The organism is Streptomyces sp. NPDC012769, assembly GCF_042901205.1.
Lineage (GTDB): Bacteria > Actinomycetota > Actinomycetes > Streptomycetales > Streptomycetaceae > Streptomyces.
This window is the reverse complement of the sequence record NZ_JBIBCP010000004.1, coordinates 229450-341580: the sequence shown is the minus strand read 5'-3', so window position 1 is coordinate 341580 and position 112131 is coordinate 229450. Positions and strand designations below refer to the sequence as shown.

Genomic DNA, 112131 nt, shown 5'->3' with positions numbered 1-112131 from the left:
CCGGGCGGCGGCGAGGGCCGGGAAGTTGCGCATGCCCTGCCCGAAGTGGCGCTCGACGAACTCGGAGCAGTGCTTGAGCACGAGGACGGCGGCGCCCCGGTCGAGGGAGCCGAGGAGATGCTCCTGGACGGCCGGGGCATAGCTGAAGCAGGGGTACGGGGTGGGGCCGGGCAGCCGGCGCAGGAGCCCGCTGAGCAGGACCTCGGCGAGCTCCATGGGACCGGTGTCGGGGAGCATGGCGCGCTGCACGAGCTGCATCACGGGCAGGGCGAGCGGCGCGGCGGCGAGGTGGACGGCGAGCCGCACGGCCCCGGGCGATGCTCCGGCGCGGAAGGCGCGCAGCCGTTCCTCGTCGCCGGGCAGGACGCTCACCCCGGCGTGGCCGGCCGGGGGGCCTACGGGTTCGGGGCCGGTCCGGGCGGCGGAGACGACTGCGGCGTCGGTGCCGATCGCGGCGGCGGTGCCGGTCCGGGCGCCGGCTCCGGTCCGGGCCGGGGGGCCGATCCGGGCGGCCCAGCCGCGGACGGCTCCGCCACCGTGTCCGGTGAGCAGCCGGGCCCAGGAGGCGAAGGCCTCGGGGGTGGGGGTGAGCACGGGGACGGCCCGCAGGTCCTCGGCGACGGGCTCCCAGGCCGCCTCGTCGGGCTCGAAGCCGACATGACCGCCGGGGGCGGTGGGCCGCAGCAGGGTGCCGGGTTCGACGGGCAGCGCCGTACGGGCCCACAGGCGCGGCGGCAGCGGCTGGACCAGGGCGAGCGGGGAGTGGCGGGGCCACTGGTGGATGAGCCGCTGCGCCGCGCCGCGCTGCCAGAGCGGGCCGACGCAGTCGCTGACGACGAGGGTGAGGCGGCGCCCGGTGGGGTCGTGCAGCTGGTCGCCGGGGCGCAGTCGGGGGCGGCCGTCGGACCCGGAGGTGGTGGTGACCAGCGGGGGGCCCTCGCCGGTGTCGTGGAGGCGGTGGACCTGGACGTCGCGGAAGGCCCCGGACTGCTGGCAGGCCTGGCGCAGTTCCTCGACCATCCTCGACCACACGACCATGGCGGGCCCGGTGTCCATGAGGAGCTGGATGTCGGGGCGGGGTCCTGCGGCGGGGCGCAGCACGGGGGTGAGGATGCCGGAGGCGGCGCTGCGTTCGGCGGTGGCGTCCTCGTCGAGGCGTCCTTCGCCGGGCCGGGCGGGGAGGTGGGTGGCGTAGTGGCGCAGCGGGCGCAGGGCCTTCTGCAGCCCGAGGAGTCCGGGCAGGGCGTTGGCGCCGGGAGCGCGGACCGGCAGGGCGGCGCCCGGCCCGGCGATCACGCCTCCGGTGCGGGCTCGGCCGCCGACCGGGGGCAGGGCGAGGTCGACGGTCTCGGCGGCCCGGGACGGTGGTGCGGACGGGTCGTCCGGGGCCCGTGGGTCCGGTGTGGCGGGGGTGGGAATGGCCGGATCTCGACGGTCGGCGGAGGGTTCGGGCCGGGGCGGACCCGGGTCGCCGTGCCCGTCCTCCGCGGGGCCGCACCGGGCGGGGTGGTCGCCGGGTCCCGCCGGGTCGGCGCGCGGCAGCCACTGGGCGAGCCAGACGGCGTCCGCGACCTCCTCGGCGGTCGGGTCCTGCCCGCCGGCCCGGAGTCTGCGGGTGAGCTCTTCCAGATGCCTCCGGCGCATCCGGCCATCACCTCGGCTGATCGAGCGGCTGCATGAGCATGTCCGCGATGCGGTCCCGGGTCACCCGCTCGGCGCGGGGGGCGTGCTGGGTCAGGTAGAGGGCGTTGAGCAGCTGGTCGGTGGCGATGACCTCGCCGGGCTCGCGGTCGAGGAAGCGGGCGACGAGCCCGGGTTCGGCCGCCGCGGCGTCGGGCCCGAGGTGCGCCTCGATCATGGCGCCGAGCTGCTCCTCGCCGGGCGGTTCGAGCTCCAGGCGGATGCAGCGGCGCAACAGGGCGGCGGGGAAGTCGCGTTCGCCGTTGGAGGTGAGGACGATGAACGGGAAGGTGGTGCAGCGGATCCGTCCCCCGTACACCGGGACCTTGCGTCCGTCGTCGGTGAGCACCTCCACGACCGGCTCGCGGTCGGCGAGCCGCTCCAGCTCGGGGATGGCGAACTCGCCCTCCTCCAGGGCGTTGAGCAGGTCGTTGGGCAGGTCGAGGTCGCTCTTGTCGAGCTCGTCGATGAGCAGCACCCGGGGCAGTTCGGAGGGCAGCAGCGCGGTGCCGAGCGGCCCGAGCCGCAGGTACGAGCCGATGCCGGCCGGGCTCGCGGCGGTCCGCTCGGAGTCGGCCCTGGCCCGCTCCAGCTGGACGTCCTGGAGGCGGCCGATGGCGTCGTAGCGGTAGAGCCCGTCCTGCAGCGTCGAGCGGCTGACGATGGGCCACCGCAGCACCCGGCCGAGGCCGAGCTCATGGGCGACGGCATGGGCGAGCGTGGACTTGCCGGTGCCGGGGTTGCCGGTGACCAGGAGCGGCCTGCGCAGGTACAGGGCGGCGTTCACGGCGTCGGTCTCGGCGGGCCGGGGATGGTGGTTCTGCACGAGCCTGCGCCGCACGCCGAGCCGCCGGTCCGACCCGGCCAGCGTGTCGTCGGCCCCACCCGCGGAGAAGTCCCGCCACGGCGGCGGCGCGGGCAGCCGCCGTATCTCGTCGTGCGGATGGCCGGCACCACGGTAGATCCGCCAATCGTTCACGCCTGACTCCTCCTGGCTGCGGTGTCTTCGCCGGCCCCGTCGAACGTACCTCGCGACATACCCCGCTGCCGACGCCCAAACCGGTCCGGATCCGGGGCAGTTGAGTTCGAGGCGCCCGGCGTCGCGAGGGACGCCGCGGGGCTGCCGGAACGGGGGTGCGGCGCGGGGCGGGGCGGGCGGTCGGGCACGGGGGTGCCGACCGGGACGGGCAGGCGGGCGGCAGCGGGGTGCGCGGTCCAGGGCGGGCGGCCGGAGCCGGGGGGCTCTGCCGCGCGCGGCGGGGGCGCGGGCGGCATCGCACGCGCGGGGCGCGGAAGGGGTGGCCGGCCCGGGAGGGGCGGGGCGGGGCGGGACCGGCGGGCGAAGTGGGCAGGCCTGCCGGGGCGTTGCCGGTGGTCCGGCGTTCTCGGCCCTTCGGGCCGGCGGGAAGGGCCGCGAGGGCGCGTCGCCGGGGCGAAGGGGGTGGAGGCGACCCGCGCCGTCATGCGTCGGCCTCGCCGAGGAGCGGGGGACCCTGGAGGGGGGCCTCGTACGGAGGGCGGTCGGGCGGGTCGTAGAGGACGGCCAGGTCCTCGGCCCAGGCGTGGTCGGAGCGCTCGCGCGGGTCGCCGTCGCTGTCGGCGGCGCCCATGCGGCGCAGGGTGCGGACGGGCCGGTGGAGTCCCTCGGCGCCGGCCGCGGCCGCGAGGAGCTCGCCGGCCCGCTCGTGGAACTCGGCGCAGTCGCCGTGGTCACGGGCCGAGCGCCGCCACAGCGCGATGGGGTGCCCGGCGGCGAGCGCGGCCTCCATGGCCCGCTGGCCGTCACCACCGGCGACCGGCCCGCAATAGACGGGCACGCTGCCGTCGCCGACGGCGTCGAGGCGTTCGTACGCGCTCATCCGTCCCTCCTTGCGAAGGTGCGGCGCATGGGCGTCGCCCTCGGCGCTCGCCGCGAGGACCTCGGCGCGCAGCGGCACGGCCCGCAGCGGCCCGCTCTCGCTGCCGCGCCACCGCTTGCGCCACTCCGGGGACGGCGGATGGTGGCTGCGGTGCCGGTCGCGGATGACGACGGTCCGCCGCTGACCGAGCGGCAGGGAGCGCTCCCCGAAGGGTTCGTCGTCCGGCGAGAGCCGCCAGGTGTCCAGCGGCTCGTCGAACAGCTCGCGCGGCAGCACCACTTCGACGGCGGCGAGGTGGTCGCCGCTGTCGCCGAGGCGGAGGGCGTCGACGAGCGGCCCGCGCAGGGTCTCGCGGAGCCGGTCGCGGGCCACTCCCCCGTCGTCGCCGCGCAGCGGGCTGACCGTGCGGCCGTCGAACAGGAGCATCACGCGCCAGGCGTAGCGGCTCGGGCTGCTGTAGGGGACGGCGTCGATCTCGACGCGTACGTCGGCGCGCGCGCCCTGCTCCCGGTTGGGCAGGCCGCCGTCGGCGCCGGCACGGCCGTCCGCACCGGCCCAGCCGCCCGCATCCGCACCCGCTTCGCCGTCACCGTGGGCGGGGGCGGGGGGCGCCTCGGGGTCGAGCAGGGCGGCGATCTCCTCGCGTACGGCGACGTGCGCGCCGCCCGACTCGTCGGCGATCCAGTCGGCGAGCGCGTCGACGCCGGGCCCCGGCCCGTACCGCTCGGTGAGGTGGCGGGCGACCTTCGCCGCGTAGAGGAGGACCGCGTCGAGCCCGAGGTCGGTGGCCCCGGGAGCGTGCTCCCGGCGCGGGGCGTGCAGTTCGTGGAGGAGGCCCACACCGTCCCGCCAGGTGCGGGCGTCGGTCTCCAGGACGGCCTGGTACTCGGGGTGGAGCACACGGCGCTTGACCGCGTCGACGAGGGCCATGACCTCGCCCGGTCCGCTGGGCGGCGGCAGTTCGGCGAACCGCCCGTAGAGCTGGACCCGGCGGACGGGGCTGACGCCGCGGGCGGTGGCCGGCCACAGCTCCGTCTGGGCGTCGGTCCAGGTGCGGCCGGACCCGAAGGAGCGGTGCCGGGCGAGGTGATGGCGGTCGTGGGCGCGCAGCACCTCGTGCAGGACCTCGCCGCCGGGCACGTCGTGGAGCTCGCGCAGCGAGGTCAGCGGGACGGCGGCGCCCTCGTTCTGGCCACGGCCCTTGTTGACGCCGATGACGGCGCCCCGGCCCAGATCGACGACGGGGCCGCCGGAGCAGCCCTCGATCGGGACCGCCCACTGCAGCAACAGGGCTCCGCCCGAGAAGCCGTTGGCCTGGCCCTCCACGTCGCGGACGGCGACCTCGCCGGTCTGGCGGGACCAGCCGTGCAGGCTGATCCGGGCGGGCGTGGTCGGCGGCCGCTCGCTGAGCCGGACGCAGGCGGCGCCCCGGGCGCCCTCGACGCGGACGAGCGCGAGGTCGGGGAAGTCCCAGAAGGGGAGCGTCTCCTCGGGCGTGGCGGGGCGCGGCTTGGCCAGCACGACCCGGCCGGTGGTCTCGCCGCCCTCCCAGGTGATGCCGACGGCCGGTTCCTTCCTCCACACCGCGCTTCCCCCCTTGGCCACCACGTGGGCGCAGGTCAGCACCCAGCCGGGGGCGATGAAGAAGCCCGTGCCCCAGAACGGGTCGCCGTGCGGGTCATACCCGCCGCCGGGAGCGGCGATGCGTACGAGTGCGGGGCGCACGAGAGCGTCGAAGGCGCTCATACGGCGCCGGGGCCGTTCTCCGGGGAGACGGCGGGTGCGGGGACGGGCGGCACGGCGGATGCGGGGAGGGTGGGCGGTGCGGCGGGAATGGGCGGCACGACGGGCGTCGGGGCCGCGGGCCCGGCGGGCGCGGCCTGCGTCTCCGCCGGCGCCTCCGGGGGCTCCGGGGACGGGGTGGGCTCGCGGCCGGGCTCGGTCCAGGTGAGGGAGACGTTGACCGACGCCTTGCCACCGCCGTCGGCGAGGACCCCGATCACCTTGCCCGCCTGCGCGGAGAGTTCGATGCCGAAGCTGACGGCGACCTCGACCGAGCCCTGCGGATCGAGGCCCGCGCGCAGGGAACCGACCACCCCGCGCACCACGTCGGTGAGGCCACCGGCCATCGACACGACCCGGTCGCCGATGCCGGTGTCCTGGAAGCCACTGCCCCGGTCGAGCTCCTCCGCCCCGCTGATCCGGGCCCAGACGGGCGTGCCGTCGTCCAGTCGTATCCGAGCGATCCCCTGCGTCACAGCCGCCCCCGCTCCCCGAAACGATGATGAAGAAGGCTAGTCCGAGGGACGGGAGAGGAACAGGGGACGCGGTCGGTTCTCCCGCACGGCCTATTCTGAACGCATGTACTTCACCGACCGTGGCATCGAGGAACTGGAGAAGCGGCGCGGCGAGGAGGAGGTCACCTTCGAGTGGCTCGCCGAGCAGCTGCGGACCTTCGTCGATCTCAACCCCGACTTCGAGGTGCCGGTCGAGCGCCTCGCCACCTGGCTGGCCCGTCTCGACGACGAGGACGACGAGGAGTAGGCGGAGCCGCACGAGGAGCGGGAGCCGCCGGGACAGGGCCGGGTCGGCGCCGCCGAAGAGCGTCGCTAAGGCGCTTTCCCCAGGCGGTCCCCCAGACGGTCCTGGACGAGCCCGAGCGCCCCATGGGCGACGAGGAGCACGCCGGCCGTCGTCCAGCCGCCGCTGCGACGGCCGATGCCCCGGGCGAGGAGCATCACCCCGGCCGCGAGCTGGACCACGCCGACGAGGCGGGCCACAGGGCCGTACGGACACGGGCCGAGCCGGCCCCCCTCCACCGCCTCGATCTCGGCGCGTACGGCGTCGCGCAGGCCGGGCCGTTCGAGGAGTTCGGCGCCCTGGTCGCGGGCCGCGGCGCGCAGCCGGTCGGCGCTCTCGCCGGGGGCGAGGCCCTCGGGCAGGGCGAGTCCGGTGCGGGCGAGCACGGCGACGAGGCCGACGAGCCGGGCGTGGGCGTCGGCGTCCGGGTCCGGCTTCGTGAGCGGTTCGAGGGCCTGGACGTCGAGGACCGGGGCGAGGGCGAGCCGGGCGGCGAAGGTGTGGACGGCCTCCTCCTCGCCGACCGGCGTGCCGTCGGCGAGCCAGGTGTAGCCGACGGTGCGGCGGAAGCCCGAGGCGAGGGTGAATCCGGCGCGGTCCGCGTCCCACCACAGCGCGAGGACGGGCCGGCCGGCGGTGGCGACGGCGAGGGCGGTGGCCCATCCGGTGACGACCCGCTCGACGGGTTCCGCGTCGTCGAGCCAGGGCTTCCCCTCGGGTACGAGGACGGTCCAGTCGGGTCCCGCGGCGGTGAGGAACAGCTGTTCCCGCAGCAGTCGGGCCGGCGGGCGGACCGCCGCGGGCTCGGCACGGCAGAGCAGCAGCGCCCCGGCGAGGTGGCGTCCCGGTGTCGCGTTCATGGCCCCACGCTAGGCCAGTTTGTCCGCGTACGACGGTAATTGCCCCACCCTCAGGCGTCCCTGTCAGGGGCGAGTCGGGGTTGACGTGACCCGACCGCGATATATCGTGTGTAGCGAGAGACGCGATATATGTTGCGTCGCCGGTGCCCCGGTCGAGGCACCGGCGTCCGTCATGACACGGGAGGTCAGCACCATGACAGAGTGGTCCGTCACCGAGCCCCGCAAGATCCCGCTGACCGACCCCGTGACCCGGCTCCAGATCCGTGTCGTCAACGGCACGGTGAACGTGGTGGGCACCGACGAGAGTTCCGCCCGCCTGGAGATCTCCGAGATCGAGGGCCCGCCGCTCATCGTCTCGCACGAGGGCTCCACCCTGACCGTGAGCTACGAGGACCTGCACTGGAAGGGTCTGCTGAAGTGGCTCGACCCCAGCGGGCACCGACGCCGGGTCGTCGTCTCCGTCGCCGTCCCGGCCGGCACCGACGTCGAGGTCGGGGCGGTCGGCGCCGAGACCGTGGTCTCCGGCGTCCGGGGGCGCACGGCGGTGCGCGGCGTCACCGGTGACACCACCCTCGTCGGCCTGGCCGGACCGGTCCGCGCCGAGACCGTGTCGGGGAATCTGGAGGCCCAGTCCGTCACGGGAGCGCTCCACGTCAACTCGGTGACCGGCGACGTCACCGTCATCGAGGGCGCCGGCGCCTCCGTGAAGGCCGAGACGGTCAGCGGCGACATGGTCGTCGACCTCGACCCGTCCGCCGGCCTCGACGGACCGCCCGCCGACATCCGGCTCACCAGCGTCTCCGGCGAGGTCGCCATACGGCTGCCGCACCCCGCCGACGCCACGGTCCAGGCGAGCACCACCAGCGGATCCGTCTCGAACGCCTTCGAGGACCTCCGGGTCGGCGGACAGTGGGGCGCCAAATCCATCACCGGCACCCTGGGCGCCGGTCGCGGCACGCTCAGGGCGACCACGATCTCCGGCTCCATCGCCCTGCTGCGCCGCCCCGAACCGGAGCCCGACGGCGACGGCTGGGCCGCCACCTCCCCCGCGTCCGGAAAGGTCCTCTGACATGCCGCCCGTCTTCGCGCACGGCCGCCTGCGCCTCTATCTCCTCAAGCTGCTCGACGAGGCGCCCCGCCACGGGTACGAGATCATCCGCCTCCTGGAGGAGCGCTTCCAGGGGCTCTACGCCCCCTCGGCGGGCACGGTCTATCCGCGGCTCGCCAAGCTGGAGGCCGAAGGTCTGGTCACCCATGCCACCGAGGGCGGCCGCAAGGTCTATTCGATCACCGACGCCGGCCGGGCCGAGCTGGCCGGACGCGGCGGCGAACTGGCCGACCTGGAGGTGGAGATCCGCGAGTCCGTCTCCGAGCTGGCCGCCGAGATCCGGGACGACGTGCGCGGCGCCGCCGGCAAGCTGCGCAGTGAGATGCGGGCGGCGGCGACCGCCTCCCGCACCACGGGTTCGTCGTTCGGCGATGCCAAGGAGGAGCTGCGCAGGGCGAAGCAGGAGTGGAGGGAGCAGGCCCGTCAGGCGCGCGCCGAGGCCCAGTCGGCCCGGCGGCAGGCCAAGGAGTTCCAGCGGATCGCCCGGCAGGTCCAGGAGCAGGTCCAGGACCGGATGGCGCGGGGCGAGTGGCCGAAGGGCGTCTGGGAGGGCATCTCGGACATCACCGCCCAGCTCGGCGACCTGGTGACGGGGACGGTGCACGGCCCGGCGCACGGCACGGCCGCGGGACGGCCCGCCTCCCCCGAGCAGGCCGTCTCCGACTGGGCCAAGGACATCGACGGGGCCGCCGATCCTGCCCGTGAGCTGGACCGGCTCCTGGACCGCTTCCGCGACGACGTCCGTGACGCGGCGCGGGACCACGGCGTCAGCCGCGAGCAACTGGCCGACGCCCGCCGCCACCTGGGAGCGGCGGCGGACAGCCTCCTGTCCCTGCTCGACCCGAACCGGAGGAACGCCTAGGAACCACCGGGCCCCGACCGCCCAGCCCGACCGGGCGCCCAGCCTGACCCCCGCCGGGCCGGGAGGCCCCGCCCCCTGCGGTCTCAGCTCCGCTCGGCCGTCACCGTCACCGTGACGGGGGCGTCAGGGGCGGCGAGGACGAGGGCCTTGCCGGGGGCGGGGCGGAGCACGATCGCCCTCCCCCGGGCCGCGACCTGCCACGCGCCCGGGGGCAGGGAGAGCTCGGTGACCCGGGGGCCACGCCGGGCGGAGTCGTACTCCAGGCGGTAGACGCCGGCCCCGGAGTCGTACGAGGAGGAGCGGACGGTGCCGGCGACGGCCTCCGCGTACGGCTCGGCGGTCAGCTCCTTGTTCGTACGGAAGGTTCCGGAGCCGTCCACGGCGCAGTAGCCGCCTCCGTAGCACCACACATAGCCCGCCCAGCCGGAGCCGTAGCGGCCGAGCGAGGCCATCGCGTCCCGGTAGAAGCGGTTCATGTTCGGAAGGGAGTTGTTGAGCGGACCCCACTCCCCCACCACCACGGGGACCTTGTATTCCTTCGGGTACAGGGTCACGGCCTGCTCGTAGTTCTCGATCCAGCGGGCCGCGGGGTCGTAGTCGGCGCCCGCCTCCATGCCGGTGTTGTAGAAGTGCGGGGCGTAGACCACCTTCGGGTCGTCGATCCGGCCGAGGCCGGTCGGCACGCCCTCGCCGACGATGGGGGTGGGTTCGACGAAGACCCAGCCGTCCCGGTCGGCCGAACGGACCGCGTCCGCCAGCCGGTTGTACATCGGCGTCAGCTGCTCGCGTTCGATCCGGCGGGCGGCGGTCGGCAGGTCCTCGCCCTCCCGCAGCTCGCCCATGGGCTCGTTGATGAGGTCGTAGCCGAGCACGGCCGGGTGGTCGCGGAAGCGTTCGGCGAGCACGCGCCACATCCGGGCCTGCGCGGCCCGCAGGTCGGGGTCCTCGTAGAGGTGGGTGAAGGCCCGTTGCACGGCGGGCTCGAAGTATTCGGCGAACCAGTCGTCGGGGTGCGGGGTGAAGGGCAGCCCGTCGGTCCTGGTGGCCCACTCAGGGATGCCCCGGTGGCCGAAGGCGGGGCCGAAGACGTCCTGGTGGGCGTCGATGAGGACCCGCACCTCGTGCTTCTCGGCCCAGTCGAGGACGCGTTCGATCTTGCGCAGGTAGTCCCGGCTGTAGTGGCCGGGGCGCGGCTCCAGGTCGTCCCAGAAGACCAGGAGGCGGGCGAAGTTGAAGCCCTTGGCCCGCATGTCGCGGAAGTGCTTCTCGGTGATGGCGGAGAGGGCGGCCTCGCCCCGGTTCGTCTTGTCCTCGACGTTCCAGCCGCGCAGGGTGAGGGCGCGGCCGTGGGAGTCGGCGAGGACGGGTATCGCGTCCCCGGCCTCCCCACCGGTCTCCGCCCTGGCGGTGGCGGTCGGGGCGAGCAGCGAGGCGGCGACGGCGCCCGCCACAAGGGTGGTTCGCAACAAGGGGACCTCCGGCACGACGATGTGAGCGTTGTTCACCTTTCGCGGTGCCGGAGATCCCATCAGCCCGACCGGGCGGTATCAAGAGGTCGTGAGGACGATCTTTCCGAAGAGTTCGCCGGAGGCCATCTTCTCGAAGCCCTCGCGGGCCCGGTCGAGCGGCAGCACCTCGTCGATCACCGGCCGCAGCCCCGTGGCGGCGCAGAAGGAGAGCAGATCCTCCAGTTCGTCCTTGGAGCCCATGGTCGAGCCGACCACCTTGAGCTCCAGGAAGAAGATCCGGGTCAGCTCGGCGTGCGAGGGACGGTCGCCGCTGGTGGCGCCCGAGATGACGAGCGTGCCGCCGGGGCGCAGCGACTTCACCGAGTGGGACCAGGTGGCGGCGCCGACGGTCTCGATGACGGCGTCCACCCGCTGCGGCAGCCGCGCCCCGGGCTCGTAGGCCTCGACGGCACCGAGCTCGACGGCCCGCTTGCGCTTGGCCTCGTCCCGGCTGGTGGCGAAAACCCGCAGCCCGGCCGCCTTGCCGAGCGCGATCGCGGCCGTGGCGACGCCGCCGCCCGCTCCCTGCACGAGGATCGAGTCACCGGGCCGAACACCGGCGTTGGTGAAGAGCATCCGGTACGCGGTGAGCCAGGCGGTCGGCAGGCAGGCGGCCTCCTCGAAGGAGAGCTCCTTCGGCTTGGGCAGCACGTTCCAGCTGGGCACGGTGACCCGCTCGGCGAAGGTGCCCTGGTAGCGCTCGGTCAGGATGGAGCGGGGCTCGTCCGGGCCGACTCCGTGGCCGGTCTGGCCGATGACGGAGTGCAGGACGACCTCGTTGCCGTGCTCGTCCAGCCCTGCGGCGTCACAGCCGAGGATCATCGGCAGCTTCTCCTCGGGCAGTCCGACCCCGCGCAGCGACCACAGGTCGTGGTGGTTGAGCGAGGCGGCCTTGACGGTGACGGTGGTCCAGCCGGGACGGGCCTCGGGCTCGGGGCGTTCGCCCAGTTCGAGGCCGTTCAGGGGCTGGTCGCGGTCGATTCGGGCAGCGTAGGCGGCGAACATGGCCTTGAGCGTAGGGCGGTGACCGTCCGCGGCGGAACCAGGCACCGGTGTGACGCATGTCCCCCCGCGACCGGCCCCGCGCCCGGCCCCGCGACCGCCCGGCGCCCGCCTCCGCGCCCGAGCCGTCGCCGCCCGACGCCCACGCCCGGCCCGCGCGCCTCCGCCTGCCCGGCTCCGCCGCCTCCCGCACCCAGCCCCCGGCCCGCCCCCGGATACGCGAGGGGCCCCGCACCGGCCTGAGCTCGGTGCGGGGCCCCTCGCGTATCTCACGTACCTCGCGTGCGTGGCGTACGACGGCCGCGTCAGCGGCGGGCGACGCCCTCCGCGCGGGCGGCGGCGGCGACCGCGGCCGAGACGGCCGGGGCGACCCGCTCGTCGAACGGCGACGGGATCACGCAGTCGGCGGCGAGCTGGTCGCCCACCACGTCCGCGATGGCGTTGGCCGCGGCGATCTTCATGCCCTCGGTGATCCGGGAGGCCCGGACCTGGAGCGCGCCGGCGAAGATGCCGGGGAACGCGAGGACGTTGTTGATCTGGTTCGGGTAATCCGAACGGCCGGTGGCCACGACCGCCGCGTACTTGTGCGCGACGTCCGGGTGCACCTCGGGGTTCGGGTTGGCCATGGCGAACACGAAGGCGTTCGGCGCCATGGACGCGACCGCCTCCTCCGGGACCGTGCCGCCGGAGACGCCGATGAAGACGTCCGCGCCGGCCAGGGCGGTCTCCAGGGAGCCGGTGAGACCCGCCTTGTTGGTGAGCTCGGCGATCTCGCGCTTGACGTCCGTGAGGTCCTCACGGTCGCGGCTGACGATGCCCTTGCGGTCGGCCACGGCGACGTCGCCGAGCCCGGCCTCCAGCAGGAACTTCGCGATGGCCACACCGGCGGCGCCGGCGCCGGAGATGACGGCGCGCAGGTCGCCGAGGGTCCGGCCGGTCAGCTTCGCCGCGTTGCGGAGGGCGGCGAGGGTGACGATCGCGGTGCCGTGCTGGTCGTCGTGGAAGACCGGGATGTCCAGGCGCTCCTGGAGCTTGCGCTCGATCTCGAAGCACCGGGGCGCCGAGATGTCCTCCAGGTTCACGCCGCCGAAGGACGGGGCGAGCCGGACGACGGTCTCGACGATCTCGTCGGTGTCGGTGGTGGCGAGCGCGATCGGCACCGCGTCCACGCCTCCGAACTGCTTGAAGAGGATGGCCTTCCCCTCCATGACCGGAAGCGAGGCCTCCGGGCCGATGTCGCCGAGTCCGAGCACCGCCGTGCCGTCGGTCACGACGGCGACGACCTGCGACTTCCAGGTGTAGTCGTTGACCAGCTCGGGCTGCTCCGCGATTGCCGTGCACACCTTGGCGACGCCGGGCGTGTACGCGAGGGACAGGTCGTCCTTGTCGCGCAGCGGCACCGTGGCCGTGATGGCCATCTTGCCGCCGCGGTGCAGCGCGAAGGCCGGATCGAAGGGCTCGCCGGGAGCCCCTTCCGTACCGCTCTCGCTGCGAGGATTGACGATCTCCGCTGCCATTGGGTTGACCCCTTAAGTCTTTTTCATTTGAGGGTGGCCGCTCCCGGTTGAGGAGGGGTGGGTGGGTCCCGCGGCCGCCGTGTCTGGCAGCCGCGCGGGCGCGCCGCACAACGCGCCCTGAGCCCCGGATGAGGGGTGTAAGGATCCTTCTTACCGGACAGACGGGTCCGGAGACGAGTCCATGAAGGTTCGGTGACGCGACTCATACCGAGCGCTACCGGACACGCACGGAGAACGACACGTCGCCTGATGTCCGGATAGATACTTTCCCGACCCGAATAGCGGCGTTCGTGTCGTCCGAATGCCGAGATCAACAGGAGAATTTACGGTGGGGTACCCACCTCTCCGGAGAAGGTTTTGCCTTGGGAGGACTGGCCACCGCGATTCGGCCACCACCCGTTACCCGATTTTGACATCCTTGGCCGTCGGTTTGCGGCAGTCCGAATGGCAAGATGCCGTAATCACACGAGGTCGCGGCACTCGAAGGTGCGTGCGCGGCCTAAGGCAACTCCCTCACACGCCGGAGGAACCCGACCATGACCGCACGCTCCACGCGCTGTACGACCGTCGCCAAGACCCGCACCTCCCGTCTTGCCGCGGTCGCCGCCATCGCGGTCGCCGGCTCGATGCTGCTGACCGCCTGTGGCGACCAGACCGAGGGCGGCTCCACGAAGGAGGGCGGCGACTCCACCGCCGCCGCGAGCAAGGCCCCGCTGTTCTCGAAGCTCCCGGCCGACATCCAGAAGGCCGGCGTCATCAAGGTCGGTACGGACGCCTCGTACGCCCCCATGGAGTTCACCGAGGGCGGCAAGATCGTCGGCGTCGACCCCGACATCGCCCAGGCGCTGAGCAAGCAGCTCGGCGTCGAGTTCAAGTTCACCTCGGGCACCTTCGACGGCCTGATCACCTCGATCTACACCGGCCGCCAGGACCTGATCATGTCCTCGATGACGGACAACAAGAAGCGTCAGGAGGGCCTGGACGACAGCGGGAAGAAGATCGGCAAGGGCATCGACTTCGTCGACTACTTCTCCTCCGGCGTCTCCCTGCTGGTCAAGAAGGGCAACCCGCAGGGCATCAACACCCTCGACGACCTGTGCGGCAAGACCGTCGCCGTCCAGCGCGGCACGATCTACGAGGACACCTTCAAGGCGCAGGCCGCGAAGTGCGGCGCCAAGAAGCTCACCATCCAGGCCTTCGACACCGACGCCGAGGCCCAGACCCGCGTGAAGGCCGGCGGCGCCGTCGCCGACCTGAACGACTACCCCGTGGCCGCGTACATCGCGAAGACCTCGGGCGGCGGCAACGACTTCGAGGTCGTCGGCAGCCAGAGCGACGTCGGCCTCTTCGGCATCGGCGTGTCCAAGGACAAGACCCAGCTGCGCGACGCCGTCAAGGAGGCGCTCGACGCGATCATCAAGGACGGCTCCTACGCCGAGGTCCTGAAGAAGTGGAACGTCGAGGGCAGTGCCGTGAAGTCGGCGACGATCAACGCCGGCAAGTGATCTCCTCGCACCTCGCTCCACTGAAGGGCAGTCGTCGTGACTGACAAGATCTCCAAGGACCCGGCCGCCGCACCGGCCGGGTCCGGCCCCTCGGGCACGCCCTACGAGGCGATCAAGGCCATCCCCGTACGCCACTACGGCCGCTGGGTCAGCGCTGTCGTGGTCGTGGTCCTCCTCGGGTGGCTCTTCTACGCCTTCTCCCAGGGCAACATCATCTGGGGCACGGTGTGGGACAAGCTGTTCGACACGTCGATCCTCGACGGCCTCGCGAACACCGTGATCATCAGCGTCGCCTCCATGGCGCTGGGCCTGGTCCTCGGCATCCTGTTCGCCGTCATGCGGCTCTCGAAGAACCCGGTCACCGGCGCGGTCGCGTGGCTCTACATCTGGTTCTTCCGCGGCACCCCGGTGTACGTGCAGCTGCTGGTCTGGTTCAACCTGTCGCTGATCTTCGAGTACATCAACCTCGGGCCGATCTACAAGAACGAGACCGTCGACGTCATGACGCCGTTCATGGTCGCGCTGCTCGGCCTCGGCCTCAACGAGGGCGCGTACATGGCGGAGATCGTCCGCGCCGGCATCCAGTCGGTCGACGAGGGACAGACCGAGGCGGCCCACGCGCTCGGCATGTCGCAGACGAAGACCATGGGGCGGATCGTTCTTCCGCAGGCCATGCGGGTGATCGTGCCGCCGACGGGCAACGAGTTCATCAACATGCTGAAGACCTCGTCGCTGGTCTCGGCCGTGCAGTACACCGAACTGCTGCGGGCGTCCTCGAACATCGGCTCCACGGCCGGCGCCGTGATGGAGATGCTCTTCGTCGCCTCCATCTGGTACCTGGCGCTGACCAGCGTGTTCAGCGTCGGCCAGTACTACCTGGAGCGTCGCTTCTCCCGCGGTTCCCTCCGCACCCTGCCGCCCACCCCGTGGCAGCGGGTCAAGAAGAACCTGACCACGTTCAAGCGTTCCCCGGAGGCGACCCGATGACCGGCCAGCCCATGGTCAAGGCCGAAGGCGTTCACAAGTCCTACGGCGCCGCGCACATCCTGCGCGGTATCGACCTCGAGGTGCAGAACGGCGAGGTGTTCTGCCTGGTCGGCCCGTCCGGCTCCGGCAAGTCCACCTTCCTGCGCTGCATCAACCACCTGGAGCGCATCGACGGCGGCCGGCTCTCGGTCGACGGCCAGCTCGTCGGCTACCGCCAGAAGGGCGACAAGCTCTACGAGCTGAAGGACAGCGAGGTCGCGGCCCAGCGCCGGGACATCGGCATGGTCTTCCAGCGCTTCAACCTGTTCCCCCACATGACGGCCCTGGCCAACGTGATGGAGGCGCCCATCCAGGTGAAGGGCGAGTCCAAGGCGGTGGCGCGCGAGCGCGCCGAGCGGCTGCTCGACCGGGTCGGTCTGCGCGACCGCATGGGCAACTACCCCTCGCAGCTGTCCGGCGGCCAGCAGCAGCGCGTGGCCATCGCCCGCGCGCTGGCGATGGAGCCGAAGCTGATGCTCTTCGACGAGCCGACCTCGGCTCTCGACCCGGAGCTGGTGGGTGACGTCCTGGACGTCATGCGCGATCTGGCCGAGTCGGGCATGACGATGATCGTGGTCACCCACGAGATGGGCTTCGCGCGCGAGGTGGGCGACTCCCTGGTCTTCATGGACGGCGGCGTCGTCGTCGAGTCCGGCAACCCCCGGGACGTCCTGACCAACCCGCAGCACGACCGCACCAAGGCGTTCCTGTCCAAGGTGCTGTAAGGCGTACGAAAGGGGCGGTACGGGCCAGGCCCGTACCGCCCCTTCGTCGTGGGACCGCTACTTCACGGCGAGCAGCAGGGTGTCGGAGGGCGAGGCCCAGACCGGCCGGGCCTCGCCGAAGCCCGCCGCGCGCAGGGTGTCGGCGTGCCAGCGGGGCGCGGGCATGTCGCCGTCGGCGTGCTCGCCGTAGATCTCGAAGCGGCGGGCGGTGGGGGCGGCGAGGACCGGGTCGGCGGCGGCGACGGCCCACCAGTCGGCCCAGTCGAGGACACCCTCGGCCTTCTCGCGGTCCATGCGGGCGTGGCGCTGGGCCCGCTCGGCGGCGTTGATGCGGGGAGTGGTCTCGTCGATCATGTGGTCGGCGTTCATGAAGACGCCGCCGTCACGGACAAGCCCGGCCAGCTGCCCGTAGAGGGCCGCCAGGGGTTCGCTGTGCAGCCAGTGGAGGGCGGTGGCGGTCAGGACGGCGTCGTACGAGTCGTGGGGCAGCGCGGCGGTCCAGGCGGGGTCCGTGAGGTCCGCGGTCACGAAGGTGACGCGCGGGTCTTGGGCGAAGTAGCCCTCGGCGATGGCGAGGAGCGCGGGGTCGAGGTCGACGCCGGTGCTGGTGGCCTTCGGGAACCGCCGGAGGAGCCGGTCCGTAATACTTCCCGTACCGCAGGCGAGGTCGAGGACGCGGGGCTCCGGCCCCACGAGCGCCTCGACCATGTCGAGCAACACGCGGAACCGCTCCTCGCGGTCCGGCATGTACCACTCCTGCTGGCGGTCCCAGCTCTGCTGCCAGGCCGCCCAGTCGGTTCCGGTCGTCGCCGTGTCCGTCATTGGCCCTACCCTCACCCTCGTCGTAATACCCTCGAAGGGGAAGCGTCGCTTACCCTTCCCCCGCCCTGACCCTAGCCCGCCGGAGTAAGGACTACAAGTGGAACTGGCCTATTACTCGGATTACGCCGTGCGTCTGGTCAACACCGAGGAGCCGGTCCGCGGCAAGGACTCCCTCACCTCCGTCGAGACGGTCCGCGAGCTCTTCGGCGCGGCCTCCCAGATGGCCCGGCGGGCCACGGACGCCGACGTGACCCGCTTCCGCTCGGTCCGCGCCCGGCTGCGCGCGGTCTTCACCGCGGCCGACGAGGGCGACCACACCCAGGCCGTCGACCTGCTGAACTCCCTGCTCCTGGAGTTCCCCGTCAGCCCGCAGATCTCCGGGCACGACTACCTCGACGAGGAGGGCCGGCCCCGCTGGCACATGCACCTCGCCGATCACCCGTCGAACGCGACCGCGGGCTACGCCGCCATCGCCGCGATGGGCCTCGCCTTCCACCTCACGGAGTTCGGCGCCGACCGCCTCGGCCTGTGCCAGGCCGCGCCCTGCCGCAACGCCTACCTCGACACCTCGACCAACCGCTCCCGCCGCTACTGCTCCGACCGCTGCGCCACCCGCGCCAACGTGGCCGCCTACCGGGCCCGCAAGCGCCAGGAGGCCGAGCGGACCGGCCGCACCGAGGAGAAGAGCCAGGAGAGCACCACGCCGACCGACCGCTGACGCCCGGGGGTGACGGGCCGGTACCGCGCCCGTACCCGCCCGAGCACGAGCGACGGCGGTACGACCCCGAACACCCGGCTGTCGCCCTCCGCGTCCGGGTTGTCCCCCAGCACCCACCAGCCGCCGTCCCGCCGCTCGATCAGCCGCTTCACGATGAGCAGATCCTGCTGCAGGGGATGGCGCAGCACGGCCACGTTCCCGGGCCGCAGCCGCGCCCCGTAGTGCACGAACAGCCGATCGCCGTGCAGCAGCGTGGGCACCATCGACACCCCCGTCACCTCGGCTATCCCGAACGGGGCCCCGGTCTCCTGCCCCGGCTCGCGCCCCGACTCCACCATTCGGCACCTCCGGTCCGATCGTCCACGAGTCCCATGCCGACCCTGGACTTTTGTCCTAAGCCCCAGGGGGCGCTCGCGAAATCACGCTTCTCACGGAGTAATGTCCCACCTGAGAAGACGATCACGAGGAAGGACAGCAGCATGCTCTCCCGCCTGTTTGCCCCCAAGGTGAAGGTCAGCGCCCACTGCGACCTCCCCTGCGGCGTGTACGACCCGGCCCAGGCCCGCATCGAGGCCGAGTCCGTCAAGGCCGTCCAGGAGAAGTACCAGGCGAACGAGGACCCGCACTTCCGGGCCCGCGCCACGGTCATCAAGGAGCAGCGCGCGGAGCTCGCCAAGCACCACGTCTCGGTGCTGTGGAGCGACTACTTCAAGCCCCCGCACTTCGAGAAGTACCCCGAGCTGCACACGCTCATCAACGACACCCTGAAGGCCCTGTCGGCGGCGAAGGCCTCGACGGACCCGAAGACGGGCGAGAAGGCGCTGGAGCTCATCGCCGAGATCGACCGCATTTTCTGGGAGACGAAGAAGGCCTGACCTTCCTTCCGTTCCTGCCCTGAAGGGGCCCGACCGCCTGCGGTCGGGCCCCTTCCGCGTGCGGTCAGTCCACCGGCAGCGTGTAGCGGCGCTTCTGCTTCGAAGTCGCGCCCAGGCGGTCGTAGAAGCGGATCGCGCCCTCGTTCCAGGTGGGGGTCTGCCACTGGATGTGGGTGAGGCCGAGGGCGCGGGCCTCGGTGCGGACGGCGGACATCAGGAGGGGGCCGAGGCCGTGGCCGCGGGCGGACTCCGTGAGGTAGAGGCAGTCCATGTGGAGGTACTCGGCGGCGTCCCAGGTGGAGAGCTCGGGGGCGCAGGTGGCGTAGCCGGCGAGGGTGGTGTCGGGGAGCTCGGCGACCAGGCAGCGCAGGCGCGGGGTCGTGGGCTCGAAGAGGAGGCGGTGGAGACGGGCGGCCAGGTCGGCGGGCGGGGGCGCCGCCTTCTCGTAGGCGGCGTGCTCGGCGGCGAGTTCGGCGACCCGGTCCAGGTCCTCCGGCCGGGCGTGGCGGACGACGGCGCCGGTCATCGGACCTCCCCCTCCAGGGTGTCGGCGGCCCAGGCGGCCAGACGCCCGTCGGCCGGCCCCGTGCCGTCGAGGACGTGGCGGACGAATGCCTCGCGCTCGTGGGAGAGGACCGCGGCCTCCCAGACGCAGGGGGCGAGCCCGGCCCGCCCGGGGCGCAGGGCGTCGGGGCGGCCGGCCGGGCCGGTCCAGACGGCGAGGTCGGACATGTGGCCCTCGATCCAGGTGTGCACGAGGACGTAGTCGCCGTCACCGCCCGCGTGCACCAGCAGCACCGCGAGGCCCAGCGAGCCCCGGTGGCGGCCCGCGGCCAGGTGGTCGGCGGCCAGCGCCAGCGCGGGCGCCGCCTCCGCCTCTCCGACCGTACGGCCGGGGGCCTCGACGCCGTACGCCTTGACGCGATGGCCCGCCAGCTCCCGCACCCCCAACGGCCGCACCGTACGGGCGTGATGGCCCTTCGCCAGCGTCATGACGGCGTCCCAGCGCCCGTGATCGTTCATACCGTCATCATGCACGGCCCCGCCGTCCCGCCCGCACGCAGCCAGCGCCGGTACGGGGCGGCGCGCAGGGCCGCCTCCCGGTACGCGGCGGCCAGTTCCGCGTACGGTCGGTCGAGCGGCACGCCCGGTGCGGCGTACAGCAGCAGCCGTACGGCCAGCGGGTCGCCGAGCAACGGGCGGACGGCCATGTCGTCGCGCCCGCCCGAGGTGGGCTGGCAGGGGGCGACGGCCTCGCCGAGGACGATGAGCGAGGCGGCGGTGTGGTAGTCGGCGTGCAGCATCGGCGGGTCGAGGCCCGCCGCGCCCAGGACCCGCCGCAGCCCGTCCCATTCCCCGTCGACGGCCGGATCGACGGCCCACCGGTCGTGGGCGAGGTCGGCGAGCTCCACCACCTCACGCCCGGCCGCCGGGTGGTCCCGGGCCATCGAGACGAACTGCGGCTCGCGTTCGACCAGGACGCGCCCCCGCAGTCCGTCCGGGACCCGCAGCGGACAGCCCTCGACCTCGTGGACGAAGGCCACGTCCAGCTGCCCCGCGGCGACCGTGCGCAGCAGGGCGTGGGCGGAGACGTCGACGCGCAGCGCGATGTCGGTGTCGGGCATGCCCTGGCGGAGGCGGCGCAGCCAGCCCGGCAGGGCCCGGCTCGCGGTGGAGCCGACGCGCAGCGCGGGGCCGCCGGTGCGGGCGGCGGCGGCCCGGGTCTCGGTGATCAGCGCGGTCATGCCGTCGACGAGGGGGCGGGCGCGGCTGAGGACGGAGCGGCCGAGCGGGGTGGGGTGGCAGCCGGTGCGGCCGCGGGAGAAGAGCTCGGCACCGAGGGCGTTCTCGATGCGGCGCAGCTGGGTGGTCAGGGAGGGCTGGCTGACGCCGAGTTGGCGGGCGGCCTTGTGCAGACTGCCGGTGTCCGCGATGGCGCAGAGCGCCCGCAGGTGCCTCACCTCCAGCTCCATGGTCAGAGGTTAGGGCGGGGTCGCCCACCGCACCAGACGGGCGGCGAGCCCGGAGCGGGCCCGGTCCATGACGTCACGGGGCGCCAACCGCACGGTGATAGGGCCGAGTTATCGGCGGATGGCATCATTCCCCACCCGCCCCGGCTCCCCCGACACTCTCCTCAACCCCACAGGAGGAGCCCCCCATGAGACACCCGAAGATCCTCACGTCCTTACTGACCGCCGCCCTCGGTGCCGGCCTCACCCTCTCCCTCGGAGCCTCCCCGGTCGCCGCGTCCGCCGCCTCCGCCACCGCCGTCCCCACGGTGGCCTACGCCGGCTCCGCCGAGGAGGCCAAGGCCAACCAGGCGTTCTTCGAAGCCGTCGTCGCGTCGGTCGCGAAGAAGCGGGCCGCCACGCCTGGTGCCACCGCGGTCACCGTGGTCTACAGCGCCGCCAACGCGCCCACCTTCCGCACCCAGATCTCCCGCTCGGCGCAGATATGGAACAGCTCCGTCGTCAACGTCCGCCTGGTGGAGGGGTCGAACCCCGACTTCCGCTACTACGAGGGCAATGACTCCCGCGGCTCGTACGCGAGCACGGACGGGCACGGCAACGGCTACATCTTCCTCGACTACCGGCAGAACCAGCAGTACAACTCCACCCGCGTCACCGCCCACGAGACCGGGCACGTGCTCGGCCTCCCCGACCACTACAGCGGCCCGTGCAGCGAGCTGATGTCCGGCGGCGGGCCCGGCACGTCCTGCACGAACGCCTACCCGAACTCCCAGGAGCGGGCGCGCGTCGACCAGCTGTGGCGTTACGGGCTCGCCTCGGCGTTCAAGGTGGGCTGAGCGAACACGGGAAGAAGACGGGGGGCGAGGGCCTGAGCCGCGCCTCGCCCCCCGTTCTCGCCCGAGGGATGCGCGATGCGGTCAGGCGATCCGGTCAGGCCGCCTGGAGCAGCCCCCGGCCGAACTCGGTGCCCGGCGGCAGCTGGCGCCGGACCCGGCTCAGGGCCTCCTCGAAGTCACCGCCGGCGATGCCGGACTCGTAGGCCGCGCCCCCGTAGTGGAGGGTGAGGCTGAGGTCGGCCCGCTCGCCGAGGGTGAGCAGGCAGCTGAGCGTGGCCTGCTGGGTGACGCCGTCCGCGACGACGGGGAGCGGGAGGTCCCACTCCAGTACGCAGCCGGTGAGGGCCTGCCCGCCCTCGTCCGCGGCGCGCAGGGCGTCGAAGCTCGCGCCCGTGTACTCGATACCCCTGATCCGGGTGGCCACATGGCTCCCGTCGGCCGTGATGACGATCGCTTCGGCACCACGGCGGTCCCGGTACCAACCGGTCCAGACTTCTGTCGACTCCGATGACATGCGCGGACTGTAGCGGTATGACCGGCTCCGGCGCGCGGCCGGTCACCCAGGGGCCGGACTTCTCCCGGTCTCGCCATTCTTGCCGGTCACGTGCGTGGTAGTGGCTTCCGTGCCGTCGCCGACGGCGGGTCCGGGCCCGGCGGTGGGCCCGGCATCGCCGACGGGTCCGGCGGTGGGCCCGGCATCGCCGACGGGTCCGGCGGCGGGTCCGGCATCGCCGCCGGGCGCGGGTCCGGCGCCCGCTTCGAGGACCGCCTCGGGAGCCTCGTAGCGCGGGCACTCCGGGTTGGCGCACGGCTGCACCTCCCACTCCGGAACCCAGGCCCCGAGGACCTTGTGCCGCTTGGCCAGCACCTGGAGGGGCTGTCCGCAGGCCGGGCACAGATGCTTGGCCTGCGGGTCCCTCGTCGTGTGCGGAAGGTCGCCGCTCATGCCTCCAGGGTAGGGCGCGGCCCCCGTCACCGCTTCCTGGTGTACGTCCGGACCAGAACGCCGTTGTCGAAGGTCCGCACCTCGCCCAGGGTGAAGTCACGCGGGGCGAAGTCCGCACCGAACATCGGCATTCCGGAGCCGAAGACCTGCGGATAGGTCTTGATGACCAGCTCGTCGATCTCCTCGATGAGCTCGCCCGCGATGGTCGAGCCGCCGCAGAGCCAGATGTCGAGCGGGCTGTCCTCGGCCTTCAGCTCGCGGATGCGGCCGACGAGGTCCTCGGCGATCAGCTCGACGTTGGGGTCGGGCGACTCCGTCAGCGAGCGGGTCGCAACGAGCTCCCGCAGGTGGGCGTACGGGCTGGTGATGCCGATGTCCAGGCCGAGGCGGTACGAGTTCAGGCCCTGGAGCACCGTGTCGTAGTGGCGGTTGGGCGTACCGGGCTCGACACCCAGGACCGGCCACCCGTGGGCGGCGATCGTCTCCGGGTACTCCGTCTTCAGGTACTCCAGGAATTCCCCGGCCACGTACGCGTACGTGGACGTGGCATCGCCCTTCGGGTCGCCGATGAAGCCGTCGATCGAGCAGGCGATGAAGTAGGTGAGCTTGCGCAAACCGGATCTCTTTCGGTAGGAGGCGTGGCCGCATCGACCACTGCGCACATAGTGCTCTACCCGTAGTGGTTGCGCAAGCCCCTTTCGCACATGAATTCGCGCGTCAGCGACTCCGCCGCGTCACGAACTCCGCGAGCGCCAGCAGGTCCCCGGCCGCCGACAGGTCCGGCACCGCCCGGGAGAGCTGCTCCACCGCGCGCGCCATCCGCTCCGCCGCCTGGTGCTGTGCCCAGTCCCGGCCGCCCGCCCGCTCCACCGCGTCGGCCGCCGCGCGCACCGCCTCGGGGTCGAGGACCGGGCGGGCGTACAGCGCGGCCAGCTCCTCCCCCGCCGGGGTCCCGGAGGCCAGCGCCGCCACCACGGGGAGCGACTTCTTGTGGGCGACGAGGTCGGCGCCGGCCGGCTTGCCGGTCCGCCCCGGGTCGCCCCAGATGCCGATCAGGTCGTCGATCAGCTGGAACGCGAGACCGGCCTCCCGGCCGAAGGCGTCCAGCGCCGCGACCGCCTCCTCGTCCGCCCCCGCGTACAGCGCGCCGAGCGCACAGGCACAGCCCAGCAGGGCGCCGGTCTTGGCGGTGGCCATCGCCACCACCTCGTCCAGGGAGACCTCGTGCGGCCCGCGCTGCTCGAAGGCGCAGTCCGCCTGCTGGCCCGCGCACAGCTCGATGACACAGGCGGCCAGCCGGGCCGCGGCCTCGGCGGAGGCCGGGTGGGGGTCCTCGGCGAGCAGCCGCAGCGCGAGCGCGTTCATGGCGTCGCCGGCGAGCAGCGCGTCGGGAATGCCGAACACCGTCCAGGCCGTGGGCCGGTGACGGCGGGTCGGGTCCTCGTCGACGATGTCGTCGTGGAGCAGGGTGAAGTTGTGGGCCAGCTCCACCGCCGCCGCGGCCTTCACGGCCGGTGCCGGGTCCGCGCCGAGCGCGCGGGCCGCCGCGAGCACCAGGGCGGGCCGGATGGCCTTGCCACCCTGTCCCGTGGCGGGGGTGCCGTCCGCGTGCTCCCAGCCGAAGTGGTACTTCGCGATGCGCCGTATGGATCCCGGCAGGGACTCGACGGTCGTCCGCAGCTGGGGGTCGACGACGCTGCGCGCCCGGTCCAGGAGCAGCACGGCGCCCTGTCCCGCGGTGGCGGCGTCCACGTGGGTGGTGGTCATGTTCGAAGATCACTTTCTCGCGGCGGTGCGGTCGTGCGGTTTGCGCGGCTGTCAGCCGGGGGCGGGGCACGGCCGCCCCGCCCCCGGGAGGCTGGCTCACCGCCAGCGGCTGACCTCCACGTTCTCCAGGACGCCCAGCGCGTCGGGGACCAGCACGGCCGCCGAGTAGTAGGCCGTGACGAGGTAGGAGATGATCGCCTGCTCGTCGATGCCCATGAAGCGGCACGACAGGCTGGGCTCGATCTCGTCCGGCAGGCCGGGCTGGTGCAGGCCGATCACGCCCTGCTCGGACTCGCCCGTGCGCATGCAGATGATGGACGTGGTGCGGGCTTCGGAGACCGGGATCTTGTTGCACGGGTAGATCGGCACCCCGCGCCAGGTCATGATCCGGGTGCCACCGACGTCGATCGTCTCGGCGACCAGACCGCGCTTGCTGAGCTCCCGGCCGAAGGCCGCGATGGCGCGCGGGTGCGCCAGGAACATCTTGGAGCCGCGCCGGCGGGACAGCAGCTCGTCCATGTCGTCCGGTCCGGGCACGCCGTCGTGGGGCTGGAGGCGCTGCCCGTAGTCGCAGTTGGCGAGGAGACCGAACTCCCGGTTGTTGACCAGCTCGTGCTCCTGGCGCTCGCGCAGCGCCTCGACCGTGAGCCGCAACTGCTGCTCGGTCTGGTTCATCGGCTGGTTGTAGAGGTCGGCCACGCGCGTGTGGACCTTCAGCACGGTCTGGGCGACGCTCAGCTCGTACTCGCGCGGGGAGGCGTCGTAGTCCACGTAGGTGTGCGGGACGACGGCCTCGCCGACATGGCCGGCGGAGAGGTCGATGGCCGCCTCGCCGTACTTGTTGGTGCGCTGGTGGGACAGCGCGGCGTACTCCGCGAGGTGGCCGGCGAGCGAGCCGGCCCGCTCGGCGAGGTTGAGCACGTCGGCCCGGCTGAGCTCCAGGACCGTACAGGCGGTGGCGGCGCGGGCGGTCCACTCCCAGGTGGCGTCCGCGCTGACGAGCGAGGCGTCGCCGAAGTGGGCGCCGTCGGCGAGGACGCCGAGGACGGTCTCGTCCCCGTAGGGTCCCTCGCCGACCTGCTCGACCTTTCCGTGGGCGAGCAGGTGGACCCGGTCGGTGGTCTCGCCGCGGACGGCGATGACCTCGCCCGCCGCGTACTCCCGCTGGCGGCAGCGGGCGGCCAGCTCCGTGAGGGCGTCCTCGTCCTCGTAACCGCGCAGGGCGGGGAGCTCGCCGAGCTCGGCGGGGATGACCGCGACCCGCTCGCCGGTCTGCACGAAGGTGACGCGGCCGTCACCCACGGAGTAGCTGAGCCTCCGGTTCACCCGGTACGTGCCACCCTGCACCTGCACCCACGGCAGCGTCCGCAGCAGCCACCGGGAGGTGATCTCCTGCATCTGCGGGGCCGACTTGGTGGTGGTCGCGAGGTTCCGCGCGGCGGCGGTCCCGAGACTCTGCTGCGGGGCCGCCTGGCCCGCGCGGACCTCGTCGCCAACCGAACCAACGGACATGGAACTCCCTCTCGATACGACAAACCTGCGAGAGGAAGCCTTTCAGCACGGAGTGTGTCCGCGCCATTACACAAAAGAGTGGGAGTTGACGGTGTTCCCCTGGGCATGGCGCACGATTTCCCACTCGAACAGCGCATGCGCGACCCCTCCCACCTCACCCGTTTCCCCAGTTTTGTCCGGATCGGCTCGCACACGGTCCGAACGGATGGCAGCGGAGTCGATCCCTCCGGTACTCCGGTGGGACCGCGATCCCCTCCCTGAAAGGAGCCGGTCATGGCCTCACCCATGTCCGCGAGCCGCTTCCTCGCCGCGCTGCGCGACGAGGGTCTGACGGTCGTCGAGGTCGGCGACTGGCGTACCCACAACCGCAACCACAAGGGCCCCTGGGGCCCCGTGCACGGCGTGATGATCCACCACACCGTCACCAGGGGCACCAGCAACACCGTCCGCATCTGCAGGGACGGCCACGGCGGCCTGCCCGGGCCGCTGTGCCACGGCGTCATCGCCAAGGACGGCACCGTCCACCTGGTCGGCTACGGCCGCGCCAACCACGCCGGCCTCGGCGACGACGAGGTGCTGCGGGCGGTCATCGCGGAGCAGGGCCTGCCACCGGACAACGAGGCCACCACCGACGGCAACCGCCACTTCTACGGCTTCGAGTGCGAGAACCTCGGCGACGGCGAGGACCCGTGGCCCAAGGCACAGCTGGACGCCATCGCCAAGGCCGCCGCCGCGGTCTGCCGGGTGCACCGCTGGACCCAGCGCTCGGTCATCGGCCACCTGGAGTGGCAGCCGGGCAAGGTCGACCCGCGCGGCTTCACCATGGCGTCGATGCGGGAGCGGGTCGCCGACCTGCTGCGCTGACCCCCGCAGGGGCGGCGAGAATGGCCGGGTGAACGCGTTCGATCCCGCCCGCCTGCGGCCCCGGCTCCCTTCCCCCCTGGAGCCGGCCGAGGACGAGCGCTTCACCCGGCACGGCCTGACGCTGCTGCTCAAGCGGGACGACCTGATCCACCCCGACCTGCCCGGCAACAAGTGGCGCAAGCTCGCCCTCAACCTGCGGGAGGCCGGCGGGCGGCCCGTGCTCACCTTCGGCGGCGCCTACTCCAACCACCTGCGGGCGACGGCCGCCGCCGGCCGGCTCCTCGGCTTCCCCACGATCGGCGTCGTGCGCGGCGACGAGCTGGCCGGCCGGCCCCTCAACCCGTCCCTCGCGCGCTGCGCGGCGGATGGCATGCGGCTGGTGTTCGCCGACCGCGCCACGTACCGCGCGAAGCACGAACCCGGCGCCCTGGCCCGCCTCCTGGCGCTGGCCGGCGCGCCCGAGGACGTCTACGTGGTCCCCGAGGGCGGCAGCAACGCGCTCGCCGTCCACGGCTGCGTGGAGCTGGGCCGCGAACTGAACGGGAAGGCCGATGTCGTCGCGGTCGCCTGCGGCACCGGCGGCACCCTCGCGGGCCTCGCCGCCGGCTTCGACGGCAGGACCATGGGCGTCCCGGTCCTCAAGGGCGGCTTCCTCGGCCGGGAGGTCCGCGCCCTCCAGGAGACGGCTTTCGGCGGGCCGCGCGGCGACTGGCGGCTCGACGAGCGCTTCCACTTCGGCGGCTACGCCCGTACGACCCCGGAACTCGACGCCTTCGCACAGGACTTCGGCACGCGGCATGGACTCGCCATCGAGCGACTGTATGTGGCCAAAATGCTGTACGGGCTGGCCACGCTGGCCCAGGAGGGCGCCTTCGCCCCCGGCACCCGCGTCGCGGCCGTCGTCACCGGTGCGCCCGAGCCGCCCGCGCCACCTCCGGTGCCGGAGCCTCAGGCGGACTCCTCCCGGTAGGCGGCGGCCTCCTCCAGGTCGAGGCGGCGCAGCAGGGTGCGCATCATCTCGTCGTCGATGCGGCGGGCGTCGCGCAGGCGTACGAACACCTCGCGCTCGGCGTCGATCATCTCCCGGGCGAGCCGGCGATAGGTGTCGTCGGCGGTCTCGCCGGTGAGCTCGTTGACGGCGCCGAGCCGCTCCCAGACGGCGTTGCGGCGCCGTTCCAGGACGGTGCGGAGCCGGTCGGCGAGGGGCTGCGGCAGGGCGTTGCGCTCGTCGGCGAGGAGGGCGTCGAGCCGTTCCTCCGCCGCCCGGGACGCCTCGCTCTGGGCCTGCGCCTCGGCGAGGGTCTCCTGGTAGCGGTCGCGTCCGGGCAGCTTCAGGACCCGGATGAGGGGCGGCAGGGTGAGGCCCTGGACGACGAGGGTGCCGATCACGGTGGTGAAGGTGAGGAAGAGGACCAGGTTCCGGGCCGGGAACGGCTCTCCGTCGGTGACGACGGGGATGGAGAAGGCGATGGCCAGCGAGACGACCCCGCGCATGCCGGCCCAGCCGACGACCAGCGGCGCCCTCCAGTCCACTCCGGGCTCGCGCTCCCTGACGCGTGCGGACATCCAGCGGGGCAGGAAGGTGGCGGGGTAGACCCAGACGAAGCGGACGACGACCACGGCGACGAAGACCCCGGCCGCGTACCAGGCGGCCTCCCCCACCCCGTACCGGCCGAGGCCCTGGACGACGTACGGCAGCTGGAGGCCGATCAGCGCGAAGACGGCGGACTCCAGGACGAAGGCGACCATCTTCCACACCGCCTCCTCCTGGAGGCGGGTGGCGAAGTCGACCTGCCAGTTCTTGTGGCCGAGGGCGAGGCCGACCACGACGACGGCGAGCACGCCGGAGGCGTGGACCTCCTCGGCCGCCGCGTAGGCGATGAAGGGGATGAGGAGGGAGAGCGTGTTCTGGAGCAGTGCCTCGCGCAGCCGCAGGCGGAGCCAGTGGATGGGGAGCATCAGGATCAGGCCGACGCCGATGCCGCCGATCGCGGCGAGGGCGAACTCGCCGATGCCGCCCGACCAGCTGATGCCCTCGCCCACGGCGGCGGCGAGGGCGACCTTGTAGGCGGTGATGGCGGTGGCGTCGTTCACCAGGGACTCGCCCTGGAGGATCGTGGTGATCCGGTTCGGCAGGCCGAGCCTGCGCGCGATGGCGGTGGCGGCCACCGCGTCCGGCGGGGCGACGACCGCGCCCAGGACGAGCGCGGCGGTCAGCGGCAGGTCGGGCACGAGGACGTACGCGAGCCAGCCCACGGCGACCGTCGCGAACAGCACGTAGCCGACGGAGAGCAGGGCGACGGGCCGGATGTTGGCGCGCAGATCGAGGTACGAGGAGTCGACGGCGGCCGTGTAGAGCAGAGGGGGCAGGATCAGCGGCAGCACGATGTGCGGGTCGAGGGTGTAGTCGGGCACGCCGGGCACGTAGGAGGCGGCGAGGCCGACGGCGACCAGGAGCAGCGGCGCCGGCACCGGGGTCCTGCGGGCGAAGCCCGCCACGGCGGCGCTCGCCGCGACCAGCGCCACCAGTTGCAGTGCGTCCATGCCCGGTCCCGTCCTGTGCCCCGTACGTCACTCCTGTCGCAACGTAACCTGGCCATCATGAGCGAGTGTCCGCACGTTGCCGAAATGCCGCACCCCGAGCCCGCCCCGCTGCACGACACCTGTCCGGAGTGTCTGGCGGACGGGACGCACCCGGTCCAGCTGCGGCTGTGTCTCAGCTGCGGACACGTGGGCTGCTGCGACTCCTCGGCGGGGCGGCACGCGACGGCGCACTTCACCGCCACCGGCCACCCGGTGATGCGGACCTTCGAGCCGAACGAGCGCTGGCGCTGGTGCTTCGTGGACGGTTCGATCGTCTGACGGTTGGGTACGTCACCCCTCCGCGGGTTCTCCGCGGCCGCCGGGGCGTGTCCTTCGGGTCAGGTCCTGCGGGGGGCGGTCCGTCCGGTCCCCCGGCGACACGGCGGGACGGATCGCGATAGCGTCTCGGCGGACTGCGCAACCGACTGCGTACCGCCTGGTTCGGGGGCTTCCTCCTCGGACCCCGAAAGAGCTTGTGCCACCTTGGAGGTGAGGGTGTCCCAGATCGCAGGCGAGCCCGGGACCCAGGACTTCGTGGAAGTCCGGCTGCCCGCTGCGGGTGCCTACCTGTCCGTGCTGCGTACGGCCACGGCCGGTCTCGCGGCGCGTTTGGACTTCACCCTCGACGAGATCGAGGACCTGCGGATCGCCGTCGACGAGGCGTGCGCGATCCTGCTCCAGCAGGCCGTGCCGGGGTCGGTGCTGAGCTGCGTCTTCCGGCTGGTCGACGACTCGCTCGACGTCACGGTCTCGGCTCCGACGACGGACGGCCGGGCCCCCGAGCGGGACACCTTCGCCTGGACGGTGCTCTCGGCACTGGCCGGGAAGGTGGAGTCGTCCGTGGCGGAGGACCGGACGGTCTCCATCAGCCTGTACAAACAGCGCGGCGCGGGGCCAGGCCCGGCGTGAGGAGCGGGGACGCGACGGCCGGCATCCCTGAGCAGCAGGCACGGCCGCATCCGGAGCCGGCGACCGGGGCGGTCCCGGTCGAGACCGGAGTCGAGGTCGCTACGGATCACGCGGAGCAGGCGGACCAGATGAGCGAGCACGAGCAGCACGAAGCGGTTCCCGCGGGCCCCGCGGCCCCGGCGGGCCCGGCCGGTCCGGCCGCCACCCGCGCCGGGCGGGAGGTCCCCGCGGTGTCCGCGGCCCCGGCGGTCCCCGAGGGCCCCGAGGGCCCCGCCGACGCCGGTGTCACGGAGAGTGACGAGTCCCAGGAGGCCTCCGAGGCTCATGAGGTCGAGGAGGCTCCCGAGGTCCCTGTCGTGCCCGACCCGCACGACCGCAGCGGGGCGCGGGCGCTCTTCGTGGAGCTGCGCGGCCTTCCCGAGGGCTCGCCGGAGAAGGCGGCGCTGCGCGACCGGCTGGTGCGGATGCACCTGCCGCTGGTGGAGCACCTGGCCCGGCGCTTCCGCAACCGTGGCGAGCCGCTGGACGACCTGACGCAGGTGGCGACGATCGGCCTGATCAAGTCGGTGGACCGGTTCGATCCGGACCGCGGGGTGGAGTTCTCGACGTACGCGACCCCGACGGTCGTCGGCGAGATCAAGCGCCACTTCCGTGACAAGGGCTGGGCGGTACGGGTGCCCCGGCGGCTCCAGGAGCTGCGGCTGTCGCTGACCACGGCGACGGCGGAGCTGTCGCAGCAGCACGGGCGCTCACCGACGGTGCACGAGCTGGCGGAGCGGCTCGGGATCTCGGAGGAGGAGGTCCTGGAGGGCCTGGAGTCGGCGAACGCCTACTCGACGCTCTCCCTGGACGTGCCGGACACGGACGACGAGTCGCCGGCGGTCGCGGACACGCTGGGCGCGGAGGACGAGGCGCTGGAGGGGGTCGAGTACCGGGAGTCGCTCAAGCCGCTCCTGGAGGACCTCCCGCCGCGCGAGAAGCGGATCCTGCTGCTGCGCTTCTTCGGGAACATGACCCAGTCGCAGATCGCGCAGGAGGTCGGCATCTCGCAGATGCACGTCTCCCGGCTGCTCGCCCGGACGCTGGCGCAGCTCCGGGAGAAGCTGCTCGTCGAGGAGTAGCCCCCATGGCCTCGCGTGACCCGGCGGGGTTACGCGGGGCCCCACCCGGGGACGCGGGTGACGCGGGTGACGCGAGTCAGGCGGTGTCCTGGCCGGGGCGCCTGATGCCGAGGGCCTCGGTCGTGGACGGGCTGACCAGCAGGACCAGGCCGGTCACGGCGAGGACCGCGAGGGCGATGCCGGCCGGGATCATGACGCTGTTCGCCTGGAGCAGCTGCCAGGCGACCGGCAGCGCGAGGATCTGGGTGATGACCGCGGGGCCGCGGCTCCAGGAGCGGCGCAGCCACAGGCCGCGGGCGGCGGCGAGCGGGATCAGCCCGAGGGCGGCCAGGGTGGCGCCGCCCATGAGGCCCGAGGTGAGGTCGTCGGGCCGGTCGGCGAGAACGGCCACCAGCATGTAGAGGCCGCCGGCCAGAAGGGCGAGGCCCTCGACGCCGGCCACCGCGGCGGCGGCCGTGAGGCGCCCGGGACGGGGAGTCTGCTCCGTACTGCTCATGCAGGCAGGGTAGCCGGGGCCGGCCCGCCGACGGGTGGCCCGGGCCGGGACAGGGCCCGCCCGAGAGCGGGTGGCCCGGGCCGGGACAGGGCCCGCCCGAGAGCGGGTGGCCCGGGCCGGGACAGGGCCCGCCCGAGAGCGGGTGGCCCGGGCCGGGACTGGGCCCGGTACCACCGGGTAGGTACGCTGGCGACCATGCGCGCGCTTCTCGTGGTCAACCCGGCAGCCACCACCACCAGTGCCCGCACCCGGGATGTGCTGATCCACGCGCTCGCCAGCGAGATGAAGCTGGAGGCGGTGACGACCGAGTACCGGGGCCACGCCCGTGACCTGGGACGACGGGCCGCCGAGGCGGACGACGTCGACCTGGTGGTGGCGCTCGGCGGTGACGGCACCGTCAACGAGGTGGTCAACGGGCTGCTGCACGCGGGACCCGATCCGGACCGCCTGCCGGGGCTGGCGGTGGTGCCGGGCGGCTCGACCAATGTGTTCGCGCGGGCGCTGGGTCTGCCGAACGACGCGGTGGAGGCGACGGGCGCGCTGCTCGACGCGCTGCGTGAGCGGCGGGCACGGACGGTGAGCCTGGGGCTCGCGTCCGGGACGCCGGGCACGGAGGACGAGGGGGTGCCGGAGCGCTGGTTCACCTTCTGTGCCGGGTTCGGGTTCGACGCGAGTGTGATCGGACGGGTCGAACAGCAGCGGGAGCGGGGCAAGCGTTCGACGCACGCGCTCTATCTGCGTCAGGTGGTGCGGCAGTTCCTGGGCGAGCAGAACCGGCGGCGCGGGACGATCACCCTGGAGCGGCCGGGTGAGGATCCTGTGGAGGATCTCGTCCTGTCCATAATCTGCAACACCTCTCCCTGGACCTACCTGGGGAATCGTCCGGTGTACGCGTCGCCGGAGGCGTCCTTCGAGACGGCCCTCGACGTGCTCGGACTGAGCCGTCTCTCGACCCCCGCGGTGGCCCGGTACGCCACCCAGCTGCTCACTTCCACACCGGAGCGCGGGCCGCACGGCAAGCACGCGCTGACCCTGCACGATCTGACCGACTTCACCTTGCATTCGAAGGTCCCGCTCCCCCTTCAGATGGACGGTGACCATCTGGGACTGCGAACGAGCGTGACGTTCACAGGCGTACGCCGTGCACTGCGTGTGATTGTGTGACCAGAAGGACCGAAAGTCCTTCTACTCGAACGTTTAGGCTGCCATCCACCCCCCAGAAGTACGGCTGTGACCGAGCCGACACCGAGGAATCAAAAAAAACTTTCCAGAAGGGGTTGTATCCGCTGCCGAGGTTTGCGAGTCTCTTCTTGGCGATCGGGACGGCCCGCAAGACCGGCCTCCACTGAGAGCCAGAACCCCTCCTCAAACCCAGGACCACACCAGTTCACCTGGCAGTCGGCCCTTCCCTTGCGGGGGGATTCGTGAAAGCGTTCACATTCACAAGCAACCTGCACGTAATACCAAGAGAGGTAGCAGCCATGGACTGGCGTCACAACGCCGTTTGTCGTGAGGAAGACCCCGAGCTGTTCTTCCCCATCGGCAACACCGGTCCTGCGCTGCTGCAGATCGAGGAAGCCAAGGCCGTCTGCCGCCGCTGCCCCGTCATGGAGCAGTGCCTGCAGTGGGCGCTCGAGTCCGGCCAGGACTCCGGCGTCTGGGGTGGCCTCAGTGAGGACGAGCGCCGCGCGATGAAGCGTCGCGCCGCCCGCAACCGGGCGCGCAACGCCAGCGCCTGAGCCACCTGCACAGCCTGAGGCCCGCGGCGCGTACACCGCGTACGCAATCACCGCCCCCGAGCCGCAGCGCGCAGCAGTAACCCACAGCATTCGAGCCCCGGACCGATTCCCTTCGGTCCGGGGCTCGCTGCTGTGGAGCGCCGAACTCCCCCTCCGCCGCCGCTACTTCTGCGGGTGTACGGGGATGTCGAGGACAACCCGGGTGCCGCGCTCGGCGCCGGGCTGCATGTCGAAGCTGCCGCCGAGCTCGCCCTCGACGAGCGTCCGCACGATCTGCAGACCGAGGTTGCCGGCGCGCTGCGGGTCGAAGCCCTCCGGCAGTCCCCCGCCGTCGTCCTTGACGGTGATGAGGAGCCGGGCGTCGGCGCGGGGTTCGCCGCGGACGGCGGTGACCTCGACCGTGCCCTGCTCGCCCGGAGGGAAGGCGTGCTCCAGCGCGTTCTGCAGGATCTCGGTGAGGACCATGGAGAGCGGGGTGGCGACCTCGGCGTCGAGGATGCCGAAGCGGCCGTTGCGCCGGCAGGTCACCTTGCCCGGTGAGATCTCCGCCACCATCGCGATCACCCGGTCGGCGATCTCGTCGAACTCGACCCGCTCGTCCAGGTTCTGGGAGAGCGTCTCGTGCACGATGGCGATCGAACCGACGCGCCGCACGGCCTCGTTGAGGGCCTCGCGACCGCCCTCGGAGTCCATCCGGCGGGCCTGGAGGCGGAGCAGCGCGGCCACCGTCTGGAGGTTGTTCTTCACCCGGTGGTGGATCTCCCGGATGGTGGCGTCCTTGGTGATCAACTCGCGCTCGCGGCGGCGCAGTTCCGTGACGTCCCGGAGCAGGACGAGCGAACCGATGCGGGTGCCCTTGGGCTTGAGCGGGATCGCTCGCAGCTGGATGACCCCGCCGTTGCCCTCGACCTCGAACTCGCGGGGGGCGTAGCCGGAGGCCATCTTGGCCAGCGCCTCGTCCACCGGGCCGCGGGAGGGAGCGAGTTCTGCGGTGATCTGGCCGAGGTCCTGGCCGACCAGGTCGGCGGCGAGGCCCAGTCGGTGGTACGCGGAGAGAGCGTTGGGCGAGGCGTACTGGACGACGCCGTCGGCGTCGAGCCGGATCAGTCCGTCGCCGGCCCGCGGCGAGGAGTCCATGTCCACCTGCTCCCCGGGGAAGGGGAAGGAACCGGCGGCGATCATCTGGGCCAGGTCGGAGGCGGACTGGAGGTAGGTGAGCTCCAGCCGGGACGGGGTCCGCACGGTGAGCAGGTTGGTGTTGCGGGCGATGACGCCGAGGACGCGGCCCTCACGGCGTACGGGGATGGACTCGACCCGGACCGGGACCTCCTCGCGCCACTCGGGGTCGCCCTCGCGCACGATCCGGCCCTCGTCGAGGGCGGCGTCCAGGAGCGGGCGGCGGCCGCGCGGAACCAGGTGGCCGACCATGTCGTCCTGGTAGGAGGTGGGCCCGGTGTTCGGCCGCATCTGGGCGACGGAGACGTACCGGGTACCGTCCAGGGTGGGCACCCACAGGACGAGGTCGGCGAAGGAGAGGTCGGAGAGCAGCTGCCACTCCGACACCAGCATGTGGAGCCAGTCGAGGTCCGACTCGCTCAGGGCGGTGTGCTGGCGTACGAGGTCGTTCATGGAGGGCACGTGTGCGAGCGTACCCGCGGAATTAACAGGCGGTGAACCTGGATCTCCGGGCCTCCGTGTTGGAGGATGGGCCCGGTACGACCGCTGTCGCATGGATGGACAGACGAGAATGGTCTAGTCCACAATGCATTCCATGGAACCTCCATCCTCCCCGCACAGGAGGGTGGAACGAGGTACCCGGCGCTCTCTGCCCTGACTGCGTCGAGACCTCCCACACGGCCGAGGGACCGCACACCCCCGGCCGGGCAACTCCGGGCTGCGGTGCCGGACGGGTTGAGGGTCCCGTCGGGCGCCGCGGCCCGCGGGTGTTTCCGGGGCCGGTCAGGCCCCCCGCTCCGGGTCGGGCCAGGCCCGCATCGCCGCCTCCGCCACGGCCGTCAGCTCCTCTTCCGTCGCCCCGTCGCGGGCCTGCTGGGACATGCCCTGGAGGACCGCGCCACTGAAGCGGGCGAGGGCGCGGGCGTCGGTGCCGGCGGGGAGCTCGCCCGCTTCGACGTCCCGGCGGATGCGCTCCTCGAAGAAGGCCAGGTTGGCGTTGCGCCGGGCCCGCAGGGCGCCCTCGACCTCGGGGGTCGAGCAGTTGATCGCGGCGGAGATCATCAGGCAGCCGCGGGGGTGGGCGGGGTCGGTGTACTCCCCCGCCGCCTCGCGGAGCATCCGGCCGACGGCCGCGCGGGCGGTCGGCTCCTCGGCGAAGGCCCGCCCGCCGAAGGCTCCGTACGACCCCGCATAGGCCGCGACGACCTCCTCGAACAGCGTCTTCTTGTCACCGAAGGCCGCGTAGAGGCTCGGCGCGCTGATGCCCATGACGCGGGTGAGGTCGGAGACGGAGGTGGTCTCGTACCCGTGCTCCCAGAAGGCCATCGTCGCCCGCTCCAGGGCGGTGGCGCGGTCGAAGGAGCGGGGGCGGCCGCGCTGTCTCGTGGTCATGGGGAAATTCTATAGCGGCCACTACGGAAGGTGGGGTACGGTTCTTTTCGTAACGACCGCTACATAAGTGGAGGGGGGCGTCGTCATGGGCGCGCTCAAGGGGAAGACGGCACTGGTGACGGGCGCGAGCCGGGGCATCGGACGGGGGATCGCCGAGCGTCTCGGGCGCGACGGCGCGCGGGTCGCCGTGCACTACGGGAGCAACGAGGCGGCCGCGAAGGAGACGGTCGCCGCGATCGAGGCGGCGGGCGGCGAGGCCTTCGCCCTCGGGCAGGAGCTGGGGGTGCCGGGGGACGCGGAGGCGCTGTGGGCGGCCTTCGACGCCCACGCGGACGGCCTGGACATCCTGGTGAACAACGCGGGGATCGGGGCCACGGCACCCTTCGCCACGATCGGCGAGGAGGAGTACGAGCGGATCTTCGCGGTCAACACCAAGGCGCCGTTCTTCCTGGCGCGGCTGGGCGCGGAGCGACTGCGCGACGGGGGCCGGATCGTGAACGTGTCGACCGGCCTCACGCACGCGGCGATGATGCCGGACCTGATCGCGTACGCGATGTCGAAGAGCGCGCTGGACGTGTTCACGCGCTATCTGTCGAAGGTGCTGGGCTCCCGCGGGATCACGGTCAACGCGGTGGCGCCGGGCATCGTGGACACGGACATCAACGCGGGCTGGCTGCGGGGGAACGAGGAGGCCTGGGCCGGGGCGGCGGCGATGTCGGCCCTGGGCAAGGTCGGCACCCCGGAGGACATAGCCGACGTGGTGGCCTTCCTGGCCTCCCACGACGGGCGCTGGGTGACGGGGCAGTGGATCGACGCCACGGGCGGCTCGCTGGCCTGACGGGAGAAGGGTAGGGGCGGGGTTCGAGTGGCTGGGGAGGCGGGTGCGGCCGACGATGGGAAGAGCCCGTCCCGCGGGCCGGAACGGCATGGGCGGACGGCCCTCGCTCTGCTAGATTTGAGCCTAGATTGGTCTATACCACCAGGCTCCTTTCCAGCCCTCACCAGATCGGCAGGCACAGCGTGGAAGTTGTCATCGTCAAGGACGCCAAGGCGGGCGGCGAGCTCATCGCGGACGGCATCGCCGACCTCCTGCGCCGCAAGCCGGACGCGCTGCTCGGCGTGGCCACCGGATCGACCCCGCTGCCCATCTACGACGCCCTGATCGCCCAGGTCAAGGCCGGCTCCGTGGACGCCTCCCGCGCCCGCATCGCCCAGCTCGACGAGTACGTGGGGCTGCCCGCCGGGCACCCCGAGTCGTACCGCTCCACGGTGCTGCGCCAGGTCGTCGAGCCGCTCGGGCTCTCCCAGGACGCCTTCATGGGCCCCGACGGCTCGGCCGAGGACGTCCAGGCGGCCTGCGAGGCCTACGACAAGGCGCTGGCCGAGGCCGGCGGCGTGGACCTCCAGATCCTCGGCATCGGCACCGACGGGCACATCGGCTTCAACGAGCCCTGCTCCTCCCTCGCCTCCCGCACCCGGATCAAGACGCTCACCGAACAGACCCGCGTGGACAACGCTCGCTTCTTCGACAACGACATAGAGCAGGTGCCGCACCACGTCATCACCCAGGGCATCGGCACCATCCTGGAGGCGCGCCACCTCGTCCTGCTCGCCACCGGCGAGGGCAAGGCCGAGGCCGTGGCACAGACCGTCGAGGGCCCGGTCGCCGCGCTGGTGCCGGCCTCCGCGCTCCAGCTGCACCCGCACGCGACGGTGGTCGTCGACGAGGCCGCCGCCTCCAAGCTGAAGCTGGCGGACTACTTCCGCCACACCTTCGCGAACAAGCCCGCTTGGCAGGGCATCTGATTCGTGCCCGCACGGGCACACGCGAAGGGCCCGGCACCTGGTTCAGGTGCCGGGCCCCTCTCGCACACGGGCGTGGCTCAGCGGGCGCCCGCGATGACCTCCGCCGCGGCCTGGCCGCAGACCCGGGCGGCGCCGTGCGTGGCGATGTGCAGGGCCCCGCGCGGCGAGGACTCGTTGAGGCCCATCTCCACCACCACGGTGTCCGGACGGGCCGTGAGGAGGGCGTCCAGGGCGCCGGCCATCCACGGGTGCCGGTGGGCGTCCCGTACGACCGCGACCACGCGCCGCTCCCCGGCGGCGGCCAGGACGTCGTCCGCCGTGGCGTCCGCCCCGTACGAGCCGGTCGCGGTGCCCGGGAGCAGCCGCTCCAGCTCGGCGGCGATGCCCCACGGCGTCTCGTCGCCGACCGCGAAGTTGGCGACCGGGGTGAAGGAGGCCACGTAGGGCGCGCCGGTCAGCGGCTCGAACGGCCGCTCCCCCGGGGTCACCACCAGGGCCCTGCGGGCCGCGACGAGACCGACCTCGGTGCCGGGCGCGGTCCCCTCCTGAAGTGCCGCGCCCGGCCCCGATGCAGCCCCCCTGACCCGGTGCGCCTGTGTCCAGGACGCCAGCGCGCGTACGCGCGCCGCGGCGTCGGCCAGCCGCTCCTCGGGCAGTTCACCGGTCCGTACCGCGGTCACCAGCGCGTCGCGCAGGCGCAGTACGGTGTCCTCGTCGGCCAGCCCGCCGCCGACGCAGATGGCGTCGGCGCCCGCGGCGATCGCGAGGACGGATCCGCGCTCGATGCCGTACGTCGACGAGATGGCCTGCATCTCCATCCCGTCGGTGACGATCAGCCCCTCGAAGCCCAGCTCCCGGCGCAGCAGACCGGTGAGGATCTGCGGGCTGAGGGTGGCCGGACGGTCGGGGTCGAGTGCGGAGAGCAGGATATGCGCGCTCATCACCGCTTTGGAACCCGCGGCGATGGCGGCGCGGAAAGGTGCCAGCTCACGGGCGTGCAGTGTGGCGAGGTCCACATCGATCCGGGGCAGCGCGTGGTGCGAGTCGACGCTGGTGTCGCCGTGCCCGGGGAAGTGCTTGGTGCAGGCGGCGACGCCCACCGCCTGGAGCCCGTCGACGTACGCCACGGTGTGCCGGGCGACCAGGTCGGGGTCGGCGCCGAAGGAGCGGACGCCGATGACCGGGTTGTCGGTGTCGGAGTTGACGTCGGCGGACGGCGCCCAGTTGAGGTCCACTCCGCAGGCGACGAGCCGGCGGCCGAGCTCGCGGGCGACGGCCCGGGTGAGCTCGACGTCGTCGACGCTGCCGAGGGCGTAGTTGCCGGGGAAGGAGGAGCCCTCGTTGACCTCGAGGCGGGTGACGTCGCCGCCCTCCTCGTCGATGGCGACCAGGACGTCGTCCCGTTCGGCGCGCAGCCGTGCGGTGAGCGCGGCCAGTTGCTCCGGGGCGACGATGTTGCGGCCGAAGAGGCCGACCGAGGACAGGCCCTCGCCGATCCGGCGGAGCAGCCAGTCGGGGGCGGTGGTGCCGACGAAGCCGGGCTGGAGGACGGTGAGCGCGTCTCGCGTCAGGGTGTCCGAGCCGGTTGCGAGTGTGGTCATGGGGTGGTCGTCATCCCTTCACCGCGCCGGCCGTGAGACCCGCGGCCATCTTGCGCTGGACGAGGAGGAAGAGGATCACGATGGGGACGGCCATCATGGTCGAGCCGGCCATCATCGGGGCGTACTCGGTGCCGTTCTTGGTGATGAAGTTGGACAGCCAGACGGTGGCCGTCTGGTTCTGCTGGCTCATCAGCATCAGGGCGTACAGGTACTCGTTCCAGGCCTGGATGAAGCCGTAGACCGAGGTGGCGACCATGCCCGGGGCGAGCAGCGGGAAGACGACCCGGAGGAAGGCGCCGGTGGGGGTGCAGCCGTCGACCTGGGCGGCCTCCTCCAGCTCCTTGGGGATGTTGACGATGAACCCGCGCAGCGTCCACACCGTGAAGGGCAGGATGAAGGTCAGGTAGGTGATGATCAGGCCGCTGAGCCTGTCGTACTGCCCGAGGTCGTTGAGCAGCAGGAAGACCGGGATGATCATGGCGACCAGCGGGACCATCTGGACGGCGAGGATGCCGACGATGACGATCTTGCGGCCGCGGAAGGCGAAGCGGGAGATCGCGAGCGCGGCGAGCAGGCCGACCGCGATGCCGATGACGACCACGACGGCCGAGACGACGAGGCTGCGGGTGACCGGGCCCCAGAAGTCCGCGATATCCAGGGCACGCCGGAAGTTCTCGAGCGTGAAGGTGGACGGGAAGAAGTGCGGGTTCGGGTCGATCGCGTCCTTGGCCGGCTTGAAGGCCGTGTTGAGCATCCAGTAGACCGGGAAGCCGGCGGTGACGACGACGAGCAGACCGAGCAGGTTCCAGCCGAGCTTGGACTTGCGGGGCTTGCGCGGCTTGTGCGGGCGGGAGGTGACGGCGCTCACTCCACATCTCCGATCTTGAGCATCTGGCGCATGTAGACCGCCACGACGCCGAGCAGCAGCAGGACCGTGACGAGCGCGATCGCGGAGCCGGTGCCGTAGTCGTTGACGACGAACGCCTTGTCGAAGGAGTACGTGGTGAGCAGCTGGAACTCGGCCTCCGGGTGGCCGTTGCGCATCACGTAGACCTGCGGGAAGACGCCCATGTCCCAGATCACCGAGAGCGTCGTCAGCATGACGATGATCGGCTTGAGGATGGGCAGGGTGACGTAGCGGAAGACGCCCCAGGCGCCGGCGCCGTCGAGGCGGGCGGCCTCCTCGAGTTCCTTGGGCACCTGGGTGAGGCCGGCGCTCAGGGTGATCACCACGAACGGCACGGCGCCCCAGACCACCAGGAGCATGATCACGGCCAGGCCCTGGGGGCCGCTGGCGAACCAGTTGTGGCCGATCATGTCGACGCCGGGGAGGCGGCTGAGCAGCCAATTGAGCACGCCGTAGTCGGCGTCGAAGATCCACTTGAAGATGGCGGTGGCGACGATGATCGGCATGCCCCAGCTCGCCACGAGCACGATGCTGATCAGCACCTTGACCCAGGTCGAGACGCGCTGGAGGAGCAGCGCGATCGCCATGCCGAGGACCATGGTGACGATCACGGCGCCGGCCGCGAAGAGCACGGTCCGCAGGACGACGGTCCAGAACTCGGCGTCGCCGAGGATCTTGGTGAAGTTCTCCAGGCCGGCCGACTCGGGCTCCTGGAAGCCCCACAGCTGCGGCTGGCCGAACTTCTGGAACGAGAGGGCCACCAGGCGCACGAACGGATAGCCGAGCACCAGCAGGAGCACGAGCAGGCATGGCGCGAGGAGCAGCCATGGGAGCCCGGCCCCGCCCTTGGACTTCCCGCTGCGTGGCGCGGGCGTACCGGCTCCGGAGCCGGATGGTGGCGATTGCCGCACCGGCGGCACCTTCGCGGTGGTTGTGTCTGCGGCACTCATCCCGTGCTCCTCAGCGGTCCCTCTCGTGGTACGGGCCGCGGGGCCCCGTCACGGTGACGGGGCCCCGCGCGTCAGGTCACTTGGTGTTGATGACCTTGTCGATCGCGGCGTCGGCGTCCTTGGCCGCCTGCTCGACCGACTTCTTGCCGTTGGCGATCTCGATGAGCATCGTCTTGAGGGTCTGGGCCTTCTCGACCTGGCCCCAGCCGGGGGCGGTCGGGACGAACCAGCTGGACTCGGCCGCGGTCGCCGGGACGGCGGTGGCCGGGTCGCTCTTCAGCGGGGCGAGGTCCGCCTTGTTGTTGGGCAGGTTGCCCTTGGCGACGAGGCCCTTCTGGCCCTCGGCGCCGGTGAAGGCGGCGATCCACTCGGCGGCGACGCCCTGCGCCTTGGACTTGACCGGGATGGCCAGGTCCGAGCCGCCGAGGAAGACCGGGAGGTTCTTGCCGGACGGGCCGGGCATGACGAAGTTCTCGAGCTTGTCCTTCAGCCCGCCGACCTTGTCGGTCTTCGGGTCGGCGGCGGTGGCGCCCTCCCAGCCGGCGGCGAACATCGTCGCGGAGTTGCCCTGGCCGAAGACGACGGGACGGTCGGACTCGTCCTTCGTCTTGTCGCCGTGCATGTACTTGTCGAGGATGTTCTTGTACTCGGTGAGGCCCTTGAGGGACTCGGGCGAGGAGAGGTTGGCCTTCCAGGTCTCGCCGTCCTGCTTGGCGATCGAGCCGCCGGCGTCGAAGACGAAGGACATCGCGGCGTACCAGTCCGGCGACGGCTGGTACCAGGCGCTGAACTTGTCGCCCTTCTTCTTCTGGATGGCGTCGAGCGCGGCGGTCAGCTCGGCCCAGGTCTTCGGGGCGGCCTTGACGCCCGCCTCGGCGGCGATGTCCTTGCGCCAGGTGCCCACGCGGCCACCGGCGTAGTAGGGGACGCCGTAGGTCTTGCCGTTGTAGGTGACCGAGTCCTTGAGGGCGTCGAGCCACTTGTCGGAGTTGTCGAACTTCGACGGGTCGACCTCGGCGAAGGCACCCTTGGCCATGTAGCTGATCATCTCGGAGTTGCCCATCTCGACAACGTCCGGGGCCTTGTCGGTCGCGAGCACCGCGTCGAGCTTGGTGTTCTTGTCCGGCCAGCCGTAGTACTCGTGCTTGATCTTGATGCCCGGGTGCTTCTTGGTCACCGCGTCGTCCGCGGCCTTGACCAGCTCGGGCCAGTTGTTCTGGGCGTCGACCGTCAGCCAGACGGTCAGCTCCTTGGCCTCGCCGGCCTTGTCGCCGCCCTTGTCGGAGCCCCCGCACGCCGCGATCGAAACCATCATGCCCGCGACGCCGATCGCCGCGATGAGCTTGCGCTTCACGCCACCCTCCTCAGGGATGCCTGCTCCCCCTGCCCACCGCGCGAAGACATACGTCGAGTAGTGCTCGTGGGGCTGGGACCTGGCCTTTAATGGTGTAGACCAGTACCCGGAGCTTGGCCTAGACCTTTAGGGGTGTCAAGGGTGTATAAGAAGGGCAGTCGGGTCCGTTATCGGACCGACACCTGAGGGAGGGCGACGACCCGTGACCGGTCCGTGCCACCATGTGAGCCGCGACAGACGGAGGAGCCGGTGACGGCAGCAGCACAGGAGTCGGGAAGGCAGGCCATGGCCACGGACGCGGGCACCACGGAGACAGAGGGCGGCGCAGCCACCCGCACCGCGCGCGTGCCCAAGTACTACCGACTGAAGCGGCACTTGCTCGACATGACGGAGACCCTGCCGCCCGGCACACCGGTCCCGCCCGAGCGCACCCTCGCCGCCGAGTTCGACACCTCGCGCACCACCGTGCGCCAGGCCCTGCAGGAGCTGGTCGTCGAGGGCCGGCTGGAGCGGATCCAGGGCAAGGGCACCTTCGTGGCCAAGCCCAAGGTCTCCCAGGCCCTCCAGCTCACCTCGTACACCGAGGACATGCGGGCCCAGGGCCTGGAGCCCACCTCGCAGCTGCTCGACATCGGCTACGTCACCGCCGACGACACCCTCGCCGGGCTGCTCGACATCTCCCCCGGTGGCCGGGTGCTGCGCATCGAGCGACTGCGCCTCGCCAGCGGTGAGCCGATGGCCATCGAGACCACGCACCTGTCCGCCAAGCGCTTCCCCGCGCTGCGGCGTTCCCTGGTGAAGTACACCTCGCTCTACACCGCGCTCGCCGAGGTGTACGACGTCCATCTCGCCGAGGCCGAGGAGACCATCGAGACCTCGCTCGCCACCCCGCGCGAGGCCGGGCTGCTGGGCACGGACGTGGGCCTGCCGATGCTGATGCTCTCCCGGCACTCCCTGGACGCCCAGGGCGAACCGGTCGAATGGGTGCGTTCGGTGTACCGCGGCGACCGCTACAAGTTCGTCGCCCGCCTCCAGCGCCCCAACGGCTGATCCGGCCTCTCCGACTGACGGTTGATCCGTTATACGGACAGGGGTTCCTCCCAGCGCGACCGTCCCCTAGATTTCCCCGTCATTACGAGGTGATCAGTGAGGGGACGGTTTCGCCATGTCAGAAGCGACACAAGGGAAACAACCGGTCATCACGCCGCTCAGGGTGGTGATCGCGCTCTGCCTCTTCGCGCCGTTCGTCGCGATGCTCTGGGTGAGCTCGTACGCGAAGGTGGACCCGGTCGTCATCGGGGTCCCGTTCTTCTACTGGTACCAGATGCTCTGGGTCGTGATCTCGACCGGCCTGACCATGGTCGCGTACGTCCTCTGGAAGCGCGACCAGCGCGCCCAGCGCGCCCGCAAGGGCGGTGACGCGCGATGAAGGACGGCGTGAACGGCGTCGCGCTCGGCGTCTTCCTCTTCTTCTTCCTGGCCGTCACGGTCATGGGCTTCCTGGCCGCCAAGTGGCGCAAGGCCGAGAACGAGAACAGCCTCGACGAATGGGGCCTCGGCGGCAGATCGTTCGGCACCTGGATCACCTGGTTCCTGCTCGGCGGCGACCTCTACACCGCGTACACCTTCGTGGCCGTCCCGGCGGCCATCTACGCGGCGGGCGCGGCCGGCTTCTTCGCCGTGCCGTACACCATCCTGGTCTACCCGCTGATCTTCACCTTCCTGCCCCGCCTGTGGTCGGTGTCCCACAAGCACGGCTACGTCACCACCTCCGACTTCGTCCGCGGCCGCTTCGGCTCCAAGGGCCTGTCGCTGGCGGTCGCCCTCACCGGCATCCTCGCCACCATGCCGTACATCGCGCTCCAGCTCGTCGGCATCCAGGCCGTCCTGGACGTGATGGGCGTCGGCGGCGGCGAGAACACCAACTGGTTCATCAAGGACCTGCCGCTGCTCATCGCCTTCGGTGTCCTCGCGGCCTACACCTACTCCTCCGGCCTGCGCGCCCCCGCGCTCATCGCCTTCGTCAAGGACACCCTGATCTACATCGTCATCGCGGTGGCGATCATCTACATCCCGATCAAGCTGGGCGGCTTCGACGAGATCTTCGCCCGGGCGAGCGAGGCGTACGCGCAGACCAACCCGGCCACCGGCAAGCCCAAGGGCGCGCTCGTGCCCGGCGACGCCGGCCAGTGGACGTACGCGACGCTGGCGCTCGGCTCGGCGCTCGCGCTGTTCATGTACCCGCACTCGATCACCGCGACGCTCTCCTCCCGGAGCCGCGAGGTGATCCGCCGCAACACCACGATCCTGCCGCTGTACTCGCTGATGCTGGGCCTGCTGGCACTGCTCGGCTTCATGGCCATCGCGGCCGGCGTGAAGGTGTCCAACGGCCAGCTCGCCATCCCGCAGCTCTTCGAGAACATGTTCCCGGACTGGTTCGCGGGCGTCGCCTTCGCCGCGATCGGCATCGGCGCGCTCGTGCCGGCCGCGATCATGTCGATCGCCGCGGCCAACCTCTTCACCCGCAACATCTACAAGGACTTCCTCAAGCCCGACGCGACCCCCGAGCAGGAGACCAAGGTCTCCAAGCTGGTCTCGCTGCTGGTGAAGGTCGGCGCGCTGGTCTTCGTCCTCACCATGGACAAGACCGTCGCCATCAACTTCCAGCTGCTCGGCGGCATCTGGATCCTGCAGACCTTCCCCGCCCTGGTCGGCGGCCTGTTCACCCGCTGGTTCCACCGCTGGGCGCTGCTCGCCGGCTGGGCCGTCGGCATGGTCTACGGCACCGCCGCCGCCTACGGGGTCGCGAGCCCGACCCAGAAGCACTTCGGCGGCTCCTCCGCCGAGATCCCGGGCATCGGCGAGATCGGCTACATCGGCCTCACCGCCTTCGTCCTCAACGTCGTCGTCACCGTCGTCCTCACCTTCGTCCTCAAGGCCGTCAAGGCGCCCGAAGGCGTCGACGAGACCCGGCCCGAGGACTACACGGCCGACGCCGGCGACAAGGGCGTCGTCACCGAGCTGCCGAAGGTCGGCGCCGGCCACTGACCGCGGCACACCCGTCGCTCCGCCCGCCCCCGGGAAACCGGGCGGCGGGCGGAGCCGTACCCGAGGGAGACTGCTGGGCATGGACTTCACGATCAGAGACGTACGGCCGGAGGAGCACGAGACCCTGGGGGAGATCACCGGCCGGGCCTATCTCGAGGACGGGCACCTCCTCCACGGCGAGGACGACTGGTACTTCGGACATCTGCGGAACGTGGCCGGCCGGGCCGAGGTCGCCGACGTGCTCGTGGCCGTGGACGACGCGGCCGGCACCATCCTGGGCGGCGTCACCTTCGTCCCGGCCCCCGGGGTGATGGGCGATCGCGCCCGCGCCGGGGAGACCGAGATCCGGATGCTGGCCGTCGACCACGCCGCCCGCGGCCGCGGCGTCGGCGAAGCGCTCGTCCGGGCCTGCGTCGACCGCGCCCGGGCCGTCCCGGGCTGCGAGAGGATCGTCCTGTCCACCCAGACCGGCATGCGTACCGCACACCGCATCTACGACCGTCTGGGCTTCCGGCACACGCCGGAACGGGACTGGTCCCCCATCCCCGATCGCCCCGAATTCCTGCTGCTCTGCTACACCCTGGAGTTGTAGCGAAGCAAACGACACACAACATGTGGGGGGTGCCGCAAGCGGCGCCCCCCACATGTATGCTCGTGCTCGCTGTCGTCGCAGGGGAATCCGGTGGAAATCCGGAACTGTCCCGCAACGGTGTACTTCATGCGCTTCCGTACGAAGTGAGTCCGAAGACCTGCCGACAGTGCGCCCGGTCCGTCCGTTCCGGGTGCCACAGACGTCCGGGCCTCGCGGAGTGGGCCGGTGGACGCGGTGCCGCCGTGCGTACGGCCGCCCGCCCTCCGCCTCCCCCCGCCCTGGCCCCGAGCCGAGCGAGGGAGAGCCCCCACGTGACCATCGCGCCCGCCGATCCGGCCGCAGCGATCGAGAGCGACGGACCCGGGACCGTACTCCTGCGGACCCTGACCGATCTCACCGCCGACCTCCGGGACACCGACCCCGGCCGGGTCGCCGCCGCCGCGCTGCGCGGCCGGCACGCCGGCTCGGACGAGGCGGAGCTGCGCGAGCTGGCCACCGAGGCCGCCGCCGGACTGATCGCGGAGGACCCCGCGTACTCCCGGCTGGCCGCCCGGCTGCTCACCCTCACCATCGCCGAAGAGGCCGCGGGCCAGGGCGCGGTGTCCTTCTCCGCCTCGGTCGCCGTCGGACACCGCGAGGGCCTGATCGCCGACCGCACCGCCGACTTCGTCGCGCTGCACGCCGCCCGGCTCGACGGGACGATCGACCCGGCCGCCGACGACCGCTTCGGCTACTTCGGCCTGCGCACCCTGTACTCCCGCTACCTGCTGCGCCACCCCCTCACCCGCAAGGTGATCGAGACCCCGCAGCACTTCATGCTCCGCGTCGCCTGCGGCCTCGCCGAGGACGACAGCGTGCGCGCCGTGGACGAGGTCGCGGCGCTGTACGGGCTGATGAGCCGGCTGGACTACCTGCCCTCCTCCCCCACCCTCTTCAACTCCGGCACCCGCCACCCGCAGATGTCCTCCTGCTACCTGCTGGACTCCCCGCAGGACGAGCTGGACTCCATCTACGACCGCTACCACCAGGTGGCGCGGCTGTCGAAGCACGCGGGCGGCATCGGCCTGTCCTACTCCCGCATCCGCGCCCGCGGTTCGCTGATCCGCGGCACCAACGGCCACTCCAACGGCATCGTCCCGTTCCTGAAGACCCTCGACGCCTCCGTCGCCGCCGTGAACCAGGGCGGCCGCCGCAAGGGCGCCGCCGCGGTCTACCTGGAGACCTGGCACGCGGACATCGAGGAGTTCCTGGAGCTCCGCGACAACACCGGCGAGGACGCCCGCCGGACGCACAACCTCAACCTGGCGCACTGGATCCCGGACGAGTTCATGCGCCGGGTCAACGCGGACGCCGAGTGGTCGCTGTTCTCCCCGGCCGACGTGCCCGAGCTGGTCGACCTGTACGGCGAGGAGTTCGACGCCGCCTACCGCAAGGCCGAGGCGGCGGGCCTGGCCCGCAAGACCATGCCGGCCCGCGACCTCTACGGCCGGATGATGCGGACCCTCGCGCAGACCGGCAACGGCTGGATGACGTTCAAGGACGCCTCCAACCGGACCGCGAACCAGACCGCCGAGCCCGGCACCGTCGTCCACTCCTCGAACCTCTGCACCGAGATCATCGAGGTCACGAACGACGGCGAGACGGCCGTGTGCAACCTCGGCTCGGTCAACCTGGGCGCGTTCGTGGACACCGCGACCGGCGACCTCGACTGGGAGCGGCTCGACGAGACCGTCCGCACCGCCGTCACCTTCCTCGACCGGGTCGTCGACATCAACTTCTACCCGACCGAGCAGGCCGGCCGCTCCAACGCCCGCTGGCGCCCGGTGGGCCTGGGCGCGATGGGCCTCCAGGACGTCTTCTTCAAGCTGAAGCTGCCCTTCGACTCGGCCCCGGCCCGCGCGCTGTCCACGAAGATCGCCGAGCGGATCATACTCGCCGCGTACGAGGCCTCCGCCGATCTCGCCGAGCGCAGCGGCCCGCTGCCCGCCTGGGAGCAGACCCGCACCGCGCGGGGCGTGCTGCACCCCGACCACTACGACGTCGAGCTCAACTGGCCCGAGCGCTGGGCCGCGCTGCGCGAGCGGATCGCCGCCGTCGGCATGCGCAACAGCCTGCTGCTCGCCATCGCCCCGACCGCGACGATCGCCTCGATCGCGGGCGTCTACGAGTGCATCGAGCCGCAGGTCTCCAACCTGTTCAAGCGCGAGACGCTGTCCGGCGAGTTCCTCCAGGTCAACTCCTACCTGGTGGACGAGCTGAAGCGGCTCGGCGTGTGGGACGCGCAGACCCGCGAGGCGCTGCGCGAGGCCAACGGCTCGGTGCAGGGCTTCGGCTGGGTGCCGGCGGAGGTCCGCGAGCTGTACCGCACCGCCTGGGAGATCCCGCAGCGTGGCCTGATCGACATGGCCGCGGCCCGCACCCCGTTCCTTGACCAGTCGCAGTCGCTGAACCTGTTCCTGGAGACGCCGACCATCGGCAAGCTGTCGTCGATGTACGCGTACGCCTGGAAGCAGGGTCTGAAGACCACGTACTACCTGCGCTCGCGCCCGGCGACCCGGATCGCCCGCGCCGCCCAGGCCACCACCATCCCCGTCCAGCAGGCGACGCCGGACGCCGACGCCCTCGCCTGCTCCCTCGAAAACCCCGAGTCCTGCGAGGCCTGCCAGTAATGACCGTTGAGAAGAACCTGCTCGACCCGGGCTTCGAGCTGACCCTGCGTCCGATGCGCTACCCGGACTTCTACGAGCGCTACCGCGACGCCATCAAGAACACCTGGACCGTGGAGGAGGTCGACCTCCACTCGGACGTCGCCGACCTCGCCAAGCTGTCCCCGGGCGAGCAGCACATGATCGGCCGCCTGGTCGCGTTCTTCGCGACCGGCGACTCGATCGTGGCGAACAACCTGGTCCTGACGCTGTACAAGCACATCAACTCCCCGGAGGCGCGTCTCTATCTGTCGCGCCAGCTCTTCGAGGAGGCCGTGCACGTCCAGTTCTATCTGACGCTGCTCGACACCTACCTGCCCGACCCGGACGACCGCGCCGCCGCGTTCGCCGCCGTCGAGAACATCCCGTCCATCCGCGAGAAGGCGCAGTTCTGCTTCCGCTGGATGGACTCGGTGGAGAAGATCGACCGTCTGGAGACGCGGGCCGACCGCCGTCGCTTCCTGCTCAACCTGATCTGCTTCGCCGCCTGCATCGAGGGCCTGTTCTTCTACGGCGCCTTCGCCTACGTGTACTGGTTCCGCTCCCGCGGCCTGCTGCACGGCCTGGCCACCGGCACCAACTGGGTGTTCCGGGACGAGACGATGCACATGAACTTCGCCTTCGAGGTCGTGGACACCGTCCGCAAGGAGGAGCCGGAGCTCTTCGACGACGAGCTCCAGGAGCAGGTCACCGCGATGCTGAAGGAGGCCGTCGAGGCGGAGCTCCAGTTCGGCCGTGACCTGTGCGGCGACGGCCTGCCGGGCATGAACACCGAGTCGATGCGCGAGTACCTCCAGTGCGTCGCCGACCAGCGCCTGACCCGCCTGGGCTTCGCGCCGGTCTACGGCTCGGAGAACCCGTTCGGGTTCATGGAGCTCCAGGGCGTCCAGGAGCTGACCAACTTCTTCGAGCGCCGCCCGTCCGCCTACCAGGTGGCGGTCGAGGGTTCGGTGGACCTGGACGAGGACTTCTGAGTCCGTACGGTACGAGGAAGGGCCCCGCACTCATGGAGTGCGGGGCCCTCTTCCGTGTCGCGTATCCGTGGCGCGTACGGGTCAGTCGTTCGGGACGACCGGGTAGCGCGGGGTGCCCTCGGCCATCTGGCGCAGGGCGTCCTTGCGGTCGCGCTTTGACAGCTTGTCGATGTAGAGGAAGCCGTAGAGGTGGTCCGTCTCGTGCTGGAGGCAGCGGGCGAAGTAGCCGGTGCCGCGGACCTTGATCGGGTTGCCGTGCATGTCCTTGCCGTGCACCTCGGCGAAGTCCGGGCGGGCCAGCGAGGCGTACGCGGTCGGCACCGACAGGCAGCCCTCGTTGGAGTCGTCGAGCACGCGGCGGTCGGCCGGCAGGTCCTGGAGGACCGGGTTGACGACGTGGCCGACGTGCCGGACGCCCTCGTCGTCCATGCAGTCGTAGACGAAGACCTTCAGGTCCACGCCGATCTGGTTCGCGGCGAGGCCGACGCCCTCGGCGGTGCGCTGGCTGGCGAACATGTCGTCGATCAACTGGGCGAGCTTCTCGTCGAACTCGGTGACGTCCTTGCACTCCCGGTGGAGCACGGGGTTGCCGACGACCGTGATCGGACGCGAGGTGCCCCGCTCGCGGTGGGCGAGCTCACGCGCCTCGCAGTCCTCCGTGTCCACGACGTAACCGTCGTTGATCTGCTCGTCCGTCTCCTGCTGCGCCATGTCCGGCCGCGCCTTCCTGAAAACCCGATTCCGTCGGAGGACAGCCTACGGGCCCACGGGCACCGGCTCAGCAGACCTCTTCCAGATCCCGCCACTCGCGGCTGTCCGGGCTGTCCGCGACCCAGCCGTCGAGCAGCCCGCGGACCAGCCCGGCGGGCGCGGCGATGCCGCACTCGCGCTCCGGCACCCACAGCTCGCCGGGCGAGCGGTGGCCGAGCGGCCCGGGGTGGCCCGGCTCGCTGTGGTCGTGCGGGTCCAGGTGCTCGCCCTCGCCCTCGGCGCTGGGCATCGTCGACTCGGAGCAGGCCCGGCACAGCAGCCGTACGGACGAGGACCAGTCCTCGGCGGCGAAGCCGGCGTCGGCGGCGAGCTGCTCCAGGGCGTCCCGGTCGGCCTCGGTGGCGGCCTCCAGGAGGACCACCCAGGTCGGCACCGGTGAGGGCGCCCACAGCTCGATCTCGTCGAAGACGGGGTACGAGGGGCCCGCGCTGGTGGTCCGCTCGCCGTTGGGCACGCCGTCGTGGAGGACGACTTCGCCCCAGCGGCGGCCGGAGGACGGCAGCGGGATGGACAGCACCTCGATCCGGGCCGGGTCGAGCCGGCGGCCCCAGACGACCTCGGCCTCGCCCTCAGGGGAGAGCCGCACGGCCGCGCTGCCCAGCTCCATGCCGGCCGGTTCGCCGGTGCCGGAGGCGGCCCCGGGGACCTTCAGTCCGTAGGCCTGCCAGGCGCGGCGGGCCAGCGGCCAGTCCTGCAGGGCGGTGGCGGCGATGCCGACGTTCCACCAGTCGGGGGCGCCGGTCTCCTTGTCGAGCAGGGCGACGGCGCGCAGCCCCGCGGCCCTGGCCTGCTCCCAGTCGTGCCGGAACTTGTGCAGCAGGGCCAGGTTGAACCAGGACTCGGAGAGCCAGGGCTCCAGGTCCGCCGCGCGCGTCAGCAGCGCGCCCGCGTCCTCGTACCGGCCGTCGCCGATCAGCGTGAACGCGCGGTCGGTGGCCTGCCGCCACGAGGCGGAGGGCCGATGCCGTACCTTCCCGAAGATCCTCACGATTCCCGCCTGCCGGTCGCTTCACCCTCTTGTTCGCATCCAACCATGCCCGGTCGGACACGCGCTCATTACCCATGGGTTACCCCGGAGGAGCAGGGGTGACGCCGCCCCGGGCGAGAACGCGGGCGAGGGATTCCACGACGTCGGGGTGGTAGTCGCGGGCGGTGCCGAGACGGAGCCGTTCCAGGGCGCCGAGGCCGCCGCCCGCGGTGCCGGCGGCGAGGTCGTCGTAGGCGTTGACGGCGCGGACGATCCGGGCGGGCAGGGGCTGCTCGCGGTACGGGTCGGCCTGCCGCTCCACGACGACGGCGACGGCCGCCGGGACGCCCGTCTGGCGGACCACGGCGCCGCCGAGCAGGGCGATCCTGCGCTGCTCCGCGGCGGGCAGCAGGGCGGTCGCGCCGCCGGCGACCGGGTCGACCAGGGAGAGCTGTCCGATGTCGTGCATGAGCGCCGCGTATTCGAGGACGGTGAGTTCGTGCCCGGACAGGCCGAGCTCCCGGCCCACGGCCCGGCTGAGCGCGGCGACCCGGCGGGCGTGGCCCGGCGGGGTGCAGCCGGCGACCTCGGTGGCGCGGGCGAGGGAGGCGATGGTCTCCCGGTTGACGGTGCGCACGGCCGCGTACCGCCGGAAGGAGACCTGGGCCAGGAGCAGCGGTACGGCGAAGACGGGCAGCGCCCACAGTCCGGCGGCGGCCACGCCGAGGGCCATGACGGTTCCGGTGGCGCAGACGGCGGAGCCGATGCCGAGCAGGGCGCGCAGTTCGTCGCGGAGCAGCGGGCCGTAGGGGTGGCCGCGGCGGGCGCGGTGCAGCAGGGCGGCGAGGACGGCGTCGCACAGGGCGGTGAGGAGCAGCAGCAGGAGCAGGAAAAGGGCGTAGGAGGGGCCGCGGCCGAGGTGGACGGTGAGGGCGCCGGTGTTGTAGAGCGGCTGGAAGCAGAGGGCGGCGAAGGCGACGGTGAGGATGCGCCGGGCCATGTGGTCGAGGTCGGGTCCGCGGCCGCGGGCGACGTGGGGGACGGTCCCGGCGAGGGCGGCCGCGACGACGACGGCGACGGTCTGGAGGACGCCGTGGGTGGTGGGCTCCTGGCCGTTCTGGCCGAGGAGGGCGTAGGCGAGGGAGCCGGCGGTGGCGAGCGGGGCGGGTTCCCGGTCGTCCGGCGGGGCGCCCCGGCGCGTGAGCTCGCCGAGGGCGATGAGGAGGCCGAAGGCGAGGGCGTTGCCGGGTTCGTCGAGGCCGTGCCAGAGGGTGGCGGCGAGGGCGGTGAGGGTGAGCAGCAGGGCGGCCGCGTGGACGGCGCCGACGGTGGCGCGCCCGCTCGTCACGCGCGCTCCTGCGGCCGGGCGGGCTGGGGTCCGGCGGCCCTGGCCTCCCGGCCGGGGGCGGGGGCGGCGGGCGCGGGGGCGGGTCCCGGTCGAGCGGCGGGGGCGCGGGGGGCCGGGACGGTGGTCTCGTCGGCGGTGACCTCGGTCTGCCAGCCGTGCCGGCGCAGGGCCCGGCCGAGCGCGGCGACCATGCGCGGGTCGAACTGGCTGCCGGCGCACCGCTCCAGTTCGGCGAGGGCGGTGCCGACGGGGCGGGCCCGGCTGTAGGAGCGGGTGGAGGTCATGGCGTCGAAGGCGTCGGCGACGGCGACCACGCGCGCGTACTCGGGGATCTGGTGGCCCTTGAGGCCGTACGGATAGCCGCTGCCGTCCATGCGTTCGTGGTGGTGGAGGATCGCGGTGCGGGCCTCGCCGAGGAAGGCGATGCCGCGGACCATCTCGTGCCCGTACTCGGGGTGGAGCTCGATGATCCGGCGTTCCTCGGGGGTGAGCGGCCCGTCCTTGCGGAGCACCCGGGTCGGCACGCCCAGCTTGCCGACGTCGTGGAGGATGCCGGCGAAGCGGACGACCTCCAGGCGGGGTTCGTCCATGCCGAGCTCGCGGGCGATCAGGAGCGAGGCGCGGCCGACGCGTTCGCTGTGGCCGCGGGTGTAGCGGTCCTTGATGTCGACGGCCTGGACGAGGGCCCGGATGGTGGCCTGGTGGGCGGCGCGTTCGCGGTGGTACTGGGCGAAGCCCCAGCAGGAGATGTACATGGGCAGCAGCACGAACAGGGCGGCGACCGGTCCGTAACTGCTGCGCCACAGCACGGCCGTCATCAGGCCGGCGAGTCCGTGCACGGCGTGCGGGGCGAGGGACCGGCCGAGCAGTCCGCGCCACGCGGCGCGCGCGGGGAGCTGTTCGGCGGTGGCGCGGATGGCGCCGTCGAGGGCGGTGAGCACCAGGCAGAAGGTGAGGGCGGTGGCGCCGGTCGGCAGCAGCACGTAGGGGAAGTCGGGGGTGTCGGGTCCGCGTCCGAGGGCGCCGGGGCACTGGAGGAACTGTCCGACGTGGGCGGCGGCCCAGACCGCGAGGGCGAGCTGGGCGGCGCGCCAGGCGCGGCGCGGCGCGGCGGGCGGCCGCTCGACGGGGGCGAGGAGGGCGCCGGGCAGCGCGGTGAGCGCGGCGGCCGAGGGCGGCAGGAGCAGCGCGGCGGCGAGCAGGACCGCGAAGAAGGAGCCGGGGCCGGGGGCGGGCCCTTCGGCGGGGCCGCCGAGCGCCCGGGCCGCTCGGGGGTGGCGGGCGGGGAGTTCGCAGAGCGCGGAGAGGGCGGCGAGCAGCAGGACCGTACGCCAGGGGGTGTGGGCGCCGGGGAGCAGAGCGGGCAGGGTGCTCGCGGCGGCGGCGAGCAGGGCACAGCCGATCAGGACGCGTGCCGATCGCGGGACCACCATCACGCCTGCCACGCTAGCGACGCGGAGGCGGCGGGACGGCCGGGCGCGGCCGATTCGCACCATCGGGTGATACAAGCCGATAGGCAGACCGGCACCGGAAACGCCGGAGCCGGGCGAGGATCTCGCCCGGCTCCCGGCTCACGTCGTCGCGCCGCGTCGGCTACTGCTCCTGCGGGGCCGCCGGAGCGGTGGTGACGTCCTGCTCGGGCACGGTGTGGCCGGAGCGGATCAGCTCGATCCGGCCCATCACCTTGGCGCGCAGGTCGATGGGGACGTCGTCACTGCCGCAGCAGCGCTTGACCAGCTTCTTCACGGCCTGTTCGAGGCCGTACTTCTCCAGGCACGGGGAGCACTCCTCGAAGTGCGACTCGAACTTGGTGCATTCGCCGTCGGGCATCTCTCGGTCGAGGAACTCGTAGAGATGGTCCAGGACCTCAGAGCAGTCCGTCTCGTGCGGGTCTCCGCAGCTCATGAGCCCGAGCCTTTCAGATCGTGCGACTCTCCGGCGCCCGCCGGCACCAGCCCGCGCTCACGGGCGTAGTCCTCGAGCATGCCGCGCAGCTGGCGGCGACCCCGGTGCAGTCGGGACATCACCGTACCGATGGGTGTCCCCATGATGTCCGCGATCTCCTTGTACGCAAAGCCCTCGACGTCGGCGAGATAGACGGCGATGCGGAACTCCTCGGGAATCGCCTGCAGCGCTTCCTTCACGTCCGAGTCCGGCAGGTGGTCGAGGGCCTGCGACTCGGCCGAGCGCAGACCGGTCGACATGTGCGACTCGGCGCGGGCGAGCTGCCAGTCCTCGATCTCCTCGGCAGCGGAGCGCTGGGGCTCGCGCTGCTTCTTGCGGTACGAGTTGATGAAGGTGTTCGTGAGGATGCGGTACAGCCACGCCTTGAGGTTCGTGCCCTCGCGGAACTGGTGGAAGGAGCCGTACGCCTTGGCGTAGGTCTCCTGCACGAGGTCCTCGGCGTCCGCGGGGTTGCGCGTCATGCGCAGCGCGGCCGAGTACATCTGGTCGAGGTAGCCGAGGGCGTCCCGCTCGAAGCGCGCGTTGCGCTCCTCGGTCGTCTCCTCGGGGCCGTCGTCGGTCCCTGTGTCGGTCCCAGTGACCGGACCCACCTCCTCCAGCGCTGCGGCGAACCCGAACGCGGACCCGCTCGCTTCGGAGGATAGACGAGGAACCGCTCCGCCCGCCGCCCGAATAGGGGTGGCCTTGGGCCCGGGCAGCACCGTCCAGTCGAGGTCAGCGGCCTGCGGGCGCTCCGGGCAGATGGTCGATCCCATGCGACGGACTCCCTCGTCTTTCTTGGCTCTCAAGCACCGATGTCCCTCACAACAGCGGTCCCCCGTCCCGCATTCCCGGGAGGGGGTGAGGTCACCGAAGTGACGCGACCCACTCCGTGACCTCGCGGACGATCGTGTCCACGGCCTCGTCCTGGGTGAGCGGGGCGCGCCTGGGCACGGCGAAGCCGTGGTCGCCGTGCGGGATCTCGGCGAGCGTGTAGGGACCGGCGGGGAACTCGGCGGGCTTGCCGAAGGGGTCGTTGCCGCCCTGCACGACGAGGGTCGGGACGCCCGCGCCGAGGAGTTCGTCGGCCCGGGACTTCTCGGGCCGGCCCGGGGGGTGCAGCGGGAAGCTCAGCGCGAGCACGGCGCTCGCGCCGAGCTCGCGGGCGGTGCGGCAGGCGACCCGGGCCCCGGCGCTGCGGCCGCCGGAGATCACCGGCAGACCGGGGGCCGCCAGCGCGGGCCACAGTCCGCGCCAGCCGGTGTCCAGGGTCTTCGGCGCGGGGGCGACCTTCTTGCCGGCGACCCGCCAGGGCTGCTCGACCAGGGCCACGGTCACTCCCCCGGCGGGCAGCGCGGCGGCCAGGGCCCGCAGATCGCGGGCCTCGATGCCGCCGCCCGCGCCGTGGCTCACGGCGAGCACGGTCCAGGGCTTCTTCGCCGTGTGCCAGGTGATCCGGGCGTCCCCGGCGTCGGTCGGAACGATCTCGCTCTTCGTCACGTCCCCATCCTGCCAAGGAGGGACCTCAGAACAGCGTCGCCTCCTCCGGGCCCTCCAGTTCCTTCAGCAGCTCGGGTCCGTTGTTCCGTACGTTGCTGACCGCCGTCGCCACCGGGTAGGCCCGCATCAGACCCTCCGGCGGCGCGGCGAGCAGCGAGCGCAGTTCCTCGACGTCGGTGCGGGCCGGGTCCAGCCAGGCGTCCCAGCGGTCCGGGGTCAGCATCAGCGGCATCCGGGGGTGGATGTCGGCGAGCGAGCGCGGCCCCTCGGCGGGGGCCACGCCCAGCGGGCCGGTCTCCGCCTCGGTGGTCACCACCGAGCAGGTCACCCACCAGGCCTGCGGATGGTCGTCCGGCAGCGTCCGGTCCCGCCAGAACTCGTAGAGGCCCGCCATGGCGAAGACCGAGCCGTCGGCGGGGGTGACGAAGTACGGCTGCTTGCGGGGCCGCTTCCGCTTCCCCTCGACCTCCAGCTCCCGCTCGTCGGTGCCGGTCACCCACTCGTAGTAGCCGTCGGCGGGCAGGATGCAGCGGCGGGAGGAGAAGGCCCGTTTGAAGGAGGGCTTCTCGTGGACGGTCTCCGCCCGTGCGTTGATCATCCGGGCCGCGCCCTCCGGGCTCTTGGCCCAGGACGGGACGAGTCCCCACCTCAGGGTGCGCATCTGGCGAACCGGCCGCCGTGATTCCGCGTCTTTCAGAGGACGCTCCAGGATCACGTGGACCTCCTTGGTGGGGGCCACGTTCCAGTCGGGGGCCAGGGTCTCCTCGGGCTCCCACTTCTCGACCTCGAAGACGTCCACGAGGTCCTCGGGCCGCCGGCTCGCTGCATACCGTCCGCACATAAGTGCCACACTGCCAGGTCCTGACCGCTACCGAGGAGCCCGTCCGCACCATGAGCCCCGCACTCGACGTCCTCGGCACCCAGCCCGCGCCCGACCGGTGGATCGTGATCGCCACGGCGGTCGCCGCCCTCGCCGCGGTCCTGCCGCGCCCGATATGGCGGCTGTCCCGCAACGCGATCACCATCGCGCACGAGGGCGGCCACGGTCTGGTCGCGCTCGTGACCGGGCGGCGGCTGCAGTCGATCCGGCTGCACTCGGACACCAGCGGCCTCACCGTCTCGCGGGGCCGACCCACCGGCCCCGGCATGATCCTGACGGCGGCGGCCGGCTACACCGCGGCCCCGCTCCTCGGCCTCGGCGGCGCCGCGCTCCTGGGCTCGCACCACGTCACGCTGCTGCTGTGGCTGGCGACGGCGCTGCTGCTCGCGATGCTGGTGATGGTCCGCAACGCGTACGGGATCTTCACGGTGCTGCTCACCGGCGCGCTGTTCCTCCTGGTGTCCTGGCTGACCGATCCGGACGTGCAGTCCGTCTTCGCGTACGCGGTGGTCTGGTTCCTGCTGCTCGGCGGGGTGCGGCCGGCCTTCGAGCTCCAGGCGAAGCGCCGCCACGGCGGGGCCGGCGACTCGGACGCCGATCAGCTCTCGCGGCTCACCCATGTGCCCGCGGCGCTGTGGCTGTTCTTCTTCCACACGGTGTCCCTCTCCGCCCTGATCGGCGGCTTCCGCTGGCTCGTGCGGTGGTGACTCCCCCGTAAAGTGAGGGCATGACCGAAAGCTCCGCTCAGCCCGATCTCACCGGCCTCTGGCCCGCCCCGTACGCGGGTGGCGCCGTCGACGCCACCGTCACCGTGCCCGGATCGAAGTCGGTCACCAATCGGGCCCTGGTGCTCGCGGCGCTGGCCGCCGAGCCGGGCTGGCTGCGCCGGCCGCTGCGCTCGCGCGACACCCTGCTGATGGCGGAGGCGCTGCGCGCCCTCGGCGTGAGGATCGAGGAGGGCGTGGGGCCCGACGGCACGGGCGAGGCGTGGCGCATCATCCCGGCCGGGCTGCACGGCCCGGCGGCCGTCGACGTCGGCAACGCCGGTACGGTCATGCGCTTCCTGCCGCCGGTCGCGGCCCTCGCCGACGGGCCGGTCCGCTTCGACGGCGACCCGCGCTCCCACGAGCGCCCGCTGCACGGCGTGATCGACGCGCTGCGCGCGCTCGGCGCCAGGATCGACGACGACGGGCGCGGCGCGCTGCCGATGACCGTGCACGGCGGCGGCGGTGTGGAGGGCGGTGTCGTGGAGATCGACGCCTCCTCCTCGTCCCAGTTCGTCAGCGCCCTGCTGCTGTCGGGCGCCCGTTTCAACCACGGCGTGGAGGTGCGGCACGTCGGCGACCGGCTGCCCTCACTCCCCCACATCCGGATGACCGTCGACATGCTGCGGGCGGTCGGCGCGCAGGTGGACGAGCCGGAGCACGGCGGGCGGCCCGACGTGTGGCGGGTGGCGCCGTCCGCGCTGCTCGGCCGCGACCTGGTGGTGGAGCCGGACCTGTCGAACGCCCAGCCGTTCCTGGCGGCGGCGCTGGTCACCGGCGGCCGGGTCACCGTGCCGGACTGGCCGGCCAGGACCACCCAGCCCGGTGACGCGCTGCGGGAGATCTTCACCGAGATGGGTGGCTCCTGCGAGCTGACCGAGCAGGGCCTGACCTTCACCGGCACCGGCCGGATCCGCGGCATCGACGTCGACCTGGCCGAGGTCGGCGAGCTGACCCCGGGCATCGCCGCCGTGGCGGCCCTGGCCGACTCCCCCTCCACCCTGCGCGGCGTGGCCCATCTGCGGCTCCACGAGACCGACCGCCTCGCCGCCCTGACCAAGGAGATCAACGGTCTCGGCGGGGACGTCACCGAGACCGAGGACGGCCTCCACATCCGCCCGCGCGCGCTGCGCGGCGGCGTGTTCCACACGTACCACGACCACCGGATGGCGACCGCGGGCGCGATCATCGGCCTGGCCGTCGAGGGCGTGGAGATCGAGAACGTGAAGACGACCGAGAAGACCTTGCCCGACTTCCCGAGGATGTGGACCGAAATGCTCGGAGTCTGAGCCATGCGGCGTTACGGCAAGCACACCGACGAGGACGACATCCGCCAGCGGCCCAACCGCAAGGGCAACCGCCCCCGTACGACCATCCGCCCCAAGCACGAGGACGCCGTCGAGGGCATGGTCCTCACCGTCGACCGGGGCCGGCTGACCTGCCTGGTGGACGACCGGGTCGTGATGGCGATGAAGGCCCGCGAGCTGGGCCGCAAGGCGGCCGTGGTCGGTGACCGGGTCTCCCTGGTGGGCGACCTGTCCGGTGAGAAGGACACCCTGGCGCGGATCGTGCGGATCGGCGAGCGCAGCTCGGTGCTGCGGCGCACGGCCGACGACGACGACCCGTTCGAGCGGGTGGTGGTCGCCAACGCCGACCAGCTGGCGATCGTGACCGCGCTCGCCGACCCCGAGCCGCGGCCGCGGCTGATCGACCGCTGTCTGGTCGCGGCCTTCGACGGCGGGCTCGACCCCTTCCTGGTGCTGACGAAGTCGGACCTGGCGCCGCCGGAGAAGATCCTGGAGCTGTACGGCGCCCTGGACATCCCGTACGTGGTGGTGAACCGCGAGGAGCTGTACGACGGCGGCGCGGCCGACCGGGTGCGGGAGCACCTGGGCGACCGGGTGACCGCGTTCGTGGGGCACTCCGGTGTGGGCAAGACGACGCTGGTGAACGCGCTGGTCCCGGAGGAGCGGCGGCGGATCACCGGGCATGTGAACGCGGTGACGGGCCGCGGCCGGCACACCACGACCTCGGCGCTCGCGCTGCCGCTGGACAAGACGGACGGCTGGGTCATCGACACCCCGGGCGTGCGTTCCTTCGGCCTGCACCACGTCGACCCGTCCCGGGTCATCCACGCCTTCCCGGACCTGGAACCGGGCACCGAGAACTGCCCCCGCGCGTGCAGCCACGACGAGCCGGAATGCGCGCTCGACGCCTATGTCGAGGAGGGGCACGCCGATCCGGCGCGGCTGTACTCCCTGCGCCGGCTGCTGGCGACGCGGGAGCGCCGCGAGGGCGACTGACCGGCGCCGGTGCCGGGATTGACGACGCGTCACCCGGATCGCGCACGTTTGCGGGCCGCGACCGTTGGTAAGTGCATAATCGCACCAAGCGACACGAAGCAGTCACCGACGGCGTGGGAGGCATGACGATGGCGTGGCTGCTGGTGGTGGTCGCCGGACTGCTCGAGACCGGCTTCGCGGTCTGTCTGAAGCTCTCGCACGGTTTCACCCGCCTGTGGCCCACGGTCGCGTTCGCCTGCTTCGCGCTGGGCAGCTTCGGTCTGCTGACGCTGGCGCTGCGCAAGCTCGACGTCGGGCCGGCGTACGCGGTGTGGACCGGGATCGGGGCGGCGGGGACGGCGATCTACGGCATGGTGTTCCTCGGCGACCTGGTGTCCACGCTCAAGATCGTCTCGATCACGCTGGTGATCGTTGGGGTCATCGGCCTCCAGCTGTCCGGCTCCGCGCACTGATCGGCGCCCCGGACCGCCCGCCCGTCCACGCGCCCGTCCCCACGCCCGCCCGCGCGCCGGTCCTCACGTCGGTCCGCGCGCCGTTCCTCGTGGGGAGCGCTCCGGGGCGTCGGCTGCGCCGAGGCCACGACGTACGACAGGGCGAGGCGGAGCGCGAGCTCGCAGGAACGGGCGGCGGCCCGCGGGTCGTCGGCGATCAGCGCGGCCGCCCGGTCCCGCGCCTGCACCAGCAGCTCCGCCGGCGAGGGCACCCCAGCGTCGGCCCGCCGCTGGTCGGGTACGGCGGCGGCGCGGGTCCCGGTGCGCGCGGGCCGCGGCGCGGGCAGCCGTTCGCCCCAGGCCCCGGTGAGCAGGGCCCGCAGCACGGGCCGGGCGGCGGCCGCGGCGACGGTCCACTCGGCGACGGCGACCAGGCGGCGGGCGGGCGGCGCCGGGTCGGCGAGGGCGGCCTCGACGCCCCGCAGATAGAGGTCGGCCTCGCGGCGCACGAGGGCGCGGGCGAGTCCTTCCTTGCTGCCGAACTCGTTGTAGAGGGTCTGCCGGGAGACTCGCGCCGCGGCGGCGACGTCGACCATCCGCACGGCGGACCAGGGCAGCGCGGCGAGGGCCGCGAGGGCCGCGTCGAGCAGGGCCTCGCGTGCGGTGGGCGCCTTCGGGGCCTTCGGCACCCCGGGCGTCCTGTGTGTCTTCGGGACAGTCGGCATCGTCGCCTCCCGGCCGGGTCGGTTCTGCGCTCAGCGTTGACGCGCGGCCACGCACTGTCAAGGGTCGGCGCGGGCCGACGCGTCTTCGGGGGATAGAGTTTCGACCATGGCCGATTACCACGACGATCTGCGTCTCGCCCATGTCCTCGCGGATGCCGCGGACGCGGCCACGATGGACCGGTTCCAGGCACTCGACCTGAAGGTCGAGACGAAGCCCGACATGACCCCGGTGAGCGAGGCCGACAAGGCCGCGGAGGAGCTGATCCGCGGGCAGCTGCAGCGCGCCAGGCCCCGGGACGCGATCCTCGGCGAGGAGTACGGCGTGGAGGGCACGGGCCCGCGCCGCTGGGTGATCGACCCCATCGACGGCACCAAGAACTATGTGCGAGGGGTGCCCGTGTGGGCGACCCTGATCGCGCTGATGGAGGCCGGCGAGACCGGTTTCCAGCCGGTGGTGGGCGTGGTGTCGGCGCCCGCGCTCGGCCGCCGCTGGTGGGCGGCGAAGGGACTCGGCGCGTACACGGGCCGCAGCCTGGCGTCGGCGACCCGGATCGGGGTGTCCAAGGTCGGCCGCCTGGAGGACGCCTCGTTCGCCTACTCCAGCCTCAGCGGCTGGGAGGAGCGCGGCCGGCTCGACGGCTTCCTCGACCTCACGCGCGCGTGCTGGCGGACCCGGGCGTACGGCGACTTCTGGCCGTACATGATGGTCGCCGAGGGCTCGGTGGACATCTGTGCGGAGCCGGAGCTGTCGCTGTGGGACATGGCCGCCACGGCGATCGTGGTGCAGGAGGCCGGCGGCACCTTCACGGGTCTCGACGGCCGGCACGGCCCGCACAGCGGGAACGCGGCCGCGTCGAACGGTCTGCTCCACGGCGAACTGCTCGCCTACCTCAACCAGCAGCCCTCCACCGGGGAGTGACCGCCCCTCAGTGATCCCCGGCGCGCTTCGCGCGCCCTCTTGTCGACCCCCCGCCCCGGTGCCACTCTGAGAATCCCCCCTTTGTGAACTTGTGAAAGAGTTCTCGAAGTCACCGATTCGGAGGTGGTTCCCTCCATGCTCGTCCGTGACGCCATGAGCACCGTGATCCTCACCATCGGCCCCGCCCACACCCTCCGCCAGGCGGCGCGACTGATGTCGGCGCGCCGCGTCGGCGCGGCCGTCGTCCAGGACGGCGACTCCGGCGGTTTCGGCATCCTCACCGAGCGCGACGTCCTCAACGCGATCGGATCGGACCGGAATCCCGACCTCGAGACCGCCGACGCCCACACCACCAGGGACGTCGTCTTCGCCGCCCCGAGCTGGACCCTGGAGGAGGCCGCGGACGCGATGACCCGGGGCGGCTTCCGCCACCTGGTCGTCCTCGACGACCACGGGCCGGTCGGCATCGTGTCCGTGCGCGACATCATCCGCTGCTGGCTCCCGGCGCACAGCGCCGCGGCCGCCTGACGCTCACGAACGGCAGAGGGCCGGACTCCCGTACGGATACGGGAAGTCCGGCCCTCTTCTCCCTACGGCAGGCGGCCGTCAGCCACGCAGGGCCTGGACCGCGGCGTCGAGCCGCTTGCCGAAGTCTTCGTCCGCGTTGCGGAAGTTGCCGATCGCGCGCTCGGCGATGTCGTCGCGCGACACCTTGGCGATGAAGCCGGCCAGGTTCCCGATCAGCCGGTCCTTCTCGTCCTCGGACATCAGGCGGTAGAGGTCGCCCGCCTGCGTGAAGTCGTCGTCCTCGGCGTGCAGGGCGGCGGCGTGGTCGCCGGTGACGCCGGAGACGGGGATCGGCTGCCAGAGCGGTCGGCCGGTCTCCCGCGGGCCGCCGAAGCTGTTCGGCTCGTAGTTCTTCGCGCCGCCGTGCCGGCCGTCGTAGAGGAGGCCGTCGCGGGAGTTCGTACGGGCCTCGGTGGCGTGCGGGCGGTTCACCGGCAGGTGGTCGGCGTTGATGCCGACGCGGTAGCGGTGGGCGTCGCCGTAGGCGAAGAGGCGGCCCTGGAGCATCTTGTCCGGGGACGGGCCGATGCCGGGCACGAAGTGGGCCGGGCTGAAGATCGACTGCTCGACCTCGGCGAAGATGTTCCGCGGGTTGCGATTGAGCTCCAGCCTGCCGATCTCGATCGGCGGGTAGTCCGCGTGCGGCCACACCTTGGTGAGGTCGAACGGGTTGAAGCGGTACGTGGCGGCGTCGGCGGCCGGCATGATCTGGACCTGCACGGTCCAGCTCGGGAACTCGCCGCGCTCGATCGCCTCGCGCAGATCACGCTGGTGCGAGTCCGGGTCCTGGCCGGCCAGCCGGTCGGCCTCCGCCTGGGTGAGGTTCCTGATGCCCTGGTCGGTCTTGAAGTGGTACTTGACCCAGAAGACCTCGCCGGCCTCGTTGTTCCACTGGTAGGTGTGCGAGCCGTAGCCGTTCATGTGGCGGTACGAGGCGGGGATGCCGCGGTCGCCGAACAGCCAGGTCACCTGGTGGGTGGACTCCGGGCTCAGCCCCCAGAAGTCCCAGACGTTGTCCGCCTCCTGCGAGCCGGTGTACGGGTCGCGCTTCTGGGTGTGGATGAAGTCGGGGAACTTGATGGCGTCCCGGATGAAGAAGACGGGGGTGTTGTTGCCGACGAGGTCGTAGTTGCCCTCTTCGGTGTAGAACTTCAGCGCCCAGCCGCGCGGGTCGCGCACGGCGTCGGCCGCGCCCAGGCTGCCCGCGACGGTGGAGAAGCGCAGGAAGGTCTCGGTCCGCTTGCCGACCTCGGAGAGGAAGGCGGCCCTGGTGTACGCGGTGACGTCGGCGGTCACCGTGAAGGTGCCGTAGGCCCCGGCGCCACGGGCGTGCACCACGCGCTCCGGGATGCGCTCGCGGTTGAAGTGGGCCAGCTTCTCCAGGAGGAGCTGGTCCTGGACGAGGACCGGCCCGCCGACGCCCGCCGTCTCGCTGTTCTGGTTGTCCGCGACCGGCGCGCCGGCCTCGGTGGTGAGCGGTCCCTGCGTCACGTGCGCCTCCTGCTGCATGGGTTCTGCCGCAAGCCTGTCCTGCCTGCCCGGCCTGTGCCGTACTCGATCCTACATTGGACAATGTCCAAGTCAAGCAGTCATCCAAAGTCACACCGGTTCGGGATTCCCCGCCCGGCTGTTAGGCTGACCCCCATGAGTGACCTGTTGGAACGACTGCGCGGCCGTGGCTGGCGGATGACCGCGCAGCGACGCGTCGTGGCCGAAGTGCTCGACGGGGATCATGTGCACCTGACCGCCGACGAGGTCCACGCCCGCGCCGTGGAGCGCCTGCCCGAGATCTCCCGCGCCACCGTCTACAACACGCTGGGCGAGATGGTGACGCTCGGCGAGGTCATGGAGGTCGCGACGGACGGCCGCGCCAAGCGGTACGACCCGAACGCGCACCGCCCGCACCAGCACCTGGTCTGCGCCCGCTGCGGCGCGATCCGCGACGTCCACCCGGCGGGCAACCCGCTGGCCGACCTCCCCGACTCGGAGCGCTTCGGCTTCACGATCTCGGACGTCGAGGTCACCTACCGGGGCGTCTGCCCGAACTGCGCGACCTCCGCCTGAGGACGCCCGCTTCCACGAGAAGGCCCCCGCCGTGACGGCGGGGGCCTTCTCCATGCGTACGCGCCTACGGCGCAGGCGGGAACGACGAAGGCCCGGATCCGTTTCCGGATCCGGGCCTTCGTGCTACTGAGTAGCGGGGACAGGATTTGAACCTGCGACCTCTGGGTTATGAGCCCAGCGAGCTACCGAGCTGCTCCACCCCGCGTCGGTGAACCCAACCTTACGGGACCGTTCGGACCAGAGCAAATCGATAAGTCGAGTGAACCGTGTGAGCCGCGTTACGCCGTGACCACGTCACGCCGTGAGTTCCTGGTGCAGCGCCTCGCTCAGCCGCGCCGCCCGCTCCGCCACCTCCGCCGGGCCGAGCTCGACCGCGCGGGCGCACCAGCGGCGCCCCTCGGTCAGCTCCCCCCGGCGCGCCGCGAGCAGGGCGAGCCGGAGCGCGGCCCGGCCGTGACCGGCGTGGGCGGCACGCGTCCACCACAGGGCCGCCTCCCGCTCGCCGCCCTCACGGGCCAACAGCAGCCCCAGGTTGAAGGCCCCGTTGCGAGATCCCGCCTCGGCCGCCTCCCGGTACCAACGGGCGGCCTCCGCCACGTCACCGCGGGCGGCGGCGAGCATGCCCACCCGGACCTGGGCCCGGCGGTGACCCTGCTCGGCGGCACGCTCGTACCACTCCTCGCACTCGCTCTTCTCCTCGCGCGGGGCACCGAGGGCCGGCGGACCGGGCGCCGGGCGGCGCGCGTCCAGGACCGTGGCCAGTCGGAAGGCCGCCTCGGCGCTGCCGCCGCCCGCCGCACACCGCAGATGGCGCTCGGCGGCCTGCTCGTCGCCGTCGCGGAGGCAGGCGATGCCGACCTGGAGGGCGGCCTCGGTGTGCCCGGCGGCGGCCGCCCGCTCGTACCAGACCAGGGCGGTGCGGTCGTCGTCCCGGCCGGCGTGCAGGATGCCGAGGTTGAAGGCGGCGTCGACGCTGCCGGCCTCGGCGGCCTTGGAGAACCACGGCTCCGCGCCGTTGGCGTCGCCGGCCTGGAGCAGCAGGACGGCCAGCGCGTTGGCGGCCTCCCGGTGCCCGGCGTAGGCGGCGCGGCGGTACCACTGCTCGGCCTGCGCGGTCCGCTCCTGGGCGGCGCACAGCAGCCCGAGGTTGTAGGCGCCGTTCACGTCACCCGCGTCCATGGCGGCCCGGTACCAGCGCTCGGCGGTCTGCTGCTCGCCCCGGGCTGCGTGCAGGGCGCCGAGCGCGTTGGCGGCGTTGCCGTCGCCGTCCTGGGCGGCCCGCAGCCACCACACGGCTGCGCTCTCCTCGTCACCGGCGTCGCGCAGCAGGAAGCCCAGCGCGCAGGCGGCCTTGGCCTCGCCGTCCTTGGCGGAGGACAGGTACCAGCGACCGGCCTCCTTGAGGGCGCCACGCTTCTCCAGGATCGCGCCGAGGTGCAGGGCGGCCCGCCGGTGGCCGCGCGCGGCGGCCTGCCGGAACCACTGCTCGGCCTCGGCCAGGGAGTCCTGGTGCGCCGCCGGCGCCTCCCCGCCCGCGCCGGTCTCGGCCTGCGTGCCGCCGGTGGCGTCGGGCGCGGCCGAGGTGCGCAGGCCGGTGCCCGTGTCGTACGCGTGCGGGCCACGGGTGGGCGCGGTCGCCCGCCGCTCCAGGGCGAGGGCGAGCCGGTAGGCGGCCTCGCGGTGGCCCTGCTCGGCGGCGGCCCGCAGCCAGCGCTCGGCACCGACGTCGCTGCGGTGCTCCAGGAGGTCGGCGAGGGCGTACGCGCCGAGGGCGTGCCCCTGCTCCGCGGACTGGCGCAGCCAGTACTCGGCGGCCGGCTCGTCGCCCCGCTCGCGGTGGTGGCGGCCGAGGGCGTGCGCGGCCGGCGCGGAACCGGCGACGGCGGCGATGCGCCACCAGCCGGCGGCCTCGTCGGGGTAGCCCCGCTGGTGCAGCAGGACCCCGAGGTTGTTGGCGGCGGCGCGGTCGCCCTGGGCGGTGGCCCCGCGCAGATACGGCTCGGCGCCGTCCAGGTCGCCTCGGCGCAGCAGCAGGGCGCCCAGGGCGCTCATCGCCGCGGCGTCCCCGTGCTCGGCGGCTCGCCGGTGGCGGGCCTCGGTCTCGGCTTCGGTCTCGGTCTCGGCGGTGGTGGTGTCGACGGCCGCGGCGACGGCGGCTCCCGCGGCCTCGATGATCTCGTCTGCGGCGTTTCCGGCATGCCGCTGCACAAACCGCCCTGTCTCCAACAGAGTTGCCCTGTCCCCCATAAATACCATCGTCGCACCACCTGCAACCCGCGTACACCTGGTATACCGCAGCCAGTGAGGTCACTTCAGCGTTTTGTCGACATGCCCACAGAGAGACAAGTCAAACACGTCTCGCGCCAACTCGCCGTCTCCGCACCGCCCTTCGGGACATGACGAGGGCCCGGATCCTGATGGATCCGGGCCCTCGTCTTCAGTAGCGGGGACAGGATTTGAACCTGCGACCTCTGGGTTATGAGCCCAGCGAGCTACCGAGCTGCTCCACCCCGCGTCGTGTGTTCACACGCTATCACGACGCGGAGCAGCACTTTTACCGTCAGCGGCTCCCCGGGCTCGCGCTCGGGGTCGGGGTGGGCGTCGGGGTCGGCGCCGGCTTGGCGCCGCCCGTGGGGGTCTGGAGCTTCGCTCCCGCCTCCGCCGCCCGCTGGAGGGCGTCCTGCAGGGCCTCCTGCGCCTTGCCGTACGCCGCCCAGTCGCCCTTCTGCAGTGCCGCCTCGCCCTCGTCGTACGCCTTCTGGGCGTCAGCGATGGCCTGCTTCAGCGCGGCGTCGTTGGTCACCGGCGCCGGGGGCTTGGTGGTGCCCGGCGGCTGGGTGGCCGGCGGGGCGGTGCCCTCGACCCCGAACACCGCGTTCAAGGCCCCGGTGAGGGTGTCCTCGAACACCGTGGTGTCCTTGGTCGTGTCCCCCTCCGGCTGGTCCGCGTCCACGTACGACACCGCGACCTTCTTGAGCAGCGGGTAGTGCGCGTTGCGGCCCTGGGCGTACACCGGCTCGACGTACAGGAAGCCGCCGTCCAGCGGCACCGTGAGCAGGTTGCCGTACTGGATGTCGGAGTCGGCACCCTTCATGTCGCGCACGAACTGGGCGACCGAGGGAAGGCTGTTGAGCTTGTTCTGCACCTGCTCGGGGCCCGGCACGTCCTCCCCGACCCGCAGCAGCCTTATCCGGCCGTAGTCCTTGCTGGTGGCATCGGCGTCCACCGCCATGAAGCCGCCCAGGTTGGGCCGCCCGTTCGGCGTGAACGTCGTCGTCAGCGAGAACTTCTGCGCCTGGTCACCGGGCATCTTGATGCTCAGGTAGTACGGCGGGACCGCGTTGCCGTCCTTGTTGGTCGGGTCGTCCGGCACCTGCCAGGCGTCCGAGCCGCTGTAGAACTGCGCCGGGTCCTGTACGTGGTAGCGGGTGAGCAGCTCGCGCTGGACCTTGAACATGTCCTGCGGGTAGCGCAGGTGCTGCATGAGCTCCGGGTCGATCTGCTCACGGTCCTTGACCGTTCCCGGGAAGGCCTTCATCCACGTCTTGAGGACCGGGTCCTGCTTGTCCCACTGGTAGAGGTTCACCGTGCCGTCGTACGCGTCGACGGTGGCCTTCACCGAGTTGCGGATGTAGTTGACCTGGTTCTGCGGGGCGACGACCGCGCGCTGCTGGTTGCCGACCGTCAGCGCGTCCGCCGTGGTCTCGCCGAGCGTCGTGCGCGAGGCGTACGGGTAGCCGTTGGTGGTGGTGTACGCGTCGACGATCCACTGGATCCGGCCGTCGACGACCGCCGGGTAGGCGTCGCCGTCGATGGTCAGCCAGGGCGCGACCGCCTCGACCCGCTCCTTGGGGGTGCGGTTGTAGAGGATCCGCGAGCCGTCGCCGATGGCCCCCGAGTAGAGGATCTGCGGCTCGCTGAACGCGACCGCGTACGCCGCCCGGTTGAAGGCGTTGGAGAGGTTGACCCCGCTCCTGCCCTCGTAGCTGGTGGTCTTCTCGCCGTTCTCCTCGTAGTCGAGCTCCTTCTGGGGCCCGCCCACGATCGAGTACTGGTCGGTCTTCTCGCCGTAGTAGATCCGCTGCTCGTACGGGCCGAGCTGGCCCGTGGTCGGCAGCCCCTGCTCGGTGAAGATCGGCGAGCCGTTGGCGTCCGTCTGCGTGCCCGTGGCCATGATCGCGCCGTAGCCGTGGGTGTAGGTGAAGTGGTCGTTGATCCAGTTCCGCTTCGGGATGCCGCGGATGTTCAGCTCACGCAGACCGACCACGGTGTCCTTGCCCTGGTAGCGGTCCACGTCGAGGGTCAGCGGGAACTGGTAGTACTTCCGCTTCTGCTCCAGCTGCTGGAAGGTCGGCGACACGATGTTCGGGTCGATCAGCCGGTAGCTGGCCGCCGTGTCGGCGTCGCCCCGCAGCCGGTCCTTGTCCTTGACCGTCGACTTGCCCGAGTACTCCTCCGGCTTGGTGGTGTCGATGGCGTAGGCCTTGCGGGTCGCGTCGATGTTCTTCTTGATGTACGGCGCTTCCTTGGCCTGCTCGTTCGGCTGGACCTGGAACTTCTGCACGATGGCCGGGTAGAGGCCGCCGATGAGGATCGCCGACAGCACCATCAGGCCGAAGCCGATCACCGGCAGCTGCCAGGTGCGCCGCCACAGCGTCGCGAAGAACAGCACCGCGCAGATCACGGCGATGCAGAACAGGATCGTCTTCGCCGGCAGATAGGCGTTGGCGTCCACGTACCGCAGGCCGGTCCAGTTGCCGGTCGCCTTGAAGTCGCTGGACTTCACGGCCAGGCCGTAGCGGTCGAGCCAGTACGCCACGGCCTTCAGCGACACGAAGACGCCGAGCAGCACCGACAGATGGCCGGTGGCGGCGGCGGTGGCGCGGGCGCCCGGGCTGGTGATCCGCAGACCGCCGTACAGGTAGTGCGTGAGCGCGGCGGCGATCAGCGACAGGACCGCGGCCGCGAAGCCGAAGGCCAGCAGGAAGCGGTACCAGGGCAGGTCGAACGCGTAGAACGCCACGTCCAGCTGGAACTGCGGGTCCTTCTCGCCGAACGGCACCCCGTTCACCCACATCAGCCAGGTCCGCCACTGACCGGAGGCGGAGGCACCGGCGATCAGGCCGATCAGGGCCGTGACGGCGAGCAGCACCCACTTCTTGAAGGGCGCGATCCCCATCCGGTACCGGTCGAGGCTCTGCTGTTCCATCGACATCGCGCTCAGCGGCGGCCTCAGCCGGTACGCCAGCCAGATGTTCAGGCCGACGGCCAGCGCCATGAGCAGACCGAAGACGAGGAAAAGACCGATCTTGGTCCACAGGGTGGTGGTGAAGACGGACTGGTACTGGACCGAGCGGTACCAGAGCCAGTCCGTCCAGAACCCGGCGAACATCACGAACGCCATGGCGAGGACGGCGAGGACGCCCAGCGTCATCAGCAGCGTACGGGCGCGCCGGGACGGCCGGCCGACTCTGATCCTTGGCCCGGAAGGACCTGTGCCGCCTCCGCGGTCCGGCATCTGGAAAGCCAACGTGCGCCCCTCGAGGTTGATGCGTCGAATGCGTCGATAAGCAGGCTCCGCGATCGTAGAGCCCACTGATGCAACTTACTGAGGCTTTACCTAGTTCCCGTGTTCCGGGGTGGAGGAGGCAGGATATTGCCCATGTCCAACGTTTCCCCCTCCGGTCCCCCGATGGCCGCGAGTCCCCTCACCCGAGCCGTGCTCGAGATCGACGAGTACGCGTCCGGCCTCGGCTGGGACCGGCCGGCCCGGCTCTTCGCCCTGGTCGACACCGCCCGGCTGCGCGCCCAGGAGCCCTCGCTCGCCTCGCAGCTCGGTCTCGGCGCGGATGCCGCCACCGCCTACACCCCGATCGAGCAGGAGGAGCTGCCGGCCGGCAAGCCCCTCGACGAGTTCCTCGGCACCATCGCCTGGCCCGACGCGGTGGCCGGCTGCGCGCTCACGGTCGAGCGGCTGATGCTGCCGCCGTCGGCCGAGGCCGCCGTGCCGAAGGACCTGGACGAGGCCGGACTGGCCAAGTGGGTGGCCCGCCACCCGGAGCGCCAGGAGGTCCGGATGACCGTCGCGGTGCTGCGGGACGGGGCGCGGGAGGCCGCGATCCGGCTGCGCGAGAAGGACTCGCCGAGCGAGGTGCTCACCGGTCCCGACCTGGTGCCGGGCCTGGCGGACGCGCTGGCGGCGACCTTCGCGTCCTAGCCGCCGGCCGCTGGTCTCAGCTGGAGCAGCTGGGCAGGGACGCCGTGTCGCCCTTGCGCAGCTTCTCCAGCGACTTCGTCGCGTCGTCGATCGTGTTCACCTTGATCAGGGTGAGTCCGGCGGGCGTGTCGGCGGCGGCCGCGGCGCAGTTGTCGGCCGGGGTGAGGAAGTACTCGGCACCCGCCTTGCGCGCGCCGACCAGCTTCATCTCGATGCCGCCGATCGGGCCCACCTTGCCCTTGTCGTCGATGGTGCCGGTGCCGGCGACGAACCGGCCGTCGGTGAGCGAGCCCGGGGTCAGCTTGTCGAGGATGCCGAGCGCGAACATCAGCCCCGCGCTGGGGCCGCCGACATCGGCGAGCTTGATGTCGATGGTGAACGGGAAGACATGGTCGGTGCCGGCCTGGATGCCGACGATGGCCCGGTCGCCCTCCTGGGACCTGGCGGTCCTCAGGACCACCTTCTCGGTCGTGGTGGCGTCCTTGTGGACCTTCTCCGCGGCGGCGGCCTCCTTGGCCGGGACGATGGTGAAGGTGACGTCCTGGCCTGGCTTGTGCCTGGTGACCAGCTTGGCCACGTCGCCCGGCGCCTTGACGGCCACGCCGTCCACGGCGCGGATGACGTCGCCGGCGTGCAGCCGGCCCTCGGCGGGGGTGCCCTTGACGACGGTGGCGACGACGACCCGGGTGGTCACCGGGATGTCGAGCTCCCGGAGGGCGGCGACCTTGGCGCTCTCCTGCGACTGGGAGAACTCCTCGGCGTTCTCCTGGGTGGACTGCTCCTCGGTCTTGCCGTCCGGGTAGAGCGTGTCGTGCGGCACCACGACGCTGTCGTGGGCCAGCCAGCCGTAGACGGCCTCGACGGCGTTCATCTTGTAGTCCGCGCTGGTGACGCGGACGGTCGTCATGTTGAGGTGCCCCGAGGTCGGGTACGTCTGACGTCCCGAGATCTGCAGGACCGGCTCTCCGCGCGCCTCACCGAGGGTGTTCACCGTGGGGCCGGGGCTCATCTCCGCGTACGGCACCGGAATGAGGACGCCGACACAGAGCAGCGTGATCAGGACCAGGGTGGAGGCGAGCATCGTCGCAGTGCGGCGTGGCATGGAACGACAGTACGGGACCGGTCTGTGAGTGCACCCCTGGGGCGGTCCGTACGGGGATCAGGGGATCAGCCGGTGGTCGTCGCCGGGGACGCGTCGCGCTCGGGCAGCGCCGAAGCGGAAGCGGAAGCGACGGCCGGGGAGGGGGCCGGGGCGGCGGACGCGGAGTGGGCGGGGGTGGCGTGGGACCGCTCCATGGCGTCCCGGAACCGCGCGTATCCCGCGAGCTCGGCGACGTCGCCTGTCGTCTTGTCCCTCGAGGCCCAGCTTCCCCATATCGCCGCGCCGACGACGGCGAAAAGCGGAATCAGCAACCAGGCGAGCGCAGCCATCCCGACCTCCCATCCCCAATGGTCACCAGTGAGTCGATCAGCAGATTATTCATCCGCGGGATCAACGCTCACGCGTGGGGGGCGGTTACGCAAATCGGGCCGTTCGACCACGGGCAGTCGGCGTGGCGCCTTGCCACCGGTCGGTGACTCTCAGCAGGCCCCGACCCACTCCTCGGTGCCGTCCGAGAACGTCTGGTGCTTCCAGATCGGGACCTCGTGCTTGAGGTCGTCGATCAGCTGGCGGCAGGCCTGGAAGGCCTCGCCGCGGTGGGGGCAGGAGACGGCGACGACCACGGCGATGTCACCCACATGGAGGTCACCCACTCGGTGGACGGCGGCCAGGGCGCGGACCGGGTGGTTCGCGACGACCTTCTCCGCGACCCGGCGCATCTCCGCCTCGGCGGTGGGGTGGCACGAGTAGCCGAGGGCGTCGACGTCGGCGCCGCCGTCGTGGTTGCGCACCGTGCCCACGAACAGGGTCGTGCCGCCCGCGGCGTCGTCACCGACCGCACGGAAGACCTCGTCGACGGACAGCGGGGTGTCACGGATCGCGAGGAGCTTGATCGGGTCGTCCGCGGCCCGCTCGCCGGGGTGGTCATGCGTGTCTGCCATGACTCCATCGTGCCGTACGCCGCCGACGAGACGGAATGGCGTTTTCGACCGGCAAGAGCGGACCCTCCGTAGGAGGGTCCTACAGACCGCGCCGCTTCCGCATCTGCCGGACGAGGGCCGCCGTGCCGAGCAGCGCCACCGTGGCACCGGCCGCGCCCGCCGCCGTCGCGTCCTTGCGGCCGAGCCGGCGGCCCGCGACGGTGTGCCGGCCCTCCACCTCCTCCAGGAGCGCGGCGAGCACCTCCTCGTTGGTCCACCGGGGCCGCCAGCCGGCGTCGTGCAGCCGTCCGACGCTGACCACCCAGGGGTGCATGGTGTAGGCGAGATCGCCCGCCGGGGAGGGGGTCAGGCCGATCCGGTGCAGCCGGGCCGCGGCGCCGAGGGCCACCGCGGAGGGCAGCTCCATGCGCCGGATGCCGGACAGCTCCTCCACCTCCTCCTGTTCGAGCCAGCCCTCGCAGCCGACCGCGAACTCGCCGTCGACCTTCTCCAGGGCCGCGTACTCCAGGGCGCTGACCAGGTCGTCGACATGGCAGAACTGCCAGGTGGGGCGGGATCCGGCGACGACGAGCAGCCGGGGCGACTCGAAGTAGCGGGTCAGCGCGGTGTCCGTGCCGCCCACCAGGACGGCCGGGCGGACCACCGTCACGTTGAGCCCGGGGTGGGCACGGGGCGCGCGGCGGGCGAGGCGCTCGATCTCCAGGAGGTCGCCCACGCCGGTGGCCTCGGCGGTGGCGCGCAGCTCGGCGTCCTCGGAGAGCGGGATGTCGTTGTCGGGCAGCGCGCCGTAGACCATGGCGGAGGTGCACAGGACCACCCGGTGCACCCCGGCCGCGGCGGCGGCGGTGAGCACGGTCTGGGTGCCGCGGACGTTGTAGGCCGAGCGGGCGGCGGGGTCGGTCTCCAGGTCGAGGTCGACGGCGAGGTGCACGACGACGTCCGCGCCGCGCAGCTTCTCGGCGATGGCCGGGTCGCGCACGTCGAGGATGTGCCAGCGCGCCTCGGGCACCTCGCCGCGGCGCTCGTCGATCGCGACGACCTGCCTGACCTCCTCGGACGCGGCCAGGCGCCGGGTCAGCAGGTCGCCGACGCCGGACGCGGCACCGGTGACCGCGACGACGGGGCCGCGCGCGGCGGACCGGGTGGAGGGGTTTCGCGCTGCGCGAACCTGAGGATCTGGGGAACTCACCGGGCGTCTCCAGCGGTTGTCTTCAGTACGTACCCGAATGACGCGTACGTACCAGGTGGCGTCCATCCTGCCCCAGGCCACGGCCCGGCGGAGCACCGAGCCCGGATCCGGTGCGGATGTCTACGCTGGTGGTGTGGAGTCGGGGAGGCGAGCCGAGCCGAGAGCCCGCCGTCGGCAGGAAGCCGGCGGCCTGACGAGCCGAGGAAACCTGTGAGTGACACCCCATTCGGATTCGGCCTTCCGCCGGAGGAGCCGGAGCACGGCGACGAGGGCAAGAAGAAGGACCCCGCCGGAGGTGGCCAGGGGTCCGGTGGCCAGGGCGGCGGCAATCCGTTCGGCTTCGGCTTCCCGGGCATGGGCATGAGCATGGGCGGGCCGGGCGGCGCGGACAATCCGTTCGCCGCGATGTTCGGTTCGATGAACCCGCAGGACCTGGGCGCGGCCTTCCAGCAGCTCGGCCAGATGCTCAGCTACGAGGGCGGGCCGGTCAACTGGGAGATGGCCAAGCAGATCGCCCGCCAGGTCGTCGCCCAGGGCACGCCCGACGGCGCCAAGGACGAGAGCGTCGGCCCGGCCGAGAAGGCCGCGGTCGAGGAGGCGGTGCGTCTCGCCGACCTGTGGCTCGACCAGGTCACCTCGCTGCCCTCGGGCGCGGGCACGGCCGTGGCGTGGAGCCGCGCCGAGTGGGTCGAGGCGACCCTGCCGGCCTGGCAGCAGCTGGTCGACCCGGTCGCCGAGCGGGTCGGCGCGGCGATGGGTGACGTGCTGCCGGAGGAGATGCAGGCGATGGCCGGCCCGCTGATCGGCATGATGCGCTCCATGGGCGGCGCCATGTTCGGCCAGCAGATCGGTCAGGCCGTGGGCGTGCTCGCGGGCGAGGTCGTCGGCTCGACCGACGTCGGCCTGCCGCTCGGCCCGGCCGGCAAGGCGGCGCTGCTGCCGCTGAACGTGGCGGCCTTCGGGAAGGACCTGGGTGTCCCGTCGGACGAGGTCCGGCTGTATCTGGCCCTGCGCGAGGCCGCCCACCAGCGGCTGTTCGCGCACGTGCCGTGGTTGCGCTCGCACCTGTTCGGTGCGGTCGAGGGCTATGCCCGCGGGATCAAGGTCGACACCTCCAAGCTGGAGGAGGCCGTGGGTCAGCTGGACCCGAGCCACCCCGAGCAGCTGCAGGAGGCGCTCCAGCAGGGCATGTTCCAGCCGGAGGACACCCCGGAGCAGAAGGCGGCCCTGGCCCGTCTGGAGACGGCGCTCGCGCTCGTCGAGGGCTGGGTGGACGCGGTGGTGCACGAGGCCGCGAAGTCCCGGCTCACCTCGGCGGACGCGCTGCGCGAGACGCTGCGCCGGCGCCGGGCGACGGGCGGCCCCGCGGAGCAGACCTTCGCCACGCTGATCGGTCTGCAGCTGCGTCCGCGCCGGCTGCGGGACGCCGCGCGGCTGTGGGCCTCGCTCACGGACGCGCGCGGGGTCGACGGCCGCGACGGCCTGTGGGAGCACCCGGACATGCTGCCGACCGCGACGGACCTGGACGACCCGGACGGCTTCGTCCACCGCGAGCACCTGGACTTCTCCGAGCTCGACAAGATGCTGGGCGAGGCGGCGGAGGGCCGCTCCGAGGGCGACGGCGACGGCGACGAGGGCAAGGACGACACCCAGAAGTGAGCCTGTACGACGACGCGGTCCTGGTGCTCAAGGGGTACGAGGACCAGCCGGAGCTCCGTGATGTCTATCTGGAGCACCTGGCCGCCCATCCGGACGGCATGTACAAGCCCTGCGAGGCCGGTCACCTCACCAGCAGCGCGCTGGTGATCGACCCCTCGCGGGGGCAGGTGCTGCTGACCCTGCACAAGAAGCTGGGCATGTGGCTCCAGATGGGCGGGCACTGCGAGCCAGGCGACACGAGCCTGGAGGCGGCGGCGCTGCGCGAGGCCCGGGAGGAGTCGGGGATCGCGACGGGTCTGACGCTGCTGCCGGGCGGACCGGTGCGGCTCGACCGGCATCCGATCCCGGCGCCGTGCCACTGGCACCTGGACGTGCAGTACGCGGCGCTCGCGCCGGCCGGGGCGGCGGCGGAGATCAGCGACGAGTCGCTGGACCTTCGCTGGTTGGGTTACGACGAGGTGGCGGGCGTGGCGGACACGTCGGTGGTCCGGCTCCTGGAGGGGACGCTGGCCCGGCTGGGCTGAGCACACCGTGCGTAAGGGGCGGCCTCCCTGGGAGGCCGCCCCTTACGCGTGTGCCGTGAGCCTGTGCCGTGTGCCCGGACGGTGTGCCCGGGCCGTGTGCCCGGGCCGTGTCGCGGCGGTCAGTTCCAGGCGTTGTTCTGGTTCTGGGCGCGCGAGCCGTGCTGGCCGGCGCCGAACTGGGCGGCGAGGCCCTGCCCGACGGCGGCGTTCTGCGGCGGCATGACCTCGCTCGGCTGGACCAGGGCGAAGCCCTGGCCGAGGAAGCTGAGCTCCCAGCCCTCGCCGGTGTTGCCGCGGCGGCGCATCACGCTGCTGTTGACCGTCTGGGCCTGCATCTGCACCCGCAGCCCGGTGGACCAGGCGACGATGGCGTCCGCGTCGACGCTGACGTACTTCTCCGGGGTGACCGCCATCATCAGCGGCTGGCCCGAGGTCATCAGGGCGACCCTGCCGCGGCCGGAGATGTTCAGCTGGTACTTGCCGGTGCCGGAGATGCCGTACTGGCTGTCCACGGCGATGACTTCGGTGTGCAGCGTCGAGTCGAGCGCCAGGACGTAGGAGCTGTCGACGGTCAGGCCCTCCTGCTCGACGTCCACGACGTGGATGTACTGGGCGAGGTTGGCGAAGTAGACCGTGCCCTGCCCGGAGCAGCGCATCAGGTCGAGGCCCTCACCGGTGCGGGCTCGGGCCCGGCGCTGGCTCGGCGTCTGGTACTCGCCGTCGAAGTCGACGAGGCCCTGGTAGGCGACCATCGCGCCCTTGCGGGCCAGGATGTCGTCCGAGCCGCCCAGGGTGACCCGCAGCAGCTGCGGGTTCTGGACGACGTAGCGCTCCTGGCTCTGCTGTTCCGCGTGGTTGAAAAGCGGGCTCTGCATGGTGTGTTCTCGCTCCCCCTCAGCCCCGGACCCGCAGGCGGTCGGTGCTGTCCTCGCTCGGCTGTACGACGACGATGCCCTGGCCCGAGAAGGCCATCTGGAAGGCCTCGCCGCTGCCCCGCCCGATGAGGGAGGAGGCCTTGAAGCTGCGCTTGCCCTTGACCTTCAGATTCGGCGACCAGGCGACGAGCGCGTCCGGGTCGACGTACGTCTCGTCCTCGCCCCGGCCGCAGTCGACGACGATCGGCGTGCCGCGCGAGGTGAGGGCGACCCATCCGGTGCCCGCGATCTCGACGTTGAACAGGCCCTGGCCGGCGAACTTGGCGAGGCCCTTGACCCGCTCGACGCCCCACTGGAGGTGGGCGTCGAAGGCGAGCACATTGGTGCCGTTGACGGAGATCGAGTCGTTCTGGAGGTTGATCACGACGACGTCGGCGCCGTAGTCGGCGAGGTAGAGCAGTCCGTCACCGGAGCACTTCATGACCGGCGCGCCCTCGCCGGTGGCCCATGCCTGCGCCACCTGGCGCACGGCGGGCGGGTTGGGCTCGTAGCTGATGAAGCCCTCGTAGGCGACCATCGAGCCGGTGCGCGCGTACAGGTCCTGGCCGGAGGCCATGGCGACCTTCAGCATGGAACGGCCGTGGTTCTCCATCCGTGCCGTGATCGGGGTCGGGGCGTAGCCCGCGAGTTGCTGGTTCATGGTTCCGGGCTCCCTCAGACCTCGTAGGGCTGGACGACAATGAAGTTGCCGGGGGCGCCCCGGAACTGGAGGTTGACGGTCTCCCCGCTGTGGCCGGGGTAGGCGTTGCGGCGCAGCCTGACCTGGCTGGAGAGGATGACCTGGGAGGCGGCCGACCAGGCGACGACGGCGTTGCAGTCGGCGAAGGTGGTCGGCGTGACGGGCAGGACGACCGGGATGCCGTGGGTCTTCACGACGACGGTGCCGGTGCCCTGGAACTGCATGGTGAACAGGGCGCCGCCGGGGATGCCGTGGCCCTCGATGCGCCGGACCTCGTACTGCAGCGACTCGTCGAAGGCGAGCACGTTCTCGGCGGAGACGCAGATGGCGTCGCCCTGCAGCTCGATCGGGTGGAGGTGGGCACCGCCCTCGGCGAGGAAGACCTGGCCGCGGCCGGAGCAGCGCATCAGCTCCATCTCCTGGCCGGTGGCGTTGCCGACGATCCGGCCGGTGAATCCGGCTCCCTTGTGGGCGAACTCGACCTTGCCCTGGTACATGACCATGGAGCCCTGCCGGGCGAGGACGGGCACGCCGCCCATGGCCAGGTCGACCCGCATGAGCTGCTGGTTCTGCGGCGTCCAGCGGGTGCCGGTCGGCGTCTCCTTGTACGGCGCGAGCGCGGCGGCGAGCCCGGCACCGGTGGCCGGCACGCCCTGGGGAACGCCCTGCGGCATGCCGGGCTGCTGCGGGACCTGGCCGAACTGCGGCTGCCCGTACGGGCCCGGGGCCGGCTGGCCGTAGGGCGCGGGGGCTCCGGGCGGCGGGACCTGACCCGGCATCTGCCCGGGGACCTGACCGGGCACCTGGCCGAACTGCGGGGGCTGCGGGGGCTGTCCGTACGGCCCGGGAGCGGGCGCGGCCGGAGCCGGCGCGGGCGCGGGGGCAGGCGCCGGGGGCGCCATGGGGGCGGCCATCGTCGGCGTCGCGTGCACCGGTGCGGGCGCCGGGACCGGGGCCGGGGCCGGGGCGGGCGCCTGGGGCGCGGCGGGCGCGCCGAACGCCGGAGGCGCGGCGGACTGCGGCGGCGGCGCGAAGCCGGGGGCGGCGGCCGGGGCCTGCTGCGCGGCGGGCTGCTCCTCGGCGACCTCGCCGCCGAAGTTCTTCAGCAGCGCTTCCAGGCCGCCGTCGAAGCCCTGGCCGACGGCGGCGAACCGCCACACGTCCTTCAGGTAGAAGTCGCCCAGCATCACCGCGCGCTCGGTGGAGAACTCCGCACCGGTGAAGGCGTATCGGGCGACCTCCTCGCCGCCCGCGACGATCCGGATCCAGCCCGGGCCGACCTGAGACATCTGCCCGGCGCCGTCGATCGTCGCCGTGAACGACAGCTTGTGGATGTGCGCGGGGACGCGGTCGAGGGTGACCCGGAAGGACTCGGTGTCGCCGGACTGCGCGCCGAGCAGCTGGATGGACTCCTCCGGCGACTTGGGCTGGTTGAAGAAGACGAAGTAGCGGTCGTCGGAGAGCCGCTCGTTCGCGTCCAGGCCGAAGCAGCTGATGTCGAAGGTCAGCCCGGGCCCCGCGATCTGCACGCCCACGTACAGATCGGTTCCCGCCGTGAGATCACTGATCTTGGCCTTGTGGCCGCGTTGGAATTCCCTGGCCATATGTGACGACCGTCCCCCATCCCGAATTACGAATGCGTCGCGCCAGGCTAACGGCTGCTCGTGACATTGGGGCAAGCCCGTACGCGTTCGGTACAGAACCGCAGCAGGACGGCGTCACTCTCCGCGTGCGTCCGGCAGTTGCGGCAGCCGGGCGGCGGCGACCACGCCCTCCAGGTAGCCGCGGGCCCGCTCGGTGCGCGGATAGGCCTCCAGGAGCCGCCAGAACCGCGGTCCGTGGCCGGGCACGAGGAGATGGGCGAGCTCGTGGCACAGGACGTAGTCGACGACGTACTCGGGCATGCCCTGGAGCCGGTGGGAGAGCCGGATGCTGCCCTCGGACGGTGTGCAGGAACCCCAGCGGGTGTTCTGGTTGGTGACCCAGCGGACCGAGGTGGGGCGGGCCCGGCCGCCGAAGTACTGCTCCGACAGGCGTTCCGCGCGCTCGGTCAGCTCCCGGTCGCCGAGGACGCTCTTGCTCTCCTGGGCGGCGAGCTTGTCCAGCATGACGGTGACCCAGCGCTGCTCCTCGGCCTCTGACATCCGGGCCGGGATCAGCACGATCGTCCGGTCGCCCTCGCGGTAGGCGGAGACCGTCCGGCTCCGGCGGGAGCTCCTGCGGACCTCGACCGCACTCGTCCCCGAGCCGCGGGGCGGTCTGCTTGTCACGCTGCGCTGTGGGTCGGCCGGCACGGCCCCGACGTTACCCGCTGTCAGCGCGGGAAGTCCCGCACCATTCGAATGATTAATCCCTCGCCCTGTGGACAACTTTCCGCGCCACTCGCACCACCCAGGCAATCTGAGCTGCGGAAGGACGAGCGAAAGATCGTTTACGGGGTGGGGTCATGCATCCGATGGTGAAACCGGCGTTGCGGCGTGCCTGGCGGAATCTGCAGTACGTGCAGTTCGGGGTGACGCCGGCGCACGCGGTGGTCCTGGGGCCGGTCGACACGACCACCGGCAGTCTGATCGGTCTGCTCGACGGGACGCGCGGCATGGAGCTGCTGCGGGCGGAGGCGCGGGCCCTCGGCCTCGCGGACGGCCGTCTCGAGGCCCTGATCGGCCGGCTCGCCGACGCCGGACTGATCGCCGACGCGTCGGTGCGGCCGCCCGCCGGACCACCGGGCGGGCCGCGGGACCGCGCGGACGCGGAGCTCGACCCGGTGCGCGCGGACCTCGCCTCGCTGTCCGTCGTCCACCGGGCACCGGACGGGGCGCCGCGGGCCCTGGCCGCGCGGCGGGCCCTGCGGGTCCAGGTGCGCGGGGCGGGAAGGGTGGGCGCGGCGGTGGCGGCGCTGCTGTCGGCGGCTGGCGTCGGGCGGGTGGAGGTCCTGGACTCCGGCACCGTCGCCCCCTGGGAGGTCTCGCCCGCCGGGCTGCCGGCCGAGGCGGTCGGGGAGCGCCGGGCGGTCGCGGCCCGGCGGCTCGTGCGGCGGGCGGCTCCGGGCGGGCGGCCGACCGGCGAGGGCCGTGCCGCACCGGGTGACGGCGGCGGCGAGCCGGGGCTGTCCCTCATCGTGGTGACCCCGCGGGACGGCCTCGGAGCCTATGTGCCCGATCCGCTGCCGGCCGAGAGCTGGCTCGCCACCGGGACGCCCCATCTGTACGCGGGCGTGCTCGAAGCCACCGGCGTGGTGGGCCCGCTGGTGCTGCCGGGCGGGACCGCGTGCGCGGGGTGCATGCAGCGGGAGCGGACCGACCGGGAGCCGGTCTGGCCGCGCCTGCCGGCCCAGTGGCGCTCCGGCGCTCCCCATCCGCTGCCGGCCTGCGACGTGGGGCTCGCGACGGCGGTCGCGGGGCTCGCCGCCGCGCACGCCCTGGCGTTCCTGGACGGGGACCTGCCGTCGAGCGTGGGCGCCCGCTGGGAGGTGTCGCTGCCGCTGCTCGAGTGGCGCTCGGCGCCGGTGCGGGCCCACCCGGCGTGTCCGTGCGGGGCGCGCCGCGGCACGGAAGGGGAGCGTGTCTCCGCGTCCCGGAGTGCGCACGACACAATGGCGGGGTAACGACACCGCGTGGCACGGCAGTCTGGGACCTGGAGGGCACATGTCTGATCTTCCCCGGAAGGCGGTCACACGGACCGCCAAACTGGCCGCGTTGCCGCTCGGCTTCGCCGGGCGGGCCACCTGGGGCCTGGGAAAGCGCATCGGCGGGAAGTCGGCGGAGATCGTCGCTCGGGAGCTCCAGCAGCGCACGGCGGAGCAGTTGTTCCGTGTGCTCGGCGAGTTGAAGGGCGGGGCGATGAAGTTCGGGCAGGCCATGTCCGTCTTCGAGTCGGCGCTGCCCGAGGAGGTGGCCGGGCCCTACCGGGCGGCGCTCACCAAGCTGCAGGACGCCGCTCCGCCGATGCCGACGGGGACCGTGCACGCGGTGCTCGAGGAGCGGCTCGGCGAGGGGTGGCGGGAGCTGTTCCTGGAGTTCGAGGACAAGCCGGCCGCGGCCGCCTCGATCGGGCAGGTCCACCGGGCGGTGTGGCACGACGGCCGCGAGGTCGCGGTGAAGGTGCAGTATCCGGGGGCGGGGGACGCCCTGCTGTCGGATCTGGCGCAGCTGAGCCGGTTCGCCCGGCTGCTCGGACCGCTGATCCCGGGCATGGACATCAAACCGCTGATCAAAGAGCTGCGGGACCGGGTCGCGGAGGAGCTGGACTACGGCCTGGAGGCGTCGGCCCAGCGGGCGCACGCGGAGGAGTTCGCGGACGACCCGGACGTGGTGGTGCCGGCGGTGGTGCACCAGTCGGACCAGGTGCTGGTGACGGAGTGGATGGACGGCGTCCCGCTGTCGGAGGTGATCGCGGACGGCACGCAGGAGCAGCGGGACCGGGCCGGGCAGCTGCTCGCCCGCTTCCTGTTCTCCGGGCCCGCGCGCACCGGTCTGCTGCACGCCGATCCGCATCCGGGAAACTTCCGGCTGCTGCCCGGGCCCGAGGGCGAGGACGGCGACCCGGCGGGCTCCTGGCGGCTCGGCGTGCTGGACTTCGGCACCGTGGACCGGCTGCCGGGCGGCCTTCCCGAGACGATCGGCACCTGTCTGCGCATGACGCTGGCCGGGCGGGCGGAGCGGGTCTACGAGCTGTTGTGCGCGGAGGGCTTCGTGAAGGAGTCCGTCGCGCTCGACCCGGACGAGGTCCTGGAGTACCTGCTGCCGATCATCGAGCCGGCCGAGGTGGAAGCGTTCGGCTTCACCCGCGGCTGGCTGCGCGCCCAGGCCGCCCGGCTCGCCGATCTCCGCTCCCCCGCACACCAGTTGGGCAAGCAGCTCAATCTGCCGCCCTCGTATCTGCTGATACACCGTGTGACGTTGAGCACGATCGGGGTGCTGTGTCAGCTGGGCGCGACGGTGCGGCTGCGGGACGAGCTGGAGGAGTGGCTGCCCGGCTTCGTGGAGGCGGACACGGACTGAGCGGGCCTGAGAGGGTCTGAGCGCTGAGCGGGCCGCTCACCACCAGGACGAGTCGAGGCGGCCCTCGATGGCCCTGATGTTGGCGCGGGCGCAGTCCTCGCAGAAGTACTGGCGGGTGCCGTTCTCCACCGAGCAGGTCCAGGTCACGGGCAGTTCCGGTGCGGTCCTGCCGCAGCGGGCGCACACGTAGAGGGGCTCGGGGGCGGTGGCGTCGTTCACCTTGGTGACGATAACCCGGCGAGCGCCCGCGCGGCGGGCAACGCACCGCGGGGGCCGGTCCGTTCGGACCGGCCCCCGCGGCTGGGAGTCTGCCTGGCTCAGTGCATGACGGCCATGGCGAGCGCGCGGCGGGCGCGCATCGACACGCGCTCGGCGCGCCGCTGCATCCGCCGGGCGGCGACCAGGCGCACGGCCTGGCGTTCCGCGTCGGCTTCCCGCAGGCGGTCGTGCATATGAGCACGGGCCAGGGCTTCTGGGATGAGTTGCATCTCACGGGTCCTGTTCTGGCGCGAGCGGTTCGCGCCGCTGATCGAAACGTCTGGGGTCGCGGAGCCGGAGGGCTCGTGGGCGGACGTGGTCATCGGGGCCTGCTTCTGGGGATCGTGCGTGAGGGGGCGGTCAATGGTTCCGGTGCGCGTGAGGTTGGGGGTCGCCCCCCAGGTGATGGCGGTCATGCCGCGATCGGGTTCTTGCGCGGGCGGCCACGGGGCCGCTTGCGGGCCACGACCACGCCCTGGACGAAGAGCTCTCCACCCCAGACGCCCCAGGGCTCGCGGCGCTCTTTGGCGCCGGCGAGGCAGGCCGCCATGAGCGGGCAGGTCCGGCAGAGCGACTTGGCGTACTCGACGTCGGCCGGGGACTCGGCGAAGAAGACCTCGGGGTCGTACGAGCGGCAGGGGACGGGCACACCGAGGTTCTCGATGGCGTCGTCGAGCGCGGTGAGCGCGGTGAGGGGGGTCAAGGCGGAGTCCTCCGTGAGGCCGGGCGGGGGGATCGTTTCGGAAGGCGGTACGGACGGGGCGTGCGCTTCGAGTTGCACGGGTTTTCTTCCTCGTCTGGTCGTTCCGGCCTGTTGGCCGGGGTTTCGGGTGGTACCGGTTCTGCTGGTCCCGAGGCCCCCTCGCTCCGTCAGCCCCGTTCGGGGACAAACAGAAGGGCCGCGGATCCCTGATGGGGTTCCGCGGCCCTGAAGGCGCCGGCCTGATCGTCGATCAGGCTGGATCACTCCAGGGTTCGAGCCCACGGAAGGCCCACATCGTGTGGTGCTGCGTCGTCTGCTGCTCAATACCGGCACCGGTCGCCGCAAAGCCATAGGCCGGGGCCTGGGCCTTGCCCACCACTCCTGCTTCCAGTGCCTTGGTCGGTCGCTCATTGCGCTCCGGGCGATCCATCAGGAGACCGGGCATGCCGAGAACGGGCAGGCCAGCGCCGGACAGACCACTGCCAAGAAGCGTGGAGGACGCGAAGGCGGAGAGGCCGAGCGTGCAGGCGGAGACGACCGAGCGATCGGTCATTTTGGCGGTGCTGGTCTGGATGTTCTTGACGGTGCTGATCACTGGAATCGCCTCCTCTCGGCGTCTCGGAGGGCTCGGGGTGAGCCGGACCCTCATCTTCTATTGGACAAGTACAGCACGAAGACAGGGCTTCGAAGAAGCCGCTGTTTCCGTGGTTAAGAACCTATGGGGCTTGACGGGGCGGGCGCAAACTATTTTTCCCACGAGTTTTCGTCACGCCTCGTCGTCGCTTCCTCCGGGCACCTCACCTGCGCAGATGGCGAGAACATCGGCGCCGAAGCGGTCCAGCTTACGGGCGCCGACCCCCGAGATCGCGGCGAGCTCCCCGTCGGATCCGGGCACGCGCTCGGCGATCGCCATGAGCGTCTTGTCGGTGAACACGCAATAAGCGGGCTGGCCGAGCTCCCGCGCCTGCTCCGAGCGCCACTCCCGGAGCCGCTCGTACAGGCCCTCGTCCATGTCGGAGGGGCAGCCCTCGCAGCGCATCAGCTTCATCTCGCCGGCCTCGGTGAGCGTGGCGCCGCAGACCCGGCACTGCACCGGTCCGCGCCGCTTGCGCCGCCCGGAGCCGCTGCCCCGCTCGATGCCTCCGCCGCCGCCCGCGCCCGCCGCGCCGAGGGAGCCCGAGCCGGGCCGCAGCCCCTTGAGGAAGCGGGTGGGGCGGCGGGAGGCGCGGCCGCCCGGGGAACGGGACAGCGCCCAGGACAGGCTGAGGTGCACCCGGGCCCGGGTCACGCCCACGTACAGCAGGCGGCGCTCCTCCTCGACCTGCTCGTCGGTCTTGGCGTAGGTGATCGGCATCATGCCCTCGGTGAGGCCGACCAGGAAGACGGCGTCCCACTCCAGGCCCTTGGCGGCGTGCAGCGAGGCGAGCGTGACGCCCTGGACGGTGGGGGCGTGCTGGGCGGCGGCCCGCTCGTCGAGCTCGGTCACCAGGTCGGCGAGGGTGGCCCCCGGCCTGGCCCGGGCGAAGTCCTCGGCGAGCCGGACGAGCGCGGCCAGCGACTCCCAGCGGTCCCGGACGGCGCCGGAGCCGGCCGGCGGCTCGGTGGTCCAGCCCTTGGTGGAGAGCACGGCCCGCACCTGGGAGGGCAGGTCCTCGGCGTCGTCGAGCAGCGCGTCGTTCCCCCCGGCGCGGGCGGCGCCGCGCAGCGCCACGCCCGCCTCGCGGACCTCCTGGCGCTCGAAGAAGCGCTCGGCGCCGCGCAGCTGGTAGGGCACGCCGGCGTCGGCGAGGGCCTGCTCGTAGACCTCCGACTGGGCGTTGACCCGGTAGAGCACGGCGATCTCGCCGGCCGGGACGCCGGCGCCGATCAGGTCGCGGACGCGGCGGGCAGTGCCCTCGGCCTCGGCGGGCTCGTCCGCGTACTCCGTGTAGACGGGCTCGGGGCCGGGGTCGCGCTGGGAGATCAGCTCGAGACGGTGCTCGGCGGCCCGGCCGCGGGCCTGGCTGAGCAGCCCGTTGGCCAGGTGGACGACCTGGGGGGTGGAGCGGTAGTCACGGACCAGCTTGACCACGGTGGCGTTGGGGTGACGGACCCGGAAGTTCAGCAGGTGGTCGGGGGTGGCGCCGGTGAACGAGTAGATCGTCTGGCTGGCGTCACCGACCACGCACAGGCTGTCGCGGTCACCGAGCCACAGGTCGAGCAGCCGCTGCTGGAGCGGGGAGACGTCCTGGTACTCGTCGACCACGAAGTGCTGGTACTGCCGACGGATCTGGTCGGCGATGTCGTGGCGGTCCTGGAGGATGCCGACGGTGAGCAGCAGCACGTCCTCGAAGTCGATCACGTCGCGGTCGCGCTTGAGCTGCTCGTACATCGCGTAGATCTGGCTGATCTCGGCGGGGTCGCGGGGGGCGTCGCGGACCGACTTGGCGACGGCGGCCGGATAGTCGGCGGGGACGGTCTGGGTGACCTTGGCCCACTCGATCTCGCTCGTGACGTCCCGCAGCTCGTTCCGGTCGAGCCGGATCCGGCAGCGGGCCGCGGCCTCGGCGACCAGCTGGATCTTCCGCTCCAGGAGCCGGGGCAGCTCGCCACCGACTGCTTTCGGCCAGAAGTACTGGAGCTGGCGGAGGGCGGCGGAGTGGAACGTGCGGGCCTGGACGCCGCCCGCGCCGAGCTGGCGCAGCCGGCCGCGCATCTCTCCTGCGGCGCGGTTGGTGAACGTGACGGCCAGCACACTGGCGGGCGCGAGTATGCCCGCCCGCACCCCGTAGGCGATGCGGTGGGTGAGCGCGCGGGTCTTGCCCGTACCGGCTCCGGCGAGGACGCACACCGGGCCGTGCAGGGCCAGCGCGACCTCGCGCTGCTCCGGGTCGAGCCCGTCGAGCACCGCGTCGGCCGACTCGGGGACCTGCGGGAAAAGAGGGGAGTGCGTTGCTGCTGTCACCCCGCCATGCTGCCAGGTCCGAGGGGGTCGGTGCGGCGGGTTGTCCACAGGCGGGTGGCGCCGGTCATACGAACACGGTTCCGGGAATGGGTGGCCGAAGGCGTACGTTCTTCCTCATCGCATCCACCCGCGAACTTGAGGAGCGCCTGGCCATGCAGGGCACTGTGACGATGTACAGCACCACGTGGTGCGGCTACTGCCGCCGGCTGAAGAGCCAGCTGGACCGTGAGGGCATCGCGTACACGGAGATCAACATCGAGCAGGACCCGGAGTCGGCGACCTTCGTCGAGCAGGCCAACGGCGGCAACCAGACCGTCCCGACCGTCCGCATCGTCCCGACGGCCGGCGGCGACGAGGTCGTCATGACCAACCCGAGCCTGGCCCAGGTCAAGCAGGCCCTCGCCGCCTGACGCGCCCTTCGCGGGCGCCCTTCGCGACCCGCTCCGAGACCCCGGTCGGCCCACGGCCCGGCCGGGGTCCGGCGTTGCGGGACCCGCCGGGTCGATCATGGGGGCATGTCGATCGTCGCCACCGTGGCCGTACTGGCCGTCGCCGCACTGCACGCATACATCCTGGTCCTGGAGATGTTCCTGTGGACCGCCCCGCGCACCCGGGCCGCCTTCGGCACGACCGCCGAGTTCGCCGCCGAGACGAAGGTGCTCGCCGCGAACCAGGGTCTCTACAACGGCTTCCTCGCCGCCGGTCTGGTCTGGGGCGCCGTGGCGGACGAGCCGGTCGCCTTCGCGGCGCGGGTCTTCTTCCTCGTCTGCGTGGCCGTGGCGGGCGTCTACGGGGCGGCCACCGCGAGTCGTCGCATCCTCTTCGTCCAGACCGTCCCGGCGGTGATCGCGCTCGCGCTGGTGATCGCCGCCCACTGAGCCCGCCGGCCGCCGATGGCCGAAAACAGATCGTCCCGGTGCCGGGCACCGGGACGATCTCGCATTCCGCTTACGGTCCGGACCCATCCCGGACCCGAGCGCGCCGCGCCGGGTCGGGAACCCGTCGCCCGCCTACCGACTCAGGCCAGGTCGCCCGGCTTCGGGAGCGGCTTGCCGTACCAGAGCTCGACCAGACGGGAGGCGATCGAGATCCCGTACGGGGGCAGGACCTCGCCCGACTCGAAGCCGGCGGCCAGGTCCTCGCGCGAGAACCAGCGGGCCTCGTGGATCTCCTCGCCGTCCACGTTGATCTCCGCCGAGGTCGCCCGGGCGAAGAAGCCCAGCATCAGGCTGGACGGGAACGGCCACGGCTGGCTGGCGATGTACTCCACCTCGCCGATCGTGACGCCCGCCTCCTCGAAGACCTCCCGCACCACCGCCTGCTCGATGGACTCGCCCGGCTCCACGAAGCCCGCGAGGGTGGAGAAACGGCCCTCGGGCCAGTGCACCTGGCGGCCCAGGAGCGCCCGGTCCTGGTCGTCGGTGACCAGCATGATCACGGCGGGGTCGGTGCGCGGGTAGTGCTCGGCGCCGCAGGCCTGGCAGCGGCGGACGTGCCCGGCCGCCGCGACCACCGTGCGCTCGCCGCAGCGCGAGCAGAAGCGGTGCAGCCGCTGCCAGTTCTCCAGCGCGACCGCGTGCACCATCAGACCGGTGTCCCGCGGCGACAGCAGCATGCCCGCCTCGCGCAGGCCGGCCGGCCGCGCGGACTGGTCCATGCGGCCCGGCAGGCTGTCCTTCTGGAGCGCGAAGTAGGACACGCCGTCGGCGTCCGTGCCCAGGAAATAGCGGTGGGTCTCGGTGACCGGGGCCTCGAACGCCGGCGTCATGACCAGCTCGGTCCGGCCGTCGGGCGTGTCGTCGATCAGCACCTGGCCGCCCGAGACCACGAAGACCCGGGTCGTCGGGTGGCTCCAGGCGGCGGCGAGCCACGCCTCGTCGAGGCGGTGGTGGGCGGCGCGGTCGATCCCGCTCGGGGCGGTGAGCGAGATCGGGCGGTCCGCGGACGCGTTGTTCAGGGTGCTCACAGGTGCTTCCAACTCCCCCGGATCGGTGTGTGGGTCAGGGCCTGCCGCCGGATCATGGCCGGCCGGGCCCCGGGCGCTCGGCGTCGTGAAGGGCGGTCGGCAGGTCGCCCCACAGATGAGCGGTCGTCTCGACGCCCTTCATGAGGAGATCGAGCTCGATCTTCTCGTTCGGGGCGTGCCAGCCGTCGGACGGAACCGAGATGCCCAGGAAGAGCACCGGCGCGCCCAGGACGTCCTGCAGGTCGGCGGCCGGTCCCGAACCGCCCTCGCGGGTGTAGCGGACCTTGGCGCCGTCGAAGGCCCGGCTCATCGCGCCGGCCACCGCCTTCAGGGCCGGGTGGTCGAGCGGGGTGAGGCAGGGCCGGGTCGGGGCGCCGAACACGATCTCGTACCGGATGCCGGCGGGGACCAGGCCGGCCAGCCAGTCGCGGACGGCGGTCTCGATCCGGTCAGGGTCCTGCCCGGCGACGAGCCGGAAGGAGAGCTTCAGGTGGGCGGAGGCGGGGACGATGGTCTTGCCGCCGGGGCCCTGGTAGCCGCCGCCGATGCCGTTGACCTCGGCCGTGGGGCGGGCCCAGACCCGCTCCAGGGTGGAGTAGCCCCGCTCGCCGAGGGTGCCGTGGGACCTGGCGGTGGCCAGCCAGGCGTCCTCGTCGAAGGGCAGCTCGGCGACGAGCGCCCGCTCGGTGGCGGAGAGCTCGGTGACGCCCTCGTAGAAGCCGGGGATCGCGACCCGCTCGTCGGCGTCGTGGAGCGCGGCGACGATCCGGCCGGCGACGGTGGCCGGGTTCGGCACCGCGCCGCCGAAGGAACCGGAGTGGATGTCCTGGTCCGGCCCGAACAGGTCGATCTCGCAGTCCGCGACCCCGCGCATGCCGGTGCACACGGTCGGGGTGGTCTCGGACCACATGCCGGTGTCGGACACGATCACCACATCGGTCGCGAGCCGGGCGGCCTGCTTCTCCACCAGGGCGCGGAAGTGCGTCGAGCCCGACTCCTCCTCGCCCTCCACCAGCAGCTTCAGGTGGACGGCGGGCGCGGTGCGGCCCGTGGCGGCGAGATGCGCGCGGACCCCGAGGGTGTGGAAGAAGACCTGGCCCTTGTCGTCGGCCGCGCCCCGCGCGTACATCCGGCCGTCGACGACCACCGGCTCGAACGGATCCGTGTGCCAGCCGTCCTCGCGGGCCGCGGGCTGCACGTCGTGGTGACCGTAGACGAGCACGGTCGGCGCGTCGGGGTCGTCCGACGGCCACTCGGCGAAAACCGCCGGCGCCCCGTCGGTCTCCCAGACCTCGGCGGTCGGGAAACCGGTCTCCTTCAGCGCGGCGACCAGCCACGCGGCGCTGCGCCGCACGTCCCCGGCCCGCTCCGGCTGCCCCGACACGGACGGGATCCGCAGCCACTCGGCGAGGTCGTCGAGAAAGGCGGACCGGTGCCGCTCGATGTACGCGCGTACGGTCTCGGTCTCGGTGCCTGCGGGGTGGACGGCGCTGTCCGGGGTCTCGCTCATGCCACCGAGCCTATCCGGCGCCCGAACCCGCTCCGCCGTCGGCCGGTGCCCCGAGCAGCAGGGCCTCGAGCCCGGCCCGGCCGGGCAGCCGCGAGGGCCGTACGACCTCCCCCGTCCGCACGTACACGAAGGCCGCGGCGACCTCCTCCGGGTCGAGTCCGTGCTGCTCGGCCCAGGCGAGGCGGTAGATCGCGAGCTGGAGCGGATCGGCGTTGCGCAGGTGGCTGGTCTTCCAGTCGACGATCTCGTACGCGCCGGTGTCCGGGTCCCGGTAGACGGCGTCGATCCGGCCCCGGACCACCCGGCCCGCGAGGGAGAGGTGGACGGGGACCTCGACCTTGTACGGGGTGCGGCGGGCGTAGGGCGTGCGGTCGAAGGCCTCCTTGAGCACGTCCAGGTCCCGCTCGTCCAGGATCTCCGGCTCGCCCGCGAACTCCTCGCCGCCGGGCAGCTCGTCCGGACCGAGCATGGGCAGCGGCAGCTCCTCGAACCGGGACTCCACCCAGGCGTGGAAACGCGTGCCGCGCCGGGCGGCCGGCTGCGGCGGCTTCGGCATGGGCCGGGCCAGCTCCTTGGCGAAACCGTCGGGGTCGGCGGCGAGCCGCAGCACCTGGGAGGCCGACAGATAGGCGGGCAGGACGACGTCCCGCGTGGTCGCCCGCGAGCGGTGGAGCTCGGCGGTGAGGGCGGTGAGATCGCGGTCCCAGGAGGCGATGGTGCGGGCGTCCTCCGGCGTGAGAGCCAGCCGGGCCTCCGTCCGGGGGGCGGGCACGTGGGGCTCTTCGGGGGCCGGGACGTGCGGGTCCGGCTCGTCCCGGTCCTCGTCGTACGAAGGCTCTTCCAGGTCCTCCGGGAGCCAGAGGTCGTCGGGGTCCGGGTCCCGGTGGCCGTGTGCGGGGGCGGCCTCAGCGCCCTGCGGGGTGACGGCCGCCCACAGGCGGGTCAGCACCGCGTCCGCCGCCTCCCGGCGTCGTGCGAGCGACTCCTTGTCCAGGGGCAGCGGCCAGGCCTGGTCCGCGAGTTCGGCCGTGAGCAGGGGGTTCTGCGCGCCCTCCTCCGGCGGGTCCGCCCAGGCCTCGATCTCGCCGTGGCCGGCCGCGCAGTGGTCGTACAGCGCGGCCAGGAAGTCCGAGGGGCCGCGCGGCTTCTTCTGGGCGGGGCCCCACCAGTGGGCGGAGCCGAGCAGCAGGGAGCGGGGGCGGGTGAAGGTCACATAGCCGAGGCGGAGCTCCTCGGTGTGCTGGTGGTCGCGCAGGTCCTCCTTGAAGGCCTTCAGGGAGGCGGCGTCCCAGGCGTCCAGCCGCGGCAGCGTGGCCGCGTCGCCGCGCAGGGCGTGCGGGAGGACCTGGGGCTGGGCGGGCCAGGACTCGCGGGCACGGGTCGACGGGAACTGACCGGTGACCAGGCCGGGCACCGCGACCACGTCCCACTCCAGGCCCTTGGACTTGTGGGCGGTCATCACCTTGACCGTGTTCTCGCCACCAAGCAGCGCGTTGTCCAGGCCCTTCTCGTACTGCGCGGCGGTGCGCAGGAAGCCGAGGAAGGCGAGAAGGGTGGCCTCGCCGTCGAGGGAGGCGAAGCCGGCGGCGATGTCCAGGAAGTTGCCGAGGGTCTCGCGGCGGCGGGCGGCCAGGGCGTGCGGGGAGGCGGAGAGCTCGACCTCGAGGCCGGTGGCGGCGAGCACCCGGTGCAGCACGTCCATCAGCGGGTCGGCGAGCGAGGACCGCAGGGCGCGCAGCTCGGTGGCGAGGCGGGCGAAGCGGACCCGCGCCTCGGCGGAGAACGGCAGCCCGTCGTCCTCGCCGCCGCCGGAGTCGAGGAAGGTGTCGAGCGCGTCGGCGAGGGAGATCACCTCGGCCGGGTCGACGCCCTCGACGGCGGCGGCGAGCCGCTGGTCGGCGTCGGCGGCCTCATCGCCGGGCCGGTGCACGAGGAGCCGGGCGCGGCGGCCGAGGAGGGCCAGGTCGCGCGGGCCGATCCGCCAGCGGGGGCCGGTGAGGAGTCGTACGAGGGAGGCGTTGGCGCCCGGGTCCTGGAGGACCTCGCAGACGGCGACCAGGTCGGCGATCTCGGGCAGGTGGAGCAGGCCGGAGAGTCCGACGACCTCGACGGGGACGTCGCGGGCGACCAGGGCGGCCTGGATGGCGGGGAAGTCGGTGGCGGTACGGCACAGGACGGCGATCTCGCCGGGCGCGGTGCCGGTGCGGACGAGGTGGGCGAGGGAGTCGGCGAGCCAGTCGATCTCCTCGGCGTGGGTGGGGAGGAGGGCGATGCGGACGCTGCCGTCGCGCTCCGCGCCGGGCGCGGGCCGCAGCGCCTCCACACCGGCGTGCATCGCGCGCAGCGGGGCGGCGAGGCCGTTGGCGAGGTCGAGGAGGCGGCCGCCGCTGCGCCGGTTCTCGGAGAGGGCGTGGCGCGTGGCCGGGGTGCCGTCGCCGTACGGGAAGTGCTCGGGGAAGTCGTCGAGGTTGGCGACGGAGGCGCCGCGCCAGCCGTAGATGGCCTGGCAGGGGTCGCCGACGGCGGTCACGGCGTGCCCGGTGCCCTGCCCGAAGAGACCGGCGAGGAGCAGCCGCTGGGCGACGGAGGTGTCCTGGTACTCGTCGAGGAGGACGACCCGGAACTCGTCGCGGAGGATCGCGCCGACCTCGGGGCGGGTGGTGGCGAGCTCGGCGGACAGCGCGATCTGGTCGCCGAAGTCGAGGAGGTCGCGGGAGCGCTTGGCGGCCCGGTAGCGGACGACGAGGTCGAGGAGCTCGCGGCGTGCGGCGGCGGCCTCGGGGAGTTTGCGCAGGTCGGCGTTGGTGAGCTTGGCGGTGGCCAGTTCGTCGAGCAGCTCGGAGTCGTGACGGAGGAGGCGCTCGGGCCGCACGAGGTGTTCGCTGAGCTCGGCGTCGAGGGCGAGGAGGTCGCCGACGAGGGTGGGGAAGGAGCGGGTGAGCGCGGGATACGGGCCGGGGGCCTCGCGCAGGACGCGGGCGGCGAGCTGGTAGCGGGTGGCGTCGGCGAGGAGCCGGGAGGTGGGCTCCAGGCCGATGCGCAGGCCGTGGTCGGTGAGCAGCTGCCCCGCGAAGGCGTGGTAGGTGGAGATGCGGGGCTCGCCGGGCGGATCGTCGGGGTCGAGGACGTCGGGGTCCGTCACGCCGGCGCGGACGAGGGCGGTGCGGACGCGCTCGGCGAGCTCGCCGGCGGCCTTGTTGGTGAAGGTCAGGCCGAGGACCTGCTCGGGGGCGACCTGGCCCGTGCCGACCAGCCAGACCACCCGGGCGGCCATCACCGTCGTCTTGCCGGAGCCGGCTCCGGCCACGATGACCTGCGGGGCGGGCGGCGCGATGATGCAGGCCGTCTGCTCCGGGGTGAACGGGATGCCGAGCAGCTCCTTGAGCTGCTCGGGGTCGGTGATGCGTGCGGTCACCCCAAAGAGGCTAACGGGGCGGACTGACAACCCCGCCCGCCGGCGGCCGCCGGGGCCGTCCTCAGGCCGGTGTGCCGCGGTCCAGCTTGGTGAGGTCGACGGTCTCGCCGGCGGGCGGGACGGCGACCTTCACGGGCTTGTCGTACTCGGAGAGCGTCACCGAGCCGGGCTCGTCGCCGCCCGTCTTCACGACCTTGAGGATGTAGGGCTTGCCCCGCTGGGACACGGACACGGTGGTGGTCTCGGGGGTGTCCCGCGGCTCGGTCGGGTCACCGGGGTCGCGGGGTTCGGCGGTGTCCCCGGGCTCGGTGGTGTCCGCGTCCGTCTTCTTCTTGACGAGGGTGGCGACGGGGGTGTCGTCGACCTCGGCGTCGGGGCCGCGGGTCAGACCGGTGCGCCGCTCCTTGTCCTTGCCCAGGTCGTCGAGGAGCGCCTTGAGGTCGCACACGTCGCTCAGGTCCTCGGCGCCGGGCTGCCCCTGGGGGATCTTCAGCCAGCGGCCCTTGAGCAGTTCGATCGTGGCGTCGATCTGTGCCTCAGGCATCCGCTGGGCGCTCATGGAGGCGCGCCAGAAGGCCTCGTCGCCCTTCATGTACGTCACCCTGCCGGTCTGGCGGATCTCGGCGGCACCGCCCTTCAGCTTGATGGCACCGGTGCACTCGTTCTTGTCGTTGAGGGAGAAGTCGACGTCCAGCGGCTGGTCGCTGGAGACGACCCGGCCGGCCATCCGCAGCGAGGTCGCGGACTGGGTGGCGGTGACGGCCTTGTCGGCGATCTGGTCGGCGGTTTGGCCCTTGAAGGGGTCGGGCGAGGGGCTGGGTGCCCGCACGGTCACCGGCGGGGACTGGGCCACGGCGGCCGGGGCGGCGCCCAGGACGAGGGCGGTCGCGACGGCGGTGACGGTGCTGGTGGCGCGGAGCCTGCTGGTGTGGGACGTCATGCGAGCCTCCTCGCGACTTTCCCCGAGACACCCGGTCCTCCCAGGGTGCCGGAGCGGGCGCGCGGCCGCGACTTCGCCGCGGGGAGGCCCGCGGGCGGTGTCATTCCACGATGTGGCGGCCCTCCGGGCGGGCGCTGCACGAGGCGCGGAAGGCGCAGGTGGTGCAGTGCTGGCCGGTGCTCGGGGTGAAGCGCTCGTCGAGGACGCGGCCGGCGGCGGTGGCGAGGAGGTCGCCGACCCACTCGCCGTCCAGCGGCTGCTGGGCCTGCACCTTCGGGAGCGCGTCGCCGCCCTCCTTCTTGGGGGCGGCCTGGCGGAGGTGGACCAGTTCGGCGCCGCCCGGTTCGGGGGTGCGGCCGCCGAAGACCTCGTCGACGGCGCCCTCGCGGACGGCGAGCTGGTAGACGGCGAGCTGCGGGTGGTGGGCGACCTCGTCCTTCGTCGGCGCGGACTTGCCGGTCTTGAAGTCGACGACGTAGGCGCGGCCCTGTTCGTCGGCCTCGACGCGGTCCATGGAGCCGCGGATGCGGACCTCGTACGGGCCGGCGCCGAGGGTCACGTCGAAGTCGTGCTCGGTGGCGGCGGGGGTGCGGCCGCCGCGGTCCATGACGTGCCAGTGCAGGAAGCGCTCCAGGGCGACCCGGGCGTTCTCCTTCTCCTGGGCGGACTTCCAGGGCGCGTCGAAGGCGAGGGCGTCCCATACGGAGTCGAGGCGGGCCATGAGGACGTCGAGGTCGGCGGGGGTGCGGCCGGAGGCGACCTCGTCGGCGAGGACGTGGACGACGTTGCCGAAGCCCTGGGCGGCGGTGGCGGGGGCGTCGGCCTTGACCTCCCGGCCCAGGAACCACTGCAGGGCGCAGGTGTTCGCGAGCTGGTCGAGGGCGGAGCCGGACAGGGCGACCGGGTGGTCGCGGTCGCGCAGCGGCACGGCGCTGCGGGTCGGCTCGGCGAGGCCCCACCAGCGGTCGGGGTGGGCGGCGGGGACGAGCGGGTTGCCGTCCTCGTCGCCGAGGGCGGCGAGCCGGGCGAGGCGTTCGGCGGCGGCGGCGCGCAGCGCGGGCGAGGCGTCGGGGTCGACGGTGGTGGCGCGCAGTTCGGCGACGAGGGCGGCGACGGCGAGGGGGCGGCGCGGGCGGCCGGTGACCTCTTTGGGCTCGACGCCGAGTTCGGTGAGGAAGCGGGAGGGCTGGTCGCCGTCCTCGGCGGGGGCCTTGACGGCGGTGACGACCAGCCGATCGCGGGCGCGGGTGGCGGCGACGTAGAAGAGGCGGCGCTCCTCGGCGAGGAGGGCGCCGGGGGTGAGGGGTTCGGCGAGGCCGTCGCGACCGATGCGGTCCGCCTCCAGAAGGGATCCGCGGCGGCGCAGGTCGGGCCAGAGGCCCTCCTGGACGCCGGCGACGACGACGAGGCTCCACTCCAGGCCCTTGGAACGGTGGGCGGTCATGAGGCGGACGGCGTCGGGGCGGGTGTGCCGGCGGGTGAGGGTGTCGGCGGCGATGTCCTGGGCGTCGAGCTCTTCGAGGAAGTTGAGCGCGCCGCGGCCGCCGACCCGGTCCTCGGCGCGGGCGGCGGTCTCGAAGAGGGCGCAGACGGCGTCGAGGTCCCGGTCGGCGTTGCGGCCTGCGGGGCCGCCGCGGAGGGAGGCGCGTTCGAGCCGGGTGGGCCAGGGCGTGCCGTTCCAGAGCAGCCAGAGCGCCTCTTCGGCGGTGCCGCCCGCGGCGAGCCTGTTCCGCGCGGCGCGCAGCAGCTCCCCGAGCCGCTTCGCCCCGCGCGCGTACGTCTGGTCGTGCGCGACCAGCCGTTCCGGCTCGGCGAGCGCCCGCGCGAGCAACACGTCCGACGGCGCCGGCACCGCGTTCCCCCCGGCCCGCTCCTCGTCCCTGAGCGCCCGCCCGAGCCGCCGCAGATCGGCCGGATCCATTCCGGCGAGCGGCGACGCGAGCAGCGCGACGGCGGTCTCGGTGTCGAGCCATGCGCCGGAGCCGGCGGGGGGCGAGGTGGGGTTTTCGGCATCGGGCGCGGTGGGGGCGGGGTTTTCGGCATCGGCCACGGTGGGGGCCGGGACCTCGGCGTCGGCCGACGTACGCGCCGGGCCCACGGCACCGGGAGCGGTGCGAGCGGGGTTTTCGGCATCGGCCGCCGTAAGGGCCGGAGCCTCGGCATCGGACGCCGTAAGGGCCGGAGCCTCGGCATCGGACGCCGTACGCGCCGGGTCCACGGCACCGGCCGATGTACGGGCCGGGGACTCGGCGGCCCCGGGTGTCGCACCGGCCGGGGACTCGCCCACCGGACCACCGGCCGGCACGCCGGAATCCGCCGCCGCGCCGAGCGGCTCGTCGGCCGGGCCCTCCGAGCCCTGGCCCGGCCCCGCAGGGAACGACTCGTCTCCGACAGCCGGGCCACCCGTGGCCGCCGCGGACCCGGGCCCGCCCGCCGCCGCATCGGCGCCACCGGCACCGGGACCGGTCGGGTCGGCCATGGCCGCCGCGGACTCCGACGGCCCGTCTGCCGCCGCACCGGCGCCGGCACCGGCACCGGCACCGGCACCGGCACCGGCCTCGCCCCTCGCCGCCTCCTGGCCCGGCCCCGCGCCGCGGGCCACCGCGCGCAGGGCCAGGAGCAGAGGGGCGACGGCGGGTTCGTGGCGGAGGGGGGTGTCGGCGGCGTCGGTTTCGACGGGGACGCCGGCGGAGGTGAGGGCGCGGCGGAGGGCGGGGAGCGGGGCGGCGGCGCGCGTGAGGACGGCCATGTCGTGCCAGGGGACGCCGTCCTCCAGGTGGGCGCGGCGCAGGAGGTCGGCGATGTTGTCGGTCTCGGTGGAGGGGGTGGGGTACGTGTAGACCTCCGCCCGGCCCCCGTCCCGTACCGGTGCGAGCTCGCGGTGGGCGCGGGCCTTGTCGGCGGGCAGGCGGGGCAGCGGCATGCGCTGGGCCAGCAGCCGGGTCGCGGCCAGCAGGGTCGCGCCGGAGCGGCGGGAGGTGCCGAGGACGCGGACGGAGCCGCCGAAGGTGGCGGGGAAGTCGAGGATGCCGTTCACGTCCGCGCCCCGGAAGGCGTAGATCGACTGGTCGGGGTCGCCGAAGGCGACGACCGTCGGGGCGGCGGCGGTCAGCCCGCGCAGCAGCCGGACCTGCGCCGGGTCGGTGTCCTGGTACTCGTCGACGAAGACCGCGTCGTAGGCGGGCAGCGCGCCGGGCGCGGCGGACTCGGTGAGCAGGACGGCCCGGTGGACCAGCTCGGTGTAGTCGAGGACGCCCTGGAGGTCCATGACGTCGAGGTACTCGGCGAGGAAGCCGGCCGCGGCCCCCCAGTCGGGGCGGCCCACGCGGCGGGCGAAGTCGCACAGGGCGCGCGGGTCGAGGCCGAGTTCGCGGGAGCGGGCGATGACGGCGCGGACCTCGTCGGCGAAGCCCCGGGTGGTGAGGCAGGCCCGCAGTTCGTCGGGCCAGCGGATCTTCCCCAGGCCCGCCTTCTCCAGGTCGATGTGGCCGGCGAGCAGTTCCCGGACGGCCAGGTCCTGCTCGGGGCCGGAGAGCAACCGCAGCGGTTCGGCGAACAGGTCGGCGTCCTGGTGGGCGCGGACAAGCGCGTAGCAGTACGAGTGGAAGGTGGTGGCCTGCGGGGGCCGGCGCCCGCCGAGCCGGGCCGCCATCCGGTCGCGGAGTTCCACGGCGGCCTTGCGGCTGAAGGTGAGGACGAGGATCCGCTCGGGGTCGGCGCCCGCCTCCATGCGGGCGGCGACCGCCTCGACCAGCGTCGTCGTCTTCCCCGTGCCGGGCCCGGCGAGAACCAGCAGCGGTCCCCCGGCGTGCTCAACCACCGCCCGCTGCCCTGCGTCAAGCACAGGGGGCCGCACCGGCGCCGGTACGGCCCGCACCAGCCGGTACGCGCCGGGTCCCCGCGTACGAAGGGTGGAGGAGGAAGTCACGTGGGTCGCCGGTCCTGCTGGTGGGTCTGTGGAGGAGCGCTCGGATGAGAAGCGCGAGCCTCGACGTTACGCGATCCCTGCCGGGTTTCTCACGCGTCCGTGCCGTCCCACCGGGCCCTGCGCATGTCCACCTTCACCGGGCCCCCCTTGGGCTCCCGCAGCGGAGTGCCCTCCGCCCGGTAGTGACCGAGCGCACGTGGCTCGTGTCCCGGCAGCAGCGCGCCGTCCGCCCGCACCACGCGCCACCAGGGCACGGAGCTCCCGTACAGCGCCATGGCCCGGCCGACCTGGCGGGGGCCTCCCTCGCCGAGCCACTCGGCGACGTCCCCGTAGGTCATCACCCGGCCGGGCGGGATCTCCTCGGCGACCTGAAGCACCCGTTCCGCATACTCGGGCAGCTCGGGCAGTTCCTGCATCTGCTCGCGCATCCGCTCCTGCTTCTCCATTCGGCTCATCCTGCCTCACCCCACCGACAAGCCCCTGATGCCTCCGTGAGGCCCTCCTTCGTGCCACCATCGTCCGGGCGGTGACTGGTGATACGAGATCAAGAACACGCAGCGACGACGACCACGCACGCAGTGCACGCAGAGACGGACATGGTGATGGGGCACGACATCCCGCCTCCGGGGGAGGCCGATCCCGGCCTGCCCGAGCGCGTTTCCGGCGACGAACCGCTGCTCGCCGCCCGTGTGCACCGACCGTCCGACCTGATGCGGCTGCTCGTCGGCGTCCTCGCCATCGCCCTCGTCGTCGCCATCGCCGCCTTCGCCCACGGCACGACCTCCGGTCTCGAGCAGGACATCAACAAGGGCGCCGGCGGCGCACCCGACGTCTTCGTCAAGATCGCCGGTCTGGTGTCCTCGATCGCAGTGCTGCTCGTCCCGGTGGCCTTCGCCATCGAGCGGCTGGTGAAACGTGACGGACTGCGGATCGCCGACGGCGTCCTCGCGGCCGTCCTCGCGCACGGCGTCACCCTCGCCACCGATCTGTGGGTGGCCAGGGCCGCTCCGGGCACCATCCAGGACGCGCTGACCCAGCCGCAGGCGGGGGGCGGGCTGACCGACCCCGTGCACAACTACCTGGCGCCGGTCATCGCGTACATGACGGCCGTCGGCATGGCCCGCAGGCCGCGCTGGCGGGTGGTGCTGTGGGTGGTGCTGCTGCTCGACGCGTTCACCATGCTGGTAGCCGGCTACACCACCGCCTTCTCGATCATCCTGACCGTGCTGATCGGCTGGACCGTGGCGTACGGGACGCTGTACGCGGTCGGCTCCCCCAACGTCCGGCCCACCGGGCAGACCCTGCTCGCCGGCCTGCGCCGGGTCGGCTTCCGGCCGGTGACGGCGCTGCGCGCCGAGGGCGTCCCCGACTCGGCGGACAGCGGGGACCGGGGCCGGCGGTACATCGTCACCCTGGAGGACGGGCCGCCGCTCGACGTGACGGTCGTCGACCGCGAGCAACAGGCGCACGGCTTCTTCTACCGCGCCTGGCGGCGCATCACCCTGCGGACGATCACCACCCGCCGCTCCATCGTGTCGCTGCGCCAGGCCCTGGAGCAGGAGGCGCTGCTGGCGTACGCGGCGATCGCGGCGGGCGCGAACGCGCCGAAGCTGATCGCCACCTCCGAGCTCGGCCCGGACGCGGTGATGCTGGTCTACGAGCACCTGGGCGGACGGACCCTGGACTCGCTGGACGACAAGGAGATCACCGACGACCTGGTGCGCAGCGCCTGGCGGCAGGTGAAGGCGCTGCAGTCGCGCCGGATCGCGCACCGGAGGCTCGCGGGAGACGCGATCCTGGTGGATCGTTCCGGCAAGGTGATCCTGACGGATCTGCGGGGCGGCGAGATCGCCGCCGGCGATCTGGTGCTGCGGATGGACATCGCGCAGCTGCTCACCACGCTCGGTCTGCGGGTGGGCGCCGAGCGGGCGGTGGCGGCGGCCGTGGAGGTGCTCGGCCCGGACGCGATCGCCGACTGTCTGCCGCTGTTGCAGCCGATCGCGCTGAGCCGGTCGACCCGCGCGGAGCTGCGCCGGCTCGCCCGGGAGCGCTCGAAGCGGGAGCGCGAGCTGGTCCTCGCCGCCTCCGAGGCGGCCAAGCAGGCCCGGGCGGAGGCACGGGCCGAGGCCGGTCTGAAGGCGGATCCGAAGTCGGACCGCAAGGTCGCACGGGCGGAGAAGCAGGCCGCGAAGCGGGCGCTCGACGAGGCCCTGGACGAGGCCCGCGAGGAGGACCTGCTGGCGCAGATCCGCCAGCAGGTGCTGCTGATCCGGCCGCAGGCGCCGGTGGAGCCGGTCCGGCTGGAGCGGATCAAGCCGCGCACGCTGGTCAGCCTGATCGCGGGCGCCGTCGCCGCGTACTTCCTGCTCTCGCAGATCGCCCGTACCCCGCTGTCGACGATCAGCGAGGCCGACTGGCGGTGGGTGGCGGCGGCCGTGCTGTTCTCGGCGCTCAGCTATCTGGCGGCGGCGATGAGCCTGCTCGGTTTCGTGCCGGAGCGGGTCGGGTTCTGGCGGACGGTGGTGGCGCAGGTCGCCGGGTCCTTCGTGAAGATCGTCGCCCCGGCCGCGGTGGGCGGTGTCGCCCTGAACACCCGCTTCCTGCAGCGCGCGGGCGTACGCCCGGGACTCGCGGTCGCCAGTGTCGGCGCCTCGCAGCTGTTCGGGCTCGGGGCGCACATCCTGCTGCTGCTGTCGTTCGGCTATCTGACGGGGACGGAGCGGTCGCAGTCGTTCACACCGTCGAGGACGGTGATCGCCGGTCTGCTGACGGTCGCGGTGCTGGTGCTCGTCGTGACGGCGATCCCCTTCATGCGGAAGTTCGTGTCGACCCGGCTGCGCTCACTGTTCGCGGGCGTGGTGCCGCGCATGCTGGACGTGCTCCAGCGGCCCGTGAAGCTGATCACCGGCATCGGGGGCATGCTGCTGCTGACCGGCGCGTTCGTGCTGTGCCTTGACGCCTCGATCCGCGCCTTCGGGCACGGCGAGGCGACGATCAGCTTCGCGAGCGTGGCGGTGGTCTTCCTCGCGGGCAACGCGCTCGGCTCGGCGGCCCCGACCCCCGGCGGCATCGGCGCGGTCGAGGGCGCGCTCACCTTCGGCCTGGTCACGGTCGGCCACCTCCCGCTGGAGGTCGCCACCCCGGCCGTGCTCCTCTACCGCCTGCTGACGCTGTGGCTGCCGGTACTGCCGGGCTGGCTCTGCTTCAACTGGCTGACCCGGCGGGAAGCGCTCTAGCCGGGCGGCAGCCGTTCCGGCGGGCGGAAGGCGTCACCTCGGGCGGAGCCGCTCCGACGGGCGGAAGGCGCTCCAGCAGTCGGAAGCCGCTCCGACGGGCGGAAGGCGGCGCGGCCGGGGCCACCCGCATGGACCACCGCCCGCGCGGGGGGTCGGCGGGCGGCCGACGATGGGGGCATGCCGATCTCCGTCGCCAAGCGTGCCGTCCTGTCCACCGCGACCGCCGCCCTGCTGCTGACCGCCGGCTGTTCCGACGACGGGGGCAAGGGAGCGGCTCCCGAGACCAGCGGGCCGACCGGTCTTGACGGGCTCGCCGCGCAGAAGCTCACGTGGTCGCCGTGCCGGCCGCCGTCCGCGGCGGAGGGCGGCGGGCCCGCCCCGTCGCCGCTGCCGGGCGGGGCCCCGTGGGAGTGCAGCTTCCTGACCGCGCCGCTCGACTACGCGAGGCCCGACGGGGACACCGTCGACCTGGCCCTCATCCGGGCGAAGGCCCGCGACCGGAGCCGGCGGATCGGCTCCCTCGTGTTCAACTTCGGCGGGCCCGGCGCCTCCGGCGTCAACGGCCTGCCCGGCTTCGCCGAGAAGTTCGAGACGCTCCGCTCCCGCTATGACCTGGTCTCCTTCGACCCGCGCGGGGTCGGCCGCAGCGCGCCCGTCGAGTGCGCCACCGACAAGGAGCTCGACGCCTACTACGCGCTGGACTTCACGCCCGACGACGCGGCCGAGGAACGGACGCTGTCGGACGCCCAGAAGAAGTACGCCGACGGCTGCGAGAAGGACTCCGGGGAGCGGCTCCCGCACGTCGGCACGGAGAACGCCGCCCGCGACATGGACCTGATGCGCCGGGTCCTCGGCGACGACAAGCTCCACTACTTCGGCATCTCGTACGGCACCGAACTCGGCGGCGTCTACGCCCACCTCTTCCCGTCGAAGGTGGGCCGGGCCGTGTTCGACGCCGTCGTCGACCCGGGGGCCGGCGTGGAGGCGGGTGCCCTCGGCCAGGCGAGGGGCTTCCAACTGGCGCTGGACAACTTCGCGAAGGACTGCGTGGACCGCGGTGATCAGTGCCCGCTGCCCGGCTCCTCCGTCGCCGAGATCGAGAAGTTCGTCACCGATCTGCTCGCCTCCCTCGACAAGAAGCCGATCGAGGGCATCGGCGACCGGAGGCTCACCCAGACCCAGGCGACGAACGGCATCGCGCAGGCCCTGTACTCCAAGGAGTTCTGGCCCTATCTGGAGCAGGGCCTCGACGAGGCCGACGGCGGCAACGGCGCGCTGCTGCTCGCCCTCTCGGACTCCATGAACGGCCGCAACCAGGACGGCGTCTACAGCAACATCCAGTCCGCCAACGCCGCCATCAACTGCGTGGACTTCAAGGAGCGCTACACCCTCGGCCAGGCCAAGGAACGGCTGCCGAGGTTCCGCGAGGCCTCCCCCGTCTTCGGCGACTTCATGGGCTGGGCCCTCGCCGGCTGCTCCTCGTGGCCGGTGCCCGGCGCCTGGGACCACCCGGACGTCTCGGCCGCCGGCTCCGCCCCGATCCTGGTCGTCGGCACGACGGGCGACCCGGCCACCCCGTACGAGGGCGCCCGTGCGATGGTGAACGCCCTCGGGAAGGGCGTCGGCGTGGAGCTCACCTACCGGGGCGAGGGGCACGGCGCCTACAACAGCGGCAACCGGTGCGTGAAGGCGGCGACCGACGCGTACCTCCTGGACGGCAAGGTGCCCAAGAGCGGGACCGTCTGCCGGTAGACGGCGGACGGCCGACGGCGGGCAACAGAGCGGCGGGCGGTGGGCAGCCCTGGTAGCCGGCACCGGCGCCTACGATGGCCGTCCGGAACGGATCACTGGGAGGGCGCCATGGCGAGCGGCAGCGGGTTCATACGCAAGGGGGCGGGGCTCGCCCTCGCGGGACTGTTCGCGGCGGGCTGTACGAGCTCCGGCGGCACCCCGCCCGCGGCGACCGGCGACACCACACCGCCCGCGCCCCCGTCCGCGTCCGCTTCCTCGGCCCCCGCGGGCTCGGCCCTGCCCGCCTCCCTGACCGGCCAGCGCCCCGACTGGAAGCACTGCCCCGCGCCCGAGGGCGGGCAGCGGCCCGGCACCGACTGGCGCTGCGCGACCGTCACCGTCCCCCTCGACTACGCGAAGCCGGGCGGCGCGACCATCCCGGTCGCCCTCGTCCGCAAGGAGGCGACCGACCGCGAGCGGCGCATCGGCTCGCTGCTCTTCAACTTCGGCGGGCCCGGCGCCTCGGGCGTCGAGATCCTGCCGCGCGCCGCGCGGGAGTACGCGAAGCTGGGCGAGCGCTACGACCTGGTCTCCTTCGACCCGCGCGGCGTGGGCGGCAGCGCGGGCGTGGTGTGCCGCGACGACGCCGAGCAGGACGCCGCCGAGAAGGCGGTCGACCTGACCCCGGACACGCCCGCCGAGGAAGCCGCCTTCCTGAAGGACAACGCCGACTTCGCGGCCGGCTGCGCCCGCCGCTCCGGCACCGTCCTGCCGCACACCAGGACCACCGACACGGCCCGCGACCTGGACCTGATCCGGCAGATCCTCGGCGACAAGAGGCTGCACTACTTCGGCATGTCGTACGGCACGGAGCTCGGCGCCGCCTACGCCCATCTCTTCCCCGCGGGCGTGGGCCGGCTCGTCCTCGACGCGGTCGTCGACCCCACCGCCGACACCGCGGGGCACGCCCGCAACCAGACGATCGGCTTCCAGCGGGCCCTCGACAACTATCTGAGGTCGACCGGCCAGACCCCGAAGGCGGGGACCGAGCGGATCAGCCGGCTGCTGCGGAAGCTGGACCGGGAGCCGCTGCGGGTCGGCGAACGGCGGCTCACCGAGGGCCTGGCGACCACCGGGATCGCGGTGACGCTGTACGGGCAGGCCAACTGGCCGCTGCTGACCCAGGCCCTGGAGGAGGCCGAGCGGGGTGACGGCACCCGGCTGCTCCAGCTCGCCGACTGGTACAACGACCGGGACGAGAGCGGCCACTACGCGACGCAGTCGCACTCCCAGCGGGCGATCTCCTGCGCGGACTCGGCCGAGCGGCCCACCCCCGCCCAGGCGCGGGCGCTGCTGCCGGAGTTCCGCCGCCTCTCCCCCGTCTTCGGCGCCTATCTGGCCTGGGACACCGCCGGCTGGTGCGCGAAGTGGCCGGTGAAGGGCGAGACGACGGACGTCGACGCGAGCGCGCCCGGCGCCGCCCCGATCCTGGTCGTCGGCACGACGGGCGACCCGGCCACCCCGTACGAGGGCGCCGAGAGGATGGCGAAGGAGCTGGGCGACGGCGTCGGGGTGCTGGTCACCAACAAGGGCGAGGGGCACGGCGCGTACGGCGCGTCGGCGTGCGCCACGAAGACGATCGACGCGTACTTCCTGGACGGCGAGGTCCCCGCGTACGGCACGACCTGCTCGTAGACGGGCCGTGGGGCGTCGTGGGAGGAGCGCTCGCTCGTGGGAAACACGGAAGGGCCCGGACCTCGTGCGAGGTCCGGGCCCTTCACGCCACGACTAGTAGATCGGCTTCTCCGGCTCGATCTGGTTGACCCAGCCGATCACGCCGCCGCCGACGTGCACCGCGTCCGCGAAGCCCGCGGACTTGAGCACGGCGAGGACTTCCGCACTGCGGACACCCGTCTTGCAGTGCAGGACGATCCGCTTGTCCTGGGGGAGGTCCTGGAGGGCGTTGCCCATCAGGAACTCGTTCTTCGGGATCAGACGGGCGCCCGGGATCGAGACGATCTCGTACTCGTTCTGCTCGCGGACGTCGATGATGTCGATGGCCTCGCCGTCGTCGATCCACTCCTTGAGCTGCTTCGGAGTGATCGTGGAGCCGAGCGCCGCCTCCTGGGCCTCCTCGGACACGACGCCGCAGAAGGCCTCGTAGTCGATGAGCTCGGTGACGGTCGGGTTCTCGCCGCAGACCGCGCAGTCGGGGTCCTTGCGGACCTTGACCTGGCGGTACTGCATCTCCAGGGCGTCGTAGATCATCAGACGGCCGACCAGCGGCTCGCCGACGCCCGCGAGGACCTTGATGGCCTCGGTGACCTGGATGGAGCCGATGGACGCGCACAGCACGCCCAGGACGCCGCCCTCGGCGCAGGAGGGAACCATGCCCGGCGGCGGGGGCTCCGGGTAGAGGCAGCGGTAGCAGGGGCCGTACTCGGACCAGAAGACCGAGGCCTGGCCGTCGAAGCGGTAGATGGAGCCCCACACGTACGGCTTGTTCAGCAGCACGCAGGCGTCGTTGACCAGGTAGCGGGTCGCGAAGTTGTCCGTGCCGTCGACGATCAGGTCGTACTGGCTGAAGATGTCCATCACGTTCTCGGCCTCGAGCCGCTCTTCGTGGAGGATCACGTTCACGTACGGGTTGATGCCGAGCACGCTGTCGCGCGCCGACTCGGCCTTGGAGCGGCCGATGTCGGCCTGGCTGTGGATGATCTGGCGCTGCAGGTTCGACTCGTCGACCTCGTCGAACTCCACGATGCCGAGCGTGCCCACGCCGGCGGCGGCCAGGTACATCAGCGCAGGGGAGCCCAGGCCGCCGGCGCCGACACACAGCACCTTGGCGTTCTTCAGACGCTTCTGCCCGTCCATCCCGACGTCCGGGATGATCAGGTGGCGGGAGTACCTGCGGACCTCGTCTACGGTGAGCTCGGCAGCCGGCTCGACCAGGGGTGGCAGCGACACGGAGACCTCATCAATACAGCTGGTCGGGATGTCATGAAGACGGTTGTTCTTCCCGTAACACTGCCACGCCCCTTCTCATTCCGAGACACCCCGTCCGATACGCGAGACAATTTCGTCCCAGTAGCCGGGCAGCGTGTGGAATTGGTCGCTTTGTCCCGGCCGGCCTCGGCGGTCGGTCATGAAGACCGTGCCCGCCCCCTGCCAGCGGGCGATCCGCAGGGCCTCCTCCAGGTGCGTGCGGGGCACCCCGTGGACGAGGTGGGCGAACTTCCCCGCCGGGTAGTCGGCCGTCCACTCCGCCACCTGTGACCAGCGGTAGTCGGTCCAGGAGCCGGAGAAGGTGACCAGCTGGTCGGCGGTCTCGGCGTAGCCCGGGTACGGGTGGGTGCCGTGCCCCAGGACGAGGTGGACCTCGCCCTCCCGGAGCGCCTCCAGGGTGGCGGCGATCCGCCGCACCCCGGGCAGGTCGGCCCGGTCCGCGGGACAGCGGTCGAGGTAGTAGCCGTCCGCCTTGTACCAGTCCAGGAAGCGCTGGGCGTCCGAGACGAGCTCGCCGAACGGCCGCGAGCCGTGCCTCAGGTCGAGGTGGCCGAGCACCCTGACACCGGCGTTGCGGAGCCGGCCCGCCGCCTCCAGGCAGTGCGGGTCGGGCCGGTCGCCCGGCCCGTCGGCCACGTTGAGGACGACCCAGTGCACGGGCGTCCCGGGTCGGGTGAGTTCGGCCCATTCGACGGGGGCGAGGAGGGGGTGGGCGTACCCCGGCACGCCGAGCCCCGTCTCGGTGACCGTCCCCGCGGTGGTCAGATGCGGCATGCCGCCTCCATCCAGATGTCGGCCAGGGACTCCTCCAGGTTGATCCGGGGCCGCCAGCCGAGCCGGTCGCGGGCGGTGCGGACGTCGGCCTGCTGCCAGGGCCCGCAGCCGTCCGGGTACGGGTAGGGGGCGGCGGCCAGTTGCTCGGCGATGGTGGCCTCGGAGCGCGGGGCACCGATCATCGGGCGCGGCGGCGGCCCGTCGAGCTCGTGGAGCTGCCCGGCGTAGCCGGCGACACGGGCCAGGACGGCGGCGGCGTCGCGGAGCTTCACGGCCCGGCCGGTGCCGATGTTGACCACGCCCTGGGCGGCGGACAGCGAGGCGGCGTGCACGGCCCTGGCCACGTCCCGGACGTCCACGAAGTCCCGCTGCACGCCGAGGCCGCTGAGCTTCAGCTCTCCGTCACCGGCCTGCATGGCCCGGCGCATGGCCTCGGCGAGCCGGCCGAGCGGGGAGCCGGCCGGGGTGCCGGGGCCGACCGGCGAGAAGACCCGCAGCACGACCGCGTCCAGGCCGGAGCCGAGGACGAGCTCGGTCGCGGCGAGCTTGGACACGCCGTACGGGCCGCCGGGGCGGGGCACCGAGTCCTCCGCGGTGGAGGAGCCGGGCTGGCTGGGCCCGTACTCGGAGGCGCAGCCGACCTGGACCAGGCGGGCGCCGCAGCCGCTGCGGCGCAGGGCCTCGCAGACGGTGGCGACGGCGACGGTGTTGTGCCGGGTCAGGTCGCGGGCGCCGCCGCGGGTGGCTCCGGCGCAGTTGACGACGACTCCGGGATGGACGGCGTCGAGGAACCGGGTCAGCGCGCCGGGGCTGCCGGTGGCGAGGTCGAACCGGACGTCGGCGTCGTCGCCGCGGCCGAGGGCGGTGAGGTGCACCGCCGGGTCGGCGAGGAGTCGGTCGGCGACGAAGCGGCCGATGAATCCGTTGGCTCCGAGCAGCAGCACCCTCATCGTGCGGCCCCTTCGTGCCGACCGGCCGTGGCGTGGGGTTGGGGTGTCATGTCTCTTTCGTCTCCTTGGCAGGGATCACGGGGTGGGCGTGCCCGCGGCGTCGGCTCCGCGGGTGCGCCGGGGCGGGTCATGCGTGGGGGGTCATGGGTGGGTCCTCATACGTGGGGGCGGGTGCCGGCGTGGGCCGAGGCGCGGGAGAGCGCCCCGGTGGCGTGGACGAGCAGGGCGAGGGCCGCGCCGCCGCAGACCAGGGTGGGGACGGCCGCCGGTCCCGCCAGGTCGACGAGCGCGCGGACCGGTGTGGCGAGGGCGTCGCAGCCCGGCAGGCGTGCGGCGAGCACCGCGGCGAGGACGAGGGCCTCGCCGGCGCAGGCGGCGGCGAGGACGCCGAAGGCGGCTTCGGGGAGGCCGTGGGCGGCGAGCAGTCGGGCGATCAGGAGGAGACCGCCGAGGGCGAGGGCGCCCGGGTGGAAGCCGGTGAGGGCGAGGAGCCCGGCGAGCGCGGCCAGGTGGAGGGCGACCGCGCCGAGGAGCAGCGGGCGGGTGCCCGCCGCGAAGTCGTCCAGGCCGCGGCTGGCGGCGAGCCTGCGGCGGGCACCGGAGGTGAAGAGGTGGGCGCACCAGGCGGCGGGGGCGACGGAGAGGGCCAGTGCGAGCAGCGGTCCGGTGGCGAAGGCCCAGCGGCCCTCGGCGGGACCGTCCAGGACGGTGACGAGGACGGGCCCCGTGTCCGGTCCGCCGGTGAGCAGCTGGTCGAGGAGTCCGTCGCCGGCCGCCGCGTAGGCCAGGAGCCAGAGGGTGCTCAGGGGGGCGGCGGCCGTGCCGCGGACAGTGGTGCGCAGCGGGCCGCGGCGGACCGCGAGGAGGAGCGCGGCGACCAGGCCGAGGACCGCGAGGGCACCCGCGGCGAGACGGAGCGTCCCCGTGGTGAGGGCGAGTCCGGCGGTGGCGAGAACGGCGACGGCGCCGGGGGCGCAGGCGGCGAGCGCCCAGGCCGCGCGCCGGGTGTCTGCCGCCGGCTCGGGGCCGGTCGGGGTGGGTGTCGTCGCGCCGCGGGGCACCCGGGCGTAGAGCTCCTCGGCGAGGGAGAAGACATCGCGGTGGCGGAAGCGGGCGGCGGTGCGGTCGGTCACCCCGTGGGCTTCGAGGCCGGCGGCGATCTCCAGCGGGTCGACCGCCCGCTCGCACAGGTCGCGGTGGCGGTGCATGAGGGCCTTGACGGGGTCGGCGGGGCCGCGCCGGGTCCGGGCGGTGAGCACGGCGGGCGCGGGGGCGGGGCCGTCGGCCGGGTGGGCGGGCCCGTCGGCCGGGCGCGGCTGCGGGGACGCGGGGGCGGCGGCCGGACGGTGGGGTGCGGAGGCCGCCTGCCGAATCGCTTCGGCAGGGGCGGCGGGGCCGTCGGACGTGACGGCACCGGCCGGCGCCAGGGCCGGGGTCCTGAGCAGGGCCTCGGAGCGCGAGTCCCAGGGGCCGGGGCTGGTGGGGGCGGCGGGGCCGCGCATGGGTGTGCCTCCTTCAGGCATCGGCGTCTCCCGCGCCGGCCGCCGCGGTGACCGGCTGGACCGCCCAGCTGCCGGGCACGTGCGCCTCGGCCGGGTGGGCGAAGAGCACACCGCCGGTGACGCGGCGGCGGACCGGGGAGTGGGAGAGAAGTTCGAGGTAGATGCCGCGGAACGCGGCGAGGTTCTGTTCCACGGTGAAGAGCTCCAGGGCGCGGGCCCGGGCCGCGGCGCCGAGGCGGTGCCGGCGCCCGGGATCGCGCAGGAGGGCGAGGCAGGCGTCCGCGAGCGCCTTGGGGTTGCGCGGGGGCACGACGAGTCCGGTGCCGCCGATGACCTCGACGACGGCGCCGACGTCCGTGGAGACGGTGGCCCGGGCGCAGAACATCGCCTCGACGAGGCCGACGGGGAAGCCTTCGACGACGCTGGAGAGGACGACGACGGCGCTGGCGGCGTAGGCCTCCTCCAGGGTGGGGGCCTCGGGTCCGCCCAACTCCTCGAAGGAGACGGGGTTCTCGCCGACGGCGTGCCGGCCCGCCGCCTCGTCCGGGAAGAGCTGTTCGGCGAGGCCGCGGCAGTGCGCCAGATAGGCGGCGGCGCCCGGTTCGCGGACCGGCGCGGCGATGATCCTCAGCCGGGCGTCGGGCTGTTGGCGCCGCACCTCGGCGAAGGCGTGCAGCAGGGCGACGAGGTCCTTGGCGGGCTCGACCCGGCCGATCCAGGCGAGGGTCGTCGGGTCGCCGCTCTCCTCGTCCTCGCCGACCTCGGCGAACCGTTCGGCGTCCATGCCGGGATAGACCGTGCGGAGCCGGGACCGGTCGGCGCCGCACTTCTCCTGCCAGCGGCGGGCGTGGGCGTTTCCGGGGGTGAGGAGGGCGGCCTGGCGGTAGACCTCACCGGCGAGCCGTCCGTGGAAGGCGGCGAGCAGGGCTCGTACGGGGGTGGCGAGGGGGGCGCCGGTGGCGGCGAGGTAGTGGGCGCGGAGCTGGACGCCGTACTCGGTGACGAGCAGCGGGGTGCCGAAGAAGCGTTTGGCCAGCAGGCCCGGGAGGGCGGCCGCGCCGGCGGAGGCCGCGTGGCAGAGGTCTGCCAGAGCGAGACCGCCGGCTCCGTCACCGCCCGGGCCGTCCGGGTCGTCCTCCTCGCCGTACCAGTCGAGGGAGAGCGGGCGCAGGGCGCGCTCCAGCTGGTCGGTGAAGGCGAGCTGGTCGGGGACGGTGACGGCGGCGACCGCGCGCCGGGCGCCGGGGGCGCGGCAGGCGGACTCCAGGACGCGGACGGCGGACTCGGAGCGGAGGGCGGCGGGCAGTCCGCCGTGGTCGCGGGCGAGTTCGGCCAGTCCGTAGAGACCGGCGGCGAACCGCTCGGCGGCCTCGTCGCCGGCCGTGGACGCGGCGCCGGGTTCGGCGCAGACGCCGTCGACGAGGTCCTTGAACGCGGCCTCGAAGCGGCGCCGTTCGCGCCGGCCGTGTCCACGCCCGTGGCCGGGTCGGTGACCGCGTCCGAGGCCGCGTCCCCGGCCGTGTCCGTCGTGCTCGTCGGACCCGAGGAGGGCGGTGCGCACGCTGCGCACGTTGGGCGGGAGCGGCAGCCGGCCGCCGGCTTCCTGGCGGGCGTCACGACCGAGGGCGTAGAGGTCGAACTCGTGCGGGGCGAGCCCGCGGACGAGCCGGTCGCACCAGAGCCCGGACTCACCCGTGGCGTACGGGTAGCCACCCTCCGTGAGCAGTCCGATCCGCATGAGCACACCCCCGTTCTCCCGTGACGGCGGTCACCGTTCGGTCCGGTGACCCGCAGCGGGAAGAACGTAAGCGGATATGACGGTGGTGGGGGGGGGGGGGGGGGGGGGGGGCCCCCCCCCCCGGGGGGGGGGGGCCCGGCAAAAAAACAACGGGGGTAACGGCGCCCAACCGACCAACCCGGCCCGGATATAGAAAAAGGAGCGGG

General features: G+C 72.7%; 103 protein-coding genes, 2 tRNA genes and 1 riboswitch (1 of these 106 only partly in view). Of the genes, 41 read left to right on the top strand and 64 right to left on the bottom strand.

The genetic code is table 11. The annotated features are described in order from the left end of the window. From ACFY7C_RS22890 to ACFY7C_RS22875, 4 genes are all read right to left on the bottom strand, one after another. Window positions 1-1644, bottom strand: partial view of an SAV_2336 N-terminal domain-related protein gene (locus ACFY7C_RS22890; protein WP_389653638.1) — the 5' portion only. It extends 1575 nt beyond the left edge of the window; only the first 1644 of its 3219 coding nucleotides appear in the window; its start codon is at window positions 1642-1644; the stop codon falls past the left edge of the window. A gap of 7 nt (window positions 1645-1651) precedes the next feature. Next, on the bottom strand, window positions 1652-2659 hold the full coding sequence (locus ACFY7C_RS22885; protein WP_352076144.1) for a MoxR family ATPase: 1008 nt from the start codon (window positions 2657-2659) through the stop codon (window positions 1652-1654). A 481-nt stretch (window positions 2660-3140) separates the two neighbouring features. Further along, window positions 3141-5285 (bottom strand): trypsin-like peptidase domain-containing protein, encoded by a 2145-nt coding sequence (locus ACFY7C_RS22880; protein ID WP_389653635.1) that lies wholly within the window; start codon window positions 5283-5285, stop codon window positions 3141-3143. Then, a complete protein-coding gene (locus tag ACFY7C_RS22875) occupies window positions 5282-5797 on the bottom strand; it encodes a CU044_2847 family protein (RefSeq protein ID WP_389653632.1) in 516 nt (171 codons plus the stop codon). The genes ACFY7C_RS22880 and ACFY7C_RS22875 overlap by 4 nt, the downstream gene beginning before the upstream one ends. Window positions 5798-5900: 103 nt before the next feature. Between ACFY7C_RS22875 and ACFY7C_RS22870 the strand changes: the two genes are divergently transcribed. Further along, window positions 5901-6083 (top strand): DUF6104 family protein, encoded by a 183-nt coding sequence (locus ACFY7C_RS22870; protein WP_005312030.1) that lies wholly within the window; start codon window positions 5901-5903, stop codon window positions 6081-6083. A gap of 65 nt (window positions 6084-6148) precedes the next feature. Here the strand turns inward: ACFY7C_RS22870 and ACFY7C_RS22865 are convergent, their stop codons facing one another. Next, on the bottom strand, window positions 6149-6979 hold the full coding sequence (locus ACFY7C_RS22865) for a hypothetical protein (protein ID WP_389653629.1): 831 nt from the start codon (window positions 6977-6979) through the stop codon (window positions 6149-6151). Window positions 6980-7172: 193 nt separating this feature from the next. On the opposite strand from ACFY7C_RS22865, the gene ACFY7C_RS22860 reads away from it, so the two are divergent. Next, window positions 7173-8048: a DUF4097 domain-containing protein gene (locus ACFY7C_RS22860; protein ID WP_389653627.1), complete on the top strand. Its 876-nt coding sequence runs from the start codon at window positions 7173-7175 to the stop codon at window positions 8046-8048. A gap of 1 nt (window position 8049) precedes the next feature. Continuing rightward, window positions 8050-8949 (top strand): helix-turn-helix transcriptional regulator, encoded by a 900-nt coding sequence (locus ACFY7C_RS22855; protein WP_389653625.1) that lies wholly within the window; start codon window positions 8050-8052, stop codon window positions 8947-8949. Between the two features lie 83 nt (window positions 8950-9032). On the opposite strand, the gene ACFY7C_RS22850 is transcribed toward ACFY7C_RS22855, so the two are convergent. The 3 genes from ACFY7C_RS22850 to ACFY7C_RS22840 form a co-directional block, all read right to left on the bottom strand. Beyond that, window positions 9033-10418: a cellulase family glycosylhydrolase gene (locus ACFY7C_RS22850; protein WP_389653622.1), complete on the bottom strand. Its 1386-nt coding sequence runs from the start codon at window positions 10416-10418 to the stop codon at window positions 9033-9035. 78 nt (window positions 10419-10496) lie between these two features. Beyond that, the gene (locus ACFY7C_RS22845; protein ID WP_389653619.1) at window positions 10497-11462 is read right to left on the bottom strand and encodes a zinc-binding dehydrogenase; all 966 of its coding nucleotides are present in this window, start codon (window positions 11460-11462) and stop codon (window positions 10497-10499) included. 302 nt (window positions 11463-11764) lie between these two features. Next, window positions 11765-12976: an NADP-dependent malic enzyme gene (locus ACFY7C_RS22840; protein ID WP_389653617.1), complete on the bottom strand. Its 1212-nt coding sequence runs from the start codon at window positions 12974-12976 to the stop codon at window positions 11765-11767. 536 nt (window positions 12977-13512) lie between these two features. Between ACFY7C_RS22840 and ACFY7C_RS22835 the strand changes: the two genes are divergently transcribed. Genes ACFY7C_RS22835 through ACFY7C_RS22825 form a run of 3 tightly spaced genes read left to right on the top strand, consistent with a single transcriptional unit; the run spans window position 13513 to window position 16232 of the window. Next, a complete protein-coding gene (locus ACFY7C_RS22835; RefSeq protein WP_389653614.1) occupies window positions 13513-14481 on the top strand; it encodes an ABC transporter substrate-binding protein in 969 nt (322 codons plus the stop codon). Between the two features lie 36 nt (window positions 14482-14517). After that, window positions 14518-15468, top strand: a complete 951-nt coding sequence (locus tag ACFY7C_RS22830) for an amino acid ABC transporter permease (protein WP_389653611.1) — start codon at window positions 14518-14520, stop codon at window positions 15466-15468. Beyond that, complete coding sequence (locus ACFY7C_RS22825; RefSeq protein WP_389653608.1) at window positions 15465-16232, top strand: amino acid ABC transporter ATP-binding protein; 768 nt, start codon at window positions 15465-15467, stop codon at window positions 16230-16232. Before ACFY7C_RS22830 ends, ACFY7C_RS22825 begins: the two co-directional genes overlap by 4 nt. Window positions 16233-16289: 57 nt before the next feature. Here ACFY7C_RS22825 and ACFY7C_RS22820 read toward each other — a convergent pair whose 3' ends face one another. Continuing rightward, window positions 16290-17054: a class I SAM-dependent methyltransferase gene (locus ACFY7C_RS22820; RefSeq protein WP_389653606.1), complete on the bottom strand. Its 765-nt coding sequence runs from the start codon at window positions 17052-17054 to the stop codon at window positions 16290-16292. Window positions 17055-17151: 97 nt separating this feature from the next. Between ACFY7C_RS22820 and ACFY7C_RS22815 the strand changes: the two genes are divergently transcribed. Further along, window positions 17152-17772, top strand: coding sequence for a CGNR zinc finger domain-containing protein (locus ACFY7C_RS22815; protein WP_389653603.1), 621 nt, complete (start codon window positions 17152-17154; stop codon window positions 17770-17772). On the opposite strand, the gene sodX is transcribed toward ACFY7C_RS22815, so the two are convergent. Then, window positions 17685-18110, bottom strand: coding sequence for a nickel-type superoxide dismutase maturation protease (gene sodX, locus ACFY7C_RS22810; RefSeq protein WP_389653600.1), 426 nt, complete (start codon window positions 18108-18110; stop codon window positions 17685-17687). The two genes, ACFY7C_RS22815 and sodX, sit on opposite strands and share 88 nt — an antisense overlap. A 141-nt stretch (window positions 18111-18251) precedes the next feature. Here sodX and sodN point away from each other — a divergent pair, with 141 nt between their 5' ends. After that, window positions 18252-18647, top strand: coding sequence for a superoxide dismutase, Ni (gene sodN / locus ACFY7C_RS22805; RefSeq protein WP_046907284.1), 396 nt, complete (start codon window positions 18252-18254; stop codon window positions 18645-18647). 64 nt (window positions 18648-18711) lie between these two features. Here the strand turns inward: sodN and ACFY7C_RS22800 are convergent, their stop codons facing one another. The 3 genes from ACFY7C_RS22800 to ACFY7C_RS22790 are packed head-to-tail and all read right to left on the bottom strand — an operon-like array spanning window position 18712 to window position 20620. Next, entirely contained in the window at window positions 18712-19173 is a 462-nt protein-coding gene (locus ACFY7C_RS22800; protein WP_389653596.1) for a GNAT family N-acetyltransferase, read from the bottom strand. After that, a complete protein-coding gene (locus tag ACFY7C_RS22795) occupies window positions 19170-19670 on the bottom strand; it encodes a hypothetical protein (protein ID WP_389653593.1) in 501 nt (166 codons plus the stop codon). Before ACFY7C_RS22795 ends, ACFY7C_RS22800 begins: the two co-directional genes overlap by 4 nt. Next, window positions 19667-20620, bottom strand: coding sequence for a LysR substrate-binding domain-containing protein (locus ACFY7C_RS22790; RefSeq protein ID WP_389653589.1), 954 nt, complete (start codon window positions 20618-20620; stop codon window positions 19667-19669). Before ACFY7C_RS22790 ends, ACFY7C_RS22795 begins: the two co-directional genes overlap by 4 nt. Window positions 20621-20805: 185 nt before the next feature. Between ACFY7C_RS22790 and snpA the strand changes: the two genes are divergently transcribed. Further along, window positions 20806-21453, top strand: a complete 648-nt coding sequence (gene snpA, locus ACFY7C_RS22785; protein WP_389653586.1) for a snapalysin — start codon at window positions 20806-20808, stop codon at window positions 21451-21453. Between the two features lie 94 nt (window positions 21454-21547). Here snpA and ACFY7C_RS22780 read toward each other — a convergent pair whose 3' ends face one another. The 5 genes from ACFY7C_RS22780 to ACFY7C_RS22760 form a co-directional block, all read right to left on the bottom strand. Further along, window positions 21548-21967 (bottom strand): DUF6304 family protein, encoded by a 420-nt coding sequence (locus ACFY7C_RS22780; protein WP_389653583.1) that lies wholly within the window; start codon window positions 21965-21967, stop codon window positions 21548-21550. A 42-nt stretch (window positions 21968-22009) separates the two neighbouring features. Then, window positions 22010-22399 (bottom strand): hypothetical protein, encoded by a 390-nt coding sequence (locus ACFY7C_RS22775; RefSeq protein WP_389653580.1) that lies wholly within the window; start codon window positions 22397-22399, stop codon window positions 22010-22012. A 26-nt stretch (window positions 22400-22425) separates the two neighbouring features. Then, window positions 22426-23013: a dihydrofolate reductase family protein gene (locus ACFY7C_RS22770; protein WP_389653578.1), complete on the bottom strand. Its 588-nt coding sequence runs from the start codon at window positions 23011-23013 to the stop codon at window positions 22426-22428. Window positions 23014-23116: 103 nt separating this feature from the next. Then, on the bottom strand, window positions 23117-24166 hold the full coding sequence (locus ACFY7C_RS22765; RefSeq protein ID WP_389653575.1) for a family 2 encapsulin nanocompartment cargo protein polyprenyl transferase: 1050 nt from the start codon (window positions 24164-24166) through the stop codon (window positions 23117-23119). A 96-nt stretch (window positions 24167-24262) separates the two neighbouring features. After that, window positions 24263-25678 (bottom strand): family 2B encapsulin nanocompartment shell protein, encoded by a 1416-nt coding sequence (locus ACFY7C_RS22760; RefSeq protein WP_389653572.1) that lies wholly within the window; start codon window positions 25676-25678, stop codon window positions 24263-24265. Between the two features lie 273 nt (window positions 25679-25951). Here ACFY7C_RS22760 and ACFY7C_RS22755 point away from each other — a divergent pair, with 273 nt between their 5' ends. Both ACFY7C_RS22755 and ACFY7C_RS22750 read left to right on the top strand, forming a co-directional pair. Further along, the gene (locus tag ACFY7C_RS22755) at window positions 25952-26542 is read left to right on the top strand and encodes an N-acetylmuramoyl-L-alanine amidase (protein WP_389653569.1); all 591 of its coding nucleotides are present in this window, start codon (window positions 25952-25954) and stop codon (window positions 26540-26542) included. Window positions 26543-26570: 28 nt separating this feature from the next. Continuing rightward, window positions 26571-27512: a 1-aminocyclopropane-1-carboxylate deaminase/D-cysteine desulfhydrase gene (locus ACFY7C_RS22750; RefSeq protein WP_389653566.1), complete on the top strand. Its 942-nt coding sequence runs from the start codon at window positions 26571-26573 to the stop codon at window positions 27510-27512. On the opposite strand, the gene ACFY7C_RS22745 is transcribed toward ACFY7C_RS22750, so the two are convergent. Next, window positions 27491-29086 (bottom strand): Na+/H+ antiporter, encoded by a 1596-nt coding sequence (locus tag ACFY7C_RS22745; RefSeq protein ID WP_389653563.1) that lies wholly within the window; start codon window positions 29084-29086, stop codon window positions 27491-27493. The two genes, ACFY7C_RS22750 and ACFY7C_RS22745, sit on opposite strands and share 22 nt — an antisense overlap. A 57-nt stretch (window positions 29087-29143) precedes the next feature. Between ACFY7C_RS22745 and ACFY7C_RS22740 the strand changes: the two genes are divergently transcribed. From ACFY7C_RS22740 to ACFY7C_RS22730, 3 genes are all read left to right on the top strand, one after another. Beyond that, window positions 29144-29404 (top strand): UBP-type zinc finger domain-containing protein, encoded by a 261-nt coding sequence (locus ACFY7C_RS22740; protein ID WP_356700096.1) that lies wholly within the window; start codon window positions 29144-29146, stop codon window positions 29402-29404. A 216-nt stretch (window positions 29405-29620) separates the two neighbouring features. Next, window positions 29621-30034 carry an anti-sigma regulatory factor gene (locus ACFY7C_RS22735; RefSeq protein ID WP_015036094.1) on the top strand — a complete coding sequence of 138 codons (414 nt, stop codon included), beginning with the start codon at window positions 29621-29623 and terminating at the stop codon, window positions 30032-30034. Continuing rightward, window positions 30031-31155: a SigB/SigF/SigG family RNA polymerase sigma factor gene (locus tag ACFY7C_RS22730; protein WP_389653560.1), complete on the top strand. Its 1125-nt coding sequence runs from the start codon at window positions 30031-30033 to the stop codon at window positions 31153-31155. The genes ACFY7C_RS22735 and ACFY7C_RS22730 overlap by 4 nt, the downstream gene beginning before the upstream one ends. A 76-nt stretch (window positions 31156-31231) precedes the next feature. Here ACFY7C_RS22730 and ACFY7C_RS22725 read toward each other — a convergent pair whose 3' ends face one another. After that, window positions 31232-31651 (bottom strand): hypothetical protein, encoded by a 420-nt coding sequence (locus ACFY7C_RS22725; RefSeq protein WP_389653557.1) that lies wholly within the window; start codon window positions 31649-31651, stop codon window positions 31232-31234. Between the two features lie 195 nt (window positions 31652-31846). On the opposite strand from ACFY7C_RS22725, the gene ACFY7C_RS22720 reads away from it, so the two are divergent. Further along, window positions 31847-32815 (top strand): diacylglycerol/lipid kinase family protein, encoded by a 969-nt coding sequence (locus ACFY7C_RS22720; RefSeq protein ID WP_389653554.1) that lies wholly within the window; start codon window positions 31847-31849, stop codon window positions 32813-32815. A gap of 317 nt (window positions 32816-33132) precedes the next feature. Then, the gene (locus ACFY7C_RS22715; protein WP_003953983.1) at window positions 33133-33390 is read left to right on the top strand and encodes a WhiB family transcriptional regulator; all 258 of its coding nucleotides are present in this window, start codon (window positions 33133-33135) and stop codon (window positions 33388-33390) included. Between the two features lie 162 nt (window positions 33391-33552). Here ACFY7C_RS22715 and ACFY7C_RS22710 read toward each other — a convergent pair whose 3' ends face one another. Beyond that, window positions 33553-35019 carry a sensor histidine kinase gene (locus tag ACFY7C_RS22710; RefSeq protein WP_389654467.1) on the bottom strand — a complete coding sequence of 489 codons (1467 nt, stop codon included), beginning with the start codon at window positions 35017-35019 and terminating at the stop codon, window positions 33553-33555. 330 nt (window positions 35020-35349) lie between these two features. Further along, window positions 35350-35958, bottom strand: coding sequence for a TetR/AcrR family transcriptional regulator (locus ACFY7C_RS22705; RefSeq protein ID WP_389653551.1), 609 nt, complete (start codon window positions 35956-35958; stop codon window positions 35350-35352). Window positions 35959-36043: 85 nt separating this feature from the next. On the opposite strand from ACFY7C_RS22705, the gene ACFY7C_RS22700 reads away from it, so the two are divergent. After that, window positions 36044-36796, top strand: a complete 753-nt coding sequence (locus tag ACFY7C_RS22700; RefSeq protein WP_389653548.1) for an SDR family oxidoreductase — start codon at window positions 36044-36046, stop codon at window positions 36794-36796. A gap of 182 nt (window positions 36797-36978) precedes the next feature. Beyond that, entirely contained in the window at window positions 36979-37764 is a 786-nt protein-coding gene (gene nagB / locus ACFY7C_RS22695; RefSeq protein ID WP_389653545.1) for a glucosamine-6-phosphate deaminase, read from the top strand. A gap of 77 nt (window positions 37765-37841) precedes the next feature. Here nagB and ACFY7C_RS22690 read toward each other — a convergent pair whose 3' ends face one another. The 4 genes from ACFY7C_RS22690 to ACFY7C_RS22675 all read right to left on the bottom strand — a co-directional run bounded on the left by ACFY7C_RS22690 (window position 37842) and on the right by ACFY7C_RS22675 (window position 42576). After that, on the bottom strand, window positions 37842-39365 hold the full coding sequence (locus ACFY7C_RS22690) for a glycoside hydrolase family 3 protein (protein WP_389653542.1): 1524 nt from the start codon (window positions 39363-39365) through the stop codon (window positions 37842-37844). 10 nt (window positions 39366-39375) lie between these two features. Next, the gene (locus ACFY7C_RS22685) at window positions 39376-40233 is read right to left on the bottom strand and encodes a carbohydrate ABC transporter permease (protein ID WP_389653539.1); all 858 of its coding nucleotides are present in this window, start codon (window positions 40231-40233) and stop codon (window positions 39376-39378) included. Continuing rightward, window positions 40230-41222, bottom strand: a complete 993-nt coding sequence (locus ACFY7C_RS22680) for a carbohydrate ABC transporter permease (protein WP_389653536.1) — start codon at window positions 41220-41222, stop codon at window positions 40230-40232. The genes ACFY7C_RS22685 and ACFY7C_RS22680 overlap by 4 nt, the downstream gene beginning before the upstream one ends. Before the next feature lie 76 nt (window positions 41223-41298). Then, window positions 41299-42576: an extracellular solute-binding protein gene (locus tag ACFY7C_RS22675; RefSeq protein WP_389653533.1), complete on the bottom strand. Its 1278-nt coding sequence runs from the start codon at window positions 42574-42576 to the stop codon at window positions 41299-41301. A gap of 285 nt (window positions 42577-42861) precedes the next feature. Here ACFY7C_RS22675 and ACFY7C_RS22670 point away from each other — a divergent pair, with 285 nt between their 5' ends. The 6 genes from ACFY7C_RS22670 to ACFY7C_RS22645 all read left to right on the top strand — a co-directional run bounded on the left by ACFY7C_RS22670 (window position 42862) and on the right by ACFY7C_RS22645 (window position 49895). After that, window positions 42862-43626: a GntR family transcriptional regulator gene (locus tag ACFY7C_RS22670; RefSeq protein ID WP_389654465.1), complete on the top strand. Its 765-nt coding sequence runs from the start codon at window positions 42862-42864 to the stop codon at window positions 43624-43626. A gap of 115 nt (window positions 43627-43741) precedes the next feature. Further along, on the top strand, window positions 43742-44005 hold the full coding sequence (locus tag ACFY7C_RS22665; RefSeq protein WP_389653531.1) for a DUF3311 domain-containing protein: 264 nt from the start codon (window positions 43742-43744) through the stop codon (window positions 44003-44005). Next, window positions 44002-45624 carry a monocarboxylate uptake permease MctP gene (gene mctP, locus ACFY7C_RS22660; RefSeq protein WP_389653528.1) on the top strand — a complete coding sequence of 541 codons (1623 nt, stop codon included), beginning with the start codon at window positions 44002-44004 and terminating at the stop codon, window positions 45622-45624. The genes ACFY7C_RS22665 and mctP overlap by 4 nt, the downstream gene beginning before the upstream one ends. A 79-nt stretch (window positions 45625-45703) precedes the next feature. Further along, window positions 45704-46216: a GNAT family N-acetyltransferase gene (locus ACFY7C_RS22655; protein WP_389653525.1), complete on the top strand. Its 513-nt coding sequence runs from the start codon at window positions 45704-45706 to the stop codon at window positions 46214-46216. A gap of 39 nt (window positions 46217-46255) precedes the next feature. Next, window positions 46256-46396: riboswitch (cobalamin riboswitch) on the top strand. Between the two features lie 131 nt (window positions 46397-46527). Continuing rightward, window positions 46528-48885 carry a ribonucleoside-diphosphate reductase subunit alpha gene (locus ACFY7C_RS22650; protein WP_389653522.1) on the top strand — a complete coding sequence of 786 codons (2358 nt, stop codon included), beginning with the start codon at window positions 46528-46530 and terminating at the stop codon, window positions 48883-48885. Beyond that, window positions 48885-49895 (top strand): ribonucleotide-diphosphate reductase subunit beta, encoded by a 1011-nt coding sequence (locus ACFY7C_RS22645; protein WP_389653519.1) that lies wholly within the window; start codon window positions 48885-48887, stop codon window positions 49893-49895. Before ACFY7C_RS22650 ends, ACFY7C_RS22645 begins: the two co-directional genes overlap by 1 nt. An 81-nt stretch (window positions 49896-49976) precedes the next feature. On the opposite strand, the gene def is transcribed toward ACFY7C_RS22645, so the two are convergent. The 8 genes from def to ACFY7C_RS22605 all read right to left on the bottom strand — a co-directional run bounded on the left by def (window position 49977) and on the right by ACFY7C_RS22605 (window position 57266). Next, window positions 49977-50606, bottom strand: a complete 630-nt coding sequence (gene def / locus ACFY7C_RS22640) for a peptide deformylase (protein WP_389653516.1) — start codon at window positions 50604-50606, stop codon at window positions 49977-49979. 67 nt (window positions 50607-50673) lie between these two features. Further along, entirely contained in the window at window positions 50674-51654 is a 981-nt protein-coding gene (locus ACFY7C_RS22635) for a hypothetical protein (protein WP_345485738.1), read from the bottom strand. A 79-nt stretch (window positions 51655-51733) separates the two neighbouring features. Next, entirely contained in the window at window positions 51734-52981 is a 1248-nt protein-coding gene (locus ACFY7C_RS22630) for an HD domain-containing protein (protein WP_389653512.1), read from the bottom strand. Then, entirely contained in the window at window positions 52978-54417 is a 1440-nt protein-coding gene (locus ACFY7C_RS22625; RefSeq protein WP_389653509.1) for an HD-GYP domain-containing protein, read from the bottom strand. Before ACFY7C_RS22625 ends, ACFY7C_RS22630 begins: the two co-directional genes overlap by 4 nt. Before the next feature lie 157 nt (window positions 54418-54574). Beyond that, window positions 54575-54886 carry a mycothiol system anti-sigma-R factor gene (gene rsrA, locus ACFY7C_RS22620; RefSeq protein ID WP_389653507.1) on the bottom strand — a complete coding sequence of 104 codons (312 nt, stop codon included), beginning with the start codon at window positions 54884-54886 and terminating at the stop codon, window positions 54575-54577. Continuing rightward, entirely contained in the window at window positions 54883-55536 is a 654-nt protein-coding gene (locus tag ACFY7C_RS22615) for a sigma-70 family RNA polymerase sigma factor (RefSeq protein ID WP_389654463.1), read from the bottom strand. The genes rsrA and ACFY7C_RS22615 overlap by 4 nt, the downstream gene beginning before the upstream one ends. A 256-nt stretch (window positions 55537-55792) precedes the next feature. After that, entirely contained in the window at window positions 55793-56425 is a 633-nt protein-coding gene (locus tag ACFY7C_RS22610) for an alpha/beta family hydrolase (RefSeq protein WP_389653505.1), read from the bottom strand. 25 nt (window positions 56426-56450) lie between these two features. Further along, window positions 56451-57266, bottom strand: a complete 816-nt coding sequence (locus ACFY7C_RS22605; RefSeq protein ID WP_389653502.1) for an SOS response-associated peptidase — start codon at window positions 57264-57266, stop codon at window positions 56451-56453. A 50-nt stretch (window positions 57267-57316) separates the two neighbouring features. Here ACFY7C_RS22605 and ACFY7C_RS22600 point away from each other — a divergent pair, with 50 nt between their 5' ends. From ACFY7C_RS22600 to ACFY7C_RS22585, 4 genes are all read left to right on the top strand, one after another. Next, window positions 57317-58012, top strand: coding sequence for a M50 family metallopeptidase (locus ACFY7C_RS22600; protein WP_389653498.1), 696 nt, complete (start codon window positions 57317-57319; stop codon window positions 58010-58012). A gap of 20 nt (window positions 58013-58032) precedes the next feature. Beyond that, the gene (aroA, locus tag ACFY7C_RS22595; RefSeq protein WP_389653495.1) at window positions 58033-59358 is read left to right on the top strand and encodes a 3-phosphoshikimate 1-carboxyvinyltransferase; all 1326 of its coding nucleotides are present in this window, start codon (window positions 58033-58035) and stop codon (window positions 59356-59358) included. Window positions 59359-59361: 3 nt separating this feature from the next. Beyond that, window positions 59362-60372 (top strand): ribosome small subunit-dependent GTPase A, encoded by a 1011-nt coding sequence (gene rsgA / locus ACFY7C_RS22590; RefSeq protein WP_389653492.1) that lies wholly within the window; start codon window positions 59362-59364, stop codon window positions 60370-60372. Between the two features lie 128 nt (window positions 60373-60500). Next, window positions 60501-60824 carry a multidrug efflux SMR transporter gene (locus ACFY7C_RS22585; RefSeq protein ID WP_345485747.1) on the top strand — a complete coding sequence of 108 codons (324 nt, stop codon included), beginning with the start codon at window positions 60501-60503 and terminating at the stop codon, window positions 60822-60824. Here ACFY7C_RS22585 and ACFY7C_RS22580 read toward each other — a convergent pair. Then, window positions 60716-61528, bottom strand: a complete 813-nt coding sequence (locus tag ACFY7C_RS22580; RefSeq protein ID WP_389653489.1) for a TetR/AcrR family transcriptional regulator — start codon at window positions 61526-61528, stop codon at window positions 60716-60718. The genes ACFY7C_RS22585 and ACFY7C_RS22580 overlap by 109 nt on opposite strands. A 106-nt stretch (window positions 61529-61634) precedes the next feature. On the opposite strand from ACFY7C_RS22580, the gene hisN reads away from it, so the two are divergent. Together hisN and ACFY7C_RS22570 are read left to right on the top strand one after the other, a co-directional pair. Next, window positions 61635-62447: a histidinol-phosphatase gene (gene hisN / locus ACFY7C_RS22575; RefSeq protein ID WP_389653486.1), complete on the top strand. Its 813-nt coding sequence runs from the start codon at window positions 61635-61637 to the stop codon at window positions 62445-62447. Between the two features lie 135 nt (window positions 62448-62582). After that, a complete protein-coding gene (locus ACFY7C_RS22570; protein WP_389653483.1) occupies window positions 62583-62975 on the top strand; it encodes a cyclic nucleotide-binding/CBS domain-containing protein in 393 nt (130 codons plus the stop codon). Between the two features lie 78 nt (window positions 62976-63053). Here ACFY7C_RS22570 and ACFY7C_RS22565 read toward each other — a convergent pair whose 3' ends face one another. Continuing rightward, entirely contained in the window at window positions 63054-64523 is a 1470-nt protein-coding gene (locus ACFY7C_RS22565; protein WP_389653480.1) for a catalase, read from the bottom strand. A gap of 135 nt (window positions 64524-64658) precedes the next feature. Between ACFY7C_RS22565 and ACFY7C_RS22560 the strand changes: the two genes are divergently transcribed. Beyond that, on the top strand, window positions 64659-65078 hold the full coding sequence (locus ACFY7C_RS22560; RefSeq protein WP_389653477.1) for a Fur family transcriptional regulator: 420 nt from the start codon (window positions 64659-64661) through the stop codon (window positions 65076-65078). Between the two features lie 131 nt (window positions 65079-65209). Here the strand turns inward: ACFY7C_RS22560 and ACFY7C_RS22555 are convergent. The 4 genes from ACFY7C_RS22555 to ACFY7C_RS22540 all read right to left on the bottom strand — a co-directional run bounded on the left by ACFY7C_RS22555 (window position 65210) and on the right by ACFY7C_RS22540 (window position 70596). Next, a tRNA-Met gene (locus ACFY7C_RS22555) sits at window positions 65210-65283 on the bottom strand. A gap of 89 nt (window positions 65284-65372) precedes the next feature. After that, entirely contained in the window at window positions 65373-67334 is a 1962-nt protein-coding gene (locus tag ACFY7C_RS22550) for a tetratricopeptide repeat protein (protein ID WP_389653474.1), read from the bottom strand. Between the two features lie 185 nt (window positions 67335-67519). After that, window positions 67520-67593, bottom strand: a tRNA-Met gene (locus ACFY7C_RS22545). A 45-nt stretch (window positions 67594-67638) separates the two neighbouring features. After that, window positions 67639-70596: a UPF0182 family protein gene (locus tag ACFY7C_RS22540; protein WP_389653471.1), complete on the bottom strand. Its 2958-nt coding sequence runs from the start codon at window positions 70594-70596 to the stop codon at window positions 67639-67641. Between the two features lie 144 nt (window positions 70597-70740). Between ACFY7C_RS22540 and ACFY7C_RS22535 the strand changes: the two genes are divergently transcribed. Continuing rightward, entirely contained in the window at window positions 70741-71295 is a 555-nt protein-coding gene (locus tag ACFY7C_RS22535; protein ID WP_389653468.1) for a PPA1309 family protein, read from the top strand. Between the two features lie 16 nt (window positions 71296-71311). Here ACFY7C_RS22535 and ACFY7C_RS22530 read toward each other — a convergent pair whose 3' ends face one another. The 4 genes from ACFY7C_RS22530 to ACFY7C_RS22515 all read right to left on the bottom strand — a co-directional run bounded on the left by ACFY7C_RS22530 (window position 71312) and on the right by ACFY7C_RS22515 (window position 74527). Further along, complete coding sequence (locus ACFY7C_RS22530) at window positions 71312-72397, bottom strand: PDZ domain-containing protein (protein WP_389653465.1); 1086 nt, start codon at window positions 72395-72397, stop codon at window positions 71312-71314. Window positions 72398-72462: 65 nt separating this feature from the next. After that, window positions 72463-72726: a hypothetical protein gene (locus ACFY7C_RS22525; protein ID WP_389653462.1), complete on the bottom strand. Its 264-nt coding sequence runs from the start codon at window positions 72724-72726 to the stop codon at window positions 72463-72465. A 150-nt stretch (window positions 72727-72876) separates the two neighbouring features. Further along, a complete protein-coding gene (locus tag ACFY7C_RS22520; RefSeq protein WP_356701273.1) occupies window positions 72877-73338 on the bottom strand; it encodes a molybdenum cofactor biosynthesis protein MoaE in 462 nt (153 codons plus the stop codon). A 79-nt stretch (window positions 73339-73417) separates the two neighbouring features. Next, window positions 73418-74527 (bottom strand): SDR family oxidoreductase, encoded by a 1110-nt coding sequence (locus tag ACFY7C_RS22515; protein ID WP_389653459.1) that lies wholly within the window; start codon window positions 74525-74527, stop codon window positions 73418-73420. 210 nt (window positions 74528-74737) lie between these two features. On the opposite strand from ACFY7C_RS22515, the gene ACFY7C_RS22510 reads away from it, so the two are divergent. Continuing rightward, the gene (locus tag ACFY7C_RS22510; RefSeq protein ID WP_389653456.1) at window positions 74738-76186 is read left to right on the top strand and encodes a zinc-dependent metalloprotease; all 1449 of its coding nucleotides are present in this window, start codon (window positions 74738-74740) and stop codon (window positions 76184-76186) included. Continuing rightward, window positions 76183-76710 (top strand): NUDIX hydrolase, encoded by a 528-nt coding sequence (locus ACFY7C_RS22505; RefSeq protein WP_389653453.1) that lies wholly within the window; start codon window positions 76183-76185, stop codon window positions 76708-76710. Before ACFY7C_RS22510 ends, ACFY7C_RS22505 begins: the two co-directional genes overlap by 4 nt. Before the next feature lie 119 nt (window positions 76711-76829). Here the strand turns inward: ACFY7C_RS22505 and ACFY7C_RS22500 are convergent, their stop codons facing one another. From ACFY7C_RS22500 to ACFY7C_RS22485, 4 genes are all read right to left on the bottom strand, one after another. Beyond that, window positions 76830-77585, bottom strand: a complete 756-nt coding sequence (locus tag ACFY7C_RS22500; protein WP_389653451.1) for an AIM24 family protein — start codon at window positions 77583-77585, stop codon at window positions 76830-76832. Between the two features lie 19 nt (window positions 77586-77604). Then, the gene (locus tag ACFY7C_RS22495) at window positions 77605-78285 is read right to left on the bottom strand and encodes an AIM24 family protein (RefSeq protein WP_389653448.1); all 681 of its coding nucleotides are present in this window, start codon (window positions 78283-78285) and stop codon (window positions 77605-77607) included. A 14-nt stretch (window positions 78286-78299) separates the two neighbouring features. After that, window positions 78300-79928, bottom strand: coding sequence for a TerD family protein (locus tag ACFY7C_RS22490; protein WP_389653445.1), 1629 nt, complete (start codon window positions 79926-79928; stop codon window positions 78300-78302). Between the two features lie 114 nt (window positions 79929-80042). After that, on the bottom strand, window positions 80043-80618 hold the full coding sequence (locus tag ACFY7C_RS22485) for a M48 family metallopeptidase (protein ID WP_389653442.1): 576 nt from the start codon (window positions 80616-80618) through the stop codon (window positions 80043-80045). 152 nt (window positions 80619-80770) lie between these two features. On the opposite strand from ACFY7C_RS22485, the gene ACFY7C_RS22480 reads away from it, so the two are divergent. Both ACFY7C_RS22480 and ACFY7C_RS22475 read left to right on the top strand, forming a co-directional pair. Further along, a complete protein-coding gene (locus ACFY7C_RS22480) occupies window positions 80771-81928 on the top strand; it encodes a ThiF family adenylyltransferase (protein WP_389653439.1) in 1158 nt (385 codons plus the stop codon). Between the two features lie 40 nt (window positions 81929-81968). Further along, window positions 81969-83324, top strand: a complete 1356-nt coding sequence (locus ACFY7C_RS22475) for an ABC1 kinase family protein (RefSeq protein WP_389653436.1) — start codon at window positions 81969-81971, stop codon at window positions 83322-83324. A gap of 36 nt (window positions 83325-83360) precedes the next feature. Here the strand turns inward: ACFY7C_RS22475 and ACFY7C_RS22470 are convergent, their stop codons facing one another. The 5 genes from ACFY7C_RS22470 to ACFY7C_RS22450 form a co-directional block, all read right to left on the bottom strand. Next, the gene (locus ACFY7C_RS22470) at window positions 83361-83543 is read right to left on the bottom strand and encodes a hypothetical protein (protein ID WP_389653433.1); all 183 of its coding nucleotides are present in this window, start codon (window positions 83541-83543) and stop codon (window positions 83361-83363) included. 98 nt (window positions 83544-83641) lie between these two features. Beyond that, window positions 83642-83998 carry a hypothetical protein gene (locus tag ACFY7C_RS22465; protein WP_389653431.1) on the bottom strand — a complete coding sequence of 119 codons (357 nt, stop codon included), beginning with the start codon at window positions 83996-83998 and terminating at the stop codon, window positions 83642-83644. Continuing rightward, window positions 83995-84363: a WhiB family transcriptional regulator gene (locus tag ACFY7C_RS22460; RefSeq protein ID WP_389653428.1), complete on the bottom strand. Its 369-nt coding sequence runs from the start codon at window positions 84361-84363 to the stop codon at window positions 83995-83997. Before ACFY7C_RS22460 ends, ACFY7C_RS22465 begins: the two co-directional genes overlap by 4 nt. Before the next feature lie 172 nt (window positions 84364-84535). Next, entirely contained in the window at window positions 84536-84934 is a 399-nt protein-coding gene (locus ACFY7C_RS22455; protein ID WP_389653425.1) for a hypothetical protein, read from the bottom strand. A 117-nt stretch (window positions 84935-85051) separates the two neighbouring features. Further along, window positions 85052-87229, bottom strand: a complete 2178-nt coding sequence (locus ACFY7C_RS22450) for an ATP-dependent DNA helicase UvrD2 (protein ID WP_389653422.1) — start codon at window positions 87227-87229, stop codon at window positions 85052-85054. Window positions 87230-87381: 152 nt separating this feature from the next. Between ACFY7C_RS22450 and ACFY7C_RS22445 the strand changes: the two genes are divergently transcribed. Next, entirely contained in the window at window positions 87382-87639 is a 258-nt protein-coding gene (locus tag ACFY7C_RS22445) for a mycoredoxin (protein ID WP_389653419.1), read from the top strand. 105 nt (window positions 87640-87744) lie between these two features. Next, window positions 87745-88107 (top strand): DUF1304 domain-containing protein, encoded by a 363-nt coding sequence (locus ACFY7C_RS22440; protein ID WP_389653416.1) that lies wholly within the window; start codon window positions 87745-87747, stop codon window positions 88105-88107. A 140-nt stretch (window positions 88108-88247) separates the two neighbouring features. On the opposite strand, the gene nudC is transcribed toward ACFY7C_RS22440, so the two are convergent. From nudC to ACFY7C_RS22410, 6 genes are all read right to left on the bottom strand, one after another. Continuing rightward, window positions 88248-89195 (bottom strand): NAD(+) diphosphatase, encoded by a 948-nt coding sequence (gene nudC, locus ACFY7C_RS22435; protein WP_389653413.1) that lies wholly within the window; start codon window positions 89193-89195, stop codon window positions 88248-88250. A gap of 52 nt (window positions 89196-89247) precedes the next feature. Beyond that, window positions 89248-90705 (bottom strand): dipeptidase, encoded by a 1458-nt coding sequence (locus tag ACFY7C_RS22430; RefSeq protein ID WP_389653410.1) that lies wholly within the window; start codon window positions 90703-90705, stop codon window positions 89248-89250. 10 nt (window positions 90706-90715) lie between these two features. Then, a complete protein-coding gene (locus ACFY7C_RS22425) occupies window positions 90716-94120 on the bottom strand; it encodes a UvrD-helicase domain-containing protein (protein WP_389653407.1) in 3405 nt (1134 codons plus the stop codon). 61 nt (window positions 94121-94181) lie between these two features. Continuing rightward, window positions 94182-95060, bottom strand: a complete 879-nt coding sequence (locus ACFY7C_RS22420) for a hypothetical protein (RefSeq protein WP_389653403.1) — start codon at window positions 95058-95060, stop codon at window positions 94182-94184. A 100-nt stretch (window positions 95061-95160) separates the two neighbouring features. Beyond that, a complete protein-coding gene (locus ACFY7C_RS22415) occupies window positions 95161-98937 on the bottom strand; it encodes a UvrD-helicase domain-containing protein (protein WP_389654460.1) in 3777 nt (1258 codons plus the stop codon). Window positions 98938-99077: 140 nt separating this feature from the next. Further along, window positions 99078-99443: an MGMT family protein gene (locus tag ACFY7C_RS22410; RefSeq protein ID WP_389653400.1), complete on the bottom strand. Its 366-nt coding sequence runs from the start codon at window positions 99441-99443 to the stop codon at window positions 99078-99080. A gap of 141 nt (window positions 99444-99584) precedes the next feature. Here ACFY7C_RS22410 and ACFY7C_RS22405 point away from each other — a divergent pair, with 141 nt between their 5' ends. The 3 genes from ACFY7C_RS22405 to ACFY7C_RS22395 all read left to right on the top strand — a co-directional run bounded on the left by ACFY7C_RS22405 (window position 99585) and on the right by ACFY7C_RS22395 (window position 105650). After that, window positions 99585-102224, top strand: coding sequence for a lysylphosphatidylglycerol synthase domain-containing protein (locus ACFY7C_RS22405; protein ID WP_389654458.1), 2640 nt, complete (start codon window positions 99585-99587; stop codon window positions 102222-102224). A 177-nt stretch (window positions 102225-102401) separates the two neighbouring features. Next, window positions 102402-103976: an alpha/beta hydrolase gene (locus ACFY7C_RS22400; RefSeq protein ID WP_389653397.1), complete on the top strand. Its 1575-nt coding sequence runs from the start codon at window positions 102402-102404 to the stop codon at window positions 103974-103976. A 108-nt stretch (window positions 103977-104084) separates the two neighbouring features. Continuing rightward, window positions 104085-105650 carry an alpha/beta hydrolase gene (locus tag ACFY7C_RS22395; RefSeq protein ID WP_389653394.1) on the top strand — a complete coding sequence of 522 codons (1566 nt, stop codon included), beginning with the start codon at window positions 104085-104087 and terminating at the stop codon, window positions 105648-105650. 93 nt (window positions 105651-105743) lie between these two features. Here ACFY7C_RS22395 and moeZ read toward each other — a convergent pair whose 3' ends face one another. From moeZ to ACFY7C_RS22370, 5 genes are all read right to left on the bottom strand, one after another. Beyond that, window positions 105744-106922, bottom strand: coding sequence for an adenylyltransferase/sulfurtransferase MoeZ (gene moeZ, locus ACFY7C_RS22390; protein ID WP_352078547.1), 1179 nt, complete (start codon window positions 106920-106922; stop codon window positions 105744-105746). A 75-nt stretch (window positions 106923-106997) separates the two neighbouring features. Then, complete coding sequence (locus tag ACFY7C_RS22385) at window positions 106998-107735, bottom strand: spherulation-specific family 4 protein (protein WP_389653391.1); 738 nt, start codon at window positions 107733-107735, stop codon at window positions 106998-107000. Beyond that, on the bottom strand, window positions 107723-108685 hold the full coding sequence (locus ACFY7C_RS22380; RefSeq protein ID WP_389653388.1) for an NAD-dependent epimerase/dehydratase family protein: 963 nt from the start codon (window positions 108683-108685) through the stop codon (window positions 107723-107725). Before ACFY7C_RS22380 ends, ACFY7C_RS22385 begins: the two co-directional genes overlap by 13 nt. 155 nt (window positions 108686-108840) lie before the next feature. After that, window positions 108841-110187 carry a hypothetical protein gene (locus ACFY7C_RS22375; RefSeq protein ID WP_389653386.1) on the bottom strand — a complete coding sequence of 449 codons (1347 nt, stop codon included), beginning with the start codon at window positions 110185-110187 and terminating at the stop codon, window positions 108841-108843. 13 nt (window positions 110188-110200) lie between these two features. Further along, a complete protein-coding gene (locus tag ACFY7C_RS22370) occupies window positions 110201-111925 on the bottom strand; it encodes a DUF3492 domain-containing protein (RefSeq protein ID WP_389653383.1) in 1725 nt (574 codons plus the stop codon). Between the last annotated feature and the right edge of the window lie 206 nt (window positions 111926-112131).

Excerpts from the sequence above, each read along its gene's own strand:
- ACFY7C_RS22880 (WP_389653635.1), bottom strand. The coding sequence starts at position 5,285 with ATGAGCGCCTTCGACGCTCTCGTGCGCCCCGCACTCGTACGCATCGCC.
- ACFY7C_RS22870 (WP_005312030.1), top strand. The coding sequence starts at position 5,901 with ATGTACTTCACCGACCGTGGCATCGAGGAACTGGAGAAGCGGCGCGGC.
- ACFY7C_RS22865 (WP_389653629.1), bottom strand. The coding sequence starts at position 6,979 with ATGAACGCGACACCGGGACGCCACCTCGCCGGGGCGCTGCTGCTCTGC.
- ACFY7C_RS22860 (WP_389653627.1), top strand. The coding sequence starts at position 7,173 with ATGACAGAGTGGTCCGTCACCGAGCCCCGCAAGATCCCGCTGACCGAC.
- ACFY7C_RS22855 (WP_389653625.1), top strand. The coding sequence starts at position 8,050 with ATGCCGCCCGTCTTCGCGCACGGCCGCCTGCGCCTCTATCTCCTCAAG.
- ACFY7C_RS22845 (WP_389653619.1), bottom strand. The coding sequence starts at position 11,462 with ATGTTCGCCGCCTACGCTGCCCGAATCGACCGCGACCAGCCCCTGAAC.
- ACFY7C_RS22840 (WP_389653617.1), bottom strand. The coding sequence starts at position 12,976 with ATGGCAGCGGAGATCGTCAATCCTCGCAGCGAGAGCGGTACGGAAGGG.
- ACFY7C_RS22835 (WP_389653614.1), top strand. The coding sequence starts at position 13,513 with ATGACCGCACGCTCCACGCGCTGTACGACCGTCGCCAAGACCCGCACC.
- ACFY7C_RS22825 (WP_389653608.1), top strand. The coding sequence starts at position 15,465 with ATGACCGGCCAGCCCATGGTCAAGGCCGAAGGCGTTCACAAGTCCTAC.
- ACFY7C_RS22820 (WP_389653606.1), bottom strand. The coding sequence starts at position 17,054 with ATGACGGACACGGCGACGACCGGAACCGACTGGGCGGCCTGGCAGCAG.
- sodX (WP_389653600.1), bottom strand. The coding sequence starts at position 18,110 with ATGGTGGAGTCGGGGCGCGAGCCGGGGCAGGAGACCGGGGCCCCGTTC.
- sodN (WP_046907284.1), top strand. The coding sequence starts at position 18,252 with ATGCTCTCCCGCCTGTTTGCCCCCAAGGTGAAGGTCAGCGCCCACTGC.
- ACFY7C_RS22800 (WP_389653596.1), bottom strand. The coding sequence starts at position 19,173 with ATGACCGGCGCCGTCGTCCGCCACGCCCGGCCGGAGGACCTGGACCGG.
- ACFY7C_RS22795 (WP_389653593.1), bottom strand. The coding sequence starts at position 19,670 with ATGAACGATCACGGGCGCTGGGACGCCGTCATGACGCTGGCGAAGGGC.
- ACFY7C_RS22790 (WP_389653589.1), bottom strand. The coding sequence starts at position 20,620 with ATGGAGCTGGAGGTGAGGCACCTGCGGGCGCTCTGCGCCATCGCGGAC.
- snpA (WP_389653586.1), top strand. The coding sequence starts at position 20,806 with ATGAGACACCCGAAGATCCTCACGTCCTTACTGACCGCCGCCCTCGGT.
- ACFY7C_RS22780 (WP_389653583.1), bottom strand. The coding sequence starts at position 21,967 with ATGTCATCGGAGTCGACAGAAGTCTGGACCGGTTGGTACCGGGACCGC.
- ACFY7C_RS22775 (WP_389653580.1), bottom strand. The coding sequence starts at position 22,399 with ATGAGCGGCGACCTTCCGCACACGACGAGGGACCCGCAGGCCAAGCAT.
- ACFY7C_RS22765 (WP_389653575.1), bottom strand. The coding sequence starts at position 24,166 with ATGACCACCACCCACGTGGACGCCGCCACCGCGGGACAGGGCGCCGTG.
- ACFY7C_RS22760 (WP_389653572.1), bottom strand. The coding sequence starts at position 25,678 with ATGTCCGTTGGTTCGGTTGGCGACGAGGTCCGCGCGGGCCAGGCGGCC.
- ACFY7C_RS22755 (WP_389653569.1), top strand. The coding sequence starts at position 25,952 with ATGGCCTCACCCATGTCCGCGAGCCGCTTCCTCGCCGCGCTGCGCGAC.
- ACFY7C_RS22745 (WP_389653563.1), bottom strand. The coding sequence starts at position 29,086 with ATGGACGCACTGCAACTGGTGGCGCTGGTCGCGGCGAGCGCCGCCGTG.
- ACFY7C_RS22740 (WP_356700096.1), top strand. The coding sequence starts at position 29,144 with ATGAGCGAGTGTCCGCACGTTGCCGAAATGCCGCACCCCGAGCCCGCC.
- ACFY7C_RS22725 (WP_389653557.1), bottom strand. The coding sequence starts at position 31,651 with ATGAGCAGTACGGAGCAGACTCCCCGTCCCGGGCGCCTCACGGCCGCC.
- ACFY7C_RS22720 (WP_389653554.1), top strand. The coding sequence starts at position 31,847 with ATGCGCGCGCTTCTCGTGGTCAACCCGGCAGCCACCACCACCAGTGCC.
- ACFY7C_RS22715 (WP_003953983.1), top strand. The coding sequence starts at position 33,133 with ATGGACTGGCGTCACAACGCCGTTTGTCGTGAGGAAGACCCCGAGCTG.
- ACFY7C_RS22710 (WP_389654467.1), bottom strand. The coding sequence starts at position 35,019 with ATGAACGACCTCGTACGCCAGCACACCGCCCTGAGCGAGTCGGACCTC.
- ACFY7C_RS22705 (WP_389653551.1), bottom strand. The coding sequence starts at position 35,958 with ATGACCACGAGACAGCGCGGCCGCCCCCGCTCCTTCGACCGCGCCACC.
- ACFY7C_RS22700 (WP_389653548.1), top strand. The coding sequence starts at position 36,044 with ATGGGCGCGCTCAAGGGGAAGACGGCACTGGTGACGGGCGCGAGCCGG.
- ACFY7C_RS22690 (WP_389653542.1), bottom strand. The coding sequence starts at position 39,365 with ATGACCACACTCGCAACCGGCTCGGACACCCTGACGCGAGACGCGCTC.
- ACFY7C_RS22680 (WP_389653536.1), bottom strand. The coding sequence starts at position 41,222 with ATGAGTGCCGCAGACACAACCACCGCGAAGGTGCCGCCGGTGCGGCAA.
- ACFY7C_RS22670 (WP_389654465.1), top strand. The coding sequence starts at position 42,862 with ATGGCCACGGACGCGGGCACCACGGAGACAGAGGGCGGCGCAGCCACC.
- ACFY7C_RS22665 (WP_389653531.1), top strand. The coding sequence starts at position 43,742 with ATGTCAGAAGCGACACAAGGGAAACAACCGGTCATCACGCCGCTCAGG.
- mctP (WP_389653528.1), top strand. The coding sequence starts at position 44,002 with ATGAAGGACGGCGTGAACGGCGTCGCGCTCGGCGTCTTCCTCTTCTTC.
- ACFY7C_RS22655 (WP_389653525.1), top strand. The coding sequence starts at position 45,704 with ATGGACTTCACGATCAGAGACGTACGGCCGGAGGAGCACGAGACCCTG.
- ACFY7C_RS22645 (WP_389653519.1), top strand. The coding sequence starts at position 48,885 with ATGACCGTTGAGAAGAACCTGCTCGACCCGGGCTTCGAGCTGACCCTG.
- def (WP_389653516.1), bottom strand. The coding sequence starts at position 50,606 with ATGGCGCAGCAGGAGACGGACGAGCAGATCAACGACGGTTACGTCGTG.
- rsrA (WP_389653507.1), bottom strand. The coding sequence starts at position 54,886 with ATGAGCTGCGGAGACCCGCACGAGACGGACTGCTCTGAGGTCCTGGAC.
- ACFY7C_RS22605 (WP_389653502.1), bottom strand. The coding sequence starts at position 57,266 with ATGTGCGGACGGTATGCAGCGAGCCGGCGGCCCGAGGACCTCGTGGAC.
- ACFY7C_RS22600 (WP_389653498.1), top strand. The coding sequence starts at position 57,317 with ATGAGCCCCGCACTCGACGTCCTCGGCACCCAGCCCGCGCCCGACCGG.
- aroA (WP_389653495.1), top strand. The coding sequence starts at position 58,033 with ATGACCGAAAGCTCCGCTCAGCCCGATCTCACCGGCCTCTGGCCCGCC.
- rsgA (WP_389653492.1), top strand. The coding sequence starts at position 59,362 with ATGCGGCGTTACGGCAAGCACACCGACGAGGACGACATCCGCCAGCGG.
- ACFY7C_RS22585 (WP_345485747.1), top strand. The coding sequence starts at position 60,501 with ATGGCGTGGCTGCTGGTGGTGGTCGCCGGACTGCTCGAGACCGGCTTC.
- ACFY7C_RS22580 (WP_389653489.1), bottom strand. The coding sequence starts at position 61,528 with ATGCCGACTGTCCCGAAGACACACAGGACGCCCGGGGTGCCGAAGGCC.
- hisN (WP_389653486.1), top strand. The coding sequence starts at position 61,635 with ATGGCCGATTACCACGACGATCTGCGTCTCGCCCATGTCCTCGCGGAT.
- ACFY7C_RS22570 (WP_389653483.1), top strand. The coding sequence starts at position 62,583 with ATGCTCGTCCGTGACGCCATGAGCACCGTGATCCTCACCATCGGCCCC.
- ACFY7C_RS22565 (WP_389653480.1), bottom strand. The coding sequence starts at position 64,523 with ATGCAGCAGGAGGCGCACGTGACGCAGGGACCGCTCACCACCGAGGCC.
- ACFY7C_RS22560 (WP_389653477.1), top strand. The coding sequence starts at position 64,659 with ATGAGTGACCTGTTGGAACGACTGCGCGGCCGTGGCTGGCGGATGACC.
- ACFY7C_RS22550 (WP_389653474.1), bottom strand. The coding sequence starts at position 67,334 with ATGGTATTTATGGGGGACAGGGCAACTCTGTTGGAGACAGGGCGGTTT.
- ACFY7C_RS22540 (WP_389653471.1), bottom strand. The coding sequence starts at position 70,596 with ATGCCGGACCGCGGAGGCGGCACAGGTCCTTCCGGGCCAAGGATCAGA.
- ACFY7C_RS22535 (WP_389653468.1), top strand. The coding sequence starts at position 70,741 with ATGTCCAACGTTTCCCCCTCCGGTCCCCCGATGGCCGCGAGTCCCCTC.
- ACFY7C_RS22530 (WP_389653465.1), bottom strand. The coding sequence starts at position 72,397 with ATGCCACGCCGCACTGCGACGATGCTCGCCTCCACCCTGGTCCTGATC.
- ACFY7C_RS22525 (WP_389653462.1), bottom strand. The coding sequence starts at position 72,726 with ATGGCTGCGCTCGCCTGGTTGCTGATTCCGCTTTTCGCCGTCGTCGGC.
- ACFY7C_RS22520 (WP_356701273.1), bottom strand. The coding sequence starts at position 73,338 with ATGGCAGACACGCATGACCACCCCGGCGAGCGGGCCGCGGACGACCCG.
- ACFY7C_RS22500 (WP_389653451.1), bottom strand. The coding sequence starts at position 77,585 with ATGCAGAGCCCGCTTTTCAACCACGCGGAACAGCAGAGCCAGGAGCGC.
- ACFY7C_RS22495 (WP_389653448.1), bottom strand. The coding sequence starts at position 78,285 with ATGAACCAGCAACTCGCGGGCTACGCCCCGACCCCGATCACGGCACGG.
- ACFY7C_RS22490 (WP_389653445.1), bottom strand. The coding sequence starts at position 79,928 with ATGGCCAGGGAATTCCAACGCGGCCACAAGGCCAAGATCAGTGATCTC.
- ACFY7C_RS22480 (WP_389653439.1), top strand. The coding sequence starts at position 80,771 with ATGCATCCGATGGTGAAACCGGCGTTGCGGCGTGCCTGGCGGAATCTG.
- ACFY7C_RS22475 (WP_389653436.1), top strand. The coding sequence starts at position 81,969 with ATGTCTGATCTTCCCCGGAAGGCGGTCACACGGACCGCCAAACTGGCC.
- ACFY7C_RS22465 (WP_389653431.1), bottom strand. The coding sequence starts at position 83,998 with ATGACCGCCATCACCTGGGGGGCGACCCCCAACCTCACGCGCACCGGA.
- ACFY7C_RS22455 (WP_389653425.1), bottom strand. The coding sequence starts at position 84,934 with ATGAGGGTCCGGCTCACCCCGAGCCCTCCGAGACGCCGAGAGGAGGCG.
- ACFY7C_RS22445 (WP_389653419.1), top strand. The coding sequence starts at position 87,382 with ATGCAGGGCACTGTGACGATGTACAGCACCACGTGGTGCGGCTACTGC.
- ACFY7C_RS22440 (WP_389653416.1), top strand. The coding sequence starts at position 87,745 with ATGTCGATCGTCGCCACCGTGGCCGTACTGGCCGTCGCCGCACTGCAC.
- ACFY7C_RS22430 (WP_389653410.1), bottom strand. The coding sequence starts at position 90,705 with ATGAGCGAGACCCCGGACAGCGCCGTCCACCCCGCAGGCACCGAGACC.
- ACFY7C_RS22420 (WP_389653403.1), bottom strand. The coding sequence starts at position 95,060 with ATGACGTCCCACACCAGCAGGCTCCGCGCCACCAGCACCGTCACCGCC.
- ACFY7C_RS22410 (WP_389653400.1), bottom strand. The coding sequence starts at position 99,443 with ATGAGCCGAATGGAGAAGCAGGAGCGGATGCGCGAGCAGATGCAGGAA.
- ACFY7C_RS22405 (WP_389654458.1), top strand. The coding sequence starts at position 99,585 with ATGGTGATGGGGCACGACATCCCGCCTCCGGGGGAGGCCGATCCCGGC.
- ACFY7C_RS22400 (WP_389653397.1), top strand. The coding sequence starts at position 102,402 with ATGCCGATCTCCGTCGCCAAGCGTGCCGTCCTGTCCACCGCGACCGCC.
- ACFY7C_RS22395 (WP_389653394.1), top strand. The coding sequence starts at position 104,085 with ATGGCGAGCGGCAGCGGGTTCATACGCAAGGGGGCGGGGCTCGCCCTC.
- ACFY7C_RS22385 (WP_389653391.1), bottom strand. The coding sequence starts at position 107,735 with ATGCCGCATCTGACCACCGCGGGGACGGTCACCGAGACGGGGCTCGGC.
- ACFY7C_RS22380 (WP_389653388.1), bottom strand. The coding sequence starts at position 108,685 with ATGAGGGTGCTGCTGCTCGGAGCCAACGGATTCATCGGCCGCTTCGTC.
- ACFY7C_RS22375 (WP_389653386.1), bottom strand. The coding sequence starts at position 110,187 with ATGCGCGGCCCCGCCGCCCCCACCAGCCCCGGCCCCTGGGACTCGCGC.
- ACFY7C_RS22370 (WP_389653383.1), bottom strand. The coding sequence starts at position 111,925 with ATGCGGATCGGACTGCTCACGGAGGGTGGCTACCCGTACGCCACGGGT.